The following is an 83,358-nucleotide window of genomic DNA, read 5'->3' as shown; positions in this document are numbered from 1 at the left end:
AAGGCGTTGAGCCACGACTCCGCGGTCGGCAGTCGTGTGTTTGAGAACGTATTTGAGAACGAAGAAGTTCGTCGTTTTATCTCACGAAAGATACGTTCGACGCTGTTGCGATTTCCATGGCGGTTCACACGAAATCGGAGGCCGAGTCGGTTGAGCGCGGCTTTCAAATGAGCCGCAGCATCGATCAAGAATGTGACGTCGGTGAGCTGCTGTTTCTCGCGAAGCTCACGGAGAAACAGCACGGTGAGTTGCGTTGTACACGTCTGAAACAGCCGCATGTGGAGGAATTTGTTCGTGTCGGGGTCGACCGCAGCGTACAGCCAGTGGCGCTGGCCGTTGACGCGAATCACGGTTTCGTCAACCGCGATTTGATTCGGACTCACATCGCTGTCGGGCTGTAGATCGGCTTTCTGCACCCAGTCGTGAATGGCGGTTCGACTTCGCTTGACACCCAACCTCTCAAGATACTGTTTGGTATTCGAGAGCGACAATCCTGCAAGATGGAGTTGAATACCCACTTGAATCGCGAACTCGGGTGTCCGCTGTCGCTCCACAAATTCCAAGTCAATCCATTCGGTATGTTCGCTGAGGCGGTCGATTTCGGGCATAGACAACTTAGAAATTGACCGCCTCATTCCTAACTTAACACGACCTGTGTAGCCACCCCACTATTTACATAGGTACAAGGAGAATGCCCCGAGGCTCGACCTCGGGGTTGAATCCGACACTCTGTGGAACAAATCATTAACTCAACACACCTCTAACCATTAGATAGCGATGGAATACAGTCACCGCTACCACGCTTACCCGACACAAGAGGTAGCGGCTGAACTGGAATACCATATCGACGTTCATCGCCAAGCGTACAACTACACACGATACGAATACGAGAACGTTGACGCCGACAACATCGGGTCAGCGTACAAACACCACTACCGACTCCCCGGCTGGAAAGAAGAGTTTCCCGTTTTCTCCGAAGTGAACTCCAAGGCTCTACAACGAACCGTCACCCGGTTCTATCAGAACCTTTCAAACCTCTCCGACAAAAAGCAGAACGGGCACAAGGTTGGGAAACTCAAGTGGAAGTCTCCCACCGAGTACCAGAGTATGACGTATTCGCAGTCCGGTTTCGAACTCAAAAACACGAGTGGCCGACACGCAACGTTAGAACTCTCCAAAGTCGGAGATATTCGTATTCGACACCACCGAGAAATCCCCGACGAAGCAGACATTAAGGAAGTAACCATCAAGAAAGAGACGACTGGCGAATGGTTCGTCTCCTTCGGACTCGAAACCGACGACGCTGACTTACCCGAGAAACCCGATGTGGGGTGGCTCGATACGAGCAACAGCGTGGGTATTGACCTCGGCATCCTCAACTACATCCACACGAGCGATGGGAAGACCGTTAATTGGCCCGACCTCGAAGACGAGTACGAGAGACTCCGACGAGAACAACGGAAGTTGTCTCGCAAGGAGAAAGGCTCGAACAACTATGAGAAACAACGAGTCAAAGTAGCGAAGGTCAAACGTCGGATTCGTCGGACGGTACTGGACTACCAGCACAAACTCACAACGTGGCTCGTCAAGGAGTACGATGCTGTGTTCGTGGAAGACCTGAACGTTCAGAGCATGCTTCAGGGCGACGGGAACGCTCGCAACAAGCAGGACGTAGCGTGGCGCCAATTCATCACGCTCCTTGAGTACAAGGGCGACCTGTACGGTACGCACGTCGTTCAGGTTGATGCTCGGGGCACGACGAAAGAGTGCGCTTCGTGTGGTGTGGAGACGGCGAAACCTATCTGGGTGCGTGAACATTCGTGCCCTGCGTGTGGGTTTGAGTGTGACCGTGACGCGAACGCTTCGTTGAACGTCTTGCAACGCGGTTTTTCTGAATTAGGGCTGGGATGGCCCGAATCAACGCCCGTGGAGACTGCGCTCCCTACGGACACCACTTCGGTATCTGCAAAGCGCGTCGTAGAAACGGGAAGCCTCGGGGCTTGACCCCGAGGCGATTCACCACTCGTACTTACCTGCTTGGGTGGTTCCCGCCAGCGAGGAACCAGCGTGGGGGGCATGTCGACTCCGGCCGTGGCTTTTGGTATGGCACGTCAAGCACCAGATTCGAGACGTCGGTTCCTCCAGCTCGCCGGAACGGCAGCGGTCGTCGGTGTCGCCGGGTGTTCGGGCGGCGGCGGGAGTGGTGACAGTGGGAACGGCGGCGGAGCCGGTGGCGGCAGCGACGGGGGCGGGGAAAACGGCGGTGGAGACGGTGACAGCACCGAAGACGGGAGCGGGGGCGGAGACCAGGAGCAGTCTGACCAGGGGCTCGGACCGGTCCCCGACGAGTACGTCACGGCGGCAGCAAAGGACGGCACCGAGCGCAGCCCCGACAGCGTCGCGACGAAGGAGGCCGTGCTGTACCAGTCGGAACCGAAAGACGGCCAGCAGTGTACGAGCTGTCGGTTCTACATCCCCGACAAGAACGACGACGGCCTCGGAGCCTGTGCCGTCGTCGAGGGGAAGATCGAGCCGGAGGCGTGGTGTTCGAGCTACGTCGAGTACGAGGGGTGAACACCACCGTGTCCGCGGTTCTTCCGGTCACTCGCCGGGGTCGACAGCGATTCGCGTCGGCGTGACGACGACGGCACAGCCCGCGAACGAGAAGGAGACGCTGAGGCCGTCGCGCTCCCCGACGGGCCCGCCGAGGAGCGTCTCGAGCGCCTCGGGGTCGACCTGCGTCGAGAGCGGTTCGAGGTCGAGTGGCTGGCGTCCGAGCGCGTTCGCGACGGCGTAGACGATGCTCATCGCGACGGGGTCACCCGCCTCGAGCCGGACCGAGTGGACGTGGTCGTCGGGACCGTCTGTCGGCCCGGTGTTGCTACTATCGTGTGAGTCCATCGTGGGCTGAGGTCCGGAACGGGGCGAGCGTCTGTGTCGTCATCGTGTCGGGCGTACCCTCGATACGACACCCCGGATTATGAGCGTATCTCTCGCGGCCCCGGCGGTCGTGTGGTGCTACTCCGACGACACGCCCTCGTCGGTGACGACCCGGACGTCGACAGGACTCACCTCGACGCGGCAGTCGGCGAAGTCGAACCCGACGAGAGTGTTCTCGGCGACGCTCGCCCCGAGCGACCGGTCGACGAGTGCGTCCAGTGCCTCCGGGTCGACGTGGTGATACAGTGGTTCGAGGTCGAGTGGCGACAGCTCCAGCGCGTCCGCCACCGCGTTCACGACGACGTGACTGCACGGCTCCGCCGTGTCGCGGTCGTACCGATGCGTCTCGGCGGCGGTCTGTCCGTCGCTCGGGTCGTCGTCAGGGTTCGTCATGGGGCCGTGTACACGGTCGGGTCGTGGCTGACAGCCACGGTCGTGGGCTGGCTACTCGACGACTTCGTACAGTCGTTCGACCGGGAACGACGACACCCACTCCTCGCCGAGGTTCGGGTGCCGCCAGTCGGCGATCTCCCGGTGTCGCCAGTCGTACGAGAGGACCCCTTGCTGGGCCAGATACGGGAGGTGTTCGTGGTGGAGGCGGACCATCACCTCGTCGACGCTCTGCCCGTCAGGCGTCGTATCCGTGTCCGCCGTGGATGCGCGCTCCCACTCGACGATGGCCTCCGCCAATCGACGGACAGTGAGTGGCTTCTGCTGCCCGTTGAGGTGCGCGAGGATGTATCGGCGGTGGGGGTTCCGGAGGACGTCCGCCGCCGCCCGCCTGACGTGATCGTCTGCCATGGTGATGCCTCGAGCGCACAGTACGGACGCGCACGAGCTAACCGCTTCCCTTGATATATCAAGGACAGTGTGTGTCACGTCTCGCGAGGGGAACTCTGAGAGCGGGTCATCGCTCCTCGCCGGCGCGGATGTACTCGTCGAGGAGCGCGGGGAACTCTCGACCCCGGAGGTAGCGGAGACCGAAGTCGTCGGCCCACGAGATGATACCCGTGTCCTCGGTGACGACGCCGGCGTCGAGTTCCCGCGCGAGGAGGAGGAGGTCGAAGTCCTCCCGGGAGTCGATGACGCCCTGTCGGAGGGTGGTGCGGTACTCGTCGCGGAGGTCGGAGATGACGCGGTCGACCGCGGTTCGTCCCCCCTCGTCGGCGGCGTCGCCCGCAGACTGTTCGGCCCGACGGACGGCTTTCTCCGAGACCCGGAGCCCGCGGTCGACCCGGTCTTCGAGTTCGTCGACGAACCGGTAGACGAGTTCGGCGGGGACGACGAGTTCGAGGCGGGCGGGGCTCTTTCTGATGACCCACGTGTTCAGCTTCGCGCGCGTCGCCTCGGAGACGTCGCGCGAGGCGAGCATCGCCGCCAGCTCGTCGGCGACCGAGGGCGGCGTGTAACAGGAGATGTTGTGGCGGAGCTTCGCGGTCGCGACACTGTCGAGCAGCCGCGAGAGAGCCGAATCGAGGTCTTCGCCGTCGCGACGAATCTCGTCGGAGAGGAACAGCGAGGTGTCGAGGACGAACCGTTGTTTGAGCGGACTCTCCGTCATACCGATGGTACACGCACGGGGGGACAAAGCCCTTCCCGCTCGCCTGGCGTGTGCGGACTCGCCACCGGACGGGAGTCAGCCGGGTGTGCGCCGTCGAGCGCCGAGTCAGTCGGCGCGCAACGACCCCGAGCGCGCGTCGGCGATGCGCTGTGCCAGCCGGTCGATGGGCGGGGCGGTGACCCAGCGGTCGCCGACCGCCGGGTGACACCAGTCGGTGACGACGCCCGCGGCCGCGTCGTACTCGACGAGTCCGGCCGCGGTGAGCCGTGGGAGGTGGACGTGGTGGAGCTGTGCGGCCATCGTCTCGACGGTGCTCGGCTCGGCGTCGGCGGGCAGCGTGGTGTCAGTGCTCGAGGGGGGAGTGACACCGGTCCGGTCGCGCGCCAGGACGGTTCGCGAGAGTTCGCGCAGGGACACCGGCGCGGTCTGGCTGTCGAGCACCGACAGGAGGAGACGGCGGTACGGGTGGCCGGCGACGCGTCGCGCGATACGCCCGGCGTCGTCGCAGTCCATCGTTTCACGCGCGAGTAGCGACGGAAACGGCCTAATACGACTGCTTGTCATATCATGACCCTTTTGTATTGACGGGGGGAGCCGGTCGGAACGGTCCCCGGGAAAGTCGGCGAGATAGTCAGTCGACGGAACCTCTTTGCACCCGGGGGCCCCCCGTTTGCCCATGATTGACGAGACCATCGCGCGCATCCGCGAGATGCGGACCCACAGCGAGTCGACGGTGGCCGTGGACGCGACGCTGGCCCTGGAGGAACTCCTCGACCGGGAGTACGTCGGCATCGAGGAGTTCGAGCGCGACCTCGAACGGAACGCGGGGGCGCTCCGCCGGTCGAACCTCTCGCACGCGCTGTTGCACACGGCGATGCAAGAGACCATCAGAGACGTGGTCGGGAAGGGCGACACGGTCGCGGAGGCCAAGCAACTCCTCCGCGAGACCATCGACCGCGAGGTCGACACCATCGAGCGCTCGAAGCACGAGGCCGCGGCGAACGCCGCCGAGCGCCTCGAAGACGGCGAGACCATCCTCACCCACGAGAACTCGACGACGGTGATGGAGACCCTGCGACGCGGCATCGACAGCGGCAAGGAGTTCACCGTCTACGTCACCGAGACCCGGCCACGATACATCGGTCGGCTGACCGTCCGCGAACTCGCCACCTGGGACGGCGTCGACCCACACCTCGTCACCGACAGCGCGGCGGGGCACTTCGCCCGGGAGGCCGACCGCGTCCTCCTCGGGATGAACTGCATCGTCGAGGAGACGTACTACAACCGAATCGGGACGTTCCCGCTCTGTGCGGTCGCGTCCGTCCTCGACCGCCCCGTGACGGTCGTCGCCGCCAGCAGAAAGATCGTCGACGAGGGGTTCGCCTTCGAGAACGACCAGCGCTCGCCGAGCGAGGTACTCGCCGAGCCAGCGGAGGGGTTCACCGTCGAGAACCCCGCGTACGACGCCACGCCGCTGGAACTCGTCGACACCGTCGTCACCGAGTCGGGCTTTCTCGCGGTCTGATTCGCACGACACCGACGGCACCGACGGCTCCGACCTCACGCCCCGTCGCCCTGTCGCCGGTAGACCACGTACTCGTCAGTCTCCGTGACGGGCTCGTAGTGCGTCTCGATGTAGGTGGCGACCTGCGTGTCCGTGTCGCGGAAGAACCGATTGCCCCGAACGTCTCCCGAGTCGGTGACGTGGCCCGCAGGGACGACGACGTACGCGACACGTTCCTCGTCCAGGTGGTCGACGACGGTCCGGGCGAGGCCGTCGGTGTAGACACCGCCGACGTACGTGTTCGGGAGGGAGACGTCGTCCGCGAAGTACACCACCTGCCAGAAGAAGGGAAACGCGTAGACGGGGCCCTCGACGTACTGGTCGATCTGTTGGACCGCTGCTCGCTGCTCGGCGATGTTGTCGTCGACGAGGTGCGCGCCGTACACCACGTTGAAGCCGACCGCCGAGACGACCAGGCCGCCGACGAGAAGCACGGTGACGAGCGTCCGGACGGAGACCGAGACGTCCGGCCGGCCACGAGCGCGAGCGACCAGCGAGCCGACCCGCGACCGAACCGCCGCGGAACGCCAGCCGAGCCGCAGCGCCACGGCAGTCAGGAGCGCGACCGCGGGGAACGTAAAGAGCATCTTGTGGTCGCCGCCGTACTGGGTGAGGCCCGGGTACGCGATGAACGCCGCCCAGAGTGCGACGAAGAGCGTCGCCTCGTCGACGCGTCGCGCGCGGAGGCGGACGAGCGTCCGCACGACCATGCCGACCGCGACCAGCCAGACCGGGAGGAGCGAGAGCGCCATGTACACGTGTCCCGTGACGAGGAACGGCGGATCGTATCGCGTGAGCGGAACGACGAACGCGTAGGTCAGGAACTCGGCGAGCGCGCCGGTGCTCGCGAAGGAGACCATCGCGGCCCCGACGACGGCGAGGAAGCCGACCCCGATGGCGACGACGTGTGACCCCGTGCGGGCGAACTCGACACGGGACCGGTCTGTCAGCAGCCAGAGGCGGAGCGTCGCGAACGCGAGGATGGCCGCGCCGAAGAGGAAGACGATCTGATTGAACAGGACGCCGATGCCGAGGGTGACGCCCACGCCGACGTGGGACCGGACGCGCTCTGCGGTGAGAAACAGCGTGGCCGCGACGACGGTGCAACAGACCGCGTACGGTTCGGTCAGGAAGAAGAAGCCGTCGAAGTGCGGCAGATACGTCGCGACGAGGAAGAGAACGCTCGCGACCATCCCGGTCGGCTCGTCGTACAGCATCGTCCCCAGACGGAAGACCAACAGCCCCGTCACGACGACGACGAGTGCCGTCACCGCACGAAACGCCAGATACGTCTCGAACCCGAGTGCCGAGATGGCCGACGCGACGTAGAACACGCCGGGCGGTTTGTGGTCGATCACGCCGGTGTAGAGTTCGGCCCCCTCGGCGAGTGCCTGCCCGATGACGATGAAGATCGTCTCGTCGATGTGAAGCGGTTGGTCCGCGTACAGGAGCGGGAGGCCGACGCCCACCAGCACGAACACCGTCGCGAACAGGAGCGACTGCCCCTCGAACGAGCGGAGTTCGTCGAGGAGTTCGACGAGGGGTGACCGGTCGGTCCGGTACTGTTGCATAGTTATCACGATAAGTCGTTTCGCCCAGCATATAAGTATTGGATAGTTAATACGATAGTGGGTCCGATACGAGCGGCGAGCACGGGGGTCTCGCCGACGCTCACCGGGGAAGGTCGTAGAACGTCACGTCACCCGAATCGGTGTCGTAGGTCGCGACCGTCCGGTGTTCGTCGGGCACGGTCGGAAAGTGCGCGCCGGGGTTGAGAACGGTGCACCCCTCGACCGCCCGTTCGTCGCGCTCGTGGTGGTGGCCGTAGCAGACGAGGTCGTACCGCCCCGAGGCGGCGAGGTCGTCCACGTCGTCGCGCGACTCCCCGTGGAGGACGCCCACCGAGACCCCGTCGAACTCGAGGGCCGCACGGCGGCCGTGGAGTTCGCTCCCGTTCCCCAGTGCGCGGAATCCGGCTTCGAGTCCGTCGAGTTCGCCGTCGTTGTTCCCGAGGACGCCGTGGACCTCGAACCCCTCGAAGAACGGCAAGACCGGCGGCGCGATGAAGTCGCCGCAGTGGACGAGCGTGTCACAGCCCTCCCGTTCGAAGACCGCGACGGCGCGTTCGATCGCCTCGACGTTGTCGTGCGTGTCCGAGATGACACCGAGTCGCATAGCGTGGGGTTCGGCGCGGGACGGGAAAACCGTGGCCCACCGCGGGTGGAGTGCTCTCGGGTCGGACACGGGCGTCGGAGAGCGGGGCCGGTCGACTACTTTTTGCCCTCGCCACAGACGAGGACCGGCCGGTCGGTGCCGAGAAGCACCGTCTGGGTGACGCTCCCGAAGAGGACCTTCCCCGTCGGGGTCCGCTTGCGCGCGGCGAGAACGATCATGTCGGCGTCGACCTCGTCGGCCGCCGAGATGATGGCCTCGGCGGGGTCGCCGCTGGACTCGGTGAGGTCGACCTCGACCCCGGCCTCCTCGAGTTTGTCCTGTGCTCGTCGGACGGACGACACCTGCGTCACGGAGGCCCCCGATGGGTTGTTGGTGAAGTCGTGCAGGATGGTCACGTGGACGTCGCTCGGGTCACGCGGCAGCCCGAGGACGGCGTCGGCTTCGGCGACGGCGCGCTCTTCGCTCTTGTCGACTGCCATCACGATGTGGTACATCTCGCGGTGAACTACGCGACCACCCCACGTATGCGTGTCGGGTCGCTGTCAGCGGCCGGACGGAGACCGGGCCACTGCGGCCCCGTCGTGTGTGTCGTTTCTCCGTCGTTAATTCACTCGAATCTGAAATACTGGATGTTTATCAGGGTCGTAACTATTCTCCCCGCTCACCTACGAGTGACGTGACACACAGACCCGCAACCACGACGACGACCACGACGGCCGGAGGCGCACCGTGAGCGCCCTCGAAGCACCACTCGACCGCTCACAGGCGTGGTACGCGACGGAGGTTCCCTCCATCGTGGCCGGTCTGCAAGCGTCCCGCAGCATCTCGTCGGCGACGGCGAGCCAGGCGTGGGCGCTCATCGAACACGAGTCGTACGACCGCGCCCTGGCCGTCGCCCTCGGCGCAGTCGTCTGAGGCGACCCTCACCGCACGACGACACACTACACACTCGTTCTCGAACGCGACGCTCGGCCGCCAGCCCCGCCCGTGACACCGCGCGGTCGGCCGACACGGTGTCCGCCCGCAAGCGGCGGGGGTTGCCCCCACACTGATTACCTCTCTCGACACTCGGTCGATGTATGCAGACAGTCGTACTCGCCGCCGGGCAGGGAACACGGATGCGACCGCTGACCGCCTCGCGGCCGAAACCGATGCTCCCCGTCGGCGACCGCCCACTGGTCGCCCACACCGTCGACACCGCCGTCGACGCCGGCGCTTCGCACCTCGTGGTCGTCGTCGGATACGAGGCCGACGACGTCCGGTCGTACTTCGGCGAGACGTATCGAGACGTCCCCGTGACGTTCGTCGTGCAGGCAGAACAGCGCGGGACCGCAGACGCCGTCCGCGTCGCGTCGGAGGCGCTCGCGGACGGCCCGTTCGTCGTACTCAACGGCGACGCGCTCTACGACACGCCCTCGCTGCGGCGGCTGTACGAGTCGGGGCCCGCCGTCGGCTCCTATCGGGTCGAAAATCCCTCGTCGTACGGCGTGCTCATCACCGACGGGAGCGAGGAGGCGGACGCGGTCCGCGTGACGGGTGTCATCGAAAAGCCCGCCGAGCCACCGTCGAACCGCATCAACACCGGCGCGTACCACTTCCCGGCCGAGGCCCAGTCGTGGCTCGAGGTGGGGGAGTCCGAACGGGGTGAACTCGAACTCACGGACGTCTTAGAGCGGACCTGCAGCGAGTTCGCGGTCAGCGCCGTCACCTTCGAGCGGTGGCTCGACGTCGGCCGACCGTGGGAGTTGCTCGCGGCGACCGAGTGGAAACTGGGCGACCTCGACGGGCGCGTCGAAGGTGAGGTCCACGAGGACGCCATCCTCGAGGGACCGGTCGTCGTCGAGGAGGGGGCGACGGTCCGGTCGGGCGTCGTCGTCGAGGGACCGGCGCTCGTCCGGGCGGGCGCGACCGTCGGTCCGAACGCCTACGTCAGGGGGGCGACCGTCGTCGGAGAGGGGGGCAAGGTGGGCCACGGCGTCGAGGTGAAGAACTCGATTCTCATGGAGGGTGCGACAGTCGGTCACCTCTCGTACGTGGGCGACTCGGTACTCGGGCGCGACGTCAACTTCGGTGCCGGGACGAAAGTGGCGAACCTCAGACACGACGGGGCGGACGTGAAGCTCACCGTGAAGGGCGAGCGCGTCTCGACGGGACGGCGGAAGCTGGGCGTCGTCATCGGCGACGGCGTCAAGACAGGAATCAACGCGTCGCTGAACGCCGGGGTCGTCCTCTCCGAAGGCGCGACGGTGGGGCCGGGCGAGGTCGTCACACGCGACAAGTAGACCGGGCGGGCGCGTCAGGCGTTGTCCGCGTACAGTTTGAGGAACGTCTCGAAGTCGCCGTCGGCGAGCGAGAGCGTGAGGTCCACCGTCCGATCGTCACGGTCGTAGCTGAGTCGGCGGACGTCCACCGCGTCGATGACGAGCCGCATGGCCGCCGCGAGCGCGTCCGTGGTCAACTCGTCGGCTTCGACGGCGATACCGGAGTCGTCGACGGCGACGTAGAGCCCGCGCATCGTCGTCCGGTACGCGCCCTTCGTCTCCGAGACGAGCGGGTTACACCGTTCGACGAGCCCGAGGGTGTTCAGCCGGTCGAGCCGGCGGTACACCGTCGATTCGGAGACGTCACACACCATCGCGAGGTCCTCGACGGTGACGGGCGTGCCCGCCGCGGCGGTGAGGATCTCCCGCGAGACCGCGTCACCAAGCGCGTCGAGGACCGCCGCTGCGTCCGCCCCGCCCTCCCCCCCGAGGTCGAGCGTCTCACCAGGGTCGCCGAACACCATCGTTCGTGTGAGTGTCGTGAATTGTCTTAGAAGTGTCGAGGCCCGCAGCCCCCGTCCTCAGCGACGGGCTTCGAGCGCGGTGAGCGTGACGAGCGCGCCGGTGCTGAGGAGGGCCCAGGCGGCGTCGGGGACGAGCGCGAAGCCGGGGACGCCGAGGAGTGATGCGACCACGGCGGCGCCGAGGCCACCCGCGATAGCCAGGTTGCGGGTGGTGGAAGTCGCGGTGTCGGCACCGGCGGTCACGTCGTCCGCGAGGTAGACGTCGAGCTGCTCGGCCGCCGGGCGGAGCGCGATGTCGCCGCGGTTCTTGTCGAAGTCGACGATGCCCGCGCCGGCCATCTTCGGGAGGTGACACTGGTAGAGGCCGATGTACACCCGCTTGCGCTGGCTCGACGAGAGCGCGCCGATGTCGATACCGTTCTCTTTCGCCGCGATGAACTCGGCCATGTCGCTGAGCGTCGCGACGCCGTCGTTCGTCTTGAGGTACAACAGCGCGTCGCGGCGGCGCTGGTTCTTCAGAATCTCGAACAGCGTGTCCTTCGAGAGCGCGGCCGGCGCTCCCGCATCAGTCGAGAGCGTACCGGTCGAGTGTGTTTGCGTGTGTGTCGTGACGGATGTCTGTGTCATGGTTTCCTCCCCCCTTACACGAGAACGAGAGACCCGCGTCGCGCCGAGGCGCGCCCGGTCAGGAGACGACGGACCACACCCATCTCCCGCCGGAGTCTTCCTCCCCCGTGGGGTCGAACGTACAATGACTCGATGATAGTAAATACCTTCTCAGCGTTCGCAGCCGCTGAGCCGAGACCGTCCCGAGCCTCTAATTTCCAGTATAATACAAGTACGGAATGAAGTAGTAACTCGGCGCGAAACCAGTAGCTGCCGAGAGGGTACTGGACGAGTACACACGCCCCGTCAATTCCTGCAGTGAACACGAATAACGCGTGAAATTAACACTCAGGTCGACAGCGATATTCACGCCGTGCAGAACGTGCACGCTGGCGAGCGGGGCGCTACGGGTCCACCGCGTCGGAGACCGTCGGGAGGTAGTCGTCGAGCGACAGCGCGAACGGTTCGGTGGTCGGCAGGTCGACCCAGAAGTACTCGAACGTCTCGCCGCACTCCTCGCCGTGGCCGGTGACCACGTGGTTCCACCGGTCGCGCGACTCGTCGATGTCGGCGTGGTAGAAGTGGCGAACGTACTTGGTGAGCGGGCCGACACGGCGCGTCCAGACGTCGGAGGCGACGCGGCGGGCGGTGTCGACGCGGAGCCCACTCTCTTCGGCGACTTCGCGACAGAGGGCCGCGTCGAGCGACTCGTTCGTCTCGACGGTGCCTTTGGGGACCTGCAACCCGTCGTGGCCCGGCCCGCGGAAGACGAGGAGTTGTGCCCCACTCCGACGGGTGAGATACGCACAGACCTTCGGGACGTACGTCACGTGCGTCGGTGGTGCCGGCGTCTCGGTGGCCACCAGTGAACTGCGCATACCAGCGGGTGGAGAGGGTGTCGCATAGTTATCACTGTGATAATCCGAAGAATGTCAAGATTAAACACAGCTTGCCGCATCTAACAAAGTGGCATGGCCGAAAGCACGCCGAGCGTTAGACGCAACAGTGTAGACGACCCCAATAATGCAGTTTCACGGTACCACAACGCATTAGACCGTCTTAAAACGAACGACGTGATAGCGAAAGAAGACCGCGAGGCGATTATCCGGGTGATTAATCAGATGGAAGCGACCGGTCATTCTCGCGGGGATTACTCCCCCAACTCGCTGTACCTATACGTGAACTCACTTCGGAAACTCGGGGAAGCGACCGACACCCCCCTTACCGAATACGAGAGCATTCACGAGTTTAACAATACTATCCTTGAACTCAAGCGCGACGGGATTAGCCATTCTTACCGCCGGTCGATGCGTTCGGCCTCCCGCCGACTATTCGAGATGCAAGGTGCCGAATGGTGGGAAGATATCGAAATCGGTAAGCCGAAGCCCACCAAGGTCACGCCGGACGACGTTTTCACCCCAGCGGAGGCCAACCACATTCTTGAACACGCGAAGGACCCCCGAAATAAGGCCATTCTCGCTATGTTACTTGCGACCGGTCAGCGGGTGTGTGCGCTCCAGAGCCTGAAAGTCGGAGACATTCACATCGACAAACACGGCGGGTACTTCAAACTGAATGGCGAAGCCGTCGGCCTCAAAGGCGCGAACGGTGGCCGGCCCCTGATATGGGCGAAGCACTACGTCGCCAATTGGCTAGACGTTCACCCCTCACCGGAAGACCCCAACGCGGCACTGTTCGGGAAGACTCAGGACGGGTCCACCTATGTGAAGGGTGATCCCCTCACAAGTGGGGGCATATCAGACATTATCAAAAAGACCTGTAAAGCCGCGGATGTGCCCGAACGCAAGCGGTTCGCCCACAATTTCCGGCACACCGCGATCACCCGAATGGTTAGGGACGACGTGAACGAACAACGAATTAAATTCCTCGTGGGATGGAAAAAGGACTCGTCCATGTTCGAAGTCTACAGCAAAGTCACCGACACAGACCACATTCGAGATATAAACCGTCAATATGGGGCCGATGTCGAAAACGACGGGGTGGGTGTTGGAATCACCTTTGAGGAATGCCCGAACCCCTCTTGCGGGGCCTCACTCGCGGAATGGGTGGACCCCGTGGCCTGTCCCCGGTGCGGGGGCCGTCTTTCCCAGCGTGGGGCGGACGCGGAGAAGCGCGCGGAAGAAGGCAACCACGAAGCCGAAACAAGCGGGGCGGGCGGGAGAGGTGAAAGGCGAACTCTCGGCCGGTCACGTTGAAAGCCACGAGCGAGGGGGAACGCATTTTAGGTTCGGTGATGATGATTCAGTTACCGGGTGCGGTACCCGGAAAAGTAGGCCATGCCAACCTACTTTTCGTATGAGAACGGGGCAGGGTAACATCAGTATTCTTCGTGGTATCTCAGTGGTAACACGAGTGTAGGACCGGGCTACTCGATGGGTGACCGTCGACCGAGCGGAGGCGCAGGCTACGGCGGCCAGAACGGAGAGACCGAGCCGAGGCCGCCAGGACCGGTCGGTCACTCGATGAGGAGTTCGTAGCCGGCGTCCCGGTCGGTCGTCGACGCCCGCTCGACGAGGTACTGCGCGACGACGACGCCCAGAAGTCCGACGGAGACGACGACCGCGACCCCGCTCCAGCCGAGCACCGAGATGACCGGGAGCGACAGCCAGACGCCAGCGACGAGCACCCAACTCAGCGCCGAGAGCGCGAGGTAGTACCGCAGCCACGGGATGGCCCGGTCGTCCTCGGCGTCGTCCATCCAGAAGAACCCGCTGTCGAGGACGTCGTCGGTGAGAGCGACGGTTCGCTCGTCCTCGTCGTACGTGACGATGCCGGCCTCCTCGAGTTTCGGGAGATGCGTCTGGTACAGCGAGATGTACACGCGCTGGCGTTCGTCGGACGTGATGTCCGACTCGGAGACCCCGCTCTCGACGGCGGCGATCTTCGTCGCGAGCGATTTGAGACTCAGCTCGTTGCCCCCCTCTGAGAGGTAGTAGATGATGTACCGACGGCGAGAGTTACTGAGAATCTGGAAGAGTTCGTCTTTTGATCGAGTCGTCATCGATGTAGTGTCCCTGGTCACTCCGGTTGGTCGCGGTAACAGATGGGCGAGTGACATAGGTAGGTCCATACACGATTTTAAACCTTTGTTATCGACGTACTATCACGCGGTCATCGGAAAACACGCCGACAGGTCTATCCGGGTGAAGCGTGGAGGTGGAAGACGACGCCAGCCGAGACCACCACAACAAGTATGCACGAACGTGTACCGACCCGACGGCGATGCAGGACGCGGGTTAGGAGACGGTGCGGAACGTTCCTATGTGGCTAACAAAACACTATCAAAGAGAGTAGTAGTAAGAGATACATGAGTATGTTCGACTTGACAGGGTTCCAGCGCGACTTGCTGTACGTGATCGCCGGGGCTGACCGCCCCTCCGGACAGCAGATCAAAGAATCGATCAGCGACGACGTCGGCGAGGTCAATCACGGCCGCCTCTACCCGAATCTCGACACGCTCGTCGAGAAGGGGTTGGTCGTGAAGGGCCAGCACGACCGTCGGACGAACTTCTACCAGATATCCGACCAGGGCCGGGAGGCGATCAGAGCGCGACGCGAGTGGGAGAACCAGTACGCACCGTTCGAGGCGTAGCCGGTGCAGCTGCCAGGTCGAACCCCGCGCGGACGGTGACCCCGGGGCAGCAGTGTATCGCGGCTGATATCAGCGGGTGAAACGAGGGTATTATTGTTAGCTTAATTCCGGGTCGAGGGGGCTCTGTGTGTCATAATTCCCGCGAGAGACAGTTACTGTGCGCCGAGTATCTCATTTTGAATTTGGTTTTTCTTCCGTACAGTCACCCGTTCTAACTAGTGTAACCACCGGAACACTTATCTCGTTAATTACTCATTATACAGGTATGGCACGCGAACAGGAGCGGAACCAGCCGAGCAGTGACGACGCAGTCAACCGTCGGACGTACCTCCGACTGAGCGGCGCCGTCGCTGTCGGCGCGACTGCCGCAGCAGCCAGCGCATCGAACACATCCGAGAACGTCATCTCGATCGTCGGGACGACCGCCGAACCGACCACCTACGAGGTGACCGTGACGGACGAAATCACTCCCGGTCGCGGAACGGACGCGCTGAGCGTCCTCGGGACGACTGGACGGAGCGCGGAGGACGCGGTCGGTAACGGCGTCCGCCGCTACCGCTTCGAAGGCGAGATAACCCACCTCAGCGTCGGGGACGGCGCGACGGCGTTCGTCAACGGCGTCGCCATCGACTCCACCGCGACGCGGTAACCGACGAACGAACACAGAACAGCCTCACACCGCCACGGTCGTGGTGGTGTCGACACCCAAGATGCAGAGCGACGCGTGGGGACGGCATTGTGCGGCGGGAGCGACGAACGAGAGCGGGTCCTCGTGTAGTGAAGAAAACACGAACAGACGAGCGGGGACGACAGAACCCCTGCGGCACCACAGCGAGACGACAGTGAGAACAGAAAACGGCCGGGAGCGACAGAGCGAGCCGCGTCGCGGGCGCGAAACACCGGCGTTAGTTCACGTTACCTCACTCGTCGGCGGCTTCGACGCCGACGCGGTCGGCCTCGACACCGTCGACATCGAGCCCACGGAGTCGACGCTCGGCCGCCTCGCGGTCGGCGGGGTAGCCGATGTCGGTCCGCCATCCGTCCATCCGGATCGCGTCGATCGTCCGCCCCGACCCGATGAGGAGGTCGATGGCGTCCGGCAGTTCGTACTCGCCGCGCGCGGAGGGCTGGACGAGGTGGCAGGCGTGGAAGATCGCGGGCGAGAACGTGTAAAAGCCCGTCATCACCAGGTTCGAGGTGGGTTCGGCGGGCTTCTCGACGACCTCGACGATGGCGTCGTTCGCGTCGGTGACGCAGACGCCGTAGCGCGACGCCTCCTCCCACGGTACCTCCTCGACGAGGAAGGCGGCGTCCGTCTCGCCCGAGCGCTGGCGGGCGACGACGTCCGCCAGGTTGGCCTGGAAGACGTTGTCGCCGAGCATCAGCATGAACTCGCCGTCGACGTGAGGTTCGACGGTGAGGAGCGCGTGGGCGAGCCCGAGGCGCTCGCGCTGGTAGGTGTAGGTCACGGGGAGACCCTGGAACTCGTCACCGACGGCGTCGATGACCTGTTCGGCGCGGTAGCCGACGACGATGACGAACCCATCGGCACCGAGGTCGGCGAGCTGTTCGAGGCAGCGGACGAGGATTGGCTTTCCGTCGACCTCCACGAGCGCCTTCGGGCGGGTCTCGGTGAGCGGGCGGAGTCGGGTCCCTTCACCGGCAGCGAGTACAACGGCTTTCATACCCCGCTACAGGAGCGGAGACGGCATTGTTATGAGAGTGGTACTCGCGGTAGGACGTGACTACGACCGTCGGACGGGCGGTGCCGTCGCTCGGGGGTGTGAGTAAGTGTTCCGGGGAGAAGCGCAATTCGTTGGCACGCGAACCAGCGCACGAGACCCGGAACATCTTGACTAACGACACATACGGATATAAATGTTGTGCGAGCTGACGTGAGACCGCACGGGAGCGCCCCGACGGCACCGACCTGCACAGCGCGTCGGGGGGCGAGGTCGCAGTCCGCGCGGTCAGTCGTCGAGCGCCTCGTCGAGGACACGCCGGGCCGTCGACTGGAGCCGCTCGGCGGCTGCGACGTCGCGCGCTTCGGCCGTCACGCGCACGAGCGGTTCGGTCCCGCTGGCGCGCACGAGGAACCAGCCGTCCTCGGCGTCGACACGGACGCCGTCGAGCGTCAGCGTCTCGTCGAACTGCGCGGTGAGTCGCTCGGTGACCCGCTGCATCACCCTCGTCTTGTCCGCGACGGGGACGTTCTCCCGGCGCGTCTCGTACGTCGGCACCGCCTCGACCAGCGTCGAGAGCGGCCCCGACTCGGTGACCAGCGCGGCGAGTCGGAGGGCGGCGAGGTGCGCATCCGGACAGAGCGTCTCTGCGGGCCAGATCCACGCCCCACTCGGCTCCCCGCCGAAGCCGTACCCCGCTTTTGCGGCCTCCTCGGCCACGTGAACGTCGCCGACGCGCGTGTACGACACCTCGCCGCCGGCCTCGCGAACCACGTCGCTCACGAGCAGGCTCGTGTCGACGGGGACGGCCACCCGAGAGCTGGGGGTCGAACGGACGGCCTCCCGCGAGAAGAGCGCCAGGAGGACGTCGCCAGGGACGAACGCGCCCGCGTCGGTGACCGCCATCATGCGGTCGGCATCGCCGTCGTGGGCGATACCGAGGTCGGCATCGAGCGCCTCGACGGTCCGACAGAGGCCGTCGAGGGAGTCGGCGGTCGGCTCGGACTTCCGCGTCGGGAAGCGACCGTCCTCCTGGGCGTTGAGCGTCGTCACGCTCGCTCCGAGCGCGACGAGCGCCTCGACGGTCGGTCGTCCCGTCCCGTTACCGAGGTCGACGACGACCGAAAGGTCCTCGAACGCGGGGAACCGTCCGACGAGGTGGTCGACGACCCTCGCAGTCGCGCCGTCGTGTGTCGTCTCCGTCCCGAGCGACGCGTACCCCTGGAGGTCGTAGTCGCCGTCGTCGATTCGGCGCTCGACCCGGTCGATGGCCGCGGCGTCGAACGCCTGGCCGCTCCGTGACCACAGCTTGAGCCCGTTGTCTGGCGCGGGGTTGTGCGAGGCGGTCATGCCGACGGCCGCGTCGGCGTCGAGCCACGCGACGTGTCGTGCGAGCGTCGGCGTCGACACCACCCCCAGACGGACGACGTCCGCCCCACACTCTCGAAGCCCGGCGCTCGCGGCGTCCGCCAAGAGCGCGCCGCTGTCACGGACGTCGCGCCCGACGAGTACCCGTTCCGCGTCGGAACCGACCGCACGGCCGACGGCGAGTGCCGTCTCGGCCGTGATCTCGTCGCCGACAGTGCCCCGCACGCCGCTCGTTCCGAACATATCGGGAACAACTCCCGTGACGGTATAAGAACCCGGGCGGTCGACGCCGCGACGGCGAGCGACGGTGACGCGGTCAGGGTCGCCGGGCGGGGGTGACGCTGATGTCGCCCGTCGAGCGGACCGTGACGGTGCAGTCGGCGTAGACGAACGTCGTCATCGCCGTCGTCGACTCGTGGGTGACGAGGCCGGCGAGCGCGTCGGGGTCGACGGCGGTCAGGAGCGGCGGGAGGTCGGTCGGGGCGCAATCACGGAGCGCGGCGACCGTCAACACGACGGCCGTGCTCACGGCCTCGTCGGCGCGACAGCGGGCGCGATAGGTGGTCGTCGCGGGGTCGACCTCGAGGCGCTCCTCGCGCCACGTGGTGGTCAGTGCTGTCTCGGACGGCGCAGGGTGATCGGCGAGAGGCATATCAGGGAGTGGTGGGTGAACTGGGACGCGGGAGTCGGTCGTCGAGGAGTATCGAGCATCGGGTGTTATTTCTTCCGAAGATGTCCGGGTTCGTCTAGTTTTTGACGCATATTTTTTGCATACATTCAGTAAATAGTCGGGGTTCGGCACGGAGACAGGACGACCCGGTGCGGAGAGACGAACCGCCGCGGAGGCGTCACCCGACCACGCGCTCGGCCGCCGACACGGCCTGCTCGGCGTCGTCCGGCGAGACGCCCCGGGGGCTGAACGCCGCCCGCTCGTAGGCCGTCGTCAGCGTGTCGACGACGTCGGCGATGTCGTACCCGCCGTCGCGGACGGCGCGGAGGAACTCGCGGTGGGTGACGCGAACCGGGAGAGCGCTGTCCGCGGCGAGGTGACGCCGAACGGCGACGTACGCGTACTCGGTGGCGAGCCGCGGGTTCGAGGCCGCGAGCGCCTCGTGTGCCGCCCGGAGGTAGACCGCCGGGGGCGTCGTGTCCGCGGCGTCGGTCGGGTCCGGGCGGCCCGCATCGAGAAACGCCTCCGAGGAGAGGTCGTCGAGGTGGCGGCGGCCGGCGGCGGTGACCGGGCCGGCCCGGCGCCGCCGGGCGACGAAGACGAGCCCGGCCACGGCAACGAGGACGCCGACGGCACCGGCGATGAGTCCCGGGGAGAGGCCGACGTCGACGACGGGGAGGACGACCAGCACCTCGCTGATGCCGAGCGCCTCGCGGAGTTGGGTGATGACCGGCACCTCCGTCGCGGCCTCCGTGCGGGGTTCGGGGAGGGTGACGACGGAGGCGGTGCTCTGGGAGGGAGCGAGGTTGCTGGTCGGGTCGTCGAACCCGACGACGACACTGACCGTCGACCGCGACTCGTCGCGGTCGGGGAGGGTGAGCGACGTCTCGAACGTGCCGTCGGCCGCGGTTCGGACGGTCTCGACGACGGTCCCGTCGACGCGGATCTGGACCTGCTGGTCGCCGAGTGGTTCGTCGTTCGCCGTCGAGAGCGTTCCGGCGAGGAGTAGCTCTCGCCCGCGGGTAGTCACCTCGTCGAGGCGGACCCGCGTCGGCGTCGTCTGGACGGAGACGTTCGTGGTGGCGACGGCCGGCGCGAGCGCGCGGTCGGTGGCGACGAGGGCGACCCGGACCGGTTGGGTTCCGCCGCGGGCGTCCTGCGGCAACGGCGCGGCGAGGGTGTATCGCCCGTCGGCCGCCGTCTGCGTGGTGCCGAGCCGGAGGTCCCCGATGGCGACGACCAGCGTCACGTTGCCCGCGCCGACGTACTCCGTCGGCAGGGGCGAGGTGAGCGACGCCGGGAGCGGGAGCGCCCGAATCGCCGTCTCGTCGACCGAAACGGAGAGGTTCGCGGGGTCGGCGGGCGAGCCGCGCACCGTCGTGAGGTTCGTCACGTCGAGCGTGAGCGCGACGGTCTCGGGCCGTGAGACGGTCTGGAGGTCGCCGATAGCCACCCGGACCGTCGACGTCACGGGCGGCGTGCGGTTCGCCGCGTACGCCGCGCGCGCCTCGGCGGCGACGGCGGCAGTCAATCTGTCCCGGAAGGCGTTGACGTCGGCCGTCCGCGCCACGTAGCTCGCGGCGGTCGGGACCGTCGCGCCGACGCGGCCGGCGACCACGAACTCGTCGCCGAACGCGACGGTGGTCGGGCGCGCGTCGACGGAGACGGTGGGTGTCTCCTGTCTGACGAAGAGGTCGACCGTCGTCCGGTCGCCGAGGTACGCCGACTGCTCGTCGACGAAGAAGCGCGCCTCGACCGTCGCCGCGCCGTCGGGGACGGTCGTGGGGCGGTACACGACAGAGAACGAGCCGTTCGCGTCCGTCTGGACGGGGGTACGCTGGGTACCGACGATGAGCTGGCCGGACTCGTTCGCCAGGGGGATGCCGTCGGCGGTGGTGACCGTCCCCTGGAGTTCGTAGGGCGCGGCGAACGACCCGGTCGTGTTGGGGACGCGGAGCCGGAGCCGGGTGTCGACGAACTGCTCGTCGCGGACGGTCGCCTGCAGTGCCGTCACCTCGATGGCCTGCAGCGAGACGAGGCGGATGGTCTCGTTCTGGCGGTCGCTGCCCATCTCGGGCATGAGCGTGTAGTTGGCGACGAGGTTGTCACGGTGTTCGACCACCGCCTCGGCCTGCAGGTCCATCTCGCGGGCGAGTCGGCGCGACCGGAAGGAGTCGGCCGACCGGCGCGCCTCGCTGTAGTCCTCGCGGACGAGCGTGTAGTTCTGGACGGCCGTGATGTACGCGACCTGCTCGTCCCGGACGACGGCGTAGCGCTCGGCCGCCTCCTGGCTGACGCCGACGTCACCGCGGACGTCGTCGTAGCGACCGTAGAGGCTGTCGTACTCGGGGCCGAGCAGCGCGCGCGCCTCGGGATACTCGTCGGCGGCGAGGAGACGGGCGCTCCGCGTGAGCCGGTTCGACATCGACCCGACGAGGTACGACTCGACGGCCCGAGCGTTGCCGCGGCCGAGCGCCGTCCGCGGGTCCTCGTGGTCGACGACGGGGACCGGTTCGAACTGGCCGTCCGGGTCGCTCTCGTTCGTCGCGTTCGCCCCACTCTCGTTCGCGTTCTCGGGCGCCGCCACCTGCGTTTGAATCGGGGACTGTGCGTCGGGGCCGGACGCGTCGGAGTCGCTCACCGGGTCGACGACGGCGCCGACACTGGCGCTGATCAGGAGGAGGCAGACGAGGACGCTTGTCACCACCGCGGGGAGACGGGCGAGCACACCCTGTCGACGCCCGGTGACGGCAAAACGCTTGAGGCTCCGGCGGCTGGGTCGACCCATCGCCTACTCCGACGCGGCCGCTCCGGCCGTCGTCGCACCCGACGAGCCCGACGCGTTCGCGGCCGCGGTCGTCCCCGAAGCGGTCGCGTTCGTCGCCGTGGTCGTGTTCCCGCCCGTCGTCACGGTCGTGTTCAGTGGTCCCGCGCCGGTGCCCGTCGGCGCGTCGGTGCCGCCGGCGTCTGCGTCGACGCCGTCACCGACACCCACACCGGCACCCGCAGCAGGCGCGGACCCTGCGTCCGCATCGAGACCGAAGGGGTCGGTGACGTCCATCCAGAGGTGGACGGAGTCGACGGCGGACTCGCGGGAGACGACACCCGGGGCGCTGTCGAGGTAGAGCAGGTAGACGACGCGGATGTTGACCCCAGCCCACAGGGGTGTGACCTCGTGGCGGACGCCCCACGAACCCTCGTCCGCGACGGTCGCGGTGTACCGCTGGAACTCGTCCTGTCGGACGACCGCGCCGGTGTCGAGGTCGACCTCCTGGACGACGCCGACGACGGTGTAGGTGGTCTCGGCGCCGCGGTGGTTGTCGAGGCCGACGTACAGTTCGGCGGACTCGCCGACCTCGACCGCGCTCGGGTAGTTCTCGGCGAGGAGGCTCCCGTCGTCTTGGACGGCGAGGACGTACAGTTCGGTGAGGTCCTCGCCGCCGCGGGCGGTCGTCGTCGCGTAGCCGACGCTGCTGACCGCGACCACGACCACGACCGCGACCACGACGACGAGCAGGCGGTCGGCGACGGGTGCAGCCCGGAGTCTGTCGGTGCGCAGCCCCACGTGGTAGCGGAGTTCGGGTGGGAGCGCCCGCCAGCGCACGATCGCGAGCGCGATGACGAACAGCGTCACGGCACCCAAAAGGAGGAGAACGGGGGTGCGCGCGATGCCGGCGACGGTCGCCTGGAGGACGAACGCGACGAACGGCGCGACGACGATGCTCGTCCCGACGCCGAGGGCGAGCCGTTCGGGGAAGTCGAGCCCGCGGACGTCGAGGTGGTGGCCGTCGCGCGTCTGTGCGGCCCGCCGGGCGGGAAAGAGCGCCGACACGAGGGCGTAGCCCGGAGCGACGAGGACGAACAGGACCGCGAGCGGGACGACGAGCGGGTTCCCCTGGGGAAGTGCAACGGCGAGCGTCACCCACGTGGCGACGACGACGCCCGCGAGGACGAGGAGGTCCGGCGGGGCCTCGCGGGTCACAGCAGAGAGGAAGCGGCGGTCAGAAGACATTGTGTGAGGGACACGACGAGGGGGCAAAAGTATGGCTCGGCTACCGCCGGTGTGGGGCGGTAGGACGTTGTTAACGACCGCGAAAACCCTAATCCGAGCCTGATTCTCATGGATAGGTTGAATTACCCGCACGGCGTCCTGTCTACGAATGAACTACAGCCGACGTCTCTGGGGGGTGGTCGCGTTGCTCGTCCTGTTCGCTGTCGGCGCGCCCCTCCTCGAACAGCCCGTCTTCCTCTTCGCCGCCGCAGGGCTGTTGGCGTGGGTGCTCGCCCACGGCTACCAGTTCGTCGCGGCCGCCCGCTGGCTCGAGGGTGAACTCGTCGTCGAACAGACGCCCACCACGCCCGCGTTCGTCGACGAGGCACGCCCGTTCACCGTCCGGGTGTCGCTTCCCCGCCCCGTCGACCTCCGCCTGCGCGTCGAACCACGCGTCCCCGTCGCGGGCGACCCGACCATCGAACCCGTCGAGCTCGCACCCGGCGAGACCGCCGCCGAGTTGACGGGGACGCTCACGTGGCGGGTCGCGGGCGAGTATCGCTTAGAGCCGGCGTCGGTCCGGGTCGCCGACCGCTGGGGCCTGTTCTCGGCGACGTTCCGCGCCGGGGAGACACCGACGGCGCGAATCGACCCCCCACGACCACGCGACACCTACATCGCCGAGGGGGGTGCGAGCCTGCTGTCGACGCTCGGCCGGCAGCAGACGGTCCTCCGGGGGAACGGCTTCGACCTCGGGGAGGTGCGCGAGTACGTCCCCGGCGACGCCATCACCCGCATCGACTGGAAGGCGACGGCGCGGCTCGACGACCTCCACGTCCGTGAGTTCGAGTCAGAGACGGCCGTCGTCACCACGATGATTCTCGACGCGCGGGCGGGGCTCCACGCCGGCCCGCCGGGGGCGACGAAGTTCGACTACCTCCGGCAGGTGGCGCTGGCGCTCGTCGGCGAGTCGCGCAACTCCGGCGAGCCCATCGGCCTGTACGTCCTCGACGACGAGGGCGTCTCGGGTCTCCCGGCGCGCGCGACGGGCGAGCAGTACGAACGGCTCCGCAGACGCCTGTACGCCATCGAGACCGTCGAGGGCGCAGGGTCGGACAGCACGCGTCTCCACCGCCGCAGCCGACAGCGGACCCGGCGAGCCGCGCGGTCGCTCGAGGGTGACGAGACCGCGTTCGCCCGGCGACTCCGCCCGTTCCTCGCCGACGACGCGAGCGCGAGCGTCGAGTCCGACCGACTCTACCGCCTCCTGCGGAGCGGGCGGGCCCGGACGACGCTCGCCGGCGGGGGGACCGTTCTCACGGTCGTCCTCACCGACGACGCGAACCGCGCGGCGCTCAGAGAGAGCGTCCGCCTCGCCCAGCGCCGGGACGGTCACGTCGTGGTGTTCCTCACCCCGTCGGCGCTGTTCGACGCCGACGCCGACGACGCGGCCGACGCGCGCGCGACGTACGGTCGTCTCCGCGAGTTCGACACGTTCCGCCGCGAACTGTCCGGCATGGCCGGTGTCTCGGCGTTCGAGGTCGGCCCCGGCTCGCGCCTCGAACGCGTCCTCCGCGAGGCCGAAGCGCGCCGACAGCGCGTGGAGGCGCGCCCATGAGCGTGCCGGCACTCGCCGACGGGCGGGGGCGAGGAGCCCGAGACCGACTGCGTGCGGTGGTGCTCGGCGTCGTGGGAAGCGTCGCGCTCGCGGCGCTGTTGGCCCCGTCGTTCGGCGTGGCCGGCGTCGCCGGAGCCGCCGTCGTCGCCCTCGTCTTCGCCGTCCTCGGCGGCCCGTACGGGTACGCCGTCGGACAGGTGGTCGTCGCGGCGGTCTTCCCCGTGCCGCTGGACGATCCCGTGTTCGTGCCCGTCCAGGGCGCGCTCGTGCTCGTCTGCTTCGGTCGCCTGCTCGCGACGGCCCGGGTCGTCGAGACGGTCGGCGTCGCCCTCGGCAGCCTCGTCGTCGTCGGGGCGCTGCTCGTCGTCTCGCTGGGCTCGGTCGCCTCGCTCTGGCAGACGAGCCTGCTGCTCGTGTTCGTGGGGGCTGTCGCAACGGCTTTGTTCCGCTGGTACGAGCCACAGAGCACCACCGTGGAGGGCGCATGACATGAGCGAGGCGTCGACCGTCCGCGACGGCGAGGACCAGCGCGTGACCGAGTCGGGGCTCACCCGCGAGGAGCTCCTCGGCGAGGTCCAGCTGCTCGCCGCCGAGAACGCCCGCCTGCGCGCACAGCGTGAGAGCCGCGTCCGCCGGTCGTACCGGCGAGCCGCGGCCGGCTTCTTCGTTCTCGGGGTGCTCGCGGCCGTCGCCGCGCTCGCCGTCCCCGAGTCGCAGACGGTGCTGTTCTCGCTGGCCGGCGTGGGCCTGTTCGTCGGCGTGCTCACCTTCTGGCTGACCCCCTCGCAGGTCATCTCCGCCCCCGTCGGCGACCGGGTGTACAGCGCCTACGCCGCGACGGGGCGGGGACTCGTCACCGACCTCGACCTGCAGGAGACCGGCGTGTACGTCCCCGCGCCGACACACACGGCGGAGGCGGCCGACGTGCGGCTCTTCGTCCCTCAGGCTCGCCGCTTCGTCGTGCCGAAGGCGAGCGAACTCGAGTCGCTCCTCGTCGTGGGCGGCGACGACCGCGCCCGCGGCGTCTCGCTCGTCCCGACGGGCGCGGCGCTGCTCGCGGCGTTCGAGGAGGGCCGCGGCGACCCCGCGAGCACCGTCGAGGAGTTCGCGAGCCAACTCGCGGACGCGCTCGTCGAGGGGTTCGAACTCGTCGACGGCGCGACGGCGACCGTCGACCCCGACGGCGGGGCCATCACCATCGGCATCCGCGGGAGTTCCTTCGGTGCAGTCGACCGCTTCGACCACCCGGTCGGGTCGTTCGTCGCCGCGGCGCTCGCGGCCGAACTCGACACGCCCGTGCGGATGGAGACGCGGGCGGCTGACGACCGGCGGTCGGAGTTCGTCGTCGACTGTCGGTGGGGTGAGGTCGGTGAGTAGGCTGGGAGCCGACAGTGTGCACCGGTCGAGAGTCAGTAACCCACGACTGAAGTCGTGGGCTTGTCAGTGGACTCCTCTTCTGCCGTGAGATTCTCGAGACGCGAGAGAAACGCTCGGCACACGGTTCACCGACGCTAGACGAGCCCACCAGTGTACCGTCTGTGGCTGACGAGGGACCTGACGACCGCTCAGTCTGACGCAGGGACGACCTCGTCGACGCTCGGCGGGGCCACGCTGTCGACGATTTCGGCGACGATCTCCCGTTCCCCGCGTTCGCTGAGCATCGCGTCGGGGGTGAGCCCGAGGCGGTGTGCGAGCACTTCCGGGGCGAGTTCTTTCACGTCGTCGGGGATGACGTAGTCGCGGCCCGCGATGGCGGCGACGGCCTTCGAGCCATGCAGGAGGGCGAGCGACCCGCGCGGGGAGACGCCGTAGGCGACGTCGGGGTGTCGGCGCGTCTCACCGACCAGTTCGAGGATGTACCGCTTGACCTTCCGGTCGACGTAGACGTCGGCGACCGCCGCGCGAGCGTCAGCGATCTCGGTCGGCGTGACGACCTGTTCGACGACGCGTTCGTCCAGTTCGGGGTCGGCGTCGAAGCGGTCGAGCATCCTGAGCTCCTCGTCCTCGCTCGGGAGGTCGAGGGTGTACTTCAGCATGAAGCGGTCGCGCTGAGCCTTCGGGAGCTCGAACGTCCCCTCGATCTCGATGGGGTTCTGCGTCGCGACGACGATGAACGGCGACGGAAGCTGGAACGTCTCCCCCTCGATGGTGACGGTCTCCTCTTCCATCGCCTCTAAGAGGGCGGACTGGGTCTTGGGGGTCGCGCGGTTGATCTCGTCGGTGACGACGACGTTCGAGAAGATGGGGCCCTTCGTCACCTCGAACTCGCCCGTGGACTGGCGGTACACCTTCGTCCCGGTGATGTCGGCGGGAAGGACGTCCGGCGTCATCTGGATTCGTCGGTAGTCGAGGCCGGAGGCGCGGGCGAAGAGGTTCGCGAGCGTCGTCTTCGCGACGCCGGGGACCCCCTCGAGCAGGACGTGCCGGCGGGTGAGAAGCGCGACAGTGAGGCCCTTGACGACCTCCTCGCGCCCGACGAGCACGACGCCGACCTCGTCGACGAGGCGCTCGTAGAGTGCGGATGCGACGGTCATTGGCTACGGTTCGCCACACCGGAAGATAAGCGTTTTCGACACGTTCTCGCCGGTGAGATGTGGGGGAGTCCGCGCGGTCGCGTGAGCCGTCGTCGCGGTCGACCCGGCCACACCGCGGCCCACTCAGTCACCGCGGTCACGGCGGGCGTCGGTGAGTCGCTGGGCGACGACGGCCGCGACCCGTTCGACACTCGCGTCGTCCCAGTCGGGATGAGCGCGTCGGAGTGAGGCGCGGAGCGATGCCGCGTCCGCCCCGACAGTCGAGCGTCGATGCGGGCGACGGCCGCGGGTGCTGCCGAGGCCACGACCGCGCAGTCGAGCGCCGAGGTCCGGGGCGAACGCCCAGACGGAGACGGCGACCACCGCAGCCCCGACGAGGAGCGCCTGAAGCAGCGGTGTCCGCTGGACGATGCCGAGGGCGACGACGAACGGCGGGACCGTCGCCCCGTGGGTGAAGTCGAGGATGGTCGTCTCACGAGCCGTCACGAGGTTGTCGAGGAACTGCGCGTTGTCCGAGCGGTCGGCCATCCCGTTGAGGAAGAGGCTCGGGTCCGCGAGCGTCACCACCTGTCCGTCACCGATTCGTTCGGTCGTCGCGACGGGGTACGACCGCATGTCCTCCTCGAGGTCGAGCAGTGCGTTGCGTTCGTCGTCGAGGTACGCGAAGCCGGAGGTGGCCACGAGCACCTGTGCGCCGTTGGGTTCGACGGCGGTCGGGTGGTTGAGCGTGAGTTCGTCGACACCGCGGGTGAGCGGGTCGTCGCGGACGTCGCGGACGACGGGGAGTGCCGCCGTCCGGAAGAACGAACGCTCGTCGCGCAGGGGGCGGCCGTCGAGACGCGCGCCCGCGCCGACGCCGGCGAGGAGGTCGTTCGCCGCCGTCGGGTCGACGTCCGCGGCGACGACGAGCACGCCACCGCCCTCGACGAACGACCGGACGGTCGCGAGTTCCGCCGTGGTGTACGACGACGACGGCGCGACGACGACCGCGAGGGTCGACGGGGCGTCGGCCCGGTCGTACGCACGCGTGCTGACGGCGACGGGTTCAGCACCCGTCGCGGTCTCGGCGCGCTCACGGAGAGCCGAAGTGCCGTCCCAGTCGCTGTTGTAGGCACTGTACGTCGTCGGCGACGTGGTCGCGCCGGCGGCGGTGGCCACGAGGAGGACGACGAAGAAGGCCGCGAGCGCGGCGCGGGGGAGCAGCGCCTCCCGGTTCATGTCGGCACCGCCAGGATGGCCTGGAGCCGCGTGACCACCAGGTACCCGAAGCCGACGAAGCCCAAGAGGGCGATGACGCCGAGCCCCGACCGCCACTGCTGGATGCGGTTCAGCGGCGCTGTCAGCTCCGTGACGACGAGGAAGCCGATGAGCGACGCCACGTAGAACAGGTCGAAGTTCAGCGAGCCGAACGCCGACAGGAGGACGAGGGAGACGACGAGCCACCCCACGAGCAGGTAGAGGAAGCGGAGACGCGCAGAGAGCATACCAACGTTCACGGCAGCCGATAGCTTGTATCTTTCCGGACGGGTGTCGGCACGTCGCACGGGCAGCGTCGGGACGTGGGGGCGAGGACGAGCATGGCCCGGTCAGCGAGCGTCGTCGCCGGCGGCGTCGACGCCCGTCTCGGTGAGGTCAGTCGTCGTCGGGCCCGTCGTCTGGGTCCGGCTGGCCAGCGTCGCTCCGGCGAGCGTCACGGCGCGCCGGCGGAGGTACTTCGTGGAGAGCCGTTCACACGAGCCACCCAGCAACAGCTTCGAGAGCTTCGGGATGAACGACGAGTAGCGGATGCCGGACTCCTCGTCGCCGTAGCGCGCGTGCATCGGCACGTTGCGGACGCGGAGGTCGTAGACGTTCAGATGCATCAGCAGGTCGTTGAGGAACCCGTAGCCGTCGTACAGGTCGTCGACGTCGATGGTCTCGAGCGCCTGCCGCGAGATGGCGGTGTAGCCGTTCTGTGGGTCCGAGAGCGACCAGTAGCCGCTGGCCGCACGGGTCAACAGCGTGAGGACGACGTTGCCGAACAGGCGGAACGGCGGCATGCCGGTCCACGAGTCGAGACTGGAGAGACGGTTGCCGACGGTGTAGTCGGCCTCTCCGCGGACGACGGGCCCGACGATCTCGTGGAGGATGTCGGGGTCCATCTGGCCGTCGGCGTCCATCACGGCGACGACGTCGATACCGTCTTCGAGCGCCCGGCGGTAGCCGTTCTTGACGGCGGCACCGCGGCCCTGGTTCACCTCGTGGTGGATGGTGACGACGCGTGGGTCGTAGCTGTAGCCGCCGTCGCCGACGACGCCGGCGAGGAGAGGCTCGGCGTCCGCCGCGGCGGCGTTGGCCGTCTCGGCGTGCGCGAGCATCTCGGTCCACGTCTCGTCCGACGAGCAGTCGTCGACGATGTACGCACGGTCGACGAACGCGGGGAAGCTGTCGATGACGCGGCCGACGAACCTGGCCTCGTTGTACGCGGGGACGACGACAGCGATGGTCTTACTGCCTAACATGGAGGGCCTCTGTGAGAGTCGGGAGCGCGACAGTGGTCATGATGTTCTCGACCGGGACAACGTCGAGCGGACCCTTTGTTAGCGCTATCCGACCAGTCGGTTAGTGAAGGTCAATATTTCGCACTCGCCGGCGCACCAGGGGTTAGGTCGTTCCTGCACCGGATGCCACCGGGACGCACCGGCGGCGAGAGCGCGGCGCGGCTGTCTGTCCGGAGCGAGGGGACGGCGGCGAGACGGGCGACGACGCCGGGCGGGGGAGCGGCGCGGAGACGAGGAAGCAACGGTGGCCGGGAACGAGAGACGAGACAGGAACGAGAAGTAGTGCAGAAGACGGGAGACGAGACAGGAACGAGAGACGGTGCGAGAAGCGATCAGAGCGCGGAGGTCGGAGTCGACAGCTCCGCCTCCGTCGGCGAGGTCGGTGTCGGGTCGTCGGGCGCGTCCTCGCTGACACGGGCGGCGACGAGGTCGGCGTACAGCGCCTCGATATCGCCCGCGATGCGGTCCCAGTCGAAGCGTTCGTGGACGAGTTCGCGGTTCCGCGCGCCGACGACTGTCCGGAAATCGGCGTCGGTCAGGAACGGGCGGATGGCGACGGCGAGGTCGTCGGGCGTCGCCGCGACGGGGACGATAGCGCCGTGGTCGTCGGTGACGAAGTCCGGGAGCGCGCCGACGGGCGTGGTGACGACCGGGAGCTCTGCGTGCATCGCCTCCAGGACGACGGTCGGGAGGCCCTCCGAGACCGACAGCAGGACGAACAGGTCCGACACCTGGTACGCGGCGAGGAGTTCCTCGCGGGGGAGGCCGGAGGCGAAGCGGACGCGGTCGTCGGCGAGGGCGTGGAGTCGTTCGGCGTACGCCTCGTCACCGGCACCGATGACGAGCGCCTGGCAGTCGACGTCGGCGAGGGGCCCGACGAGCGTCTCGACGAGCAGTTCGGGGTTCTTCTCGGGGACGAGCCGGCCGACGAACAGCACCGTGGGCTTCGTCGGGTCGAGGTCGTACTTCGCGCGGAACGCGTCGACGACGTCGGGCGCGACGTTCACCTCGTTGAGGTCGATGCCGTTGGGGATGACCGCGACCTTCTCGCTCGGCACGTCGAACTCGCGGTGGAGGCGGGCGGCCTCGGTCTCGCCGAGGACGATGATCGCGTCACAGCGGTCGAAGACCCGCTGGGCGAACGGGCGGTACGCGCGCGAGACGAGTCGGGCGAAGAGGCTGGTGAAGGGTTGGAAGCCGTGGACGGTGACGACGACGGGCACCTCGGGGGGGAGCGCGAAGACGGCTTCGAGCGACGAGAGCGTCCACGGGCTGTGGAGGTGGTAGACGTCGGCGTCGCTCGCACGGAGGCGGCGGAACAGTTCGAGCGAGAACGGGTTTCGCAGGACGGACGCGTCGGTCCGGCAGTAGGTCACCCCGTCGAGTTCGGTGGGGACGGCCGCGCCGCGGAGGCTCTCGTCGGTCGTCACGACGTGGGTCCGGTGCCCACCCTGTGTGAGCGACTCACAGAGACGGGAGGTGTAGTACTCCAGCCCGCCGTACATCGGGAGATAGTGGTGGTTCACGTGCGTGACGTTCATCGACCATAGGAGGGAGAGCACCCACATTGTAAGGCCGTTCGTAGCGGCCGTTAGCGGGCTGCTACCGCGCGGAGCGCTTCGAATGCGGGTCGGTACGGGTCGAATAACTAACCCCCGAACGCCCGACCTGAAGGCCAGTAAATGGGACAGCAGACACACCACGTCGAGCGGGCGGAACAGCGCGTCGAGGGCGACGAGCGGGTCACCCTCTGGTACTTCATCGGCGCGCTCGCGGTGGGCGGAGCGGAGCGGACGCTCGTCGACCTCGTCAACAACGTCGACCGCGACCGGTACGACGTGACCATCTGGACGATGTTCGACGACAACCGCCTCGCGCCCGACGTCGACCCCGCGATTCCGATTCGGACGCTGGGGATGAAGAACGCGCGCGACGGCGACACGTTCGTCGGCGGAGCCACGAACCCGCTCGACTACGTCCGCGTCCCACTGCGGTTCGTCCGCGCGGTCCGCCGCGAGCGCCCGGACATCGTCCAGTCGTTCCTCTTCTTGGACAACACCGTCGCCCGCATCGCCGGCCTCGCCTCGCCGGAGACCCTCGTGGTCACAGGCGCGCGCGGGCTCCAGAACCGGACGAACCCCGTGGTGAAGGCGGTCGACCGCCTCCTCATCCCGCTGTCGGACTACATCGTCTCGAACTCTGTCTCGGGCGCGCGCACGTACGTGCGACGCGGGGCGAAAGCCGACCGCGTCGACGTCGTCCACAACGGGCGGAACCTCGACGCGTTCGTCGACGCGTCGCCCGCGCCCCTGCGCGAGGAGCTGTCGATCCCCGCCGACGCGCCGCTCGTCGGCATGGTGAGCCGTCTCGTCCCGAAGAAGGGTCAGGTCGACCTCGTCGACGCGTGGCCCCGAGTGCGGGAGTCACACCCGGACGCCCACCTCGTTCTCGTCGGCGACGGTGCCGAACGGGGGGCGCTGGCGGCGCGGGCCGCGTCGCTCGGCGTCGCGGACAGCGTCCACTTCACCGGGAACCGCGACGACGTCCCGCAGGTGCTCGCCGCCCTGGACGTCTTCGTCTTCACGTCGTACAGCGAGGGGCTCTCGGGGGCGCTCTTGGAGGCGATGGCGGCCGGCAAACCCATCGTCGCGACGGGTATCGTCGAGAACCGCGAACTGGTCACCGACGGCGAGACGGCGACACTCGTGCCGACCCACGCGCCCGACGCGGTTGCACGGGCGGTCGTCGCCCTCCTCGCCGACCCCGGACGGGCGGCCGCGCTGGGACGGGCCGCACAGGCCGAGGCGGTCGAGCGCTTCTCCCTCGAGCGGATGGTCGAGAACTTCGAGGCGTTCTACGAGTCGGTACTGACCGACTGAGCGTGCCGAACACACCCCGAGGTTCCCCCGGACGACGACGGAATCGTCGGGGTGCCGAGTGGCTCGACGTATCGCTGCTGTGGCTCTCAAATCTGATATCAAATTAGTTCGGTTTCGGCAAGTACAGTTCGGAAAAAATGACCTTTGGCGTCACCAGAGTTGATTAATAGCCTATTATCTCAGCGATTCGTCTCGAAAAACCGCAAGACAGCGCCGATGTCAGCCGAGCTAAATAAGACGCGCCTGATAATCAGAATTGCATGATAGTCAGATTTTTCAGAATATTTTTCAAACAATAAGCTTATGTAATTAACCTTCTCATAACCGAGTGGATGGCACGCGACAAGCAACGAGACTCCGATCAATCTACGGACGGAATCCGGCTCGGCCGCCGCTCGTATCTCAAGATGAGCGCGACGGCCGTCGCCGCGGCGGCGGCGTTCGTCGGCCACGAGCAGGTGACGTCCGTTCCGAAGCAGGCGGCCGTCACGGTCCACGGGTACGGGGGCCGACCGGTCGTCCAACAGCACGGGTCACAGACGGTCAACGCCGTCTCGGGCGGTTCGCTGGCACAGCTCAGCGTGGCGACCGAGACCGAACCGAACGACACCAAGGCGACGGCACAACGGGTGGGGGTCGGCACCTCGCTCGAGGCGACGCTCACCCCTGCCGAGGTCGACTGGTACGCCTTCGAGGCGGCACGGGGCGCGCACGTCGTCCTCGAACTCGACCGCGCGGCGGCGGATGGCATCACGGCGCTCATCCTCTACGGGCCCGATGGCGACTACCTCAACCTGCGCTACACGGGCAGCGACGTCCCGGCACGGGTCGACCTCGACAGCGCGCCGACGTCGGCGACCTACTACGCGCAGGTCGTCGACATCCAGGAGGGGAGCGGCGACTACACGCTCGACGTGATGGACGGCGACGCGGTGACGCCGACCGAGACCCCGACGCCGACGCCCACACCGACGCCGACCGAGACCCCGACGCCGACCCCGGTGGACGACACCTTCGGGAAGCAGGGGTACGGCAAGTACGGCTACGGCGGTATCTCGTCGTAGCCGCACCGAGCGGCGAACGACACGGCACACGACGACAACGGCACGCGAACCAGACACCCACACGGCACGCGAACCACAGACGACACCCACGACACAGCACGAGACCATGACGAGTAACCACGAGTACGACACCCCCGAGCCCGGCACGCTCGACTGGCACATCCCCCTGAACGACAACTTCGAGAAGCTCGACACGGACGTCGAGATTCGCGACGTCGACGCGAACAGAGCGAACTACGAGGCGAAAGCCGGCGCGAAGTTCTTCGCGACGGACACCCAGAAGGTGTACGTCGGCGACGGCTCCGCGTGGGCCCACGTCGGCGACGTCGCGAAGTTACCCGGCGACGTCTACGTCCAGTCGGCGGAGCCGGCAGACCCCTCCGACGGGGACATCTGGATCCAGACGAACTGAGCCAGCGCCATGACGACCTACTACATCGACCCGGCCAACGGCAGCGACGCGAACGCGGGGACGTCCCCCACCGACGCGTTCGCGACGTTCGGACCCGTCGAGAGCGACGGCGAGAACGCCCTCGGTCCGGGAGACACGGTCAAGCTCCGCGACACTGGGGTCCTCTATCCGCCGTCGAAGCCCGTCTGGTGGCAGACAAAAGGGACGGCCTCCGAGCGCATCGTCATCGAGGCGTACGAGGACGAGCGCCCGGTCATCGACTGCTCGAACTACGACGGCCACGGCATCGACCTCTGGGGCGTCCAGCACATGACGTGGCGAGGCATCGAGGTCCGCAACGTCGGCAAGAACGCCATCCGGTGTAACGGCACCGACGGGCAGGCCTCGCGGAACTGCCTGTTCGAGGACATGGAGATCCACCACTACGGGAACACCTCCCAGTGGAACGGCAACGGCCTCATCTTCTACGGGCGGTCGTTCGACCACACGATTCGCGACGTCGTCTGCCACCACGGCGCGGACGACGGCGACTCCGACGGCTTCTACATCGGCGGGTCGAACTCGGCGGGGCGAAGCGGCGGCCACACCTTCATCCGGTGTGAGGCGTACCGCAACGCCGACGACGGGTTCGACTTCTTCGACAACGACCCCGAGCGCCCCTCGGTGATGGTCGACTGTCTCGCCTACGAGAACGGCACGGACGGTGACGGCGCGGTCGGCGACGGCAACGGTTTCAAGGTCGGTGGCGGCTGGGGGACGGGCGGGAACGTCCTCAGGCGCTGTATCGCCTGGGACAACACCGCACGCGGGTTCGACACCAACGGCTCGTCGGTGACGAACGAGTTCTACCACTGCACCGCGTGGAACAACGGCACGTACGGCTTCCACTTCACCGGTGACACGGACCCCGACCACTACGCGCGCAACTGTGCGTCGTTCGACAACGGTAACCAGGAGGTCGGCTCGCTCTGGAACGTCAACTCGGGGTCGAACACCTGGGACCTCGGTATCGAGCGCCCCTCGTTCGTCTCGACGGACCCCACCTCCCCGGACTTCGTCCAGCCGACGGCCGACAGCCCGCTGGTCGACGCCGGCACCGACGTCGGCATGGACTACTCGGGCGAGGCGCCCGACATCGGTGCCGTCCCCGCCGGGGACGTCACGACGGAGCCGACCCCGACGGCGTCGCTCATGATCGGCGACGGCGGGACCTACGTCGAACCCGTCGGCGTCCGGTACTTCGACGGGAGTGCGTGGCAGAGCGCCGCGCTCAGCGTCGCACAGGACGGCGGGTTCGTCGAGGCGATGGGGAGCGTCCCCTACGACGGCTCGGCGGACTCGGACTCGCCCGATTCGGGCTCGGACGGTTCCGAGTCGGATTCGGGGTCGACGACCCCGAGCGGTGTCCTCGAAGACTTCGAGGGCGACCTCTCGGCGTACGCCGGCGACACCGGCGCGTTCTCGCGCTCGTCGAGCCGCCCCTACGCGGGCGACGGCCACCTCGAGTCGTCGAGCAACGGGGGCATCTGGCACACCGGCCTCGACACCGAAATCGGCGCGACCTACGACGTCCGCGTCTGGCAGTACGGCGGGACGTTCGCGCAGGTGCTCTGCTGCGTCGACGAGGCTTCGACCGGGAAGGACGACCTCTCCGGCTACGGAATCGAGGTCGACTTCGGCTGGAGCAAGGAGCTCTCCATCGTCCGGTACGACGACGGGGCCACGACGACACTGGCGAGCCAGTCCTGCGAGCAGTACCCCGAGTCGTGGAACCGCGTCGAGTTCTCCCTCGACGGCGACGGGAACATCGCCGCGAGCGCGTCCACCGAAGACGGCACGGAGTTCGCGACGGTCTCGGCGACGGACACGGCGTACACGAGCGGGGCGCTCGGGTTCGGTGCCGACAACACGTCGGTCTCGTTCGACGACCTGAGAAAACGCTGAACGGTGGACCGCGAGTGCGGGACGGCCCGCCCTCGTAGTCCCGCCGCGCGCGACGCACACCGCGACCGAACCGACAGCCGCCGGCGAGCGGCGTGAATCGATAGCCGACCCCGAGCGGCGACCCCACTGCACCGCCGACAGAGACGGAGACGGGGACGGGACGACGGGCCGGTCAGGCGGCGGAGACGGGGGTGTCCGTCCCCGCTGCCCTGGTCTCGTCTGTCTCGGCTGTCGACTCTTGCGGCACGGTTGCGGTGCCAGGGCGGGCGCGACGACCTCGCGCCCGCACACAACGCGCGAACGAGAGTCGAATGTAGCAGTTTCTCGCAGTCGGATGCGTATCGGCCTCTGTCTCGACCGACGGCGGACAGTCGAGGCGAGCGCGAGTCACGCGTGCCGCGTTCCGACCGGGTCGCGAGTGAAAGCCGAACAGGAGTCACCTGAAGTGACCGCAGGTACAAGCGACGGGTCCGCCAGTCACGCCGGGGCGACAACGGGAGCCGTCACCGGTCGGACGTCGGCCCCGGTGTCGGCGTCGGTCACGGGGGCACCGCCGGAACCGGACGCGGTGGTGGCCTGCGCACCCGCGTCGGCCCCGGAGGCAGCCGCGGCAGCCGGTTTCTCGTCGGTCCAGCGGACGAGCCAGCCCTCGAAGCCGCCGTTCGAGTAGACCTTCTGGACGGTGCGGTCGCGGCTCATCCGTTCGAGGGTCGTCTCGTCGTGGAGGAACAGCGCCTCACGCTGTGCGTCGGTGAAGTACGACGTCTCCAGATACGCCCGGTCGTACTCGTGGGTGGCGACGTAGCCAGCACCGATGCCGACCGACGCCCGGTCGTACTCGTCGTATCCGAACTGTGGGGCGAGCGCGAACTTCGGGTACTGCTTGCCCGTCCCGCTCACGCGCATCAGCGTCCGGTCGTGTTTGACGTCCGTCCCCGCGGTGGTGAAGTACTGCGTCTTCTGGGTGAGCGAGTGCGAGCGGATCAGGTGGTCGCCGGTCGAGTGTTCGAGGAGGAAGAAGGCCCCCTCGTGTTCGCTCTGGGTCATGTGCTTGTTCGGGTCGTACACGGTGAAGCTCCCGAGGAGCGCCGACGAGAGCACCAGCAGGGTGAGCACGACGGCACCCACGGTCCGGGTGACGCCGCGGGGCCACGAGAGCACCCGGACGAACAGCAGAGCGGTCAGCACCATCGCCATCAAGATCATGTACCGCGAGACCCGGATGGGGCCGTTCGCGACGAGCGAGACGGCGATGAACGTGGCGGCGATGCCCGCGCCGATGACGAATTCGGTGGCGAGGTAGCTCTCGGCGTAGTCGGAGCGACGGCGGAGGAGGTCCGCGAGCACGACGAGACAGACGACGCCGGCGAGCGCGAAGAGGATGAAGACGGCACCGTACAGCTCGACGAACCGCATGACGAGCTCCTCGGTGTTGAGGACGGAGCCGGCGAGGAGGTCGGCCTGCTTGTCAGCGGCGCTCTCACCCTGGGCGGCGACGATCTCGCGGATGTTCTCCTGGGTGCGCGGGAAGCCGATGTACCAGATGAACGTCGCCGGGAGGATGGCGAACGCGAGTCGGGCGCGGAGCGTCCGGACGGGCGTCTTGGTCACGAACCGGTAGACGTGGCCGAAGACGAACGTGCTCGTGATGAGGACGACGAGCAGGAGGGCCGTGATGGGGTGGAAGAACACCATCGCGAGGCCGTACACCGTCGCGAGCGCGACGTACCGCTGCGCGTTCGTCCGACGGCCGCGTTCGAGCATGAGAAGCACGAGCGGGAAGAGGAAAAACGAGAGGACCGAGGGGTGAAGCTGGGTGTAGAACTTCGAGAAGACCAGCGGCATCCCCGCGGCGATGCCCAGCGGGAGGCCGGCGGGCGACCCCGTGAGTTCGCGGACGAACAGGCCGATGCCGCCGATGAACGCGAGCGCGAAGACGAACGGGACGAGGCTCACGAGCGACTCGACGGGGACACCCACGAGCACGAGTTCGCTGAAGAGGAAGTGTTCGTGGGGGTAGAACACGCGCCCCGAGAGCAGACCGCTGTAGACGAGCTCTTTCACCGCCGTGAGGTGAAAGAGCGAGTCGGAGTGGCCGCGGCCGTAGAGGAAGTAGCCGCGGACGAGCGGGAGCGAGAAGAACAGCCCGTACTGCGTCGCGAGGAGGACGAACCCGTGTTTCCAGTAACTGCTGCCCGTCGCTCCAGCGCCGACGAACGTGACGAGGAGGGCGGCGAGTCCGACGCCGAAGGCGACCCAGAAGGGGAGGGGGAACGCCTCGATGAGCGACGGCTCGTACGCCGTCGCCGGCGGCGTGGCGACGATGTAGGCCGAGAGGACGGCGATGGCGGCGGCGGCCACGAGGACGGCCACACGCTGGGCGGTGACGCCGTACAGGAACGAGACGGACGTCGGCGTGAGGGTGACCTGTCGGCGCGTCGAGTTCACGAGGTCGGGCGCCACGGCGAATCACCTCCACTGGACCGGCACAGAGCGTAGAGAGTCACGCTCAGAGGAGGGGTGAAACCGGCATTGTAATGACGCCGATAACCGTCGAAACCGCCGATTTCGTCCGGTCACCGGGGCGGGAGGCCGGCCGGACGGGTCCGAGCGCGGGCCGCCACGACCGGCCAGCGCGAGACGTCCAGCCAAGCGAGAGGTGGTCCGCCCGCGCGATGGACGCGACCGTGCATCGATGGGCGGACGAGCGCACGTGGTGTCCGGACGAGACCACCGACCGCCGGGAACCGACAGCAGAAATGTGAACGAAAAACCCGGGCTGCCACGATATTCACAACGAACAGGCATTTTTTTCACGCGAATCGTTGTGAACGACCGTGACAGAATTGTCAGAAAAGTAGAAAACTTATATCCGAGTAAATCTTTAGTCAGCATGCAATGAACTGGAAACACAAGCGCGACCGGTCGACGGCCGAATCCAAGAAGCACGAGCCCCGGACGGGGACTCGCTGGTCCTTCGTGGCGGCGGCGGTCACCATCGCATAACACACCGGTCGACGCGTTCGACGACACGAGCCGCACAGAGACACCCGTTTTTCCGCAGGACCGTCCCCGAGAGCGACAGCGCCGTCGCGCGGTCGGGCGACGACGACGCGTCAGTGCGTGCCGGAGGCACAACGACGAACACCCCCCGGACACAACGGTGAGGCAGATGAACCCGAACGAACTCCGCGCGTCGATTCCCGCGCTCGAAGAGGTCGTCTACCTGAACACTGGAGCGAGCGCCCCGCTGCCCCGGCCAGTAGCCGAGGCCGTCCAGTCGTGCGTCACAGAGCAGGGGTATCGCGCCCCCACCGAGGAGGGGATGTACACGTACGCGTTCGAGGTGTACGACGAGGCGCGGAGGGCCGCGGCCGGCCTCCTCGGGGCGGACGAGTCCGAGGTCGCCCTCACGCAGTCGACCACGGACGGCATCAACCGCATCGCCTGCGCCAGCGAGTGGGAGGCCGGCGACGTCATCGTCACGACCGACGTCGAACACAGCGCGGGCGAGTTGCCGTGGCGTCGGCTGGCGGACCTCCACGGGGTCGAGGTCCGCATCGTCGAGACCGACAGGGGGCGACTGGACCCCGACGACGTGGCCGACGTCGTAGACGAGGACGTCCGCCTCGTCTCGCTGTCGGCGACGGAGTGGGCGTACGGCTGTCGGCTCCCCGTCGAGGCGGTGACCGAACTGGCGCACGACGTCGGGGCGCGCGTCCTCGTCGACGCGGTCCAGGCCGTCGGGGCGCGGCCTGTCGACGTCGAGTCGTGGGGAGCGGACTTCGTCGCGGCCGCGGGTCACAAGTGGCTTCTGGGCCCGTGGGGGGCCGGCTTCCTCTACGTCCGCGAGGGGGCCGAAGACTGGCTCACCCCCCGGCAGATCGGCTACCGGAGCGTCGAGGACGCCAACACCGCGGACTACGAGTACAAACCCGGTGCCCAGCGACTCGAAGTCGCGACGACGAACCCGGCCCCCTACGCGGGACTGGTCGAGGCCATCGAGCGCGCGCAGGCGGACGGCGTCGACGTCCGAATGGAGCGCATCGCGGCGCTCACCGGCTACCTCAAGTCTCGCATCCCCGACGAGAAGCTGTTGAGCCCCCCGTCGTTCCACTCCGGGCTGGTGACCGTCGAAGTGGACGACCCCGAGGGGACCGTCGAGCGTCTCGACGAGCAGGGTGTGAAGGTTCGCGTCATCCCGAGTATCGACTGCGTCCGTGTCTCGGTCCACGCGTTCAACACCCGCGCCGACCTCGACCGCTTCGTCGAGGGCGCGGGCCTCACGGCGTGAGGCGGGGCGAAGTCAGTTCGGAGGAGGGAGTAGGGCTCGCCTACCCGACACGCGAGCGACGAGAGGCGGTTTAGGCGGCCCATGTTAATGCCGGAATCGGTCGTTCGAGGGGTAATGACTCAGGGCAAGGTTCTTCTCATCGGGATCGACGCCGCGTGCTTCGAGCAGCTCGACCCGCTGTTCGACCGGGGTGAGCTGCCGGCCATCCGGGCGCTCATCGACGAGGGCGTGGCCCGCGACCTCGACACGACGTTCCCACCGTGGACCCCGTCGGCGTGGCCCTCCGTCGTCACGGGCGTCGAGCCGTGGCGCCACGGCGTCTACGACTTCCACTCGTACGACGACGGTGCCCCCCGACTGGTGAGCGCCGCCGACGTCCGGGCGCCGTTCCTCTGGGAGACGCTGTCGGCGCACGGGCTGTCGTCCGTCGTCGTGAACGTGCCTGTGACGCACCCACTCCACGCGTTCGACGGCGCGCTCGTCCCTGGCTATCTCGCACCGGAGGGTGCACCGGTGATGGTCGACGGGGAGGAGCGTTCGCTGGCCGACCTCGGCCTCGACGACTACACCGTCTACGGCCGCGACGCGGGCTCGAAGGCGGGACGAATCGCGGAGTACGAGCGCCTCATCGACTCCCGGGTCGCCGTCGCCGAACGCCTCGCGGACGAGCGCGACTGGTCGTTCATGATGGTGCAGTTCCAGGCCCCCGACGCCGTCTTCCACACCGACGGCACCGACCTGGAGGCTATCGCCCGTGTCTACCGCCGCGTCGACGCCGGCGTGAAGCGCCTGTGTGACCTCGTCGGCGCGGACGACCACGTCGTCCTCGTCTCGGACCACGGCATCCACCAGTACGACCGCGTCGTCTACCTCAACGCCTGGCTCCGCGAGCGCGGCGACCTCGTCACCTCCGAGACGGCAGAACGCCACGTCTGGAACGAGGGCGAGAAGCACGCGATGCGCGGTAACGACGACGCGGACGGGGACGACCACGGGACGTCACTCCGAGAGCGTGCCGTCGGTGGGGTCCTCGGTGGGCTCTCCCGGGTCGGACTGACTCCGACGCGCGTCGAACGCCTCCTCGCACGCGTCGGCCTCGACGAGGCCGTCGCTCGAGTGCTCCCCGAGTCGCTCCTCCTCGAGGTGGTCGACGCCGGCGAGTACGTCGACGTCGAGGGCTCTGCGGCGTACTGCCGCTCGCTCTCCTCGCTCGGCATCCGCTGTAACGTCGCCGGACGCGACGACGGCGGCGTCGTCCCCGCGGCGGAGTTCGACGCGTTCCGGGCCGAACTGGTCGCGGACCTGCGTGCGCTGCGTGCGCCCGACGGCTCGCTCGTCTTCGAGGCCGTCGAAGACCGCCACGCGCTCGTCGACGACGTCCAGAACGAAGCGAGCGCGCCCGACATCCTGCTCCGTCCCGCGGGGATGCGCTGGAAGGTGTCGGACGTGGTCCGTGAGCGTGTCTTCGGCGAGACCGACGAGTTCAGCCACACCTGGACCGGTCTCGTCGTCGCCGCGGGGCCGAAAATCGACCCCGAGACCGGCTTCGGCGCCTCTACGCCCTCGGTCGTCGACATCGCGCCGACGGTCCTCACGTTACTCGGAATCGACCCGAGCGGCCTCGACGGACGTTCGCTGGTCGACGACGGCGTCCCCCTCGAGCCGGCTCTCGAAACCGGCGAGCGTCGGTTCCTCACCGCCGACGACGAAGCCGACGGCAAGGACTTCGACGTCGTCGCCGACCGACTCAAGCAGATGGGCTACCTCGACTGAGTCGTATCAGTCAGTTTGTAAATTCGAGAGAACTACACCAGATTCTTCATATTCGCAATGTTGATTAAATCCTCGACGACGTCATCGATTCGACCGTCTTCCTCGAGAATGTCGAGTGTAGCCTCGAGATCGGTTTTCAACTCGAAGCGATAGTGCGCTCCACCCTGAATCCCCGTGTTTCGGGTTTCTGCAAACAAGAATCCCTGCATCCCGAGACTCTGGAGATGGTCTCGGACACGACGCTCAACGAGTCGGTTCCCATCGAGACGATTGACGATTGATTTGTACTTCTGGTACACTTGCCGCGTTCGAGCTGGCGTTTCTGCGTCGATTTCGAGTGCCACGACGGATAGAAGTGCGAACTGATCCTGAGTTGTCAGACTTCGCATCCCTTCTTCGATCCGTTTTCGTTCGAGGATGTCACGAGCCTCACGTACGTGTTGTTCAATCACGAGCTCATCGTCACGATTGAGTGCCAACTCACCTGCTTTATACAAGAGACGGATAGCCTGACGGGCGCTGCCTTCGTCTTGGGCAGCGAACGCTGAACAGAGTGGAATCACCTCGGTATCAAGGGCACCGGCAACGAATGCGCGTTCTGCACGTCGCTCCAGGATTGTTGTCAACTGATTTGCGTTGTACGGTGCGAACTCGATCTCCGAATCGTAGAGCGAATCTTTGACTTTGGGCGAAAGATTGTCACGGAATTGAAGGTTATTACTAATCCCGATCACACTCACCCATTGGTCGTCGATATAACCGTTTTTCCGTGCTCTCGGAAGCTCATACAGAAGTTCGTCGTTACTTCCAATCGCGTCGATCTCGTCGATGACGATAATGACCGTGTCATCAAGACGACTAATTTCCTGATATAGGAGATCGAACATCGACTGCTGATCGATTCCACTCGGTTTCTTCGTCCCATCACGAATCTCCTTGATGAGGTGTGCGCAGAGCTGATAGCTGGTTGTTTGATTGTTCGCACTCGTCTTGACGACACTCAGATTGAGATCGTCGCGACTATCGGCGTATTCTTGGAGCAGCTCAATTTCGTGGTCGATTGCGACGGTTTTCCCTTGGCCAGTTTTTCCGTACAGAAAGAGGTTGTGCGCGTTAACTCCTCTTGTTGCAGGCGCGAGAGCGTTCCTGATTTCCTCGAGTTCTGGTTTCCGTTCGGGGAGTTGCTCGGGTTGCCAGTCTTCTTTTAATACGCGTTCGTCGGCGAAGATGTCAACAGACGTCTCATACGGATTCCCTTCAAGTGTGCCGTAAGGATTCTCCGAGCTCGGTTCGTCACCGTCCATATTATCTGACATCAATAAGATGATGATTAATAAAACCCCCGTGTCCGGAGCGTCCAGTGTGTCTGCATAGTAGTTCTTATTTATATCCTCACCCCCCACCATGTCCGCATAATGTCTCCGAAAGGAACCAATAGTTCGTAGAGAACTAGTAATAAGTGAGTGTAAGCAAAGATTTAAATAATATGAATACGGGTGGCGCGTGACATCCAGCGAATTAATTTGAGATGGTATTCGTGAGTGAAAACCAGCGCGCGTCCAATCCCCCCGAACCTCTCACCTAACTTATGAGGACACGTGGGGGGAGGGAGCATTATCCAACTAATTTATGAGGACACGGTGGGGGGAACGGGGAGACTTCTTGTGACATGATAATCACTTGTGTTCGGGCCGGTTCGTCTCGCGGTCGGCGACGGCGTCGAGCACCGCAGCCAGTGCTGTCGCGGCGCGGTCGAGGAGTTCCTCGCCCCACTCCTCGGAGGCCCTGGTCGGGTCGCCGACGGTGCCGTTGTCGGTGAACTCCGCGCTGTCGAACGCGAGGTTTACTTTCTCTACCCACTCGCCCCACCCCGCACTCCCGCCGTCGCGGGCCTCCGCGAACCGCTCCTCGTCCAGGAGGTCGGGGTGGGTCGCGAGGAGGAGCGACGTCTCCAGCGGGCCGCCGTGGCCCATCTCCGCGGCGTCGTCACCGACGGCGTCGAACCACGTGAACGGGACGGCGTACGCCTCGTCGTGGCGGGTGATCTCCCCCGCGACCTCTCGGAGCGCGTCGACGTTGCCGCCGTGGCCGTTCACGAGGACGACGCGGTCGAAGCCGTGGTGGGCGAGGCTGGCGACGACGTCGCGGACGTACGCGCGGAAGGTGTCGGGAGCGACCCAGAGCGTTCCGGTGAACTGGCGGTGTTCCTCGGCGACGCCGACCGGGATGGCAGGCGTGACGACCACGTCGCGGTCACACCGCTCGACACCGGCGTCGGCGACGGCACGGGCGGTCAGCGTGTCGGTTCCGAGCGGGCCGTGCGGGCCGTGCTGTTCGGTGCTGCCGACGGGGACGACGGCCAGGTCGGTCTCGACAGTGTCGACGTCCGTCCACGAGCGTTCGGCGAGGCGCATACCGTCGTCTTCGCCGCGGGAGGCGTATAGGTGGCTCGGAGCGCGACGGAACCGTGCGGGCGCGCCGGCGGTCGAGACGTGAGCGCGTGGGCTACTGATGCGTGGGTACGGAGTGAACACGGCGGTAGGGGCGGCGTACATCCAGAATTCGGCCGGTAGAGGGTGGGTAACTATCTGAGTCACACACCTCAGAACGCGCAATGACCGAGCACGATTCTCCCTCGACCTGCCGGACTGCCCCGCGTGAGGCCCGACCGTGACCAGCGTGCCGCTCGTCAGCGTCGTCCTCCCGACGTACGACCGGCCCGACCGCCTCCGCCGAGCGCTCGAGAGCGTCGCCGCACAGACGTACCCGAGCATCGAACTCGTCGTCGTCGACGACTGCTCGCCGACGCCGCTAGAGCCGGTCGTCGAGGGTGTCGACCTGCGGAGCCTCCGGCGCGTCGTCTACCTCCGTAACGAGGAGAATCGGGGCGGGAACGCGACACGGAACCGCGGGATCAACGCCTGTACGGGCGAGTACGTCGCCTTCCTCGACGACGACGACGAGTGGAAACCGTCGAAGCTCGCCCGCCAGGTGGCCACCTTCGAGGCGAGCGACGACGACGTCGGTCTCGTCTACGTCGGCACCGAACTCCGCCAGAACGGACGGCCGGTGAACACAGTCGTCCACACGCTCCGCGGCTGGGTGACGGACGCGCTTCTCCGGGGTGAGTCCATCTCGGAGTACTCCGGCGTGATGGTGCGCGCCGACGTCTTCGACACCGTGGCGTCCCCCGACGAGCGGTTCCCCAGCTGGTCGGACCGCGAGTGGTTCGTGCGGCTGTCGCTGGGGTGTGCCTTCGAGGCCTGCGAGGAACCCCTCGTCGTGCGCCACCTCGAAGGCGACGACCGGGTGACCAAGAACTACGTGACGAAGCGCGACGTGACGTACCCGCTGTTCATGGAGACGTTCCGTCCACTGGCCGCCGAACGAGGGATGGGGCGAGCGTTCGAGGCAGCGATGGCCGGGAAGATGGGCCGGACCGCCGTCCAGCACGGCCACTACGCCGACGCGCGACGGTTCCTCCTCCGGTCGCTCCGCCTCGACCCGACCGACCTCGAGGCGTATCTGTTCCTCGCGACCGCGTTGGGCGGGCGATACACCTACGCGCCGGCACGGCGCGGGCGACAGCTCCTCCACCGGGTGGTGGGGCTGTGAGCGACGCCGGCCCCAGCGGTCGCCCCGTCACGAACTGGGCGAGTCCGGACCCGACGCGCCGGCAGGGAGCCGACGGGTCGACGGCGAACAGAGCGACGGTCAGCGGACCGGCTACCGGCGGACCGGCCACCAACGGGTCGACCGCCACGAACGGCGAACACGAGACCGAAGGCGTGGTGAGCGCTGCGAGCGCCACGATGCGAGCGACGCCACGGCTCGCCTTCTTCATCCCGACGATGAACCTCGGGGGCGCACAGCAAGTGACCGTCACCATCGCGAACGGCCTCGCCGCGCGCGGGTACAGCGTCGACCTCGTCCTCGCACGTGGCACCGGCCCGTTGCTCGCCCGCGTCGACAGCGCGGTCAGCGTCGTCGACCTGGAGACGCCGGTGGTGCCGGGGGTCGGCGTGCTCGCCGCGATTCCGGCGCTGCGCGCGTACCTCCGCCGCGAGCGCCCCGACGTCCTGTTCGCGGCGATGATGAACGCGAACGTCGTCGGTGTCCTCGCCGACGCCGTCGCCGGGGTCGGCACACGCCTCGTCCTCACCGAGCACAACACCTTCGGGGTCCGTCCGGGGTTGCGCGACCGCGTGACCGCCAGGCTCGCCTCGGTGCTCTACCCACAGGCCGACCACGTCGTCGGCGTCTCGCGAGGCGTCGTCGACAGTGTTGTCGACGGAACCGGAGTCGCAGACGACCAGGTGTCGGTGCTGTACAACCCCATCGACGTCGAGGCGATCAGAGCCGCGGCGGGCGAGGGTCTCGACGACGAAGCGCGTGAGCTCATGGAGGGCGACGTGATATTCACCGTCGGGCGGCTCGAGGACGCGAAGGACCACGCGATGCTCCTCCGGGCGTTCCGGCGCGTCCGCGAGGAACGGCCCTGGGTCAAACTCGTCGTCGGAGGCTCCGGGTCGAATCGTGAGGAACTGGAGTCGCTGGCGACGGAGTTCGGTCTCGACGACGCCGTCACGTTTGTCGGCTACGTCGACAACGCCTACGCCTACATGGCCGCCGCATCCGTGTTCGCCCTCTCGTCGAAACACGAGGGGCTCCCCACGGTGCTCCTCGAGGCGCTCGCGTGTGAGACGCCGATCGTCTCGACAGACTGCCCGTCGGGACCACGCGAGATCCTCGCCGACGGACGGTACGGCCGGCTCACGCCCGTCGGCGACGACGCCGCCTTCGCCGAAGCCATCCTCGGGACGCTCGACGCACCCGTTCCGGCTGCGGCGTTGGGAACGCGGGCGGAAGACTTCTCTCTCGACGCAGTGCTCTCGGAGTACGAGGCGTTCATCGAGCGGGTGAGCCGCTCGGAGTTGGGCACAACCAACAGGTGACTCCGCCCGCGCCGACAACCACTGGCGTCGTCGACTGTCGACCGCGACCGGAGACAGGTATCGCGAACACCACCGTGTCCGCTGTTCCGCGCACGGCTCGCCTGTCGCTCTCACGACGAGGACTCGTGGACGATTACCGTTCGGGGTATCGGTGGCGCTGGCACGTCGGACGGACACCACCGTGTCCGCCGTTCCGCCCACGTGTTCGTCACGCGGTCTGCCCACTCTCCGCCGAGCGGCCGCTCGCGTCTCAGGGCGGTGACACCTCGGGTGGGTGATTCTTGAGTCGGTGATGCTACCCGGGCCGCAGTCGCGGCGTCCCCGACTGGATTCGGTGCCCTGGGACCCCACGATGTCCGCTGTTCTTCGGCGTCTGAGGGTCGACTGTCGGTGGTCACGGCCGGTCGTGTGAGTGAGTCGGTGGTGGACGAGTGCTGCGGGACGAATTGGGAGGGGTGGAGACGAATCGGCGAGGTGGTGGAGACGGGACGGGCAGGTCGTGGGAGGTGGACGCAGCGGGACCTCATCCGTCGAGTCGGGACGGCGTCCCGAAGATGGGGGAGGGTACACTCACACCACTATGTCCGCTGTTCTTGCTCCACGACGGTGGGTGGGGGGTGCCGAACTCACTACTCACCGTCATTAATTTAACTAAAATGATGTACGTACAAACTACTTTGTCGAGGCTACGGACCACATCAACGCGAGGGGTACTAAACATTTGTGTCATGACAAGGTCTCCGCACACCCCCACCCCCTCGCTCGTGACGTTACTGCGGACAAAGTGGAGGGGGTGTGTCCCGCCCGTTCTTTATATACTCGAAGAACAGCGGACACTGCGGACACGGTGGTTTTATAAAGAAACCGCGAAAGTGTCACTCATGGCCCTCTTCGAGCGGGACCACGACATCTATCGTGACCGCGACGCACTTCGGGAGGACTACCAGCCCGAGGAGCTGGTCGGGAGGGACGAGGAACTGCGAACGTACCAGGGCGCGCTCCAGCCCGTGATCAACGGCGAACAGCCGAACAACGTCTTCCTCTACGGCAAGACGGGCGTCGGGAAGACGGCGGCGACCCGGTACCTGCTCGAGCATCTGAAACTCGACGTCGCGGAGTACGACGACATCGACCTCACGGTCGTGTTCTCGAACTGCGACGGGCTCACCTCGTCGTACCAGGTCGCGACGCGCCTGGTGAACGAGTTCCGCTCGGAGACGAACCAGATCTCGACCACGGGGTACCCCCTCGGTGCCGTCTACGAGATGCTCTGGGACGAACTCGACGACTGCGGCGGGACCGTTCTCGTCGTGCTCGACGAGATCGACCACATCGACGACGACAGCATCCTCTACCAGCTCCCGCGCGCTCGTGCGAACGACAAGGTCGCGGAGGCCAAGATCGGTCTCATCGGCATCTCGAACGACTTCTCGTTCCGCGACGACCTCTCGCCCAAGGTGAAAAGCTCCCTGTGTGAACAGGAGATCCACTTCCCCGCGTACAACGCCACGAACCTCCGTGCTATCCTGCAACAGCGTGCCGACGTCGCCTTCCACGACGGCGTCCTCGACGACGAGGTCATCCCACTCTGTGCCGCCTACGGCGCGAAGGACGCGGGGGACGCGAGACAGTCCATCGACCTCCTGATGAAGGCGGGCGACCTCGCCCGCGACGAGGACACCGAACGCGTCACGGCCGAACACGTCCGACGGGGAAGACGAGCGCTCGAACGCGGTCGAATCAAGGAAGGCATCACAGGGCTCACCGAGCACGGTCACCTCGTCCTCTACGCGCTGTTGACGCTCGATTTAGAGGGCGAAGCACCCATCCGCTCGCGCGACGTGCGCCCTCGGTACACCCGCTTTGCCGAACTCGCCAACCGCGACCCGCTCGTCCCGCGACGGATGCGCGACCACCTCTCGGAACTGGCGATGCTCGGCATCGTGAGCGTCACCGAGCGTAACGAAGGGCGTCGCGGGGGGACCTACCGCGAGTACGCCCTCGACATGGACGTCGAACTCCTCCTCTCGGCGATGGCCGAGACGGTCGAACTCGTCGGCATGCACGACTCCATCGAGGAACACGTCGACGACCCGCCCGTGTCAGCGACGCTCGACGACTTCGAGTAGCCCACCCCACGGAACGGCGGACACGGTGGTGTTCCCGACGCACGACCTCCGTCCTGGCCCCCAAGTGAGTATATAAACCCACCGGTGAACACACCACGATGTCCGCTGTTCGCGCGTTCTCCGAATGCACGCATCAGACCGTGAACCGTCTCGAGGTCAAGTCCCGCGACACTCGTTGCTTATCTGTAGATTTCGACTGACCGGCCAGAGAATCTCACCTCTATCGACTTGTTCCTAACGAATACGTCTAATGGGGATGCTGACTCACGCGAAAGATTACCTCTGAGATACGACGTGAAGCTGTGAACGCAGAATACGACGTGAAGCTGTGAACGCAGAATACGACGTGAAGCTGTGAACGCAGGGATTCAAGTGACAACTGGAGCTGCCTTGTGGGGACCGGCTCTGGAACCACCCCCTCACCCCTATCGATTTGTTCTCGTACGAAGGGGAACCACAGGACGAGTGTTGGACCGATGAAACAAATCGGGTGCCTCACCGTTCGTGGTCTCTGGCGTAATTCCCCTTGCTTAAACGATTATCTTAGCGATTTCCGGGAGACTGCGTTGATATCGAACAGATTTAGTATAGCGTCTAAGGGCTTGTGTTGAGGAGATCGAGACCGTTCGAGTCCACACTAAAGACATCCGTTTAAGTAGGTAAACAGAAGCAAATCGAACGACTTCGATTGGTTAGAACAAATCGATAGGGGTGTGTTCACACAAACTAGGTTAGTGCTGCCGTGTTGAATAGCGGACTCTGAGCCACGGTAAAGCGACTCCGATCTTGAGACCACTAGTGTCATCGGCTGACAAGCCGAATCAAATTCCGACCGTCCCGGCCAGACCGCTATTCAACAGAGCACGAGTAAGCTGTTTGTAAGATTTGAACGATCAGATAGATAATGGCCTCTCCCTCTCGATCAATCGGAACGGAAAGAGACGGTGAACCCCCCCACCCCTCGTTCAGACTGAAAACCGCTAATGAATTTGAGAGTGACCACCTAATCAGAATAAGAACGAACTCAAACCCGTGATGGAGGTCGTCGAATTAAAACGTCCAGAATCTAATTTCGGCTTTATCGGGCGTTCTCTCGTCTGAATTCACTCGTTTTTCAGTCTGAATGAGGGGTGTGTCTGACTGAGAGTCTAGGTATTGTCGTGAGTCCTTTTCAGTCTGAACGAGGGGTGGGGGGGTGTACTAGATTCTAGACTAGTATTCAGTATGAGTGAGGTAAATGAGATAAGAACAACCAGATGGTGGATTCCGGCGTTCTCACCATTCTTACGGCCGATATATCAGTTGGAGTCAGGTGCCACAACGTTATTAAGTGTCCGTGTAGCATACCGAGTATGTCGAACGAGGATTCGGATTCAGGGGTCGACCCACTCTTCGCGGACCAAGATCCGATCTTCGCCCGAAAAGAGCTCCTCCACGTGGGCCACGTCCCGGAAGAAAATCGGATCGTCGGTCGAGACACGGAAATCGAATCCGTCGCCCAGGAAATCGGTGCCGTGGTTCGAGACGACCCTCCGAACAACGTGATGATTTACGGGAAGACCGGCACTGGGAAGAGTCTCGTCTCTCGTCACGTTGCCAATCGAGCACGCACCGCTGCCCATTCTAACAGTGTCGAGTGTACAGTCGTGTATATCGACTGTTCCGAGGCAGACACCGAAACACGCGTCACGCGACAGATTGCGACAACACTCAAACAAGAGACTCCGTACGAGCAGCGCATTCCTCTCCGCGGGGTGGGAACGATGGAATACTACCAGCACATCTGGCGAATTCTCGATACATATCTCGATTCCGTTCTTCTCATCCTTGACGAAATCGACAAACTCGCCGACTCTAACGTCCTCATGCAGCTTTCCCGGGCTCGTGAGGCCGGCAAAACCGATTGCTACATCGGCGTCATTGGAATCAGTAACAAAATCCAATACAGAGAACAACTTGACGAGCGGATTGACTCTAGCTTCGGACACCGCGAGCTGTTTTTCCACCCGTACGACGCCGAACAGCTTCGAGAAATCATGCGAAACCGCACAGACGCGTTCCAACCCGGTGTCTTAGGTGCTGGAACGATTGAACTCTGTGCGGCTCTCGCTGCGAAGAAACACGGAGACGCCCGGAAAGCAATAGAAATCCTGAAAGAAGCAGGCGAGCTCGCCCGACGAAACGGTGACTCGAAAATCACCGACGATCACATCAATCAAGCGCAGAACGTCGCCGAAATCAACCGTATTGAAGAACTGACGAGTGGAGGAACCATTCACGCGAAACTGGCCCTCTATTCGCTCGCCAGTCTCATCATCACCGGATCGAAAGAGAGTTACTCGACACGTGAGGTGTACGAACGGTACGAACAGATGTGCGACTTAGCGGGGTACGACTCGGTCACCGAGAACGGGCTCTACAAGCAACTCAAAGAACAGGCGTTTCTCGGTGTTATCGAATCGACCAAGACCGGCGGCGGTCGTTCCCAAGGCAGCTACCTCCTTCACCGGTTGGTTACCAACCCTGAACACATCGTGAAAGCAGTGCATCGCGATGCGAGTCTTGATGCGTTACCGTCGTTTGAGGATCTTGAGGATATCTCCGAAGTACAGGACCAGTCATCGCAGACCACCCTGGGTTCCTAATCACTGCTTTCAGTCTGAATGAGGGGTCCCCTATAACAAACTGTATATCAGCCTGCTCTCGTGGTTCTTTTCACTCTGACTGGAGGTGTCTCCGTTTCAGCCCTATGCCATTGACGCTAACGGACTTACACTCTGAACGAGGGGACCCCTCCGCCAAATTGTACCCTGGTTCACAACCCGTTCTTTTCACTCTGACTGGGGGGTGTCCCTGTCCGAGTCTTGAACCCTAGACGTTAGGATCAAATACAGTCTGAGCGAGGCGTCCTCCCCCTTCGCGACTACAGTCGTGAATCGCAATCTTCGCTCTTATGCAAAGCTGCGGAAAACCCGTATAATTACACTGAACCGGCGCTAATCTGGCAAGATGTCTTCTGCTCAGCCAGCGTTCGGTGGGATGTTTCGGCAGCTGATTGAGCTAGGAGTTGTCAAGATCAGCACAGAGCCGCTTGATGCCCGCATCGAGCGGCGACTCAAGGAATTCTGGGAGAATACGTCCTGTCCACGCTGCGGTCAGCAAAGCATCGTCACGTGGGAAGAACTCGACCGAATCTGGTGCCGTGACTGCAATTTTAAGCCGGTTTTTATCTACGGCACGCCGTTCCACGAGAAGCACCTCACCGCGGGAGAGGTGCTTCTCGCGTTCACACTCTACGCCGATACGTTGCTCAGTGTCAACCAGATCGCCCCGTTTCTCGGGCGAGCCTACAGAACCGTCTATACGGCGATTCGAGACGTGGAAGCCACGCTGAACCGCGGCTTCCACGTCGTTTGGGAACTTCTCGATCAGGCCATCGTTGGACCCACCCAAGTTGACGAATCTGGCGAAGTCTGTTCGGGCTACAAAGGCCAAGAGCCGCCGCGAGAACGGCTGTTCCGCGGCGGCTCTTCCCAGACAGGTCGATCACGCTGGCGAGGCCGCCACGGTGATTAGTTGACGCTCGTCGCGGCGTGCCGCGACTCGCTTCGTGTGATTCGCGGACAACGTGGGATCGACTACGAAGGCGATCTTGAACCAGTGATTCAGGAGGCTGAAGACCTCTCCCAGCCGCTGGGAGAGGTCTGGACTGACGGACTCCAGGCATACCGACAGATTGATTTTGACCACCGAACGGTCGTCCACAAAGAGAGGTATGTTTCGCCAAGGGGCGTCCACATTAATCAGGCTGAGTGCTTGTTTTCGCTCGTTCAACCGTGGCTTCGGAAGTTCCGCGGCCTGTCCAAGCAGGGCTTGGAACAGGCCGCTCACACCTTCGGCATCATTCGGTCACTCACCCTCTCTGGTGAATCTGTCGAGTCAGCCATTGATTGTGTCGTTATCGGGTGGTTTCCGCAATTCTACATAAGAGCGAGTTATCTCGAGTTCACATTTGGGGAGGACCCGAACACGATTATCGAGACGCTTCGGGAAGATTCCCGACTGAAAGACGTCCACGGGGACGAACTGCGGACGGTGGCTCGGGCTCAAATCAATCAGTAGCTCCTCATCGGAACAAATCGATAGGAGGGTGCTGCAGCGGTCTAGCTCTCTCGGCACCGATAACAAGTCGATAGGGGTGCGTCGCTGGTGTTTGGTGGACTCTCCCACAACAAATCGATAAAGGTGCGCCGCTGGTGTCTGGTGGACTCTTCCACAACAAATCGATAGAGGTGTCTCTCTCGACCCGATTCTCTAGATATCGTCGAGACCGTCAGTGCAGCCGCTCCGACACGGAACTCAGGCTTCAGAAACAACTAGCTTCGGATGCTTTGTGGGGGTACTGAGTCTTGGATTCTCTCGACGAATTGACCGCTGTGATCGACAAAGCTCTCGACCGAGTCACTGTTCGCGATGTAAGCAATGGTTTTCGATACGCGATAAAAACACTATTTTCGTGAACAGTTGACTGACTAAAATACTCGTGGTTTACAAATCGCTCTCCAGTCGCTACAGACCAGCGCGTCAAACATCGTCGATTCACCGTCCTCAACAGACCGAACCGGCTTTGCCGATATTCGTATCGCTTTCACCGCACCGCCAGCGTTGTACATCGAGTTCGACTTCGTGTCAGCACAACGGCGGACACGGTGGGGTGTGTCCGGTCTGATTCCTGACGGTAATAAGTACTCCACTTATTGATATGTATGATTAACTACGGACACGGTGGTGTCGCTGGCACCGACGAGCGCCGCTTCGCGTTCGAACCCACGCCTCGCTCCGACTCGTCTCAGCGGTCGGCACCCGGGAGGTGAGAGACGTCTCCCGAGTAGAGGATGTACTCGACCGCGATTCCCGTCAGCGTCGAGTCCGCCTCGTCGGCGTACGACCGAGCGCGGTCGAAGTAGGCGTTGGAGATGTCGACGACGGCCTCGAAGGCGTCGCGGTCGGCCGAGGCGAGCAGGTACTCGGCGGTCACGGGCGTGAGCTGGCCCTCCGCGACGTCCGCACGGTAGTCGTCGACGTCGTCGAGCCACACCTGCGCGCCGATGATGGCGAAGACGATGGAACGTTCGAACGCCGGCTCGATTTCGAACCCCGCGGCACGGTACATCTCGAGCATGCCGTGGTAGATGACGCCGACCCGGTCGTACTGTGTGGTCAGGTACGGCAGGTCGAGTTCTTCCCGAGTGAACGGATGGTCGTCGTCCGCCATCGGACGGTGTTTGTACTCGGCCTCGATGGCGTCGCGCGCCGCTTCGGGCGTGAGGTCCCCGTCGCTCGACTCGGCGCTCACCAGCGCCATCAGTTCGCGGAACCGCTCGTCTTGGTCTTGATGGGCCTCGCTCAGTTCGACCGCGTGGTCGTACGCCGCCCGGACGTCGTCCGGGTACGACGCGAAGCCCGTCTCGACCCGCGACTGGAGACACGACTGGGCGACCTCGGCGACGCGTTCGCTGTCCGCGTCGACGTCCGCCTCGAACGTGACGAGGAAGTCGCCGAACTCCTCGTCGTTGATGGCGTCGCGCATGTCGCCGTCGAGGAGCGCGCTGACCACGAACGCCGTCATCTCACGTGCGTCCCCCACGAGCGCCCTCGCCGCCCGGTTCGCGCGCTGTCGGTGGGCGATACCGTCCGGACGCCCGCTCACCCCCGGAACGCCCCCGAGCAGTCCCCCACCCGCGCCGTTACTGTCGTCCTCGAGCGGGTCGTACTGTCTCGTCGCCCGTGAGCGTGCCCGCCGGAAGAGGTACCCGAGCGTGAGTTCGGCCGGCAGCGTCAGCTTCGTCTCGTACGTGAACGACACCGCGCGTTCGTGCACGCCGAACTCCTCGGCGAGCGCCCGCTCGCACGCGCCGTACAGGTCGGCGAGGATCTCGTCCATCACGCCGTCGACGCGCGACTTGAGCCCGAGCGCCCGGGCGTCGAACGTGCCCGTCGCCGCGTAGTATCCGAGGACGGCACGCTGGGCGGTCGGGACGCGACCGGAGTCGGCGACCAGCCGGGCGGCCCGCGCGAGCAGTCCGGGCCCGCTCATCGTGACCCCCCGACCCGGGCTCGACGTCGACCGCGACGCGGTCTGGCGGTTGTCATACGAGCGCCTCCCTGCGGAACCGGCTTGAAAGTTGCCATCCACGGCGTTCGCCGCGCGGTTCTGCGCCGCCGGACACCGGACGCGTTTTTATCGCGCCGGTCGACCCCATCGACATGAACAGGGGCGACAGTGACAGATGACCGCAAGCGAGCGATTCGGCGTTCGGCTGGGACGTCTCGGCGCGATCGGTCGCGTCGCCGCGCGCGTCCTGCCGGTCGACACCAACCCGGTCCCGTCGTCGTGGACGCATCTCACGAAGGTCGACCCCGAGGCGCGGCGGCGGCTCCCCCTCCTCTCCCCGCGCTACCTCTCGTACACCGACGCCGTCGCTGTCGGCGGGTCGACGGCGGTGACAGGTGCGAACACGGAGGCGACGTTCACGCTCCTCGCGGCCGTCGACGTCCCCGTGTTCCACGAACCGAGCGACCCGACACACGTGACCGACGACACCCGAGCGGCGGCGGCGTTCATCGCCATCCCGCAGGTGCTCAACGGGAGCGTCGAAGCCGTCGTGGGCGAACTCGGTGCCGGCATCGAACGGGTCAGAGGCGACCTGGCACCGGCTATCGTCGCCGACCACGTCCCGCGGTGGACGCCCGCGGCCCTTCGCGAGGTGCTCGCCGACGCGGCCACCTCGTGGCTCCTCGAGACGGCCGCGTTCGAGGCGTACCTCGTCCAGAACCCCGACAGTGCCGCCGCTCGGGAGGCAGGTGTCGGTGTCGACGACGTCCTCGGCCCCTCGGAGGCCGCACGCCGGGCCATGGTCGCCGACCGCTATCTGCACAGCCCCGTCCTCTACGTCGAGTACTCCGGCCGCTTCGGTGGCCAGGAGGCCGAACGCGTCCTCGCGGCCGTCTCGAACGCGGTCTCGTACTCGCGGGTGTGGTACGGCGGCGGGCTCGCGGCGGCCGAAGACGCCGATGCGATGCTCGCCGCGGGTGCCGACGCAGTGGTCGTCGGCAACGCCTTCCACGCCGTCGCGCGTGAGGAGGCGGCGCTTTTCTCGCGGGCCCGCGACGTGCTCGCCCCCGCCGCGTCGCGCGAGCGCATCGAGGCGTGGCTCGCGACCGAGGTCACCCCCGAGCGAACGGCGGCCGCGGCGTACCTCTCGACGGTCCCCGCGCTCTCTGACCCGGTGGGGGTCGCCGAGGGACTGCTCGTCGACACCCTCGCTGTCTGGTCTCGGCTTCGCGCGCTCTCGCCTCACCCCTCGCGTGCCGCGCTGGAGCGCGCCGTCTCGGTGGCCCGTCTCGGCCTCGACGGGGTCGACGGTGGGGACGAGCAGTGGGCGCGAGCGGCCCTCGACGCGACACAGGGGCGTGAGACGGCACTCTCGGCGCAGCTAAGCCCGTTCGTCGCCGCGACGAGCGACGACGTCGGCGGCACCTCGGACGCCTGACAACGCCTGCCATCGGAAGTGGTAGCTCACGCATAACAAATCCCCGCCGACCCGACGTACAGGCCGACACCACCATGGACAACCCGCCAACCTGCAGTCGCTGTGGCTGCCCGCTCACGCGCGAACACACCGGGATGCTGTCGATGTCGATCAGCACACTCTGTGCGGACTGCGACCGCAGCGCCTGACCGGCCCTGTCGTTATCGCGTGTTGACACGCTGGACTACTGTCGACACCGATACCGTCACACGGTCGGCGGCTGGCGTCGGCTCGTCACGCGTACCCCTGTTTTCACTCAGCGAACTGGGGGAGTGAAATATATACGCACCGGCCGCCTACCCCGTTCAGTAATCGATGACTGACGAGGACAGTGAGACGTTCCACGTACTCCACGTCGACGACGACGCAAGCGTCCGTGACCTCGTCGCCTCCTTCCTCCCGCTCGAGCGACCGGCACTCGAGGTTCGGTCGTTCGCGTCGGCGCCGGCGGCACTCGACGCGCTCGACGGCGTCGACTGCATCGTCTCGGACTACGAGATGCCCGAGATGGACGGGCTGGCGTTCCTCAAACGCGTTCGTGCCGACTCCCCAGACCTGCCGTTCGTCCTCTACACGGCGGCCGGGAGCGAGGAACTCGCCGCCGAGGCCATCTCCGCCGGGGTGACCGACTACTTCCCGAAGTCCACGAAGCGCGAGCAGTACACGCTGCTCGCCAATCGGGTCCAGAACTTCGCCACCCAGTACCGGACGGCGCGAGCGATGGGCGCTCAGCAGCGGCGTTTCCGCAAACTGGTCGAGTACTCCTCGGACGTGGTCTCCATCGTCGACGCCAACGGCGTCTTCCAGTACCTCTCACCGGCCGCGAGCAACGTGTTCGGCTACGACCCCGACGACCTCGTCGGGGAGGTCGGCTTCGACTACCTCCACCCCGACGACGTCGAGTATGCCGTCGAGACGCTCTTCGAGGCCATCGCCGACCCCTCGTACCGCCCGGTCATCACCTTCCGCTTCGCTCACCCCGAGAAGGGGTGGGTCGTCCTCGAGAACACCGGCCGGAACCTCATCGACGACCCCGACATCGAAGGGTTCGTCATCAACTCGCACGACGTCACCGAGCGGGTCGCCCACGTGGCCGAACTGGAACGCCAGCGCGACCGCCTCGCGGAGTTCGCGAGCGTCGTCAGCCACGACCTCCGCAACCCCCTCTCCGTCGCCGGCGGCAACCTCTCGTTGCTCGAACAGACCGGCGACACCGCCCACGCCGCCCACATTCGACTCGCGCTCGAACGGATGGAAACGATCATCGACGACCTCCTCACGCTCGCCCGGGAGGGCGAGAACATCAACTCGCTCGGCCCGGTCTCGCTCTCTGCGGTGGCCGAGTCGGCCTGGCAGTCCGTCGATACCAAGTCGGCTCGGCTCTCCGTCGACACCCCGCTCGTCGTCCTCGCGGACGCTGGACGACTCCAGCAACTGCTCGAGAACCTCTTCTCGAACGCCGTCACGTACGCCGGGCCGACAGCACACGTCCGCGTCTTCGACCTCCGCGACGACCGGACCCACGACCCCGCGCCGACGACCGGCCAGCAGAACGAGCCCACGCGCGGCTTCGCCGTCGCCGACGACGGCCCCGGTATCCCCCCGTCCGACCGCGAGCGGGTCCTCGACTACGGCGTCTCCTCGGACCCCGACAGAACCGGGTTCGGCCTCGCCATCGTCCGGCGGGTCGCCGAGGCACACGGCTGGACGGTCACCGTGACCGACCGGCCCGACGGCGGGGCGATGTTCGTGTTCACCGACGTGCGCACTCCTGCTCCCGACGCGGCCGACGACCACCCACCCGCGTGAGCGGCTGAGAACCCGTCAGAACTCGATACTCACTATGCTCCACAGTCGCTCGCGGACGCTCGTCGGACCGATTCCGCCGCCCAGCCCACCCGAACCTCGGCCAGCCCCGGCCGCTGAACCATCTCGACCACGTGTCCGCTCGTCGACACCGGTCGTGCGGAGTCGGCCCCGCCCGCCGAACGCCCCCGGCGGACTCAGGCCCCCTCGACACGGCTGCCGCCACCGTGCAGTTGGTCGCACCGCTCCCCTCGACAGCGAACTCGCCGGTGGTGCTCACGCTTTGGACGGGCAAGGAGTTCTGACACGCCCGCGGGACAGTGCATGGTCACTGCTCGGCCCGCCGCGTCACCGACTCGTTCCGACGTTACACGAATAACGATGTAACGCTCGAGGGTCACCTCGGCGTGGACGAGTCCCGGCGTGCGGTGGGAGCGATGAGCGACGGGTGGACGCCGGTGGTCGTCGCCGAGTGCGGCCGCCGTCGGCGGTCAGATGTCGGTGACACGCCGGTAGTCGTCGTCGAGTGCCTGCGCGTCCTCGGGGAGCAGCGCGACCACGAGGTTGTCGGCGAAGGAGGCGAAGTAGTCGACGAGCGCGGCGATTCGGTTCGAGTCGATCGCCTCCAGCGAGTCCATGAGGAGGAAGGGACAGGTCTCGTACACCTCGTGGACGAGATAGCCCGCGAGGGCGAACACCAAGCCGGTGACCTCGCGTTCGCTCTCGGAGAGGTGGTCGACCGTGTCCTCGTAGGCGGTGCCGTCGTCGGTCGACCGGATGATGTGGAGGTCGAACGAGTTCTTCGTCACCCGGCGGCGTCCCTCACGCACCCGTTTCTCGGTCCGTTCGATCCAGATGCGGTCGATGTTCCGGTACTCGAGGAGCGAGAGCACCTCGTCCATGTGTTCGTTGAACTCCGTGACAGCCTCGCGCTCGATGCGGTCGATGCGCGTCCGGAGTTCTTCCAGTTCCTCGTTGATCTCTTCTCGCTCGGCCTCGAGGTCCTCGCGGTCGTCGAGTCGGCGTTCGATCTCCTCCAGTTCGGCTTCGACCTCGCGCTTCTCGTCTCTGAGCCGGTCGAGTTCGAACTCGCGGCGGTTGACGTCCTTGTGGCGGTCGAGCACCTCGCTGTAGGTCTCGTCTTCGAGCGACTCGACTTCGTCTTCCAGTTCGGTGACGCGCTCTTTCAACTCCGCGCGGCGTTCTTGAAGCTGCTCGACCTTGTCCTCGCGTCGCTCGATCTCGTCTTCGACGCTCGTCAGTCGGCGTTCGAGTTGCTCGTACTCCCTGGTGGCGTTGCGGACCTCGTCACGGCGTGACTGCTGTTCCGACACCTCCTGTTTGAGCGAGCGCCGCTCGGCGATCTTCTCCTGACGCAGCTCCCGCAGGCGGTCGAGCGTCGCCTCGATGTCACCCTCGTCGACCTCGGAGCCGCAGGTCCAGCAGACGACGGCGCTGTCGGCGAGCAGGCCGTCGGTCACCGACCCGTTCTCGTCGTCGCGGAGCGCCTGAGCGATCTCCTCGTTCGTCCCCTCGAGCATCTCCTCGTTGAACTGGATGACGCTCTGGAGCTGCTTGACGGTCGAATCGAGCGCCTGCTGGCGGTCGCGGAGGCGGTCGAGTTCGGCCTCGATCTTCGTGACGTCGACCTCCTCCTCGCCGTCGGCCGCGTCGAGTTCGGCCTCCACCTCGTCGCGGTCGGTCCGGAGCGAGTCGAGGCTCTCGCGCTCGGTCTCCAGGTCGTACCGGATGGACTCGAGCTCGTCGCGCGCGTCGCCGAGTGCGTCGAGCTTGTTGTCGAGGCTGTCCTTCTCCTCTCGCGAGCGCTGGACGCTCGCGTCGGCCGTCTCCAGCTCCTCACGGGCGGCTTCGAGTTCGGCCTCCGTCTCCTCGATCCGGTCTGCGAGCTGGGTTCGCCGCGTCTCGAGTTCGGGGAGCCGGTCGGAGAGGCTGTCGAGTTCGTCGAGTTCGTCGTCGATCGAGCGCTTCTCCTCTTTGAGCCGGTCGATCTCGGCGTTGATCGCGGCCGTATCGACCGGACGCATGATGAGCTCGCGGAGGTCGTCACCGCGGGCGACGGCCCGGCGCGCCTCGTTCGACTCGAGCAGGAACGCGAACAGGTCGGCGAGTTCGGGCTTGTCCAGGTAGGGTGTCCCGCCCGTGCGAACGCTGCTCCCGGCGCGTTCGAGCGTCCGTGTGAACGTCTCGCCGCCGACTGACAGGTCGACGCGTCCCTCGTCGGCGTCGCCCTTGAGCGAGACGTGCTCGCTCCCGAGCGCGGACATGAGTGCCTGAAGGAACGAGGTACGGTTCGTCGCGTTCCGGCCGGCGAGAACTGTGACACCCGGTCGAAGCGTGACGTCGGCGTCGGAGATGCCACCGACGTTCTCGACGTGGACGTCGATGGCGGTGTCCACGTCGGTATCCGGCGTCTGTGCTGAGGTCATTAGTTAGATGTACTCCGGACTGTACATAAACGTTCATGACCTGGGCAGAACTGTCGGCTGGTCCCGCGATTACCTGAATTATTCTTTCTCGCGGTATCAAAGCGATAAGAGCGGGACGCTCCGAATCGACGCCTGTGGAGACTGCGCTCCCTGTGGATACCTCGGTATCTGCAAAGCGCGTCGTTGAAACAGGAAGCCCCACCCTCAAGGAGCGAACGGCGTCAGCCGTGAGCGAGTAGGGTGGGGTAGTTCACTCGGCGTCGGCCGATTCACAGTCACAGCCGCCGCGCTCGATGAGTTCGACCGCCTCGTACTGTGACCCGCAGTCGGCGCAGTACACCTGGACGTCGGTCAGCACCTCGAACTCGCCGACGGTGATGTCGCCGGCGTTCGCGAGCCGCGTGAGGCCGCTCTCGGTCACGACCGAGACCCGTCCCTGCAGGCGACGGATGGTTTGGGCCTCCTTCTCGACGCGCGACTCCTCTTCGGTCTCGAGTTCGGCCCCGCGGTGCTCGCGGAGGTAGGTGTGGATGGCCTGGTGGGAGACGAAGTCGGACTCGACCTGCTCGCGGTCGACGCCGTCGCGTTCGAGTTGGCGGCGGGCCTCGGTCTGCATCCCCGGGCTGACGTCGTCCCCGCGGAGCAGGCGATAGGTGTTCTCCACCTCGCCGTCGAGCGGGCTCGCCCCCGCCTCGTCGAGGGCCGCCTCGAGGACCGCTCGGTTGAACCGGTCGGCGAGGCTCCGCAGGCTCTCGCGCTCGCCCGACGCGCCCGTCCACCGTCGCTCTAGCTCGTCACCGAGTCCCTCGAGGCCGTACTCCTCGATGACGCGTTCGACCTTGCTCCGTGGGCCCGGTGTGGAGTCGGCGCTACCCATGACGTTCAGTCCTCCCGCTCGTCCCTCTTGGATGTACCGACTCTCCGACCCCCGCCGCTCCCGACGCTTCCGCACCTGCTGTCGGTTCGCGAGGACGGCGTGTGCAGCCTGTCGGTCTCGTCGTCCCGGCGACCGTGGCTGATATGACCCCTCGACGCCCACCCTGCTGCCGACGCTGATATATGTCCTTAGATTTAAGCCCGTGTCGGTACTCGGGTCGGTATGAGCAAACTCGACCACGTCGACCCGGCGGCACTCAGAGAGAAACTCGCCGACACGGGCGACGCGAAGGCGACCAAACGACTCATGGTCGCGCTCGACTACCTCGACGGCGTCGCCGTCGACGAACTGAGCGACCGCTACGGAATCCCGCGCTCGACCGTCTACTACTGGCTCTCGCGGTTCGACGAACGTCCCATCGACGAGGCCATCACGGACGAGGACCGGCCCGGGCGGCCGACGGCCCTCGACCGGTCCGTCCTCGAGGACGTCGTCGCCGCCGGACCGCGCGAGTACGACGTCGACGCCGAGGAGTGGTCACCCGCGACGCTCAGGGACGTCCTCGACCGCGAGTTCGACGTCTCGTACTCCGAGGGACACGTCCGCCGCCTCCTCAAGGAACTCACCGACTGACGTCACGAGTACAACGAGAACTGTTCGAAATCCGGCTCGCCGCCCGCCCGCCTCCGCCCCCGGCGCGTCGACGTCGTGCGGACGGATTCAAGACATCTGGGTGTCTCTCACTGCCATGCGATTCATCGGTGGCCCCATCAACGCCGTGTTCGTCGTGCTCGTGGTCGTCCTCGCCGCGGGCACCGCGGGTGCGACGATGTTCTTCCAACACTCCGTCGAGCAACTCGACACCCAGAACACGGAGCTCCGCGAGCGAAACGCCGCCCTGCGCGGCGAACTCCAGGCGACGGAACAGGAGCTCTCGAACACGAGAGCCGAACTCGCCGACCTCGACAGCGCGCTCGAGACCACGCGCGGGGACGTCAGCCAGGTCTCGTCGAACCTCGAGGAGACGGAGTCCCAACTCGATGCGACCCAGTCGGAGCTGTCGTCGACGTCGTCGGCACTGTCGACGACCCGCGAGCGACTCCAGCGCAGCCGTTCGGAGCTGTCGACTCTCCAGTCACAGGTCCGAAGCCTCCGCGAGAACGAGCGCGAGCTTCGGTCGCGAGTCGACAGCCTCGAAGCCGACAACGAGGAACTCGCCGACGAACGCGCGTCCCTGCAACGACAGCTCGACGACGCCGACGCCGACGTCACGCGACTCGAGAGCCGCGTCGGCAGCCTCGAAGCGACGGTCGACCGGCTCGAGCGCGACCTCCGAACCGCGTGCGCCGCCATCGACGGAGAGCGGCCCGCCGTCTGCTGAGCGCGGGGCCAAACACGTTTGTGCGTCCCGTGAGTTGTCACCGTCATGACCCCTTCGTCGTTCGGTCACCTGACCCCGGAGACGCTCGCGCTCTTTGCCGACCGGTACGAACTCACGATGCTGCAGGGGTACCTCGCTCGCGAGCACACCCCGGAGGCGGCGTTCAGCCTCTACTTCCGCGACCTGCCGCGGCACCGGGGATACGTCGTCGCCGCCGGGCTCGAACAGGTGCTCGCCGCCCTGGACTCGCTCACCTTCGGCGAGCGCGCCCTCACGTATCTCGCCGAGGAAGGGTTCGACGACGACTTCCTCGACTCGCTCGCGGACTTCTCCTTCTCGGGTGATGTCAGGGCCGTCCCCGAGGGGACCGTCGTCTTCCCGAACGAGCCGCTCGTCGAGGTCCGCGCGCCCCTGCCCGAAGCGCAGTTGCTCGAGACCCTCTTCCTCAACCAGGTCGGCTTTCAGAGCCTCGTCGCGACGAAGGCCGCCCGGATGCGCGACGTCGTCGAGCGCGAGGGCGACGGTCAGACCCTCGTCGACTTCGGGTCGCGCCGTGCTCACGGGACCGACGCCGGGCTGAAAGCCGCCCGTGCGGCGTACGTCGGCGGCTTCGACGGCACTTCGCTGCTCGCGGCGGGGGAGGCCTTCGGCGTCCCGACCTACGGGACGATGGCGCACTCGTGGGTCCAGAGCTTCCCGACGGAGCGCGAGTCGTTCAGGGCGTTCGTCGACACCTACGGCGACGAGAGCACGCTCCTCATCGACACCTACGACACCGTCGCGGGTGCGGAACTCGCGGCCGAGGTCGCTCGCGAGGCCGGTGTCGACCTGCGCGGCGTGCGCCTCGACTCGGGCGACCTCGTGGCGCTCTCGAAGGAGGTACACGAACGTCTGCCCGACGTCGACGTGTTCGTCTCCTCGGGGATGGACGAGTACACCATCCGCGAGTTCCTCCGTTCGGACGGGGTGGCCGACGGCTTCGGCCCCGGGACGGCGCTCACGACGAGTCGGGACGCCCCCTCGCTCGACCCGGTGTACAAGCTGGTCGCGGTCGAACAGGTGGGTGAGGGTGGACTCCAGCCGAGCATGAAACTCTCGTCGGGGAAGGTGACGTACCCCGGCGAGAAGCGCGTCGGCCGGGTCGAGGCGGACGGTACGTACGTCCACGACGTCCTCGGGAAACGAGACGAGGCGGGGCCGGGTCGTGACCTGCTCGAACCCGTCGTCCGAGGGGGCGAGCGGGTGTCAGCGTCCCCGACACTCGACGAGATTCGAGAGACGACGCGACGGAACGTCCGGTCGCTCCCGCCCGCGGTGCGGGACATCGAGGAGCCGGGGACGTACGAGGTGCGCGTCAGTGACGGGCTCGGCGCCGAGACGGAGCGGCTGCGGACGCGACTCGAGCGGCGCGAGGAGTGACGGTTCTGGGCCCGATGAGTGGGTGAGCCTGGGGATTCCACCCGGACCACGGGTCGACGGTGCGTGTGGTCAGACCGCCGTCTGGAAGGTCCAGCCGTCGCCCTCGACCAGGTCCTTGGCGGTGAGGGTGTCGAGGATGCTGTACAGGGAGAGTTTCGTCATCCCGAGCGACTCCGACAGCTCCGAGACGTTCGACTCGCCGTGTGCGGCGAGGAAGAGGTAGACGAGCTTCGAGCCGTCGGCCTCGATCTCGGCGGGGATGCCGTCGAACTGCTGGGATGTCTGGGTGAGCTGAGGGGCCATCGTCGTATCTCTACACACGCTGTCATGTGTGTAAAAGGTTACTACGTAATGAGTAAATATTATATTCCGGGTCGAACCGCGCGACGGACGCGGTGTCAAACCGTCTGCAACGGAACCCGCCGAATCGTGAGCCCGCCCGCCGGCGTGACGAGAACCACGAGCGGCGGGTCCTCGGCCGTCGGCGCGAACTGGAGGTCCCACCGGTACGTCGCCTCCGTCTCCCCGTCGAGGGTCGCCCGCACGCGGTAGACCCCTTTCCGGTAGGTGACGCTCTCCTCTTTGACGCCCGCCGTGGGGGCCAGGGTGTAGTCGCGTTCGAGCACCGTCCGGCTCGCCGTGCTCGTCTCATCTGCGCCGTTCTCGCCGAGGAACTCGACGGTCACGGCGACGGTGTGCGACTCCGGATGGACGTTGTACACGCGGTACGAGGCGTCACCACCCTCACAGACCGCGGCGAAGTTCTCGCCCGGGTCTGACGATGCGAACACCTCCGTACAGTGGATGTGCCGTGAGTCGTAGTCGGCGACGCGAATCGTCAGGTCGGCGGTGACGAAGTACAGCGCCGGTGTCTGTCCCCAGTCGGCGTGTGCCTCGGGGTAGTTCGCGTAGCCGGAACAGCTCGCGAGCACGTAGTGGCCGCCCTGCGCCGCGCGGTCGTCGGTGGTCCGACACTGCACGGAGCTGTCTGTCATGTCGGGCTCGAAGAGCGCGTTGTACGTTCGGGCGCGCTCGGCGTCGCGGACGTACTCCCGGACCGCCTCGCGGGAGGGGTCAGCGGGACGGTCGGGGTACGACCGCGGCCCGTCGACGAAGTCGCCGTAGGTTCCGGTGACCGTCGTGGCCGGCACGCTCGTTCGCGTCGGCGTCCGTGTCGAGGGTGACGACGAACCCGTCGGTGACCCACCGGTACACCCGGCTACCAGCCAGAGGAGGCCAGCGCCGGCGGTGTGGAGGTACCGCCGTCTGCCGAAGGAGGGCATGGTGTCGACGCAGTCCGGCGGCTTGATACGTCTTGTGGGCCGGGGGAATCCGTCTCAAGCGGTATGATAAGACAGTACCACTGCTCAGTTTTACTGATTAGTTTTACTGAACAGTATAACTATTTAGTACGACTGAATCGTCTGACGGAGATTTATGCCTCTCCCTCCCGGTCTCACACCCATGCTCACCTACACGGTGTACTCCGAGGCCGGCGGGGTGGGGAAGACGACCATCTCGGCCAACTGTGCGGTCGCCCACGCTCGCGCCGGCCACGACGTCCTGGTCATCGACATGGACCCCCAAGACGGGAGCCTCTCGTACCTCCTTGACGTCGACGACGAGCGGGGACAGAGCGGCGTCGACAACCTCGTCCGGCACCTCATCGGGCGTCCCGGCGGCGCGTTCGACGACCTCGTCCACGAGACCGAACACGGGGTGAGCGTGGTCCCCTCGCACAACATGCTCGAACGGCTCACCGAACTCCTGTTGAAGACCGCCGACCTCGAGGAGGACACCCACCCCGACCCCGACTACGAGTACCCGATGTACGAACAGCTCCTGCGGGTGCTTCAGGAGGCCGACGTTCCCGCCAGATACGACGTGCTCATCGTGGACCCGCCGGCGACGACCGGGCCGCAACTCTACAACGCGTTGTACGCCACGCGCAACCTCGTCGTCCCGCTCGAACTCTCCGGGAAGGGCCAACAGTCCATCACCGGGCTCGAGGACCTCGTCGAGGGGCTCGAAGGGGAACTCGGCATCAACATCGGCGTCCTCGCCGCGGTCCCGAACGAGGTGAAGAACACGGCCGACCAGCGCGCCTACCGCGAGAAGCTCGAGGGTCTCGGCTACGACGTCCCCGTCGTCATCGGTGACCGGACCTCGATGTTCGAGGGGTGTTGGCGCACGCAGTGCTCGGCGTTCACCTTCGTCGAGGAACACCGCTCGCGCACGCGCGACTACGAGGTGGAGACGCTCGAGCAGTTCGAGACGCTCGCCGCACATCTCACTCGCCAGGTCGACCTGGAGGTCCCCGCATGAAGAGCGGCACTGGCGACGACCCGTTCGGTGACCTGGTGTCGGAGGAACGAGGCGACGAGGAGGCGAGTGAGTCGCCCACAGAGACGACGTCCGAGACGACCGACGACGAACCGGCGGCGGACGTGGCTGTGGACGCCGCTACCGACACCGACGGCGACGCCGACACCGAGACGGACACCACCTCTGCTCTGGACGTCGACGGAGCGGGAGACGACGACGGCATCCCGTGGGTGCTTCGCCGCCGGTCGGTCAAGGACGACCGCCCCAACGTGACGCAGTTCTTCCTCCGCGACGAGACCGACCGGGCCGAACGGCGCTTCCGCGGCGAGGTCGAGGAGCGACTCGACACCGACGTCTACCTGCTCGACCTCCGCGAGGCGGCGTACGTCGTCGCGATGCAACATCCCGACGAGGTGGCGTCGCTGCTCGGGCGGTGGGGCTACGACTACCGCGACTAGCCTTCCCGAAGAGATATATCGAATCGCCTGAATGTGTGGGTATGGAAGAGCTCGACGACGGGCTGTGGCGGACCCTAGCCCGCATCTACACCGTCATCCTCGCCTGTGGGGTCTGTGTCCCCGCGACGACGGCGATTCCGGTGCTCGTCGGGCTCGACTCGTTCTTCGTGCTGCTCGTGTTCGGTGTCGTCGGCCTCGGCCTCGCCGGCGGCGTCACCTACCTCGTCGACGCCCAGCTCGAAGCGGCGGCACAGCGGCTCGACGTGGAGCCGACGGACCGCGCGGGCGACGCGGCGGGGGCGTGAGCTGCGAGTCACGTAATTGACACCCTCCCCGCGCTGAAGCGCGAGGATTCCTCCGTTGGGGGTTCGGCTACCGACCCACGGAGGCAACTTGCGGGTTCGTGCGCACTTCTTTGGGACTTTCGTGAGGGTGTGGTTTCCCCGACCAATTGTGGTCGTCCCACTCGAATCGCACGGGCCGTGCCATCGGCCTGATTTCGCAATCGCTGTTTTCTCGAAGGAACGTCTCTGACGCCGTGAGATCGGCGTGTCCCTCGAAACCGCACGGACACGTCAGCGTATCTTCGTGGCGAACCGTCTCCTCGTGGTCGCCACACTCGGGACACGCCTGACTCGTCCACGCTTCCGACTCGGCTTCGAGGCCGATTCCGTATTCCTCACAGACGCACGCGAGACGGTGGATGAACTTCTTGAACGCCCAGAAGTTGTGCGTCTTCTCGTTCACCTTGACCGACCAGTGCGTTTCCAGCACGTCGGTCAAGTCGCCCACGTACACCGTCCCCACGCCCTCGTCGTACAGCCGTTCGACGAGGTCGCGCACCAGCGCATTCTGTGCGTGGTCACGGCGTTTCGTCCGCTGTCGGTACAGCCGTCGAATCCGTTTGGAACTATAGCGCCCCTCTCGGAGTCGTCCGGAAGACTCCGTCTTCCGTGATTCCGAGAGACTGCGTCTCTCGGGCAATTTCGACTGTAGGCGAGCGATTTCGTCAGTCGTCGCGCGGAACCGTCCGAACAACTCCCGACCGTCGTAGAGGTACTGGTTTCCAGTAGTCGTGGAACAGGCGACGAGATTGTTCGCGCCAACGTCGAGGGCGGCTTCGTCGGAAGCCAGTGGTGAATCCAGTCGAGAATCAGGTACGGCGACTGGTTGGAAAGCCCTGAACGTGTCGCTAACCTCGTCGTACTCAACTTCCAGACGACCCTGTTTGCCGTCCCACTTCGGGTTGCCTCGGACTTCGAGGCGGAGTCGTTCGTGGTAGCCGAGTCCGTGTTCGTCTTTCAGTTCTTGTCCGACAGGGATTTCGAGACGGCTACGTTTGCCCCACTCAATCGTGTACTGGTTGCATCGGATGTAGGTACGGAGTTCGCGTCCGTCCTCCTCGTTGCCCCAGTACGACGGTGGGTTGGCGTACTCGCCTTTCTCCTTGAGGGCGAAGAACGACCGCCACGCTTCGCTGTTCTTGCGCGTGACCTGTTGAACGGTCGCGCTTCCGACGACACCGTTGTACTGTCCACGGTACTCGGAAGTGTCCCACACGTCGCCGTCACCGAAGTAGTTCTGACGACGTTCGTAGGTCAGTTCGTTCCACAGAGAAGTGGATGCATCGAGTAGCCGTAGAAGACACTCTTTGTCGTTCTCGGTCTGTGGGACGACCTCGAAGGTGTTAACACGCTTCATTCGTCGTCACCCTCCTGTTCAGCGATGTAGCGTTCGACAGCGCCCTTTGAGGCACTACCCGCCGTACCGACGTAGTACGAACGAGTCCACTTCACGCGGTCGTCGTACTGCTGGTTGTACTTGCGGGCGGAGATGCCTTTCACCCAGTTGACGATGAGTGACGGGCCGTTCTTCGGTGGACTCCCGATGAACAGGTGTACGTGGTCGGGCATGACCTCGGACTCGGCCAGTTCGAGGCACTTGTCCTCACAGATTTCCGCGAAGATGGTTTCGAGACGTTCCTTCGTTTTCCCCGTCAGATGCGAACGCCGATACTGAGTGGAACCCTGTTCCGCGAGGTCAGCGGAATCTTCGATTCCGCCAGATTTCGGCACGAGTACTATGTGATAATAGAGTTCGTATTTCGCATGACGGGTACTCTTCACCATCTATGGATACTATCATGGTCGGACAAGTTAAAAATCGCGTTGGAACCCCGTCCGTGCCATCGTCGGCGGTTGCATACTGTTGGTCGGCTTCATCCCCGTCGCCAGACTACGTCTGGCGGGCAACCAGAACGCGGAGCGTTCTGGTGACGCCCTGAAGGGCGAGGCTTTCGCCTCGATTTTTTTGTAACGGGCGGGCGAATCGGCTCGCATGAGTGCTGTCGACGACCTCGGACGCGTCGTGTTCACGCGCCGCAACGCGCTCACCGCCGTCGCGATGGTCGCGCTCGCGCTCGTCGGCTTCGCCCTCCCCGACGGCACGCTCAGCTACGCCGCGTACCTGTCGCTCTTCTCGGTGTGGATGATCGGGTTCGTGTTGACCGTCGTCGACCTCCTCCGACTCCGAAACGCGTGAGCACGTCCCCGCCGTCTGCCGAATGTGACGCTCCGCCCGTCCAGTGTCACTGCTCAACTCTCCTGTATAATTAGACTGTTTAGTTGTACTGTCTAGTCAAACTATTCATTATAACTGTTTAGTCAAACTGTTTAGTCAAACTATTTCGTCATATCCACACGCCCCGCCTGACGGTCCCCGCTGCCGAACAAACCGTTCGTCGATTGAAACGGATTGAGTAGCTTTTACAATCAGTGCGTTCGGAGCGAAACCAATGAAGGCACGACTTCTCGCTGTGCTTGTCGTCTTCTCCCTCCTCGCCGGCGCACAGCCGGTCGCCGCCGAGCAGGTCACGGGACAGCCGGAGCTGAGCCTCTCGGTACAGGACAACCGTATCGCCCCTGGTGAACGAAGTACGCTGAACATCGCCGTCACGAACGATGGCTCGCTCGACCGCGGGGGCCCCGCGGCGCTCGAACAGCGCATCAAGACCGCCCGCGGCGTTTCGGTCACGGTGCTCGACGAACAGATCAACGCACCCATCGAGGTGCGGTCGGGGACCGTCACGCTCGGGAGCCTCCCCGACGGCTCGGTCGCGGCGGCCTCCTTCCGGCTGGAGACGGGTGAGTCGCTCGAACCCGGAACCTACGAGATTCCCGTCGAAGTCGCCTACTCGTACACCCGCAGCGCGGACTACTCCGAGAGCCTCTCCCCGCCGGGCTACTCCGACGTCAACTACGCCGACTCCTTCCGCCGGGAGACGATGACCGTCGAACTCGTCGTCGAGCGCGAACCCCGGTTCGAGGTGGTCCCCGGCGAGACCGACCCGGTCGTCGCTGGCGACACCGGGACGCTCCGGTTCGACCTCGAGAACGTCGGGACGGAGACGGCGCGGCAGGCGACCGTCTCGCTCTCGACGCAGAGCGACGACCTCTTCTTCGGCCAGCCGAGCCAGCCACGCGGCTCGCAGTCGGTGTTCGTCGAGGAACTCGCGCCGGGCGAGCGCCACTCCGTCGCCGTGCAGGTCGGCGCGAGCGCGAGCCTCTCGCCGGGGAGCTACCCCGTCGCCGTCGACGTGGCGTACGAGACACCAGACGGCCTCGACGGCCAGTCCGAGACGCTCTCTACCGGTGTTCGAGTCGAGTCCGAACGGACCTTCGACGTGCGGAACCTCTCGACCAGCGCGTTCCGCGTCGACGAGGGCGAAGCCACCGTACGAGCGACCGTGGTGAACACGGGAGCGGCGGCGGCACAGAACGTCGTCGTCCGCGTGCAGGGTCCACAGCCGTTGCAGGCGACGGGCCCAGAGGCGGCCGTCGGCGACCTCGGGCCCGGTGAGTCGGCGGATGCGACGTTCACGTTCGCCGTCCCCGCCGACGCCGAACCGGGGTCGCTCTCGCTGTCGTTCGCCGTCGAGTACGAGAACGCCGACGGCGACCTCCGTCGCCTCGACGAGCCCATCCGCCGCGGCGTGACGCTCGAACCGGAGCGCGACACGTTCGAGGTCGTCGACGTCAACACGTCCGTCACGGCGGGCGGCGAGGGGACACTCGCCGTGACCGTCCGGTACAACGGCGAGCAGCCGATCTCGAACGCCAACGCGAAGGTGTTCGTCAACGACCCGCTCTCGTCGGCTGACGACGGCGCCTTCCTGGGCTCGTTCGAGCCGGGTGAGACCCGAACGGCGGAGTTCTCCGTCGCCGCGTCGGGCACCGCGATGGCGAAACAGTACCCCGCCTCGGTCGAGGTGCGCTACGACGACGCCAGCGGCAACTCGAAGCTCGCCGACGGCCTCCAGTTCGGCGTCCCCATCGGCGCCGCGTCGGGTGGACTTCCCATCGGCTACGTCGGCGCGGGCGTCGGCGTCCTCGTCCTCGCCGGTGGCGTCTTCGTCTGGCAGCGACAGCGAGACTGACGAATGGACCTCCTCCGTTCCGCCTTCGCGCGCGTGGGCAACCGGATCCAGAAGCGACCGCTCCTGACGCTCGTGGTCGTCGTCAGCCTCATCGTCGTCGCCGGCGCGGGTGCCTCCCAGATCACGAGCGTGACGGGCAACCAGGCGTTCGTCGACTCGAACCCGACACTCGAACGCTTCGAGGACACCTTCGACCGCGGGACGATGGCCGTCCTCGTCCGCGGCGACGTCACGGAGCCGGCGACGATGCGCGCGATCGACACGTTCGACAGACGGATGGAGACGGCCGACAGGGTCGTGTCGGTGTTGACACCCGCCGACCAGGTCCGCGCCGAGTACGGGCGCATCCCCGACTCGCAGGCACAGATCGAGCGCGTCGTCGGCGACCGTTCGTCGACTGTCGTCACCGTGGTCCTCGAGTCGGGGCTCACCCAGGAAGAACAGCGGCCCGTGTACGAGGACGCGCTCGACGCCCGGTCGTGGGCCGCCTTCCCCGCCGGCACCGAGGTCGTCATCACCGGTCAGCCGGCGTTCTCCGCGCAGCTCTCGGTGTTGATCCAACAGAGCACCCAGCAGCTGCTCGGACTCGCCGTCGGCCTCATGGTCATCGCGCTCTTCTTCCTCTTCCGCGGCGTTCGGCTCCGACTGCTCCCGATCGTCGCCGTCTTCGTCGGCGTCATCTACACGTTCGGCGCGATGGGGTATCTGGGCATCCCGAACTCGACGCTCACCTCGGCGGTGTTCCCCATCCTCATCGGCCTCGGCATCGACTACTCTGTGCAGTTCCACCAGCGCTACGAGGAGGAACTGGAACGGGCACCACCCTCCGAGGCGCTCCCGGCCGCACTCGCGGGCATCGGACCCGCCGTTCTGGTGGCGATGCTCGCGGCGGCGCTCGGCTTCGGGGCCACCTGGGTCGCGACCCTGGGCGTTCCGGCGTTCGAGTGGTTCGCTCAGACCTCTATCCTCGGCGTGATGCTCTCGTTCATGACGGGCATCTTCCTGCTCACCCCCGTCCTGACGCTGTGGGTCCGTTGGCGCTACGACGCGGAGTCGACGACGCCCCGGCCAGCGGTGGACGATGACGACGAACTGAGCGACGTCGCCCGCTTCCTCGGTCGCGGGGCGCGCTTCTTCGCCTCGCACCCGGCGCTCATCCTCGCCATCGCCGGCTTACTCACGGTCGGGGGGTTCTACGCCGGCGAGAGCCTCGGTACCCTCGCGGACTTCGAGGAGTTCTTTCCACAGGACCTCCCGGCGTACGTCAATCTCCAGCAGTTCCGCGCCGTCTCCGGCGGCGGGGACGCCGCCCGCTACGACATCATCGTCTCCGGGACCGACCTGCGCGACCCCGAGACGTTGCGCTGGATGGAACGCTTCAGCGCAGCGGCCGCCGGGAGCGGCCAGATCGTCGCCGTCGAGTCGCCGGCGACGGTCGTCGCAGGCGCCAACGGTGGCGAGATTCCCGCCACCGAGGCCGGGGTCGAGCGGGCGCTCGACCGGGTCCCCCCCGAGCGCCGTCAGCAGTTCTACACCGACGGCTACGCCCACATCGTCGTCATCGCCGAGTCGGATATCACTCCTCGGGAGACCCTCTCGCTCATCCGCTCGATCGAGTCCGCGCTCGAACTCAGCCAGCCCCCCGCGGGCGTCGAGGCAGACCTGACGGGGACCGCCGTCATCTCGACCCCTTCGGTCATCGACCAGATCGAGTCGCGCGACCAGATTACGGGGTACGGCGTCCTCGCCGTGTTCGTGCTCTTGCTCCTGTACTACCGCGACCCGGTGAAGGCGCTCGCGCCCCTGATTCCCATGCTGTTCGTCGTCGGCTGGCAGAACATCTACATGGCCGCCTTCGACATCCGGGTCTCACCGCTCGGTGCCTCGCTGGGCGCGCTCTCTGTGGGAATCGGTGCGGAGTACACCGTCATCGTGATGGAGCGGTACTTCGAGGAGAAACGCCGCGGTGCCGACCCCCTCGACGCCATCGAGACCGCCGGGGCCCGCGTCGGCAAGGCCATCACCATCTCCGGGATGACCACCGTGTTCGGCTTCTCGGCGCTGACGCTCTCCCCGTTCCCCATCATCGGGGACTTCGGCTATCTGACGGTCGGCGTCATCTTCCTCACGCTGGTGGCCGCCATCACGACTCTGCCCCCGGTGCTCGTCGTGCTCGACCAGCTCCGGATGGACGTCCGTTCGTGGCTCGACTCGGACGGCGTCGAGACGGTCCTCGATGCTGACTGAGCGGGTATACTGACCAGTGTGACTGGGCAGTGTGACTATTGTAAATCTCCAACTCGTGATTTGAGCGTCCAATTCTCGGACTACTTTCACCCCGGTTGGATGACGTTATTGGTGACATCCTCTCTGCCGTGAACGGCGGGATTCTCTCCTCGTAGAACGATAGGTGAAGGGACAGACACACACCACTGCTGCAAGTGAAGCCGGGGGTCGAGGAAGGGGGTAAGAGAACGGAAAGCAAACAGGCACGAGAGAACGAATCGCTGAAATCGACGTGGAGTAGCCTTTAGATCGTGAATCAGCACGAATAGCACCAACATAGAAATGTCAGATCTTTAGTTGTAATCGTGGACTGTTGTTCTAGTCACTACTTCTAGTCTAGTGTTTCACTTGTAACAGTGGTGTGTGTCTATCCCTTCACTTGAAACAGATGTAGGGGTGGTTTTATATAGGGGACATGAGAAGGCGGTGACATGCGTCGATTCGAGCGGAAGCAAAACATTTTCCGCAACAAAGACGCCCTTGGTGAGTCTTATCAACCCGACCAAATTGAGGAGCGGGACGAAGAGATCGAGCAGTACATGCACGCGCTCCAACCGGTTGTCGACGGCTGGGAACCGAACAATATCTTCCTCTACGGGAACACCGGTGTCGGGAAGACTGCCGTCACTGACTACCTTCTCGATAGACTCCAAGACGACGTGGCAGATTATGATGACGTCGACCTCTCAGTTATTTCGTTGAATTGCAAGACGCTGAACTCCTCCTATCAGGTCGCTGTTGAACTCGTGAACAAACTCCGACCGACTGGTGGTGAAATCAGCTCGACCGGGTACCCTCAGCAAACCGTTTTCAAAAAGCTGTACAAGGAACTTGAGACGATTGGCGGAACGATTCTGATCGTCTTGGACGAGGTCGACTCGATCGGTGGCCGTGACGAGTTATTGTATGAACTCCCACGAGCACGAGCTAACAACAACCTTGATTCGACCAAGGTCGGGGTCATCGGGATCAGCAACGATTTCAAATTTCGCGAGAAGCTTGACCCTCGTGTTCAAGATACGCTCTGTGAACGAGAACTTCAATTCCCACCGTATGACGCTCCAGAACTCCAGAACATCCTCGAATCTCGGGCGGAAAACGCAATCGCCGAGGACGCTGTTGAAGAGGGAGTGTTAAAATTCTGTGCCGCACTTGCTGCTCGCGATAGTGGAAGCGCTCGGCAGGCACTCGACCTCCTCCGATTGGCCGGCGAGATCGCTGAAAATCGCGATTCGGACCTCATCGAACGTGGACACGTCGAAGCAGCCCGTTCGCGACTCGACCAGGAGCGAGTTGAGGAGGGAATGCGCGAACTGACCACGCACGGACGACTCACCCTGCTGGCGGTTATCTCGAAAACCGCCAAGCAAGAGACGCCATGTCGGACTCGAGAAGTGTACGAAGAATACATCAACCTCTGCGATTCCTCTGGTACCGACTCGCTCGCCCAGCGGTCCGTGCATAATCATTTGTCTGACCTCCGGATGCTCGGAATTCTGTCGGCCTACGAGAACCGGAGCGGATCACGTGGTAATTACTACAGCTACGAATTGGATGTCTCGTTCACGAGTGCGATCGAAGCGATGTCTGACGTTCTCCTATTGGACAACGAACTCGAAGCGATTCGGGAAATCGCATCGATGAACAACGTCGCATAGCTACCCCACCGTTACAAGTGATGGCGTCGATGTGACCCAATTTCTCGTGTTCACTTGCAAGAGTGGTGTGATCAGTTTAGACCTCGTTCACTTGCAGGGGTGGTGTGGTTCACTCGTAACGGTGGTGTGTCTGCCGATCCCGAAATCGTGTCTGAGGATCACGCCCCGGACGAACTCGAGAAGAACCAACTCTACGAAGGGATGCAGGAACTCACGACACTGGGCCACGCAGTTCTCTGTGTACTCGCTTCCTACTGCCCGTACCGTTTGTGCGTCTCGTCGATAGGAAGAACCTCAAAAACCTGTACCGCCTTCGCATCTTCAAACAGTGACGCCTCTCACCAGTCGTCCCGCTATCCGGGCTTTCCGAGCGCGTCAGCGAAGCACTCGGGGGCGTATCTCGTCTCGTCGACGAGTTTCACGACCGGTGCAAACTCGAATCCGAACCGGCGTAGCGGCTCGCCGGTAACCTCTGCCACCACTGCGCTCCCGATCGCAAGAGGCGTTTGGCTTCGTCGAGAGTCGACGGGCTGAATCCCACCTCCAATCGGTCGGGATCCGCACCCTCGGCTCGACGGATACTTCCTCCGTACTGGTCGAGCCAGCGCGTCCACGGGTCCTCTCGCTCATCGTGGGTCTCAGCTCGGAACAGTGCATCGAGTGCTCCCTCGAGTCCCTTGTTGATGCTCTCTTTGACCGAATCGATGTACCGGTCACTTTCCGTCTGGACGATATATTTCGAGGCGAGCTGGACGTCGCCGTACGTGTGTTCGACCAGCGGTGAGAGTCGATGTATTGAGGCGTATACCGTGTCGAGATGAACGCCGATGGTCCGTGCGAGCTTCTTCGGGGAGGTTGCTCCGCCGTCAGTGAGGAGCGTATCGACGAGGTCGGCATCCATCGAATGCATCCGGCTCGCGGCACCGAATACGAGGTCGTCCTGTCTCTGCTCGATTCGTGGCAGTCGGTATCGGCGGATTTTCCGCCACCGTACGGATTCGGTCACCTCGAAGTAACCGTCGGCGACGTAGTACTGCAAGTCTGGCCGCGTGGGAATGTCCGACCACTCGAGCACGTTCAGCAGCGCCTCGTTGAGTTCGCGCCTCGGAGATGTATGGGTGTACTTGTAGGATTTTATGTCCGGTAAAAAACCGATGGAAAACTCGCATTGGCCGAATTCGGGCATCTTGACACCCGTACACGGCGGAATACAGGTGTACGCACGTCGAAAGGGGGAGAGTACTCTCTCGTCTCTGAATCCACTCACGTAGGCGAGACGTCGCGCTGACTGGATCAAAAGCTCGTGTAAGGACGTTGTGAACCCCCCCATCGGTTCGGAGGGATGCACCACCCTTTCCTTTGAGGACAAGAGACTAACGACCCACGAGCCTCTGAAGTTCTCACGCGGAGAACTGCCACCTTCCGTTATTTCAGATGTTGGAAATTTTTCTCGGATAGAACGCATCAAGATCACTGCTGGCCGGAGTACTGTCGAAATCTGAATCGAGCGTTTTCGGTTATTCCACATTTTCTTTCAGATTACGTTCAGGACTCGATTATTGACTGACTGCGTGTGTCTGTCCACTCGACGGTCGTCACGCCCGAATTATGCTTCGCAGTAATGTATCGTATGCTGCTATACATATTTTCGACGTGTAGAGGAGCAGTGTTGGACAAAGTGGGTGACCGGTATCTCGAAGAAGCGGAGTGTCAGACTTCACCCCCGACCCCGGTGGGTCGGCTCACTCGCCCCCACAGGGTGTTCAGAACTCGACGACGCTGATCCACGCCTCGTCAGCACAGCGCGGACAGTGGCTCTCCGCACGTTCCAGCAAGCATGCTCGATGACACCAGATGTGGCACTGCTCACACTTCACCATGTCGTCGTTCCGCCCGAGGGGTTCACCGCAGATGGAACACCGTTTTAAACCGACCATAGCCGAGCAGACGACGAGGAGCGAGAAAAACCTTCAGTGGCTGTACTGTCGGCAGTGTTGCACTCTCTCGCTAGACGGCTGTTCGACCATGCCGCTGGTCAGCGTCCGGCCCACGACTTCTTCACAGCCAGTTGGGCCGCAACGACAGCCGAGCGAACGGTCACACGGAGTCGGAGGTTCTGTCCGCCGAGGGTGTCGGCGTCTGGCTCGCACAGACGACGGTCACCTGGTAGTCGATGTGGGCCGTCACGCTCTGCGTGGCGGCTGTGACGGTCAGGTCGACGGTCGCGGGGCCCGCGTAGCCGCCACAGTCGACTGTTCCGCTCACCACCTCCGTCTCGCCCGGGTCGAGCGAGCGCGAGTCGATGTCGGAGACGTCGGTGAGTCCACCGCGGACGACGCGAGCGTCGACGTCCATCGGCGTCTCGAACCGGTTGTGCACGACGAAGAGCGGCACGTGCTGGTCTTCGACAGTGACGGGGTCCTCGCGCAGCTGACTCCGGTCGGTGACCCACTCCGGCGCGGGATGGGTTCCCTGTGCACCGGGGTCGGCCAGCGGGACGAACCCCGACGCCTGGTCGTCGGCGACGGAGACGGAGACGGCGCGGTCGATCTCCGCCGCGCTGAAGCCGCTGGTCCCGAGAGTCAGAGAGCCCGCGGCGACGATGGCGATGGCGAGGAAGGCCCAGGTGCGTCGGTTCACGCGCTCTCACTCCCGGAGTTCCGGTGGTCGTTCACTCGCGCCGATGAGGCTCTCGTGCTGGTGGTAGTAGTTCGCACACGCGCTCACGAGGAACGCGACGGTGACGAACATCCCGACGGCGATGCCCGGCACGCCCGCGAACGGCCCGATGTTCAAGCCGACGGCCACGAGCGCCGCCAGCGAAGCCGACCCGAGCGCCAGATAGTACTCGCTCCACGGGATGTCCCGCCCCGGAACGACCTCGAGGTAGATGTCGAGGTCCTCGGCGCGACTGGTCAACGCCACCTCCCGGCGGTCGACGTGGACGATCCCGGACTCCTCGAGTCCGGGGACGTGCGTCTGCTGCAGGGCGTTGTACACGCGGCGGCGCTGGTCGGACGTTACCTCCTCGACGGCGATCTCGTTCTCCCAGGCGGCCACCTGTGTGGCGAGGGTGCCGACGTCGACCGGTTCGTCGCGGCGTTTGAGGTGGTGGAGCGCGAACCGACGGCGCTGGTTCCGCAGGATGTGGAACAGCTCGTCGCGCCCGATGTCTCCCGATTCACCTCCTGCTGTGCTGTACGATGGTGTCGACCGTGATTTGGTTGCGCTCATGACCTTCGCCTTCGTTACTACACCCATGAGTTTCAGTACATTTGAATATACAGGTCTTTTTATAATTCTCTAGGTAGTGAACGAATTTTAACGCACCGTTGAGACGGGGTTGACACGTTCGAGGTCGGTTTAACCGATGCTTTCGGGTCGACGAGGTGCGGACAATCGGAGCCAGTGGCTGGTGTCGTCCACACACAATTGCGGCCTGTGGACGGCTCAATCTGCTCATGTAAACGTGGGTACCGGGCCATGCATCTGGTGTCGCAGGCCTCCTGGTGGGGGGCGTGGGACGACAACCAAGGTGACATACAACATGGTGAAACGACGCAAGTTTCTGATCGGTGCTGGATCGTTGATCGCAGGTGGCGCGGCCGCGACGGGAACGGGTGCATTCACGACGATGGAATCGGGTGACCGAACCACCGAAGTAACGGTGGCCAGTGACGCCGAATCGTTCATCGGCCTCAAGGGCACCAGTAGATACGCGAACGGAGATAGTCAGGAGGGTGGAAAGCTGGCTCTGGACTTCACTGGCGACGTGACGTTCAGCTACAATGGCGATGGTGTGAACCCGGACTCGACGTACCGCTTCGACGACGTGTTCAGCATAATCAACGCGATCGCCGGTCGGAACGAAGACTACGGCGACGGACAGAATGACGACAACGACCAGCTCCTCGGGAAGCCGGTCGTCTACGTCGAGACGGAAGGATTCGACGTCGATATCGAGTTCTACGTCTCTGGAACGGACAGCCGCCAGGTCCCGTACGGAACCAGTATCACGGGTGAACAGAACGAGATCCGAATGAACGATCCTGATTCCTTCGATATCGGAGTTAAAATCGAAGGCACGAGCTCCGCTAAGGCGATGGCTGGGGGAACGATCACCGTCCACGCTACCATCGATGGTGAGCAGGACCGGTTCCCGATGAACTAAACCTCGGCGAGAGAGCGAACCGACCTCGGCTTATCCCTACGCTCTGGCGCACCTATTTTAGTGGTCGCAGTGAACGTAGACTCACAAACGGCGAATCGAATAATCCAATGAGTGTGAGGAGGAAGCGTCTCGAAAAAGGAGTGTCCCTGCTAGTCCTGACCTCGGGCTTCGTGCTTGTCGTCGGCCAAGTTTTCGGCGTCCCGCTCGGCCTCGCCTTCGTCGAGACGGGGAGCATGTCCCCCACGATGGAACCCGGTGACGGCTTCGTCGCCCTCCCGCCTGCCCTCCTCGGTGGCGTCGACGAGGGCGACGTCGTCACGTTCGACGCCCAGAACATCGAGAACGGTCGTCTCACGACCCACCGCGTCGTCGACGAGACTCCCGAGGGGTACATTACGCGCGGAGACGCGAACCCCTTCACCGACCAGCAGTCGAACGAACCCCCGGTCCCCCGTGATAGAGTCGTCGCCGAAGCCGTGCAGGTCGGCGGCACCGTCGTCGTCATCCCCAACCTCGGCGACGCCGTCAGTGCGGTCCGCGGCGCGTTCGCCGCCGTCGGCGACCCGTTCGGTCTGAGTGTGAACCAGGTGGTCGCGTTCGTCCTCGTCGCGCTGCTCGCCGCGTACCTCCTCGACGAGAGCGGCGCGGCGGGCGAGAAACGCACCGACCGCTCGACCCGTCGCGCCGACGGCTTCTCGGGGCTCCTGTTCGTCGTCGGGGCCGTCGCGCTCGTCGTTATGATGGCCACGCTGAGCATGACCGCCGCGAGCGGCGCGATGGCCGTCCCGTACGACAGCGTCGACCCCGGCGCGGCCGGACAGGGCGGCATCCCGGCCGGGACGACGGCGAACGCCTCCATCGAACTCCGGAACGGCGGGGTCGTGCCGATGACGGCGGTCCTCGACAGTCCGAGTCAGAACGCCGCCCTCGCCACGGAGCGAGTCTCGCTCGGCCCGCGCGGTAACCGGTCGGTGAACCTCAGCATCACCGCACCCCCCTCGACGGGGAGCTACGAGGTGACCGTCGAGCGCCGGCAGTACCTCGCGGTGCTCCCCGCGGGGGTGCTCGCGGAGCTGTCGGCCGTGAACCACTGGCTCGCGGTGCTGGCGGTCGACCTCCTGCTCGCGCTGGTCGTGAGTCTGGTGGGCGTCAGACTCGTGGGGCTCGGACGGGTCCGCCTCCGACCCACACGCTCGCTCCCGTTGGAGGTCGGGTTCGTCCGGTGGCTCCGGTCGCTCTATCGGAGTTGATTCGCACGCCCACAGAGTCATAACGGCCCCGCGTCATCTCCGGGCATGGCACGCGTGAACCGGCTCCGCATACGGGCGTTTCTGGACCGCCAGTTCGCCCTCGCCGTTCTCGTTCTCGTCGTCCTCGCCGGCGTCGGTGGGGTTCTCACCTACGACGCGTACGCACAGCCGAACACGACTGTCCAGACGAACGAGGTGACGGTCTGGGAGGCCGACGGCTCGTTCACCCACGGGGCGACCGTGGTCGACAACGAGACCAAGACGGCAGGCGCGTTCGAGCCGGGCGCGACCGTCCAGAACCGAAGCGTCTACTTCCAGTCGATCATGCCCGTGCTGAACGGGACGTTCCGGTACGGCTACGCCGCCGACTCGGGTGAACTGGACGCGACGGTGCGCAGCCGGCTCGTGGTCCGAAGCGTGGGCCGCGGGCGCGAGCGGCCGATCGAGTACTGGCGCCAGACCCGCTCACTCGGGCGCGAGGAGGTGACACTCGCGCCCGGCGAGCGTGTCCGGGTGCCCTTCTCGGTGAACGTCACCGAGGCGGCGGCGACCGCCGACCAGGTCCGCGAGCGAGTCGGTGACCCCGGACAGACGCGGGCGAGCGTCAACGTCACCGTCGCGCTCACCGGGACGGCGGGCGGACGGGACATCGACCGGACGCTGCAGTACGCGCTCCCGGTGCGTATCGAGGGAGGCGTCTACCGCGTCGACGAGGCGGCCAGCACGCGAGCGTTCACCCAGCCGGAGCGGGTGACTGTCACCGAGTCGCCGGGTCCGCTCTCCGCCTACGGAGCCCCGGGACTGCTCGCGCTCTCACTCTCCGGACTCGTCGCTCTCGCGGTCGCTCGGCGCGGTGGTCGACTCACGCTCACCGACACCGAGCGTGCGTGGGTGGCGTACCGCGACGACCGGGCGGACTTCGACGACTGGATCTCGACCGTTCGGCTCCCCGCCGAGGCCGAGTCGCTCCCCGTCGGCGAGGCCGGCACTCTCGCCGACCTCGTCAACGTCGCCATCGACACGGACAACGCGGTGCTCGAATCACCCGACGGCGACACGTACCACGTCGTCCACGACGACTTCCGATACACGTTCACGGCCCCATCCGCTCCCCTCGCGGCCGACTCGGCCCCGAGGGCGTCAGCCGACGCGGTCGCCGATGGGTCGGTGAGAGACGAGCCGGACCGTGGCCGAGACGACGGACAGCCGACCACGAGTGCTCCGTCCGCCGCGGAGGAGCGTCCGGACTGACCACGCTCCCCGCTCGGCTCTCGAAGCTCGATTCTCGCATCCCCTATCGAAGCTCCCTCGAAACTCCCTTGCGGTTCACTGCGGTGGAAGGAAGTACGTGTCCGCCTGAAGCCGCCGGGTGATCTCACGGAGCCGCCGCCCGCCGCAGTCGCGACAGCCCGGTGGCTCGTCGGGGCTCGCGTGGACCGTGTCACAGCCGTCACAGACGTAGAACCGCAGTCCAAGCACGAGAGAGGGTTCGTCCCGCAGGCATAAACCCTGTCGGTCGCCCCGGTCTCCGCTCACCCACGGCCGACTGTCCGCTCCGCCGGTGTGCCAGCCGAACGGACAGACGTTTCCGTCGAGGCTCCTCCCCTCCATCCATGTCCCGTCGGACCGACCTCATCGACCTGTTCGCTCTCGACGAGGCGACGTTCGCGTCCAGGGTGCCGGCGTTTCTCGCCGTGGACGGCCTCGACACCGACCACCGGCTGACGGTGGCGGCCGCCGGCCCGGAGTCGTTCGACGGCCCCGACGGCCTGCCGGGCTTCGACCGGCTTCCGCCCCGCGAGCGGGACCTCGTCTGGCGGGCCTGGCTCCTCGACGCGGTCCCGTTCGGGCTCACCGTCTCGGGCCCCGCGTATCAGGACAACCCCATCATCTACGCGAACTGGACGCTTCGGCGGCTGACCGGCTACTCCCTCTCCGACCTCGTGGGCGAGAACCCACGCGTCCTCCAGGGACCCGACACCGACCCCGGCCCCGTCGACGACCTCCGCGAGGCGCTCGACATCTGGGAGCCCGTCACGGTCGAACTCCGGAACTACTGCGCCGACGGAACGTCCTTCCGGAATCGTGTCTCGCTCGTCCCGATTCCGGACGAGACGGGGACCATCTCGAACTGGGTCGGCGTCCAGAAGGCCGTG

General features: G+C 65.6%; 74 protein-coding genes and 3 pseudogenes (1 of these 77 cut by a window edge). 39 read left to right on the top strand and 38 right to left on the bottom strand.

The window, feature by feature from the left end; translation table 11 throughout:
• Nucleotides 1-608, bottom strand: a 608-nt coding sequence (locus E6N53_RS20475) for an IS6 family transposase (protein ID WP_142861250.1), incomplete at its 3' end; no start/stop codon positions are given.
• Between the two features lie 169 nt (nucleotides 609-777).
• Here E6N53_RS20475 and E6N53_RS20470 point away from each other — a divergent pair.
• Both E6N53_RS20470 and E6N53_RS20465 read left to right on the top strand, forming a co-directional pair.
• Nucleotides 778-2,004: an RNA-guided endonuclease InsQ/TnpB family protein gene (locus tag E6N53_RS20470; protein ID WP_142861249.1), complete on the top strand. Its 1,227-nt coding sequence runs from the start codon at nucleotides 778-780 to the stop codon at nucleotides 2,002-2,004.
• Between the two features lie 99 nt (nucleotides 2,005-2,103).
• On the top strand, nucleotides 2,104-2,574 hold the full coding sequence (locus tag E6N53_RS20465) for a high-potential iron-sulfur protein (protein WP_136602672.1): 471 nt from the start codon (nucleotides 2,104-2,106) through the stop codon (nucleotides 2,572-2,574).
• A 27-nt stretch (nucleotides 2,575-2,601) separates the two neighbouring features.
• Here E6N53_RS20465 and E6N53_RS20460 read toward each other — a convergent pair whose 3' ends face one another.
• From E6N53_RS20460 to E6N53_RS20440, 5 genes are all read right to left on the bottom strand, one after another.
• Nucleotides 2,602-2,901, bottom strand: a complete 300-nt coding sequence (locus E6N53_RS20460; RefSeq protein ID WP_136591681.1) for a HalOD1 output domain-containing protein — start codon at nucleotides 2,899-2,901, stop codon at nucleotides 2,602-2,604.
• Between the two features lie 117 nt (nucleotides 2,902-3,018).
• A complete protein-coding gene (locus tag E6N53_RS20455; protein WP_142861248.1) occupies nucleotides 3,019-3,333 on the bottom strand; it encodes a HalOD1 output domain-containing protein in 315 nt (104 codons plus the stop codon).
• Nucleotides 3,334-3,384: 51 nt separating this feature from the next.
• The gene (locus tag E6N53_RS20450; RefSeq protein ID WP_142861247.1) at nucleotides 3,385-3,741 is read right to left on the bottom strand and encodes a DUF7344 domain-containing protein; all 357 of its coding nucleotides are present in this window, start codon (nucleotides 3,739-3,741) and stop codon (nucleotides 3,385-3,387) included.
• A 106-nt stretch (nucleotides 3,742-3,847) separates the two neighbouring features.
• Nucleotides 3,848-4,501, bottom strand: coding sequence for an RNA ligase partner protein (locus E6N53_RS20445; RefSeq protein ID WP_136591684.1), 654 nt, complete (start codon nucleotides 4,499-4,501; stop codon nucleotides 3,848-3,850).
• Nucleotides 4,502-4,606: 105 nt separating this feature from the next.
• A complete protein-coding gene (locus tag E6N53_RS20440; protein WP_136602676.1) occupies nucleotides 4,607-5,014 on the bottom strand; it encodes a DUF7344 domain-containing protein in 408 nt (135 codons plus the stop codon).
• Between the two features lie 163 nt (nucleotides 5,015-5,177).
• Between E6N53_RS20440 and E6N53_RS20435 the strand changes: the two genes are divergently transcribed.
• Nucleotides 5,178-6,026, top strand: coding sequence for an eIF2B alpha/beta/delta subunit family protein (locus E6N53_RS20435; RefSeq protein WP_142861246.1), 849 nt, complete (start codon nucleotides 5,178-5,180; stop codon nucleotides 6,024-6,026).
• A 35-nt stretch (nucleotides 6,027-6,061) separates the two neighbouring features.
• Here the strand turns inward: E6N53_RS20435 and E6N53_RS20430 are convergent, their stop codons facing one another.
• From E6N53_RS20430 to E6N53_RS20420, 3 genes are all read right to left on the bottom strand, one after another.
• Entirely contained in the window at nucleotides 6,062-7,636 is a 1,575-nt protein-coding gene (locus tag E6N53_RS20430; RefSeq protein ID WP_142861245.1) for an ArnT family glycosyltransferase, read from the bottom strand.
• A gap of 100 nt (nucleotides 7,637-7,736) precedes the next feature.
• On the bottom strand, nucleotides 7,737-8,240 hold the full coding sequence (locus E6N53_RS20425; protein WP_142861244.1) for a metallophosphoesterase: 504 nt from the start codon (nucleotides 8,238-8,240) through the stop codon (nucleotides 7,737-7,739).
• Between the two features lie 95 nt (nucleotides 8,241-8,335).
• Nucleotides 8,336-8,734 carry a universal stress protein gene (locus E6N53_RS20420; RefSeq protein ID WP_142861243.1) on the bottom strand — a complete coding sequence of 133 codons (399 nt, stop codon included), beginning with the start codon at nucleotides 8,732-8,734 and terminating at the stop codon, nucleotides 8,336-8,338.
• Nucleotides 8,735-8,969: 235 nt separating this feature from the next.
• On the opposite strand from E6N53_RS20420, the gene E6N53_RS20415 reads away from it, so the two are divergent.
• Both E6N53_RS20415 and glmU read left to right on the top strand, forming a co-directional pair.
• Complete coding sequence (locus E6N53_RS20415) at nucleotides 8,970-9,155, top strand: hypothetical protein (RefSeq protein ID WP_136591690.1); 186 nt, start codon at nucleotides 8,970-8,972, stop codon at nucleotides 9,153-9,155.
• A gap of 164 nt (nucleotides 9,156-9,319) precedes the next feature.
• Nucleotides 9,320-10,522, top strand: a complete 1,203-nt coding sequence (glmU, locus tag E6N53_RS20410) for a bifunctional sugar-1-phosphate nucleotidylyltransferase/acetyltransferase (RefSeq protein ID WP_136591691.1) — start codon at nucleotides 9,320-9,322, stop codon at nucleotides 10,520-10,522.
• Nucleotides 10,523-10,536: 14 nt separating this feature from the next.
• Here glmU and E6N53_RS20405 read toward each other — a convergent pair whose 3' ends face one another.
• From E6N53_RS20405 to E6N53_RS20395, 3 genes are all read right to left on the bottom strand, one after another.
• Nucleotides 10,537-11,025 carry a winged helix-turn-helix domain-containing protein gene (locus E6N53_RS20405; RefSeq protein WP_142861242.1) on the bottom strand — a complete coding sequence of 163 codons (489 nt, stop codon included), beginning with the start codon at nucleotides 11,023-11,025 and terminating at the stop codon, nucleotides 10,537-10,539.
• A gap of 57 nt (nucleotides 11,026-11,082) precedes the next feature.
• Nucleotides 11,083-11,652 (bottom strand): DUF7344 domain-containing protein, encoded by a 570-nt coding sequence (locus E6N53_RS20400; protein ID WP_236642440.1) that lies wholly within the window; start codon nucleotides 11,650-11,652, stop codon nucleotides 11,083-11,085.
• Between the two features lie 383 nt (nucleotides 11,653-12,035).
• A complete protein-coding gene (locus tag E6N53_RS20395) occupies nucleotides 12,036-12,509 on the bottom strand; it encodes an NUDIX hydrolase (protein WP_142861241.1) in 474 nt (157 codons plus the stop codon).
• 93 nt (nucleotides 12,510-12,602) lie between these two features.
• Between E6N53_RS20395 and E6N53_RS20390 the strand changes: the two genes are divergently transcribed.
• Nucleotides 12,603-13,847 carry a tyrosine-type recombinase/integrase gene (locus tag E6N53_RS20390; protein ID WP_142861240.1) on the top strand — a complete coding sequence of 415 codons (1,245 nt, stop codon included), beginning with the start codon at nucleotides 12,603-12,605 and terminating at the stop codon, nucleotides 13,845-13,847.
• Between the two features lie 260 nt (nucleotides 13,848-14,107).
• Here the strand turns inward: E6N53_RS20390 and E6N53_RS20385 are convergent, their stop codons facing one another.
• On the bottom strand, nucleotides 14,108-14,653 hold the full coding sequence (locus E6N53_RS20385; RefSeq protein ID WP_142861239.1) for a DUF7344 domain-containing protein: 546 nt from the start codon (nucleotides 14,651-14,653) through the stop codon (nucleotides 14,108-14,110).
• A 312-nt stretch (nucleotides 14,654-14,965) separates the two neighbouring features.
• Between E6N53_RS20385 and E6N53_RS20380 the strand changes: the two genes are divergently transcribed.
• Both E6N53_RS20380 and E6N53_RS20375 read left to right on the top strand, forming a co-directional pair.
• A complete protein-coding gene (locus E6N53_RS20380; RefSeq protein WP_136591787.1) occupies nucleotides 14,966-15,244 on the top strand; it encodes a PadR family transcriptional regulator in 279 nt (92 codons plus the stop codon).
• A gap of 265 nt (nucleotides 15,245-15,509) precedes the next feature.
• A complete protein-coding gene (locus E6N53_RS20375; protein ID WP_136591696.1) occupies nucleotides 15,510-15,893 on the top strand; it encodes a hypothetical protein in 384 nt (127 codons plus the stop codon).
• A gap of 271 nt (nucleotides 15,894-16,164) precedes the next feature.
• On the opposite strand, the gene aglF is transcribed toward E6N53_RS20375, so the two are convergent.
• The 5 genes from aglF to E6N53_RS20350 form a co-directional block, all read right to left on the bottom strand.
• Nucleotides 16,165-16,929 carry a UTP--glucose-1-phosphate uridylyltransferase AglF gene (gene aglF, locus E6N53_RS20370; protein WP_142861238.1) on the bottom strand — a complete coding sequence of 255 codons (765 nt, stop codon included), beginning with the start codon at nucleotides 16,927-16,929 and terminating at the stop codon, nucleotides 16,165-16,167.
• A 285-nt stretch (nucleotides 16,930-17,214) separates the two neighbouring features.
• The gene (gene glmM / locus E6N53_RS20365; RefSeq protein WP_142861237.1) at nucleotides 17,215-18,537 is read right to left on the bottom strand and encodes a phosphoglucosamine mutase; all 1,323 of its coding nucleotides are present in this window, start codon (nucleotides 18,535-18,537) and stop codon (nucleotides 17,215-17,217) included.
• A 73-nt stretch (nucleotides 18,538-18,610) separates the two neighbouring features.
• Nucleotides 18,611-18,946 carry a HalOD1 output domain-containing protein gene (locus E6N53_RS20360; protein ID WP_136591699.1) on the bottom strand — a complete coding sequence of 112 codons (336 nt, stop codon included), beginning with the start codon at nucleotides 18,944-18,946 and terminating at the stop codon, nucleotides 18,611-18,613.
• A 196-nt stretch (nucleotides 18,947-19,142) separates the two neighbouring features.
• On the bottom strand, nucleotides 19,143-21,692 hold the full coding sequence (locus E6N53_RS20355) for a DUF4129 domain-containing protein (protein WP_142861236.1): 2,550 nt from the start codon (nucleotides 21,690-21,692) through the stop codon (nucleotides 19,143-19,145).
• 63 nt (nucleotides 21,693-21,755) lie between these two features.
• On the bottom strand, nucleotides 21,756-22,976 hold the full coding sequence (locus E6N53_RS20350; RefSeq protein ID WP_142861235.1) for a DUF1616 domain-containing protein: 1,221 nt from the start codon (nucleotides 22,974-22,976) through the stop codon (nucleotides 21,756-21,758).
• A 148-nt stretch (nucleotides 22,977-23,124) separates the two neighbouring features.
• On the opposite strand from E6N53_RS20350, the gene E6N53_RS20345 reads away from it, so the two are divergent.
• From E6N53_RS20345 to E6N53_RS20335, 3 genes are read left to right on the top strand one after another with little or no spacing between them, the layout of a single operon-like run.
• Nucleotides 23,125-24,573, top strand: coding sequence for a DUF58 domain-containing protein (locus E6N53_RS20345; protein WP_142861234.1), 1,449 nt, complete (start codon nucleotides 23,125-23,127; stop codon nucleotides 24,571-24,573).
• Nucleotides 24,570-25,061 (top strand): hypothetical protein, encoded by a 492-nt coding sequence (locus tag E6N53_RS20340; RefSeq protein ID WP_142861233.1) that lies wholly within the window; start codon nucleotides 24,570-24,572, stop codon nucleotides 25,059-25,061. Before E6N53_RS20345 ends, E6N53_RS20340 begins: the two co-directional genes overlap by 4 nt.
• Nucleotide 25,062: 1 nt before the next feature.
• Nucleotides 25,063-25,950 carry a DUF7982 domain-containing protein gene (locus E6N53_RS20335; protein ID WP_142861232.1) on the top strand — a complete coding sequence of 296 codons (888 nt, stop codon included), beginning with the start codon at nucleotides 25,063-25,065 and terminating at the stop codon, nucleotides 25,948-25,950.
• Nucleotides 25,951-26,138: 188 nt separating this feature from the next.
• On the opposite strand, the gene E6N53_RS20330 is transcribed toward E6N53_RS20335, so the two are convergent.
• The 5 genes and pseudogenes from E6N53_RS20330 to E6N53_RS20310 all read right to left on the bottom strand — a co-directional run bounded on the left by E6N53_RS20330 (nucleotide 26,139) and on the right by E6N53_RS20310 (nucleotide 31,188).
• On the bottom strand, nucleotides 26,139-27,107 hold the full coding sequence (locus E6N53_RS20330; protein ID WP_142861231.1) for an AAA family ATPase: 969 nt from the start codon (nucleotides 27,105-27,107) through the stop codon (nucleotides 26,139-26,141).
• Nucleotides 27,108-27,230: 123 nt separating this feature from the next.
• Nucleotides 27,231-28,325: a DUF4350 domain-containing protein gene (locus E6N53_RS20325; protein ID WP_142861230.1), complete on the bottom strand. Its 1,095-nt coding sequence runs from the start codon at nucleotides 28,323-28,325 to the stop codon at nucleotides 27,231-27,233.
• The gene (locus tag E6N53_RS20320) at nucleotides 28,322-28,591 is read right to left on the bottom strand and encodes a DUF8044 family membrane protein (RefSeq protein ID WP_136591707.1); all 270 of its coding nucleotides are present in this window, start codon (nucleotides 28,589-28,591) and stop codon (nucleotides 28,322-28,324) included. Before E6N53_RS20320 ends, E6N53_RS20325 begins: the two co-directional genes overlap by 4 nt.
• Nucleotides 28,592-28,813: 222 nt before the next feature.
• Nucleotides 28,814-29,608, bottom strand: a pseudogene (locus tag E6N53_RS20315) (glycosyltransferase family 2 protein); the annotation flags it as partial.
• Nucleotides 29,609-29,979: 371 nt separating this feature from the next.
• On the bottom strand, nucleotides 29,980-31,188 hold the full coding sequence (locus E6N53_RS20310; protein WP_161596614.1) for a glycosyltransferase family 4 protein: 1,209 nt from the start codon (nucleotides 31,186-31,188) through the stop codon (nucleotides 29,980-29,982).
• A 141-nt stretch (nucleotides 31,189-31,329) separates the two neighbouring features.
• On the opposite strand from E6N53_RS20310, the gene E6N53_RS20305 reads away from it, so the two are divergent.
• From E6N53_RS20305 to E6N53_RS20290, 4 genes are all read left to right on the top strand, one after another.
• The gene (locus E6N53_RS20305) at nucleotides 31,330-32,526 is read left to right on the top strand and encodes a glycosyltransferase (protein ID WP_142861227.1); all 1,197 of its coding nucleotides are present in this window, start codon (nucleotides 31,330-31,332) and stop codon (nucleotides 32,524-32,526) included.
• Between the two features lie 332 nt (nucleotides 32,527-32,858).
• Nucleotides 32,859-33,590 (top strand): carbohydrate-binding protein, encoded by a 732-nt coding sequence (locus E6N53_RS20300; RefSeq protein WP_142861226.1) that lies wholly within the window; start codon nucleotides 32,859-32,861, stop codon nucleotides 33,588-33,590.
• A 106-nt stretch (nucleotides 33,591-33,696) separates the two neighbouring features.
• Nucleotides 33,697-34,002 (top strand): hypothetical protein, encoded by a 306-nt coding sequence (locus tag E6N53_RS20295; protein ID WP_136591712.1) that lies wholly within the window; start codon nucleotides 33,697-33,699, stop codon nucleotides 34,000-34,002.
• Nucleotides 34,003-34,011: 9 nt separating this feature from the next.
• Nucleotides 34,012-35,946 carry a right-handed parallel beta-helix repeat-containing protein gene (locus E6N53_RS20290; protein WP_142861225.1) on the top strand — a complete coding sequence of 645 codons (1,935 nt, stop codon included), beginning with the start codon at nucleotides 34,012-34,014 and terminating at the stop codon, nucleotides 35,944-35,946.
• A gap of 477 nt (nucleotides 35,947-36,423) precedes the next feature.
• On the opposite strand, the gene E6N53_RS20285 is transcribed toward E6N53_RS20290, so the two are convergent.
• Entirely contained in the window at nucleotides 36,424-38,409 is a 1,986-nt protein-coding gene (locus E6N53_RS20285; RefSeq protein ID WP_142861224.1) for a hypothetical protein, read from the bottom strand.
• A gap of 709 nt (nucleotides 38,410-39,118) precedes the next feature.
• Here E6N53_RS20285 and E6N53_RS20280 point away from each other — a divergent pair.
• Both E6N53_RS20280 and E6N53_RS20275 read left to right on the top strand, forming a co-directional pair.
• Nucleotides 39,119-40,240 (top strand): aminotransferase class V-fold PLP-dependent enzyme, encoded by a 1,122-nt coding sequence (locus E6N53_RS20280; RefSeq protein ID WP_136591715.1) that lies wholly within the window; start codon nucleotides 39,119-39,121, stop codon nucleotides 40,238-40,240.
• Between the two features lie 114 nt (nucleotides 40,241-40,354).
• The gene (locus E6N53_RS20275) at nucleotides 40,355-42,013 is read left to right on the top strand and encodes an alkaline phosphatase family protein (RefSeq protein ID WP_142861223.1); all 1,659 of its coding nucleotides are present in this window, start codon (nucleotides 40,355-40,357) and stop codon (nucleotides 42,011-42,013) included.
• A 32-nt stretch (nucleotides 42,014-42,045) separates the two neighbouring features.
• Here E6N53_RS20275 and E6N53_RS20270 read toward each other — a convergent pair whose 3' ends face one another.
• Complete coding sequence (locus E6N53_RS20270; protein ID WP_142861222.1) at nucleotides 42,046-43,317, bottom strand: Cdc6/Cdc18 family protein; 1,272 nt, start codon at nucleotides 43,315-43,317, stop codon at nucleotides 42,046-42,048.
• A 372-nt stretch (nucleotides 43,318-43,689) separates the two neighbouring features.
• Nucleotides 43,690-44,427, bottom strand: a complete 738-nt coding sequence (locus E6N53_RS20265) for a creatininase family protein (protein ID WP_142861221.1) — start codon at nucleotides 44,425-44,427, stop codon at nucleotides 43,690-43,692.
• A 256-nt stretch (nucleotides 44,428-44,683) separates the two neighbouring features.
• On the opposite strand from E6N53_RS20265, the gene E6N53_RS20260 reads away from it, so the two are divergent.
• The 5 genes and pseudogenes from E6N53_RS20260 to E6N53_RS20240 all read left to right on the top strand — a co-directional run.
• Nucleotides 44,684-45,628 carry a glycosyltransferase family 2 protein gene (locus E6N53_RS20260; RefSeq protein ID WP_142861220.1) on the top strand — a complete coding sequence of 315 codons (945 nt, stop codon included), beginning with the start codon at nucleotides 44,684-44,686 and terminating at the stop codon, nucleotides 45,626-45,628.
• Complete coding sequence (locus E6N53_RS20255) at nucleotides 45,625-46,968, top strand: glycosyltransferase (protein WP_142861219.1); 1,344 nt, start codon at nucleotides 45,625-45,627, stop codon at nucleotides 46,966-46,968. Before E6N53_RS20260 ends, E6N53_RS20255 begins: the two co-directional genes overlap by 4 nt.
• Nucleotides 46,969-47,849: 881 nt before the next feature.
• Complete coding sequence (locus E6N53_RS20250) at nucleotides 47,850-49,097, top strand: orc1/cdc6 family replication initiation protein (protein WP_142861218.1); 1,248 nt, start codon at nucleotides 47,850-47,852, stop codon at nucleotides 49,095-49,097.
• A 1,352-nt stretch (nucleotides 49,098-50,449) separates the two neighbouring features.
• A complete protein-coding gene (locus E6N53_RS20245; protein WP_142861217.1) occupies nucleotides 50,450-51,742 on the top strand; it encodes a Cdc6/Cdc18 family protein in 1,293 nt (430 codons plus the stop codon).
• Between the two features lie 364 nt (nucleotides 51,743-52,106).
• A pseudogene (locus tag E6N53_RS20240) lies at nucleotides 52,107-53,069 on the top strand (IS1595 family transposase); the annotation flags it as partial.
• A gap of 877 nt (nucleotides 53,070-53,946) precedes the next feature.
• Here the strand turns inward: E6N53_RS20240 and E6N53_RS20235 are convergent.
• Entirely contained in the window at nucleotides 53,947-55,194 is a 1,248-nt protein-coding gene (locus E6N53_RS20235; protein ID WP_142861216.1) for a hypothetical protein, read from the bottom strand.
• Nucleotides 55,195-55,387: 193 nt separating this feature from the next.
• Here E6N53_RS20235 and E6N53_RS20230 point away from each other — a divergent pair, with 193 nt between their 5' ends.
• Both E6N53_RS20230 and E6N53_RS20225 read left to right on the top strand, forming a co-directional pair.
• The gene (locus tag E6N53_RS20230; RefSeq protein WP_142861215.1) at nucleotides 55,388-56,650 is read left to right on the top strand and encodes a geranylgeranylglyceryl/heptaprenylglyceryl phosphate synthase; all 1,263 of its coding nucleotides are present in this window, start codon (nucleotides 55,388-55,390) and stop codon (nucleotides 56,648-56,650) included.
• A 354-nt stretch (nucleotides 56,651-57,004) separates the two neighbouring features.
• Nucleotides 57,005-58,498, top strand: a complete 1,494-nt coding sequence (locus E6N53_RS20225) for a sensor histidine kinase (RefSeq protein WP_142861214.1) — start codon at nucleotides 57,005-57,007, stop codon at nucleotides 58,496-58,498.
• Between the two features lie 488 nt (nucleotides 58,499-58,986).
• On the opposite strand, the gene E6N53_RS20220 is transcribed toward E6N53_RS20225, so the two are convergent.
• Nucleotides 58,987-60,942 carry an archaea-specific SMC-related protein gene (locus E6N53_RS20220; RefSeq protein ID WP_136602705.1) on the bottom strand — a complete coding sequence of 652 codons (1,956 nt, stop codon included), beginning with the start codon at nucleotides 60,940-60,942 and terminating at the stop codon, nucleotides 58,987-58,989.
• 80 nt (nucleotides 60,943-61,022) lie between these two features.
• Here E6N53_RS20220 and E6N53_RS20215 point away from each other — a divergent pair.
• Nucleotides 61,023-61,181: pseudogene (locus tag E6N53_RS20215) on the top strand (RNA-guided endonuclease TnpB family protein); the annotation flags it as partial.
• A gap of 11 nt (nucleotides 61,182-61,192) precedes the next feature.
• Here E6N53_RS20215 and rdfA read toward each other — a convergent pair.
• Complete coding sequence (gene rdfA / locus E6N53_RS20210) at nucleotides 61,193-61,819, bottom strand: rod-determining factor RdfA (RefSeq protein WP_142861213.1); 627 nt, start codon at nucleotides 61,817-61,819, stop codon at nucleotides 61,193-61,195.
• Between the two features lie 222 nt (nucleotides 61,820-62,041).
• Between rdfA and E6N53_RS20205 the strand changes: the two genes are divergently transcribed.
• The 3 genes from E6N53_RS20205 (at nucleotide 62,042) to E6N53_RS20195 (ending at nucleotide 64,619) form a co-directional block, all read left to right on the top strand.
• Nucleotides 62,042-62,452 (top strand): helix-turn-helix domain-containing protein, encoded by a 411-nt coding sequence (locus E6N53_RS20205; RefSeq protein WP_136591727.1) that lies wholly within the window; start codon nucleotides 62,042-62,044, stop codon nucleotides 62,450-62,452.
• A gap of 115 nt (nucleotides 62,453-62,567) precedes the next feature.
• Nucleotides 62,568-63,200, top strand: coding sequence for a chromosome partitioning protein (locus E6N53_RS20200; RefSeq protein WP_142861212.1), 633 nt, complete (start codon nucleotides 62,568-62,570; stop codon nucleotides 63,198-63,200).
• A gap of 45 nt (nucleotides 63,201-63,245) precedes the next feature.
• Nucleotides 63,246-64,619 carry a nicotinate phosphoribosyltransferase gene (locus E6N53_RS20195; RefSeq protein WP_142861211.1) on the top strand — a complete coding sequence of 458 codons (1,374 nt, stop codon included), beginning with the start codon at nucleotides 63,246-63,248 and terminating at the stop codon, nucleotides 64,617-64,619.
• A 69-nt stretch (nucleotides 64,620-64,688) separates the two neighbouring features.
• Here the strand turns inward: E6N53_RS20195 and E6N53_RS20190 are convergent, their stop codons facing one another.
• Together E6N53_RS20190 and E6N53_RS20185 are read right to left on the bottom strand one after the other, a co-directional pair.
• Nucleotides 64,689-64,922, bottom strand: coding sequence for a helix-turn-helix domain-containing protein (locus E6N53_RS20190; protein ID WP_142861210.1), 234 nt, complete (start codon nucleotides 64,920-64,922; stop codon nucleotides 64,689-64,691).
• 95 nt (nucleotides 64,923-65,017) lie between these two features.
• A complete protein-coding gene (locus E6N53_RS20185) occupies nucleotides 65,018-65,902 on the bottom strand; it encodes an Ig-like domain-containing protein (RefSeq protein WP_142861209.1) in 885 nt (294 codons plus the stop codon).
• Nucleotides 65,903-66,083: 181 nt separating this feature from the next.
• On the opposite strand from E6N53_RS20185, the gene E6N53_RS20180 reads away from it, so the two are divergent.
• Genes E6N53_RS20180 through E6N53_RS20170 form a run of 3 tightly spaced genes read left to right on the top strand, consistent with a single transcriptional unit; the run spans nucleotide 66,084 to nucleotide 67,707 of the window.
• Nucleotides 66,084-66,944 (top strand): ParA family protein, encoded by an 861-nt coding sequence (locus E6N53_RS20180; RefSeq protein ID WP_142861208.1) that lies wholly within the window; start codon nucleotides 66,084-66,086, stop codon nucleotides 66,942-66,944.
• Nucleotides 66,941-67,402: a DUF7970 domain-containing protein gene (locus E6N53_RS20175; RefSeq protein WP_142861207.1), complete on the top strand. Its 462-nt coding sequence runs from the start codon at nucleotides 66,941-66,943 to the stop codon at nucleotides 67,400-67,402. Before E6N53_RS20180 ends, E6N53_RS20175 begins: the two co-directional genes overlap by 4 nt.
• A 41-nt stretch (nucleotides 67,403-67,443) precedes the next feature.
• Complete coding sequence (locus E6N53_RS20170) at nucleotides 67,444-67,707, top strand: hypothetical protein (RefSeq protein ID WP_142861206.1); 264 nt, start codon at nucleotides 67,444-67,446, stop codon at nucleotides 67,705-67,707.
• 67 nt (nucleotides 67,708-67,774) lie between these two features.
• Here E6N53_RS20170 and E6N53_RS20165 read toward each other — a convergent pair whose 3' ends face one another.
• Both E6N53_RS20165 and tnpA read right to left on the bottom strand, forming a co-directional pair.
• Complete coding sequence (locus E6N53_RS20165; protein ID WP_142861205.1) at nucleotides 67,775-69,103, bottom strand: RNA-guided endonuclease InsQ/TnpB family protein; 1,329 nt, start codon at nucleotides 69,101-69,103, stop codon at nucleotides 67,775-67,777.
• Nucleotides 69,100-69,531 (bottom strand): IS200/IS605 family transposase, encoded by a 432-nt coding sequence (gene tnpA, locus E6N53_RS20160; RefSeq protein ID WP_142861204.1) that lies wholly within the window; start codon nucleotides 69,529-69,531, stop codon nucleotides 69,100-69,102. Before tnpA ends, E6N53_RS20165 begins: the two co-directional genes overlap by 4 nt.
• Nucleotides 69,532-69,739: 208 nt before the next feature.
• Between tnpA and E6N53_RS20155 the strand changes: the two genes are divergently transcribed.
• The 4 genes from E6N53_RS20155 (at nucleotide 69,740) to E6N53_RS20140 (ending at nucleotide 75,781) form a co-directional block, all read left to right on the top strand.
• The gene (locus tag E6N53_RS20155) at nucleotides 69,740-69,943 is read left to right on the top strand and encodes a hypothetical protein (RefSeq protein WP_142861203.1); all 204 of its coding nucleotides are present in this window, start codon (nucleotides 69,740-69,742) and stop codon (nucleotides 69,941-69,943) included.
• Between the two features lie 253 nt (nucleotides 69,944-70,196).
• Nucleotides 70,197-71,837, top strand: a complete 1,641-nt coding sequence (locus tag E6N53_RS20150; protein ID WP_142861202.1) for a COG1361 S-layer family protein — start codon at nucleotides 70,197-70,199, stop codon at nucleotides 71,835-71,837.
• 3 nt (nucleotides 71,838-71,840) lie between these two features.
• Complete coding sequence (locus tag E6N53_RS20145; RefSeq protein WP_142861201.1) at nucleotides 71,841-74,084, top strand: efflux RND transporter permease subunit; 2,244 nt, start codon at nucleotides 71,841-71,843, stop codon at nucleotides 74,082-74,084.
• A 470-nt stretch (nucleotides 74,085-74,554) separates the two neighbouring features.
• Nucleotides 74,555-75,781: an orc1/cdc6 family replication initiation protein gene (locus tag E6N53_RS20140; protein WP_142861200.1), complete on the top strand. Its 1,227-nt coding sequence runs from the start codon at nucleotides 74,555-74,557 to the stop codon at nucleotides 75,779-75,781.
• A gap of 418 nt (nucleotides 75,782-76,199) precedes the next feature.
• On the opposite strand, the gene E6N53_RS20130 is transcribed toward E6N53_RS20140, so the two are convergent.
• The 4 genes from E6N53_RS20130 to E6N53_RS20120 form a co-directional block, all read right to left on the bottom strand.
• Nucleotides 76,200-76,967, bottom strand: coding sequence for a DUF7845 domain-containing protein (locus E6N53_RS20130; RefSeq protein ID WP_142861198.1), 768 nt, complete (start codon nucleotides 76,965-76,967; stop codon nucleotides 76,200-76,202).
• Nucleotides 76,968-77,544: 577 nt separating this feature from the next.
• Nucleotides 77,545-77,718, bottom strand: coding sequence for a hypothetical protein (locus tag E6N53_RS20870; RefSeq protein ID WP_161596613.1), 174 nt, complete (start codon nucleotides 77,716-77,718; stop codon nucleotides 77,545-77,547).
• Nucleotides 77,719-77,878: 160 nt separating this feature from the next.
• A complete protein-coding gene (locus E6N53_RS20125) occupies nucleotides 77,879-78,421 on the bottom strand; it encodes a hypothetical protein (protein WP_142861197.1) in 543 nt (180 codons plus the stop codon).
• Between the two features lie 6 nt (nucleotides 78,422-78,427).
• On the bottom strand, nucleotides 78,428-79,015 hold the full coding sequence (locus E6N53_RS20120) for a DUF7344 domain-containing protein (RefSeq protein ID WP_142861196.1): 588 nt from the start codon (nucleotides 79,013-79,015) through the stop codon (nucleotides 78,428-78,430).
• Between the two features lie 301 nt (nucleotides 79,016-79,316).
• Here E6N53_RS20120 and E6N53_RS20115 point away from each other — a divergent pair, with 301 nt between their 5' ends.
• From E6N53_RS20115 to E6N53_RS20105, 3 genes are all read left to right on the top strand, one after another.
• Nucleotides 79,317-79,952 (top strand): DUF1102 domain-containing protein, encoded by a 636-nt coding sequence (locus E6N53_RS20115; RefSeq protein ID WP_161596612.1) that lies wholly within the window; start codon nucleotides 79,317-79,319, stop codon nucleotides 79,950-79,952.
• Between the two features lie 140 nt (nucleotides 79,953-80,092).
• Nucleotides 80,093-81,202, top strand: a complete 1,110-nt coding sequence (locus tag E6N53_RS20110; RefSeq protein WP_142861194.1) for a S24/S26 family peptidase — start codon at nucleotides 80,093-80,095, stop codon at nucleotides 81,200-81,202.
• A 45-nt stretch (nucleotides 81,203-81,247) separates the two neighbouring features.
• Nucleotides 81,248-82,453 (top strand): DUF5305 domain-containing protein, encoded by a 1,206-nt coding sequence (locus E6N53_RS20105; RefSeq protein ID WP_142861193.1) that lies wholly within the window; start codon nucleotides 81,248-81,250, stop codon nucleotides 82,451-82,453.
• Between the two features lie 75 nt (nucleotides 82,454-82,528).
• Here the strand turns inward: E6N53_RS20105 and E6N53_RS20100 are convergent, their stop codons facing one another.
• On the bottom strand, nucleotides 82,529-82,813 hold the full coding sequence (locus E6N53_RS20100) for a hypothetical protein (protein ID WP_142861192.1): 285 nt from the start codon (nucleotides 82,811-82,813) through the stop codon (nucleotides 82,529-82,531).
• Nucleotides 82,814-82,815: 2 nt separating this feature from the next.
• Here E6N53_RS20100 and E6N53_RS20095 point away from each other — a divergent pair, with 2 nt between their 5' ends.
• Nucleotides 82,816-83,358, top strand: the 5' portion of a protein-coding gene (locus E6N53_RS20095; protein ID WP_142861191.1) for a PAS domain-containing protein. The gene runs 24 nt beyond the window's last position; 543 of the gene's 567 nt are visible here — the first part of the coding sequence; its start codon is at nucleotides 82,816-82,818; its stop codon lies beyond the right edge, outside the window.

Origin of the sequence: Salinigranum halophilum (assembly GCF_007004735.1) — an archaeon.
Classification (GTDB): domain Archaea; phylum Halobacteriota; class Halobacteria; order Halobacteriales; family Haloferacaceae; genus Salinigranum; species Salinigranum halophilum.
Note: the sequence above shows the minus strand (reverse complement) of the source record. Positions and strands in the feature narration are given on the sequence as shown.

Bases quoted from the DNA above. Each gene is read 5' to 3' on its own strand.
- E6N53_RS20290 (WP_142861225.1), top strand. From the start codon at position 34,012: ATGACGACCTACTACATCGACCCGGCCAACGGCAGCGACGCGAACGCG.
- E6N53_RS20395 (WP_142861241.1), bottom strand. From the start codon at position 12,509: ATGCGCAGTTCACTGGTGGCCACCGAGACGCCGGCACCACCGACGCAC.
- E6N53_RS20330 (WP_142861231.1), bottom strand. From the start codon at position 27,107: ATGACCGTCGCATCCGCACTCTACGAGCGCCTCGTCGACGAGGTCGGC.
- E6N53_RS20300 (WP_142861226.1), top strand. From the start codon at position 32,859: ATGGCACGCGACAAGCAACGAGACTCCGATCAATCTACGGACGGAATC.
- E6N53_RS20150 (WP_142861202.1), top strand. From the start codon at position 70,197: ATGAAGGCACGACTTCTCGCTGTGCTTGTCGTCTTCTCCCTCCTCGCC.
- E6N53_RS20200 (WP_142861212.1), top strand. From the start codon at position 62,568: ATGCGATTCATCGGTGGCCCCATCAACGCCGTGTTCGTCGTGCTCGTG.
- E6N53_RS20320 (WP_136591707.1), bottom strand. From the start codon at position 28,591: ATGCTCTCTGCGCGTCTCCGCTTCCTCTACCTGCTCGTGGGGTGGCTC.
- E6N53_RS20295 (WP_136591712.1), top strand. From the start codon at position 33,697: ATGACGAGTAACCACGAGTACGACACCCCCGAGCCCGGCACGCTCGAC.
- E6N53_RS20220 (WP_136602705.1), bottom strand. From the start codon at position 60,942: ATGACCTCAGCACAGACGCCGGATACCGACGTGGACACCGCCATCGAC.
- E6N53_RS20420 (WP_142861243.1), bottom strand. From the start codon at position 8,734: ATGTACCACATCGTGATGGCAGTCGACAAGAGCGAAGAGCGCGCCGTC.
- E6N53_RS20225 (WP_142861214.1), top strand. From the start codon at position 57,005: ATGACTGACGAGGACAGTGAGACGTTCCACGTACTCCACGTCGACGAC.
- E6N53_RS20305 (WP_142861227.1), top strand. From the start codon at position 31,330: ATGGGACAGCAGACACACCACGTCGAGCGGGCGGAACAGCGCGTCGAG.
- tnpA (WP_142861204.1), bottom strand. From the start codon at position 69,531: ATGGTGAAGAGTACCCGTCATGCGAAATACGAACTCTATTATCACATA.
- E6N53_RS20235 (WP_142861216.1), bottom strand. From the start codon at position 55,194: ATGAGCGGGCCCGGACTGCTCGCGCGGGCCGCCCGGCTGGTCGCCGAC.
- E6N53_RS20470 (WP_142861249.1), top strand. From the start codon at position 778: ATGGAATACAGTCACCGCTACCACGCTTACCCGACACAAGAGGTAGCG.
- E6N53_RS20270 (WP_142861222.1), bottom strand. From the start codon at position 43,317: ATGGACGGTGACGAACCGAGCTCGGAGAATCCTTACGGCACACTTGAA.
- E6N53_RS20140 (WP_142861200.1), top strand. From the start codon at position 74,555: ATGCGTCGATTCGAGCGGAAGCAAAACATTTTCCGCAACAAAGACGCC.
- E6N53_RS20175 (WP_142861207.1), top strand. From the start codon at position 66,941: ATGAAGAGCGGCACTGGCGACGACCCGTTCGGTGACCTGGTGTCGGAG.
- E6N53_RS20445 (WP_136591684.1), bottom strand. From the start codon at position 4,501: ATGACGGAGAGTCCGCTCAAACAACGGTTCGTCCTCGACACCTCGCTG.
- E6N53_RS20400 (WP_236642440.1), bottom strand. From the start codon at position 11,652: ATGACACAGACATCCGTCACGACACACACGCAAACACACTCGACCGGT.
- rdfA (WP_142861213.1), bottom strand. From the start codon at position 61,819: ATGGGTAGCGCCGACTCCACACCGGGCCCACGGAGCAAGGTCGAACGC.
- E6N53_RS20380 (WP_136591787.1), top strand. From the start codon at position 14,966: ATGTTCGACTTGACAGGGTTCCAGCGCGACTTGCTGTACGTGATCGCC.
- E6N53_RS20275 (WP_142861223.1), top strand. From the start codon at position 40,355: ATGACTCAGGGCAAGGTTCTTCTCATCGGGATCGACGCCGCGTGCTTC.
- E6N53_RS20250 (WP_142861218.1), top strand. From the start codon at position 47,850: ATGGCCCTCTTCGAGCGGGACCACGACATCTATCGTGACCGCGACGCA.
- E6N53_RS20375 (WP_136591696.1), top strand. From the start codon at position 15,510: ATGGCACGCGAACAGGAGCGGAACCAGCCGAGCAGTGACGACGCAGTC.
- E6N53_RS20310 (WP_161596614.1), bottom strand. From the start codon at position 31,188: ATGAACGTCACGCACGTGAACCACCACTATCTCCCGATGTACGGCGGG.
- E6N53_RS20335 (WP_142861232.1), top strand. From the start codon at position 25,063: ATGAGCGAGGCGTCGACCGTCCGCGACGGCGAGGACCAGCGCGTGACC.
- E6N53_RS20155 (WP_142861203.1), top strand. From the start codon at position 69,740: ATGAGTGCTGTCGACGACCTCGGACGCGTCGTGTTCACGCGCCGCAAC.
- E6N53_RS20350 (WP_142861235.1), bottom strand. From the start codon at position 22,976: ATGTCTTCTGACCGCCGCTTCCTCTCTGCTGTGACCCGCGAGGCCCCG.
- E6N53_RS20265 (WP_142861221.1), bottom strand. From the start codon at position 44,427: ATGCGCCTCGCCGAACGCTCGTGGACGGACGTCGACACTGTCGAGACC.
- E6N53_RS20195 (WP_142861211.1), top strand. From the start codon at position 63,246: ATGACCCCTTCGTCGTTCGGTCACCTGACCCCGGAGACGCTCGCGCTC.
- E6N53_RS20345 (WP_142861234.1), top strand. From the start codon at position 23,125: ATGAACTACAGCCGACGTCTCTGGGGGGTGGTCGCGTTGCTCGTCCTG.
- E6N53_RS20430 (WP_142861245.1), bottom strand. From the start codon at position 7,636: ATGCAACAGTACCGGACCGACCGGTCACCCCTCGTCGAACTCCTCGAC.
- E6N53_RS20230 (WP_142861215.1), top strand. From the start codon at position 55,388: ATGACCGCAAGCGAGCGATTCGGCGTTCGGCTGGGACGTCTCGGCGCG.
- E6N53_RS20325 (WP_142861230.1), bottom strand. From the start codon at position 28,325: ATGAACCGGGAGGCGCTGCTCCCCCGCGCCGCGCTCGCGGCCTTCTTC.
- E6N53_RS20165 (WP_142861205.1), bottom strand. From the start codon at position 69,103: ATGAAGCGTGTTAACACCTTCGAGGTCGTCCCACAGACCGAGAACGAC.
- E6N53_RS20185 (WP_142861209.1), bottom strand. From the start codon at position 65,902: ATGCCCTCCTTCGGCAGACGGCGGTACCTCCACACCGCCGGCGCTGGC.
- E6N53_RS20180 (WP_142861208.1), top strand. From the start codon at position 66,084: ATGCTCACCTACACGGTGTACTCCGAGGCCGGCGGGGTGGGGAAGACG.
- E6N53_RS20440 (WP_136602676.1), bottom strand. From the start codon at position 5,014: ATGGACTGCGACGACGCCGGGCGTATCGCGCGACGCGTCGCCGGCCAC.
- aglF (WP_142861238.1), bottom strand. From the start codon at position 16,929: ATGAAAGCCGTTGTACTCGCTGCCGGTGAAGGGACCCGACTCCGCCCG.
- E6N53_RS20425 (WP_142861244.1), bottom strand. From the start codon at position 8,240: ATGCGACTCGGTGTCATCTCGGACACGCACGACAACGTCGAGGCGATC.
- E6N53_RS20390 (WP_142861240.1), top strand. From the start codon at position 12,603: ATGGCCGAAAGCACGCCGAGCGTTAGACGCAACAGTGTAGACGACCCC.
- E6N53_RS20205 (WP_136591727.1), top strand. From the start codon at position 62,042: ATGAGCAAACTCGACCACGTCGACCCGGCGGCACTCAGAGAGAAACTC.
- E6N53_RS20170 (WP_142861206.1), top strand. From the start codon at position 67,444: ATGGAAGAGCTCGACGACGGGCTGTGGCGGACCCTAGCCCGCATCTAC.
- E6N53_RS20130 (WP_142861198.1), bottom strand. From the start codon at position 76,967: ATGCCCGAATTCGGCCAATGCGAGTTTTCCATCGGTTTTTTACCGGAC.
- E6N53_RS20280 (WP_136591715.1), top strand. From the start codon at position 39,119: ATGAACCCGAACGAACTCCGCGCGTCGATTCCCGCGCTCGAAGAGGTC.
- E6N53_RS20455 (WP_142861248.1), bottom strand. From the start codon at position 3,333: ATGACGAACCCTGACGACGACCCGAGCGACGGACAGACCGCCGCCGAG.
- E6N53_RS20120 (WP_142861196.1), bottom strand. From the start codon at position 79,015: ATGAGCGCAACCAAATCACGGTCGACACCATCGTACAGCACAGCAGGA.
- E6N53_RS20360 (WP_136591699.1), bottom strand. From the start codon at position 18,946: ATGCCTCTCGCCGATCACCCTGCGCCGTCCGAGACAGCACTGACCACC.
- E6N53_RS20100 (WP_142861192.1), bottom strand. From the start codon at position 82,813: ATGGAGGGGAGGAGCCTCGACGGAAACGTCTGTCCGTTCGGCTGGCAC.
- E6N53_RS20105 (WP_142861193.1), top strand. From the start codon at position 81,248: ATGGCACGCGTGAACCGGCTCCGCATACGGGCGTTTCTGGACCGCCAG.
- E6N53_RS20450 (WP_142861247.1), bottom strand. From the start codon at position 3,741: ATGGCAGACGATCACGTCAGGCGGGCGGCGGCGGACGTCCTCCGGAAC.
- E6N53_RS20465 (WP_136602672.1), top strand. From the start codon at position 2,104: ATGGCACGTCAAGCACCAGATTCGAGACGTCGGTTCCTCCAGCTCGCC.
- E6N53_RS20385 (WP_142861239.1), bottom strand. From the start codon at position 14,653: ATGACGACTCGATCAAAAGACGAACTCTTCCAGATTCTCAGTAACTCT.
- E6N53_RS20870 (WP_161596613.1), bottom strand. From the start codon at position 77,718: ATGGTCGGTTTAAAACGGTGTTCCATCTGCGGTGAACCCCTCGGGCGG.
- E6N53_RS20145 (WP_142861201.1), top strand. From the start codon at position 71,841: ATGGACCTCCTCCGTTCCGCCTTCGCGCGCGTGGGCAACCGGATCCAG.
- E6N53_RS20340 (WP_142861233.1), top strand. From the start codon at position 24,570: ATGAGCGTGCCGGCACTCGCCGACGGGCGGGGGCGAGGAGCCCGAGAC.
- E6N53_RS20405 (WP_142861242.1), bottom strand. From the start codon at position 11,025: ATGGTGTTCGGCGACCCTGGTGAGACGCTCGACCTCGGGGGGGAGGGC.
- glmM (WP_142861237.1), bottom strand. From the start codon at position 18,537: ATGTTCGGAACGAGCGGCGTGCGGGGCACTGTCGGCGACGAGATCACG.
- E6N53_RS20460 (WP_136591681.1), bottom strand. From the start codon at position 2,901: ATGGACTCACACGATAGTAGCAACACCGGGCCGACAGACGGTCCCGAC.
- E6N53_RS20190 (WP_142861210.1), bottom strand. From the start codon at position 64,922: ATGGCCCCTCAGCTCACCCAGACATCCCAGCAGTTCGACGGCATCCCC.
- glmU (WP_136591691.1), top strand. From the start codon at position 9,320: ATGCAGACAGTCGTACTCGCCGCCGGGCAGGGAACACGGATGCGACCG.
- E6N53_RS20435 (WP_142861246.1), top strand. From the start codon at position 5,178: ATGATTGACGAGACCATCGCGCGCATCCGCGAGATGCGGACCCACAGC.
- E6N53_RS20245 (WP_142861217.1), top strand. From the start codon at position 50,450: ATGTCGAACGAGGATTCGGATTCAGGGGTCGACCCACTCTTCGCGGAC.